Origin of the sequence: Sphingobium olei, from assembly GCF_042678845.1 — a bacterium.
GTDB lineage: Bacteria > Pseudomonadota > Alphaproteobacteria > Sphingomonadales > Sphingomonadaceae > Sphingobium > Sphingobium olei.
Genome location: NZ_JBHTLS010000135.1, coordinates 502,148 through 589,911 on the forward strand (window position 1 = coordinate 502,148; position 87,764 = coordinate 589,911).

Genomic DNA, 87,764 nt, shown 5'->3' on the forward strand with positions numbered 1-87,764 from the left:
TGGAGGTGATGTCGGGCTTCGATCCCAAGGATTCGACTTCGCTCGACCTGCCGGTGCCGCAGTGGGAAGCGAAGCTGTCCAGCGACCTGCGCGGTAAGACCGTCGGCATTCCGAAGGAATATCGTCCGGACGGCCTCAACGCGGAAATCTCCGCCTTGTGGGATCAGGGTATCGAATGGCTGAAGGATGCCGGCGCGAATGTGGTGGAGGTGTCGCTGCCCCACACCAAATATGCGCTCCCGACCTATTATATCATTGCCCCCGCAGAGGCTTCTTCCAACCTCGCCCGCTATGACGGCGTGCGTTACGGCCAGCGCGACCTTCCGGACGGGGCGGGCCTGCAGGACATGTATGCCGCGACGCGCGCCGCCGGTTTCGGGCCGGAGGTCAAGCGCCGCATCATGATCGGCACCTATGTGCTGTCGGCGGGCTTCTACGACGCCTATTACACCCAGGCGCAGAAGGTGCGCGCGCTCATCGCGCGGGACTTCGACCTGGCGTTCGAGCAATGCGACCTGCTGCTGACGCCGACCGCGCCGAGCGCCTCCTTCGCGCTGGGCGAGAAACAGGCCGATCCGCTCGCCATGTATCTGAACGACGTCTTCACCGTGCCGGCGTCGCTGGCGGGCCTGCCGGCGATGGCGGTGCCGGGCGGGCTGGACGCGGCGGGGCTGCCCATCGGGTTGCAGATCATCGGCAAGGCGCTGGACGAACAGACCGTGCTGAACGCGAGCCTCGCGATCGAAGAACGCGCAGGCTTCGCGGCACGGCCGGACAAGTGGTGGTAAAATGACTGAATCAACCTATCGCATCCAGGGCGCAACCGGCGAGTGGGAGGTCGTGATCGGCCTTGAGGTCCACGCGCAGGTCACGTCGAACGCCAAGCTGTTTTCCGGTGCGGCGACCGCGTTCGGGGCGGAGCCGAACACGCAGGTCAGCCTGGTCGACGCGGCGATGCCCGGCATGTTACCCGTGCCCAACCGCGAATGCATCCGTCAGGCGGTGCGCACCGGCATGGCAATCGACGCCCAGATCAACAAATGGTCGCGTTTCGACCGCAAGAATTATTTCTACGCCGACCTTCCGCAGGGCTACCAGATCAGCCAGCTCTACCACCCGCTGGTGGGCGAGGGGCAGATCGACATCGTGCTCGACGAGAAGAACCCGGAAACGAGCACCAAGACCATCGGCATCGAGCGCATCCATGTCGAGCAGGATGCGGGCAAGCTGATGCACGACCAGCATCCTACCCGCTCCTATGTCGACTTGAACCGATCGGGCGTGGCGCTGATGGAGATCGTGTCGAAGCCCGAAATGCGTTCTCCCGCCGAAGCTGGGGCTTATCTGGCAAAGCTGCGCACAATCCTGCGTTATGTCGGCTCGTGCGACGGCAATATGGACCAAGGATCGATGCGCGCGGACGTCAATGTCTCGGTCCGCAAGCCGGGCGAGCCGTTCGGCACGCGCACCGAGACGAAGAACGTCAACTCCGTCCGCTTCGTCATGGCGGTGGTGGAGCATGAGGCGAACCGCCAGGTCGACGTGCTGGAAGCAGGCGGCACGGTGGTGCAGGAAACGCGCCTCTACGATCCCGATCGCAACGAGACTCGGTCGATGCGGTCGAAGGAAGACGCGCACGACTATCGCTATTTCCCCGATCCCGACCTGCTGCCGCTGGAGCTGGACGACGCGTTCCTTGAGGAATGCCGCGCCTCGCTGCCCGAACTGCCCGATGCCAAGCGTCGCCGCTACGAGCAGCAGCTGGGCCTGTCCGCCTATAATGCCGCGACGCTGACCGCCGACGCGGACACGGCCCGCTGGTTCGAGGCGCTGCTGGCCGAAGGCGCGCGCATCCAAAAGAAGAGCGAAGGCGAAGTCGCCAAGGCGTCCGCCAACTGGCTGCTGTCCGAACTCTATGGCGCGCTCAACCGCATCGGCAAGAGCCTGGAGGACAGCCCGGTCAGCCCCGAAGAAGGCGCGGAGCTGCTGGCGCTGGTCGCGGACGGCACGATTAGCGGCACGATCGCCAAGCAGGTGTTCGAGATCATGCTCGAAACCGGCGACAAGCCCGGCAAAATCGTCGAAGAAAAGGGTCTGAAACAGACCAGCGACACCGGCGCGATCGAGGCGGCCGTGGCGAAGGTGCTGGCCGACAATGCGGACAAGGTCGCCCAGTATAAGGGCGGGAAGGAAGCGCTGTTCGGCTTCTTCGTCGGCCAGACGATGAAGGCGATGCAGGGCAAGGCCAATCCGCAGGTCGTCAACGAACTGGTGAAGAAGGGCCTGTCGGCCTGATCCGATAATCCGGCGAAAGCAGAAGGGGAGCGTTCCGGCGGAGCGCTCCCCTTTGTCCTGTCTGCCCGACGAGAAAGAAGGGGCGCCACCGAAGCGGATCGGTGACGCCCCTCTTTTGCGCCGCGGCTTCCTTTAGGGGGAGGGGGTCGATGCCGCGGCTGGGACAGGCGAACCGGGAGGGTCGTTGGGGTGTGGCCCGCCTGTCATTCCCTAGACGTCACAGCACGAAATTAACCGTCGCACGAAATGACAGGGCGACATGATTTTGTTGCTCCTCCGCGCCGACCTCGCCGCCGACGCGGAATGTGTCGGTGCCGCCATAGAGGCGCGCGCGGCCGGTCCAGCCGTTGGTGCGCTCTTCGGACACGAGGGTGAAGCGGTCGCCGCCCTTGAAATAGGCCACCGTGTCACCGAGCGATCCGCCGACGATCTGACGGCGGCCGCCTTCCAGTTCCAGGCGCACCCAGCTGTCCTCGCGGTTCAGGCTGCCGAAATCATAGCCGGCCGTCAGTGTGCCGTTGACCGTGGTTTCGTCGCTGGTGCGGCCCAGCACGGTCAGGTTGAACGCGTCGCCCCCGCCCGTTTCGCTGTAGCCGTCTTCCTTCAGGCGGTAATAGTCGACCCCTGCCGCGGGACGCAGGCTGAAGCGGCCCATCTGCAGCTGGTAGGACAGGCCGGCGGTCGCGGAGTAGAGCTTGCCGTCCCAGTCACCGTCCGCCGTGCGCGCGACCGTCCCATTGTTGAAATGGCGCGTGCCCGAAAAACCGATAGTCGCGGCCGAGAGGCGGGCGAAGGCCAGCAGCGGCCCCCATTGCCCGCGCCAGTGGGCGGCCAGCCCATATTGGTCGGAATCGACCGCATTGCTGGAATCGCCTGCCGAATCGCTGCCGTGCAGATAGGCGATGGACCCGCCGAATGCGCCGAGTTCGGACAGATATTCGACGCCGCCACCAGCGCCCCAGCCGGTGATGTCGTAGGATGCCGTGTCGCCGACGCTCTTGGCCCCGCCGAAACCGACCTGCTGCAGCCAGAAGCCCCAGCGGCCGTCCTGGGTGCGGTAGATGCCGTTGGGATCTGACAGGATGCGCGCGGTCGCACGCGATCCGGATGTCACCGCCTCGAACGTGCCGCCGGCATGGTCGGGCAGCATCTGGCGCAGGCTGGCGTTGAGCGTGGCGCTGTCCCGCACCGCCAGATAGGCGCCAGCGACCGCCGCGTCATTGTCCAGCGCCTTGAAGATCGCCGGATAGGCGCGCGCGAGCGATCCCTGGAGTCCCAGATCCGACACGCTCTTGGCCGCGATCGACAGGGTGACGTCGCCCGTCGCCGCGTTGCCGCTGACGCCGCCCTTGAACATGTAGGGCAGGAGGGTGGCGCTATCGAGCACCGGCGCGCCGCTCAGCGATCCCGCGCGCACGATGACATAGTCGCCGGCCGCTCCGCCGACGCGGGTCAGGTTCACCTGCACCCGCGATCCTGCGGCGAAGCTGGCGGCCCCGGCCACGTCATAGCGTGTGTTGGTGCCATTGGCGGTGTCGATCGTAACGCCCAGCGTCGATGTCCCATTGGCTGTCAGGCTGCCCAGGGCCACGCTGCCGCTGTTGCTGGCGGCCAATGTGCCGCCGTTCAGCGTCACCGCGACATTGCCGGCATTGACGATGGAGCCGGAGAGGCCGGACGTACCACCCAGCGTCAGCGTGCCCGTGCCGCCGCCGAAATCGACATTGCCCGTTACCTTCGCGGTATCGGAAAGGGACAGGGCCGACGTGCCCGCGCCGAAGGCGAGATTGCCGGTCAGCGTCGACGATCCAGCGAAACTGACGCTGTCGTTGCCAGCGCCCAGATCGATATTGCCGGTGATGCGGCCCGCCGACACGGTCATGCTGTCATTGCCCGACCCCAGATAGACCGCGCCGTTGATCGTGGGGGCGGTCGCATTGGCCGACGCCAGCGCCTGCGTCAGCGTGACGCCGCCGCTGTTGGCGCGCAGATCGATCGCGATGTTGGTGAGGCCGCCGGTCGCGCTGATGGTGCCGCTGTTCGACAGGCTCGACACGGTTCCGCTGCTGTCGAGGATGGCGACCGCCGTGCCCTTTGTGGTGTCCAGCGCCGCCGCGCCGATGCCGCCGGTCACGACGATGCCGTTCACTTGCGCACCGCTATCGATCAGCAGTCCGCGCGCGGCGGTCCCGGTGGAGGCGGAGCCGGTCGCGCCGACACTGCCGTTGACCTCGATCGTGCCGGCAGTCGTGCCGGACCCGACACGCAGGGCGGTCGCGTTGCTGTCATAGGAAACGGCGGTGATGGAACCGGCGACCTTGACGCCCCTGGCGATCGACACATCGCCTCCCAGTCCGCCAAGGACCAGGCCATTCGCGTCCACCCCGTTATAGACGCCATAACCCGCGATGCTGCCATTGACGATCAGGCCATAGCCGGTGCCGCCGGCAGCGACCGCGCCGATGACCGTGTCGCGGCTGGCCGACCCGATCTGCACCGCCGGCGCGCGGCCGTAGCTGGTGATGACGGCCGACCCTTCGCTCGCATCAGTGAGGCCGTCATTGTCCACATCGGGCTTGGTCGAATCGAGCGTCGGCGGGATATCGAAGATGATGCCGCCGCTCACATTGCCGGCGATCACCACGGCCGATCCGCCCTGCAGCAGGTCGTCCGCGTCGAGTTTGGTCACGTCGGTCGGGCGGGTGGTCGATCGATAGCCGGTGCTGGCAATGCTACCCTGGATCTTCAGCGCGCCGTTGATATCGCCCAGCAGCGCCGCGCCGACGCTGTTGGCCCCGGTCGCCACGGTCGTGCCGCGCAACGTGACATTGCCATTGATGTCGTTGGCGCGGACGCCATAGCTGTTGTCGCCGATGACGTTGGTGGCGCCACTGGTGGACAGAGCACCGTTCAAGGTGCCGTCGATGCGGACGCCGGCGCTGTTGTTACCCTCTATGGAGATGGTGCCGTTCTGGCTGATGGCACCCGTATGCGCCGCACCCGCTTGCACCCAGATGGCGTTGCGGCCGCTGCCCTTTGCCAACGGGCCGTCCAGATCGCCGTCATTGTCTGTGTCGGTCGCAGTGTAGTTTTCGGTCAGCGTGATTGTGCCGCTGTTCGTGACCGAGCCGTTCCGCCCAGCCGTCGCCAATATGCCGGTCGCATTGTCCGCGTCGTTGATCGTAATGTTGCCGGCGTTGGAGACGGCATGATTGCTGTCCATCGTCACGGCGGCGCCGGAGGGCAGGGTGATCGATCCCGCCGAACTGATGGTGATGCTGTCCCCCGCGCCATTTGCGGCGGTGGATGTGCGGACAGCGGTCGTGGTGGCGGTGCCGATGGTCGTTTCCGCTGACGCGTCGGACAGGGTCAGGGCTGCCAATACGGGGGCGATGGCCGTACAGGCCAGGTAATGTCGCATGATGTCTCCTCTGAGCGCCGCGCTGGCCATTGGCCGCGCGTTGACCCAAGGACGGCGCAGAGAGCCGGCTTCCGTGGGCGAAACTGCAGAAAGTTGATCTAAAAGGCGAAATCGACGCCCAGCCGCACGGTGCGGGGACGCAGCGGCGTGTAATAATCCGTGTTGAGATCGAACGGCGTGCCGAGCGAAAAGCGGTTGCCGTTGCTGTTCAGCAGGTTGGTCAGCGACAGGCTGTACTGGACAGCGCCCCATCGAAGGTTCGCCGCTAGGCTGGTATCGACATAATCGCCCTGCGTCTGGCCGAGGATCGGGCCTACGCCAAGGCGGGATTTGCCGACATAACGGGCGGACCCCGACAGGTGCAGCATGCCGCCGTCGCCCATTTCGGCGCGCCAGTCGATGCCCATCCGACCGCCGAGATTGGCGACGTTGGGCAAGTCAAGCGACCGCCCTGCAAAGGACAGGGTCCGCAGGAAGGCCGCCGGCTGCGTCAGGCGGCTGTCATTGTAGATGATGCTGGCATCCAGCGTCAGCGGCGCGACGGGCCGCAGCACCACCCGCGCCTCCACCGTGTAGATGCGTCCGTCCCCGATATTGGCTGTCGTGGGCAGGCCGATCCGGTCGGTCACGTCCGCCTGGATATTGCGCCAGTCGGTCCAGGCGAGATTGGCGCTGGCGGCGAAGCGGTCGCGGCCGGGCACGCCCTTTCGCGCGCCGAGTTCGACCGTCGATATCCGGTCGTTCTGGAAGCGGCGGACGCGCTGGTCGTCCACCGCCAGGCCGCCGGGGCGGAAACCCTGCTGGAACCGGGCATAGAGCGTCACATCGCCCAATGCGTCGGTCAGGATGGAGGCGGACGGCAGGAAGATCGTCTCGTCGCGGTCGGCCTGCGCCTCCGCCCGCGCGAGGTCCGCGGTGGAAAGCGCGGTGACGGCGTCGAGTGCACGGCCGGACAGGCGGCTGTTGGTCAGGCGTCCGCCGACGGTCGCTATAAGGCCGCGGACCGGCTCGAAGGATGCTTCGCCGAAGAGGGTCGCTTCCCTGACGCGGTTGCGCACGCCGGTTGCCGCCGCGGGAATGCCCCGGCCATAGATGGGCACGCCCGGAATGATGACCGGCTCCGCGATCGCCGTCCCGAACGTCCCGAAGCCCGTCAAGGATCGATGGAGTTCGGAACTGCTTTGAAGGTAGGAGGCGCCGAGAATCCAGCCGAGGCCATTGTCCATGTCCCGCACGATCCGGTTTTCGGTCGAGAAGATATCGACATGGTTGCGCTGGGTGAACAGCGCCGGAAATCCCTCCGGCTGCGTCGCGTCGTAGCTTTCGTCGAGATGATGCCGGACATAGCCGGTGGAGGACACAAAGCGCAGCGTGTCCCACTGTCGCTCGATGCGCACATTGCCCAGCAAATAGTCGGACGCATAGGGCTGGGCTACGGCGGACGCGCGCTCCAGCCGGCCGACGGATCGGGACGCATATTGCGCGTCGTCGCCGTCGATATGCTGATAGACGCCGTTGAGGTCGATGGTCCAGTCGGCGTCCGGCGCGAAGCGGAGCGCCGCGCGGCCGCCCCATGTCTGCACCCGGTTCACGTCGTCCCTATTGCGGCGCAAGTCGTCGATATAGCCACCGTCTCGAACGCCATAGCCCACCAATCGCAGTGCCACCTTTTCCGCGACCAAGGGGATGTTGATCGTGCCGGAGAGGTCCACGCCCGGCTCGCCACGCTGCGTTGCGCTGAGGCCGGCCGATAGCTGCCCGCCCCATTCGCCAAGGTTAGGCGCGTTGGGCATGATGCGGATGATGCCGCCCAGCGACCCTGCGCCGTACAGCGTGCCCTGCGGTCCCTCCAGCACCTCTACCCGGCCGACGTCATAGAGTTTGAGATCGGGATCGGGTGCGGCATAGTTGAGACGCATGTCGCCCAGATACTGGCCGGTCGTCGCCTGCGTCGGTCCCGCGACGCCGGAATCGGCGATGGCGCGTATGAACAGCTTGTTGCGGCCCGCGCCGGCATGGGTGGAACTGAGGCTCGCCACGCGGGAGAGCAGGGCGACGGTCCCCCCGGCGGCCTCTGCGGTGCTGAACAGGTTGCTGTCCAGCGTTTCGACCACGCCGGCATAGCGGGCCAGCGGCGTGTCCCGCTTCGACGCCGTGACGATGATGTCCGCCTGCGGCTGGTCCGGTGCGGGCGCGATCGCGGCGAGGATCGGCGCGGGAGCGGGTGGGCGCGGCGAGGATGGCGCCCGCACGATGCGCCAGCCAGCCGGGCCGACGCGCTTGGCCCTTGCGCCAGTGCCCTTCAGCAGCGCCTTGAGCGCAGAATCGATGGAAAGCGTACCCCGCACGGCGGGCGTGGGAAGCTGAGCGAGCGACTGGTCGGACATGCCGATGCTGGCGCCGGTTTGACGGCCGAGCGCGATCGCCGCCTCCCCGAGCCGGCCGGGGGCGATGTCTATTGCCTGTCTGTCCGCCGCCAAAGCGGGCGTAGCCGTTATTGCTATGATCGCGATGGCGGGGGCGATGGCGATCAGAAGGTCAGTCGTGCGACCCATTCCCTCCTTCCAGAAGCCAACCGTCCTGCTGACGCACGGCGTCAAGGCCCATCAGGGGCGCAGCCTGCGCAAAGAAGCGCGCCGGGTCGCGGTCCAGGCGGATCGTGCCGGTAAATCGCATCGCAGCGGCCTGCGGCGTGTAGCGGATCGCGATGCCGAGCGAGCGCGACGCGTCCTGCGCCACCTGCGATACCGTGGCGTTGGCATAGATCAGCTGTCCCTGACGCCAGCTGGCGACGGAGGCGGGGGCGACGTCCATAACGCGCAACCCGCCAGCATCTTCGGTCAGACCACGCCCGGCGGGCAGGGCGATGGCTTCGGCCTTCGGATTGTAGATGACCTTGCCTTCCGACACGCCGATCCGGGTTGCGTCCCCGCTATGGACGATGTTGAAGACGGTGCCGGCATCCTCGAACACATCGTCGCCCACGGTCACGCGGAACGGGTTGGCCGCGTCATGCCGCACCGTGAAGGCCGCTTCGCCCCGGTCGAGGGCGGCGAAGCGCGCGTCCTTGCGATCGAAGCGCATCGTCGTGTCGCCGTTCAGGTGGACGGTGGTGCCGTCGTCCAGCGCGATGGTGCGGGTTTCTCCCGGTCGCGTCGTAACGCTGTAGATGTCGCTGCGATTGAGGACAGCGATCGAGACAGTCGCGACGAGCGCCGCCGCGACCGCGCCGCCGGCAATCCAGCGGAAGCGGGGACGGCGGTCCCCTGCGTCATTTGCGGCGACAGGCAGGGTCACAGGAGCAACCGGGATCAGGCTGTCCATTTCGCTGTCCGCCGCCATCAGCGCATCATAGGCGGACGCGTTGGCAGGATCGGCCTCCAGCCATGCGGTGAAGCCGGTCCAGTCCTCAAAATCGGGGTCGCGGGTGCGGATCACCCAACCCAGCGCCTCCTCGTTCATCATGGCTCCAGCCCTGTTTCCTTGCCCCTTGTCGGACATGACGCCGCGGCCGCCATCATTCCGTATCCATTTTCTGCTTGAGCGCCAGCATCGCGCGATAGGCCTTCTGCAGATCCTTCTCGACGGTGGTCAGGCTGATGCCCAGTTCCTCTGCTATGACCCTTTGCCCGACGCCCTCCAGCCGGAAACGGCGGAACACCAGCTCCACGCGAGGGCCAAGTTCGCGCAGCACCGCCTGCGCTTCTTCCAGCCGCTGGTTGAGGATCATCCGTTCGTCGACGGGCACCTCTTCGGTCGGATCGGCCATCACGCCTCCGGCGCCTGCCGCCCAGTCCTGTTCCCGCCGTTCACGGCGCGACGCGGACCGGTAACGGTCGAGCATCAGGTTGTTGGCCGTGCGATATAGATAGGGCAGCGGATCGGCGACCGGGCCGACATCTTTCGCCTGCAGCTTCATCCATATGTCCTGCAACAGATCCTCAGCGTCCTCCCCCGCGCCGCGCGCGCGCAGGAAGCGCAGCAGGGCGGCGCGATTGGCCATGAAAATCTGGGAGAGGCCTGTGGCCATGCCGGTGAAGCGTCCAGTCAAGCGGGTCTGGCCTGCGCCATAAAGAAGAGGAAGGGGCTTTGGCAATCGCCAAGCGGTTTACGAGGCCGTCCCACTCCTCTAGCCATGGCCCCCATGGCAACAGCATATGGCGGCGCAGCATGGGACAGGTGACGGACAGGGCGGCGGCCGAGGCGGCCGGCATGGACGCCGACCGGCTGGACGCGCTCGTCGCGGAACTGGACGCCACCTATGTCGCGAGCGGGAAATTGCCGCACATGCACATGCTCGTCTCGCGCGACGAGCAGCTCCTGTTATCGGTGGTGCGCGGGCGGGCGCGAGAAGATGGCGCGCCACTGCGGCATGACGCATTGTATCGCATCGCGTCGATGACCAAGCCGGTGACGTCAGTCGCCTTCATGATGCTGGTCGAGCAGGGGAAGGTCGCGCTGGACGATCCCGTCACGGACGTCATCCCGGAATTTGCGAGCCTGCGCGTCGGCACCACGGATGGATCGGTGCCTGCCCGGCCAATGCAGATGATCGACCTGATGCGGCATACGTCGGGGTTCACCTATGGCCTCCAGCGGCAGACGCCGATCGATGCGCGCTATCGGGAATTGGGGCTGGACGAGTTCCAGCAAAGGCGCACGTCCGACCAGTTCATCGCCGCGCTTGCCGGCCTGCCTCTGGAATTCTCGCCCGGTGACCAGTGGAATTATTCCGTCTCCACCGATGTGCTGGGCGTCGTGGTCGAGCGGTTGAGCGGCCTCGACCTTGAAGCCTTCTTCCAGCAGCGCATCTTCGCGCCACTGGGCATGACCGACACGACCTTCATGCTGCCGGACGCGAAGGCGGACAGGATGACCGATGCCTGGCGGCTGGACGAAGGCGGCGGCATCGTCGTCGCGGACCATGGCGCGCGCAGCGCATGGCGGCGCACCGGCTGTTTCCATTCAGGCGGCGGCGGGCTGGTGTCGAGTGTTGCGGACTATCATCGCTTCGCCCGCATGTTGTTGCGCGAAGGCGAGCTGGACGGCGCGCGGCTGCTGGCGCCGGAGACCGTGCGGCGGATGCGCACCAACCAGCTGCCCGGCGGAGGCGACCTTGCCAGCCTGTCCCGCGCCATGTTCAGCGAAGCGGATTATCAGGGCGTCGGCTTCGGCCTGGGCTTCGCCATGGGCCTTGCCAGCGGCGAATATTATTGGGGCGGCGTGTTTTCGACTTACTTCTGGATTGACCCAGTCCAGCGCCTGATCGGCATCTTCATGACCCAGCATCTGCCGTCGAGCACCTATCCCGTCCGTGCCCGGCTGCGGCAGGGCGTGGCGGATGCCATCGTCAAACGTCCCTGACCTGATTGGTGTTAGCGGCTGGCACGGATCGAAAGGCTGGCTGGCACGTTCGGTTGCTGCAGCGCAAAAATGGCGATGGCGCGGCTAGGGACGCTGTGCCATCATCATCCATATTCAGCAGCAGGGGGTGATTTCGCCATGACGTTCAAGGGGCAGACCGCGCTTCCGACGCCCACACCGCGGCGGCTCGACCCGGATGGGATCGCCGTCGAGATCGTCGAGCGCCTGACTTATCGCCTGGGCAAGAATGCGGCGGCGGCCAAGCCGCATGACTGGCTCCATGCGGTCATCATGGAGATACGCGACCGGGTGATCGACGCCTGGATCGCATCGACCCAGAAAACCTATGAGGAGCAGGGGCGGCGGGTCTATTATCTCAGCCTTGAATTCCTGATCGGTCGGCTGATGCGCGACGCGGCGTCCAATATGGAAATGCTCGACGACCTGCAGGCCGCGCTCGACAAGCTGGGCGTCGACATCGACCTTATCGCCGCGCTGGAGCCGGACGCGGCGCTCGGCAATGGCGGCCTTGGCCGGCTCGCCGCCTGCTTCATGGAAAGCATGGCGACGGTCGATGTGCCCGCCTATGGCTATGGCATCCGTTATGTGAACGGCATGTTCCGGCAGGAGATTTCCGACGGCTGGCAGGTCGAATTGCCCGAAACATGGCTGGCGCACGGCAATCCGTGGGAGTTCGAACGGCGCGAGGCGAGCTACGAAGTGGGCTTTGGCGGGCGCGTCGATCCGGCGGAGGGCGACGATGCCGGACCCCACCAGATGTGCTGGCGACCCAATGAGCGCGTCATCGCCACCGCCTACGACACGCCGATTGCGGGCTGGCGCGGCAACCGCGTCAACACGTTGCGGCTTTGGGAAGCGCAGCCGATCGACCCGATCCTGCTCGACAAGTTCAATGCGGGCGATCATCTGGGGGCGCTGGCCGAGAGCAATCGCGCCGAAGCGCTGACCCGCGTGCTCTATCCCGCCGACTCCTCGCCTGCCGGACAGGAGCTGCGGCTGCGGCAGGAATATTTCTTCTCCTCCGCCTCGCTGCAGGACATTGTGCGGCGGCACGTGCAATATTTCGGCGACGTCCGCACGCTGCCGGACAAGGCGGCGATCCAGCTCAACGACACCCACCCGGCAGTGTCGGTCGCGGAGCTGATGCGCATCCTGGTCGACGATCATGGGCTCGACTTCGACGAGGCATGGGACATTACCCGCCGCACCTTCAGCTACACCAACCACACCCTGTTGCCCGAGGCGCTGGAAAGCTGGCCGGTGCCGCTGTTCGAGCGGCTGCTGCCCCGGCACATGCAGATCGTCTATGCAGTCAACAGCCGCCTACTGGGCGAGGCGCGGCGCTCCGGCCAGTTCGACGATGGCGCGATCGGCGCGATCTCCCTGATCGACGAGGGCGGCGAGCGGCGCGTGCGGATGGGCAATCTTGCGTTCGCGGGATCGCACAGCGTCAACGGCGTTTCGGCGCTCCATACCGACCTCATGAAGGTCACCGTCTTTTCCGACTTCCACCGCCTCTATCCCACGCGGATCAACAACAAGACCAATGGCGTCACTTTCCGCCGCTGGCTGATGCAATGCAATCCGGGTCTGGCCGGCCTCATTCGCGAGGCGATCGGCGAACGCTTCCTCGACGATGCGGAGGCGCTGCGCGAGCTGGATCGCTTCGCCGACGACAGCGCTTTTCAGGACCGCTTCCTGGCGGTCAAGCGCGCCAACAAGGCCGCGCTGTCTGATCTGCTGCGCCAGCGCGTGGCGGCGCGGATCGACCCGTCGGCCCTGTTCGACATCCAGATCAAGCGCATCCACGAATATAAGCGGCAGCTTCTCAACATCATCGAGGCGGTGGCGCTCTACGACCAGATCCGCTCGCACCCGGAAAAGGACTGGGTGCCGCGCGTGAAGCTGTTCGGCGGCAAGGCCGCGCCAAGCTATCACAATGCCAAGCTGATCATCAAACTGGCGAACGATGTCGCCCGCGCGGTCAACCACGACCCGGCGGTGCAGGGCCTGCTCAAGGTCCAGTTCGTGCCCAATTACAATGTCAGCATGGCGGAGGTGATGATCCCTGCGGCCGACCTGTCGGAGCAGATCTCGACCGCGGGCATGGAGGCGTCGGGCACTGGCAACATGAAGTTCGCCGTCAACGGCGCGCTCACCATCGGCACGCTCGACGGCGCGAATGTCGAGATGCGCGATCATGTGGGCGAAGAGAATATCGTCATCTTCGGGCTTACCGCGCAGGAGGTGAATGCCCGGCGCGCGGACGGCTATGTCCCGCGCGACGTGATCGAGGGCAGCCGGGAACTGGGGCAGGCGTTGCAGGCGATCGCCGGCGGCGTCTTCTCCCCCGACGATCCCGATCGCTACAAGGGGCTGGTTCAGGGCATCTACGATCATGACTGGTTCATGGTCGCCGCCGATTTCGACAGCTACGCCGCCGCGCAACGCCAGGTGGACGCGCTGTGGGCGGACGAGCGGGCGTGGGCGAAGAAGGCGATCCTCAATGTCGCGCGCATGGGATGGTTCTCGTCCGACCGCACGATCCGCGAATATGCCAACGACATCTGGAAAATCCCCGCATGAGGAGTGCGCCGCCCCCGTGTTGACGCCCGAACAGATCGACCGGCTCGTCCAGGGGCAGGAGGATGATCCCTTCGCAGCGCTGGGCATCCATGCCGAGGGGAAGGGTTTTTCCGCACGGCTGCTGATGCCCGATGCAGTGACGGTGGAGGCGCGGACGCTGGCGGGTGAGAGTGTGGGCGATCTGGAACGCATCGATCCGGCTGGCCTGTTCGTTGGTCCGGTGTCGATCGCGGAGCGGCAGCCGCTGCGCTACGACGTGACCTTCGGCGACGGATCGACCTACAGCCTGATCGACCCCTATGGCTTCGGTCCGGTGCTGGGGCCGATGGACGATTACTATCTGGCCGAAGGATCGCACGGCCGCCTGTTCGACAAGCTGGGCGCGCACATCATGACCCACGAAGGCGTGAACGGCACGCATTTCGCGGTGTGGGCTCCCAATGCGCGGCGCGTGTCGGTGGTGGGAGACTTCAACCGCTGGGACGGGCGGCGTGGCCTCATGCGGCGGCGCGCTGACGCGGGCCTATGGGAATTGTTCGTGCCCGAAGTCGGCGCGGGCACGCCCTATAAATATGAGATTGTCGGCGCGGATGGCGTCATGCTGCCGTTGAAGGCCGATCCTTTCGCCTTCCAGGCGGAGATGCGCCCTTCGACCGCGTCGATCGTCGCCGCGCCGCTCGACCATGACTGGGGCGACGATCGGCACCGCGACTATTGGCGGGAGAGTGATGCGCGCCGGCAGCCCATGTCGATCTACGAAGTCCATGCCGGTTCGTGGCAGCGGGCGGAAGACTGCGGCTTCCTCAGCTGGGACGAGCTGGCGCACCGGCTGATCCCCTATGTCGTCGGCATGGGCTTTACCCATATCGAATTCCTGCCGATCAGCGAGCATCCCTATGATCCGAGCTGGGGATATCAGACGCTGGGCCTCTATGCGCCAAGCGCCCGCTTCGGAGATCCGGCAGGGTTCGCGCGCTTCGTGGATGGCGCGCACCGGGCGGGGATCGGGATCATTCTCGACTGGGTGCCGGCGCATTTCCCGACCGACGAACATGGCCTCGCTCGCTTCGACGGCACCGCGCTCTACGAACATGCCGATCCGCGCAAGGGCTTCCATCCCGACTGGAACACCGCGATCTACAATTATGGCCGGCGGGAAGTGGCGCAGTTCCTGGTGAACAACGCGCTCTATTGGGCCGAGCGATTCCATGTGGACGGGCTGCGCGTCGATGCCGTCGCGTCCATGCTCTACCTCGATTATTCGCGAAAGCCGGGCGAATGGATCCCCAACGACCATGGCGGGCGCGAGAATGTGGAGGCGGTCGCCTTCCTCCAGCAGATGAACAAGGATCTGTACGGCCGGCATCCGGGCGTCGTGACCATCGCGGAGGAATCGACCAGCTGGCCGGGCGTGTCGCGGCCGGTGCATGAAGGAGGCCTCGGCTTCGGCTTCAAATGGAATATGGGCTTCATGCACGACACGCTGCGCTATCTGGCGCGCGATCCCGTCCATCGCGCCCATCATCATGACGACATCACCTTCGGCCTGGTCTACGCCTTCAGCGAGAATTTCGTCCTGCCATTGAGCCATGACGAGGTGGTGCATGGCAAGGGATCGCTGCTGAACAAGATGGCGGGTGATGACTGGCAGAAATTCGCCACGCTGCGCGCCTATTACGCCATGATGTGGGGCTATCCCGGCAAGAAGCTGCTGTTCATGGGGCAGGAATTCGCGCAGCGGGCGGAATGGAGCGAGGCGCGCGCGCTGGACTGGTGGAGCCTGGACCATGCGCCGCATCGCGGGGTGCAGGCGCTGGTGGCCGACCTCAACCGGCTCTATCGCGGGAATGCGGCCCTTCACGCGCGCGATTGCGAAGGGGAAGGGTTCGAATGGGTGCTCGCGGACGCCGCGGCCGACAGCCTCTTTGCCTGGGTCCGCCGCGCGCCGGGCGCACGCCCGGTCGTCGTCATCAGCCATTTCACGCCGATCCTGCGCCACAGCTATCGGATGCGCTTGCCATCGGGCGGCAAGTGGCGCGAAATCCTGAACAGCGACGCGCATGACTATGGCGGCAGCGGCGCGGGCAATATGGGCCTGGTTCAGGCCGATGAGGAAGGATGGGCCAACATCACCATCCCGCCCTTTGCAACCTTGATGTTGGAACTGGATTATTGAACCGCCGGTCGATCGAGCGGGCATGAAGGAGAGGCCGAAGTGAGCAGCAAATATCAGCCGATTGCCCGCGATGCGATGGCCTATGTCCTGGCGGGCGGGCGGGGCAGCCGGCTTGCCGAACTGACCGACAAGCGCGCCAAGCCCGCCGTCCATTTCGGCGGCAAGGCGCGGATCATCGACTTCGCCTTGTCCAATGCGCTCAACAGCGGCATCCGACGCATCGGCGTCGCGACGCAATATAAGGCGCACTCGCTGATCCGGCATCTGCAGCGCGGCTGGAACTTCTTCCGCCCCGAACGCAACGAGAGCTTCGACATCCTGCCGGCCAGCCAGCGCATATCCGAAAGCCAGTGGTATGAGGGCACGGCCGACGCCGTGTTCCAGAATATCGACATCATCGAAGCCTATGCGCCCGAATATATGGTCATCCTGGCGGGCGACCATGTATACAAGATGGACTATGAGCTGATGCTCCAGCAGCATTGCGACACGGAGGCCGACGTGACCGTCGGCTGCCTGGAGGTGCCGCGCATGGAAGCGGTTGGCTTTGGCGTGATGCATGTGGACGACAAGGACAATATCACCGCCTTCGTCGAAAAGCCCAAGGATCCGCCCGGCATTCCCGGCCAGCCGGACATGGCGCTGGCGTCGATGGGCATCTATGTCTTCAAGACCAAGTTCCTGATCGAGCAACTGCGCCGCGATGCCGATACGCCGGGTAGCAAGCGCGATTTCGGCGGCGACATCATCCCCTATATCGTCAAGCATGGAAAAGCGGTGGCCCACCGCTTTTCCAGCAGCTGCGTGCGCGCCGAAAGCGAGCTGGAACATTATTGGCGCGATGTCGGCACGATCGACGCCTACTGGCAGGCGAGCATCGACCTGACCGATGTCGTTCCCGCGCTCGACCTTTATGATCGCAGCTGGCCGCTCTGGACCTATTCGGAGGTCACGCCGCCCGCCAAGTTCGTGCATAATGAGGATGGTCGGCGCGGTTCCGCCACATCCTCGCTGGTGGCGGGCGGATGCATCGTGTCGGGATCGTCGCTCCACCGCAGCCTGCTCTTCTCCGGCGTGCGCACGCACAGCTTCTCCTCCGTCACCGAAAGCGTCATCATGCCCAATTGCGAGATCGGGCGCGGCGCGCGGCTGCACAAATGCGTGGTGGACAGCGGCATCATCATCCCGCCTGGCCTGATCGTCGGCGAAAATCCCGAACATGACGCGCAAAGGTTCCGGGTCAGCGACAATGGGGTCTGCCTCATCACCCAGCCCATGATCGACGCGCTGGTGCGCTGAACGGAGGGGGGCAGGGGGCGTGTCCATCAAACTGCTGTCGGTTGCATCCGAAATCTATCCGCTGGTGAAGACCGGCGGGCTGGCCGATGTGGTCGGCGCGCTGCCGGGGGCGCTTGCGCCGCATGGCGTCGAGACGCGGACGCTGGTGCCCGGCTATCCGGCGGTGCTGGCGCGGCTTGGCAAGGGCAGGCGGTTGGCGCGCTATACCGATCTGTTCGGTGAGAGCGCGTCGGTGCTGGCGGGCGAGGTTGAGGGCCTTTCCCTGCTCGTGCTCGACGCGCCAGCCTTTTTCCAGCGCGACGGCGGCCTGTATGGCGACGCGAGCGGACAGGATTGGAGCGACAATTGGCGGCGCTTCGCCGCTCTGTCGCGGGTCGGCGCGGACATTGCGGCGGGCACCCTGAAGGACTGGCGGCCCGACATCGTCCATGTCCATGACTGGCAGGCGGCGATGACGCCAGCCTATATGCGTTACGGCGCGGCGGCGGGCGTCCCCCGGTTGGTGACGATCCACAATCTCGCCTTTCAGGGCCGGTTCGGGGCCGAGATATTCCCCGCGCTCGACCTGCCGCCCGAAGCATGGGGCATGGACGGCGTCGAATATTATGGCGGCATCGGCTTTCTGAAGGCGGGTCTGGTGTCGGCGGACGCCATCACCACGGTCAGTCCCACCTATGCGCAGGAAATCCGGTCGCCGATGAACGGCATGGGGCTGGATGGCCTCATCAACGGACGGGTCGACCGGCTGCACGGCATATTGAACGGGATCGACACGCAGGTCTGGAACCCGGCGACCGACCCGCTGCTGCCGAAAAGCTATCAGGCGCGATCGCTCGCAGCCAGAAGCGCCAACCGGCGCGCGCTGGAGCGGCGTTTCGGTCTCGATGCCGACGCCGGGCCGATCTTCGTCATCATCAGTCGCCTGACCTGGCAGAAGGGGCTGGACCTGATGGTGGACACCATCGACCATCTGGTCGGATTGGGTGGCAAGCTGGTCGTGCTGGGATCGGGCGACGCGCCTTTGGAGGGCGCGTTCCTGAGCGCGGCGGAGCGGCATCGCGGTCGTGTGGGCGTCCAGATCGGCTATGACGAGCCGCTGTCGCACCTGATGCAGGCAGGCGGCGACGCCATTCTGATCCCGTCCCGTTTCGAACCGTGCGGCCTCACCCAGCTCTATGCGCTGCGCTATGGCTGCGTGCCGGTGGTGGCGCGCGTCGGGGGGCTGGCGGACACAGTGATCGACGCCAATGAAGCGGCGATTGCCGCCGGCGCGGCGACCGGCATCGTCTTCGCGCCGGCCGATCCTCTGGCCCTGCATGGCGCGATCAACCGCGTGGTGCAGCTTCATGGGGACGCGCCGGTCTGGCTGGCGATGCAGCGGGCGGGGATGCGAGCGGACTTCTCCTGGGGAAACAGCGCGGCGCGCTATGCTGCGCTCTATGCGCGGCTGATCGCGGAGGCGGTGTGACCCTGGGGCCGCTGGTGGGAGCCGGGGGCACGCGCTTTTCGGTCTGGTCGCCCGACGCCGCGCAGCTCTGGCTTTGCCTGTTCGATGCTAGCGACCGCGAAAGCCGCATCCCCATGCTGCGCGACGCGGAAGGGGTCTGGCATGTCGAAGTGGCAGGCGCAGGCGTCGGCACACGCTACGGACTGCGGGCGGACGGGGTTTACGATCCCGATGGGGGCCTTTGGTTCGATCCCGACAAGCTGCTGATCGATCCCTATGCAAGGGCAGTCGACCGGCCGTTCCGCTACGATCCGATGCTCGCCGCGCGCCGGGGAGAGGGGACCGACACCGCCCCGCTGATGCCCAAGGGCATGGTGATGCCCGTCCTTCCGCCGATATCGGCCACGCCGCCGCATTTTGCGCCGGGCGGGCTGATCTACGAAGTGCAGGTGCGTGGCTTCACCATGCTGCATCCCGAGGTGCCCGAAGCCCAGCGCGGAACGATCGCGGCGCTCGGGCATGCGGCGATCATCGCGCATCTCAAGGCGCTGCACGTCTCGGCGATCGAACTGATGCCGATCAACGCCTGGATCGACGAGCGGCATCTGGGTCCGCTTGGTCTCACCAACGCCTGGGGCTACAATCCCGTCAGTTGGTTCGCGCTCGATCCCCGCATCGCGCCGGGTGGCCTCGCGGAATTGCGTGCCGCGGTGGAGGCGCTTCATGCCGCAGGGATCGGCGTCATCCTGGACATGGTCTATAATCATGACGGCGAAAGCGACGTCCTTGGCCCCACATTGTCGCTGCGCGGCCTCGATGCGCGGGGCTATTTCCGTCACGCCGCCGATGGCAGCCTCATCAACGATACCGGGACGGGCAACAGCATCGCCTGCAACGCGCCCATCGTGCGGCGCTTGATCCTCGATTCATTGCGTCACTTCGTGCGGGAGGCGGGCGTGGACGGCTTCCGTTTCGATCTCGGTCCTGCGCTGGGCCGGCTGGAGCACGGCTTCGATCCGGCCGCGCCCCTGCTTCAGGAGATGCGCGCCGATCCCCTGTTGGCCGATCGGGTCATGATTGCCGAACCCTGGGACATCGGCCCCGGCGGTTACCAACTGGGGCGGTTCGGAGACGGTTGGCTCGAATGGAACGACCGCTATCGCGACGATATGCGGCGCTTCTGGCGCGGCGATGACGGGATGCTGGGTGCCTTCGCGACGCGGCTTGCCGGATCGTCCGACATCTTTTCCGGTGACATGACCCGCAGCGTCAATTTCCTTGCGGCGCATGACGGCTTCACGCTGGCCGACCTCACCGCCTATCGGGACCGGCATAACGAGGCCAATGGTGAGCAGAATCGCGACGGTCATGGCGAGAATTTCAGCTGGAACAACGGGGTCGAGGGGCCAACCGATGATGCCGCCATGTGCGATGCCCGCCGCCGGGACATCATGGCGCTGCTGTCGACCCTGTTCCTCTCGCGCGGAACGATCATGATGACGGCGGGGGACGAGTTCGGGCGCACCCAGCAGGGCAACAACAATGCCTATGCGCAGGATAATGCGATCGGCTGGATCGACTGGGAAGGGCGGGATGTCGTGCTGGAAGCGCACGCCTTCGCGCTGGCGAAGCTACGGGCGAGAAGTGCGGAACTTCGGGATGCTCGGTTCCTGACGGACGGAGAGGTCGAATGGCTGTCGGAGGACGGATACCCCCTGCGGATCGATCAATGGGAAGACCCGTCCCGCCGCGGCCTGGTGCTGCGCTATCGGGACAGCGGCCTTGCCATCTGCGTCAATGGATCGGATGCATCCTGCCTCTTCCATCTGCCGGAAGGGGAGCGCGATGTCGCCGCACGATCGATCGCGGTGGTGAGCCCTGCTGGATTCGAACCAGCGACCTACTGATTAAAAGTCAGTTGCTCTACCGACTGAGCTAAGGGCCCGCCTCATGGGGTGGAGGCCGCCCTAATGGCGGCGGGGGCGATGGTCAACCTTGGCTTTGGCTTTTTGCAGCCGGGCGTGAAGATGGCGCACGGTCAATCCGGATAGGGGGTCGCGCAGCTTTGGTCCTATGGCCGCAAGCGGGGCTAGGACGAACGCACGGTCGCGCCAGGCGGCGTGCGGGATGGTGAGCGTCCTGCTGCGCCATGGCCCGCCCGACCATAGGATGATGTCGACGTCCATGCTGCGCGCGCCCCAGCGACGATGGCGAAGGCGGCCGAGACGCTTCTCGATGTCCTGGAGAAATGCCAGCATCTCACTGGGGGCAAGGGGGCTTTCGACCAGCAGAGCGGCGTTAGCAAAGAGGCGCGACGAAGGGCCGAGCGGGCGCGTCAGGATTATGGGCGACAGCGCGGCCACGCGCATCGCCTCGCCGACCAGGCTTGCCGCTTCCGCCACTAGGCGGGCCGGTGTGCGCCGCGCGGACAGCGGGCGGTTCGATCCTAATGCCAGCGCATAATCGTGCAGGGCCATAGGACCGCGCGCCGGCTTACCGCCGGTCCTCCTTCTCCTGCGCCTTCATGACCGCGTAAGCGGCCTCGCGCGCGTCTCGGGGCAGGGCGAGAAGGAAGCGGGTGGCGTCGCGATAAGTGAGGAACGGCGTTTGCTCCACGATGACGGGGATCGTGCGCCCGTTGTATAGGCGCTTGAGGACACGCTTCTGCGGACGGGTGAGCTCGTCGGGCGCTGCGTCCGCCATCGTCTCAGATATCCTGCGCGATGCGGGCATAGAGTTCGGGCCGCCGGTCGCGGAAGAAGCCCATGCCCGCGCGGTGCGTCTTCGCCTTGGCGAGGTCCAGCGTGGCGACCAGCGCGCCATTGTCCTTTGCGTCGGCCTCCGCTAGGAAGTCGCCCCATTCGTCGCTAATGAAGCTGTGGCCGTAGAAACGCTGCCCTTCCTCGTCGCCGATGCGGTTGGCGGCGATCACCGGCATGCAGTTGCTGACCGCGTGGCCGATCATCGCGCGCCGCCACATGCGGCTGGTGTCGAGGTCCGCGTCATAGGGTTCCGAACCGATCGCAGTCGGGTAGAAGAGCATTTCCGCGCCCATGAGCGCCATCACGCGCGCGCTTTCGGGATACCATTGGTCCCAGCAGATCCCGACGCCGATCGTGCCGTACCGAGTGTTCCACACCTTGAAGCCCGTGTTGCCGGGGCGGAAATAATATTTCTCCTCGTAACCCGGCCCATCGGGAATATGGCTCTTGCGATAGACGCCCATGATCTCGCCAGCGTCGTCGATCATGGCGAGCGAGTTGTAATAATGGTGGCCGTCCCGCTCGAAGAAGCTGGTGGGAATATAGACCCCCAGTTCCTTCGCCAGTTTGCGCATTTCCTGCACCGCCGGATGAGTTTCCGTCGGCTGCGCGGTCGAGAAGAGCGCTTCGTCCTCCTCCCTGCAGAAATAGGGGCCTTCGAACAGTTCGGGCGGCAGGATGATCTTCGCACCGCGCATGGCCGCCTTGCGCACATGGCCCGCGACCATGGCGATATTGTCGTCCATGTCGTCGGAAAAGGCGAGTTGCAACGCGGCGACGGTAACCTTGGTCATTCTCTTTCCCGATCGGCTCAGAGGGAGGGCATCTGCTGGCTGCAGCAGTGAAAGCTGCCGCCGCCCGACAATATGGCGTCGCTGCGCAGCCCGACAATATCCCGGCCGGGGAAGAAGGGGCGAAACGCGTCGAGTGCCGCCTGATCGTTGGGTCGGCCATAGACGGGGACGATGACGGCGGCATTGCCGACATAGAAATTCATGTAGCTGGCGGGGATCGCCTCGCCATCCACCTCGACCCGGCCGGGGGATGGGATGTCCACCACCTCCACCCCATGCGCCTTGGCGCGGGCGCGGGCGCCGGCATAGATGGCGGCGTTAGGATCGTCATCGGTCGTCGCGATCGGCAGCGCCAGCGTGCCCGGCGCGACGAAGCGGGCGAGATTGTCGACATGCCCGTCCGTATGGTCGTTCATCAGGCCGTCGCCCAGCCACAGCATGTCCGACAGGCCAAGGCTGCCCGCCAGCAGCGTCTCGATCTTGCCCCGGTCCAGGTTCGGATTGCGATTCGGGTTGAGCAGGCATTGCTCGGTCGTCACGAACAGGCCGGTGCCGTCCGTGTCGATCGCGCCGCCCTCGAACACCCAATGCTGGGTCTGCGTAAGCAGGCCAGTGGTCGCCGCCAGCCGCGCGCCGATATCCTCGTCGCCCGGCATCCGATATTTGCCGCCCCAGCCATTGAAGCCGAAATCGACCAGCGCGCGGCCACCCGCGCCGTTCAGAACGGCGATCGGCGCAGTGTCGCGCAACCATATGTCCCCCAGATGCTGAACAACGATGTGGACACCCGGAGCGACCATCTCACGCGCGATGGAGGCGTCCATTTCGTTGTCCACGACCAGCCGCACCTGCTCTCCCCGGCCACCGGCATGGAGCGCGCTGGCGAAGGCGGCGATTTGTTCGCGCGCGGCATCGAACGCACCCGGCCATTCGGCTGGATTGGCCGGGAAGCCAATCCAGGTCCAGTCGTGCGGCGCCCATTCGGCGGGCATACGGAAAGTCATGAAATCTCGTCCTTGCTCGGCGCGGGCCGATCCGTGATAGCGGGATGATGCGCGCTCCATAACGCGCCGGGCCGTATCTGGACAGAGGGCGTAAGCCATGAGGATAGGAGTTTCGATCGTCGCCGCAGCGCTGATGCTGATGCAGGCGGGCGGCGCGGCCGCTGCGGAACTGCCCGACTGGCTGACCGGCGAATGGCAGCAGCAGCGCGGCGACCGCTGGACGGAGGAGGTGTGGACGCTTCCGCGCGGCGGCGTGATGATCGGCGTGGGACGGAGTGGACGCGGCGAAAGCCTGGCGAACTGGGAAGTGATGCGGATCGTGCGCGGGGCGGACGGAGCGCTCGCCTTCCACGCCGCGCCGGAGGGTGGCTCCGCCACCATCTTCCCCGTAGTCGAGCAAGGCGTGCGCGACATTGTTTTCGCCAACCCCCGCCACGACTATCCGCAGCGCATCCGCTACTGGCGCGAAGGGCGGCTGCTCATGGCGGAGACGTCGCGGATGGACGGCAGCGACGCGCAAAGCTGGACCTACTCCCCGGCGGGGAAGTAGGTCCGCCACGCAGGACGGGGCCGGCTCTTACTGCCCCGTCCGGTCCTTGTCGCGAATGGCGCGGAATTCGTCGCCTTCCACCCAGTTGGGCCAGTCGGCGCTCGTGGCGAGATCGCGGCCGACGGTGTAATAGAGCTTCAGATCCGCCAGCACGCCGCTCCAGTCCCAGTTGGGATCATATTCGTCCTTGGGGCCATGATAGCGGTTTTTGGTATAATCTTCCGCCGCGGCCATGCCTGCCGCGGTGCCGCCCTTCACCAAATCCTCGCCGCCCTCGAAATAGAGCATCGGCAGTCCGTGCTTGGCGAAGCTGAAATGGTCAGAACGATAATAGAAGCCCTTTTCCGGCGTCGGTTCCAGCGTGGCGACGCGGCCCTGGCCGGCGAGCGCGCGGTCGAGATAGGCGTCGAGTTGCGATTTGCCCTTGCCGATGACGACGACATTCTTGGCGAGGCCCGCGACGCTCAGCGCGTCCATGTTGACGCCGCCCACCGTCTGGCGGAAAGGGAAGACCGGATGCGCGCCATAATAGGCTGAACCGAGCAGCCCGGATTCCTCGCCGGTCACCGCCAGGAAAACCTGGCTACGGTCGGTGGGGCCGGCCTTCACATTGGCCTCCGCCAGGGCGACCAGCGCCGCGGTGCCGGTGGCGTTGTCCACCGCGCCGTTGCATATGTCGTCACCATCGGGGGCGGCCTGGCAGTGGCCCAGATGATCCCAATGCGCGCTGTAGAGCACATATTCGTCCGGCCGCGTCTTGCCCGGCAGCAGCGCGACGACATTCTTCGAGCTGTGCTTGCGCAGATCATTGTCGAAGGAGACGCTGGCAACGACGCCGGTCAGCGGCACCGCCTTGAAGCCCTTCCGCTTGGCCGCCGCCATCTGCTGATCGAGGTCGAGGCCCGCGCTGGCGAAGAGGGCCGCCGCCTTGTCCTTCTGGATCCAGCCGATCGCTTGGGCTTGGTCGGCATTGCCGTTGGCGCTGTCGGCTACATGCTGCGCCCCGGTCCAGCTCGACTGGACCACGTTCCAGCCGTAAGCGGCGGGCACCGTGTCGTGGACGATGATCGCGGCCGCGGCACCCTGCCGCGCCGCTTCCTCGAACTTGTAGGTCCAGCGGCCATAATAGGTCATCGCCCGACCGTTGAACGGGCCGGTCAGCCCCTGCGTCTCATAATCGGGATCATTGACCAGGATGATGACCGTCTTGCCCTTCACGTCCAGCCCGGCATAGTCGTTCCAGCCCTTTTCGGGCGCGTTGATGCCATAGCCGACGAAGACGACCGGGCTGTTCTTAACCTCGATATGCGGCTGTGTGGTGCGATAGGTGCCGACGACCATCTCCGGCCCGTAGGCGGCGGTAACGGCGGCCTTGCCGCCCGAGAAGCTGAGGTGCGACACATTCTTCGCGTTGATTTCCACCAGCGGAACGTCCTGGAACCAGCTTCCCTTGTTGCCGGGCTTCAGGCCCAACTTGCCGAACTCGGCGGCGAGCAGGGCAAGCGTCTTTTCCTCGCCGGACGTGCCGGGCGCACGGCCCTCGAACGCGTCGGAGGACAACTCCTTCACCAGCCGCTTCATCGTGTCGAGGGAGGGCTCCACGCCCTTCTTCGCGGCGGCGGCCTTCGTGGGAGCCGCTTGAGCAACAAGCGGCGAGGAAAGGGCGAGGACGGCGGCGACCGCGGCGATGGAACTGCGCATGGATATCCCTCTGTTTTACAACTGGTCAGGTGATGCCACCGCGCGGGAAGACGCGCAAGATTGTTGCGCGCATGAAAAAGGACGGCACCCTTGCGGGGCCGCCCTTTTGAACTCTTTGTCCGAAGGACTTAGCGCGAATAGAATTCGACGACCAGGTTCGGTTCCATCTTCACCGGATAGGGCACTTCGTCCAGCGTGGGAACGCGGACATAGGTGACCTTGGTCGCGCCGTCGGGCGAGACATAGTCGGGGATGTCGCGCTCGGGCAGGCTCTGCGCTTCCAGGACCAGCGCCATTTCCTGCGCCTTCTTGCCCAGCGTGATCTCGTCACCCGGCTTCACCAGACGCGAGGCGATGTTGCACTTGACGCCGTTCACATAGATGTGGCCGTGGCTGACGATCTGACGGGCCGACCAGATGGTGGGCGCGAACTTGGCGCGATAGACGACCGCGTCCAGGCGGCGCTCCAGCAGGCCAATGAGGTTCTGGCCGGTGTCGCCCTTCATGCGCGCGGCCTCGACATAGTTCTTCTTGAACTGCTTTTCGGTGATGTCGCCGTAATAGCCCTTCAGCTTCTGCTTGGCGCGCAGCTGGATGCCATAGTCGGACATCTTGCCCTTGCGGCGCTGGCCGTGCTGGCCGGGGCCATATTCACGCTTGTTGACCGGGCTCTTCGGGCGACCCCAGATGTTTTCGCCCATCCGGCGGTCGAGCTTGTACTTTGCGCTGGAACGCTTCGACATGAAATCTTTCCTCAATTGCTTCTAACGTTGGTTCCGGTCTCGCCTGCTTGCCGTGTTTCAGGGGCAGGGCCACCGCTTCACCGGAGTGCGGAGCCAATTGCGAAGGCGCGCCTATGACGAGGGGAGGCCAGCCTGTCAAGCCCTCGACAGGCCGCGCCGGACAGCTTAGGTCCGCTCCCATGAACCCCGAAAGCTACACGACTATGGCGCAGGTGCGCGCAGGCGTCGACAATCTGGACCGCCAGATCGTTGCGCTGCTGGCCCAACGCTTCGCCCATATGCGCGCCGCCGCGCGGATCAAGGACGACCGCGCGGCAGTGCGCGACGAAGCGCGCAAGGCGGAGGTGATAGCCAATGCCCGCGCCGAGGCGGAGGCGGCAGGGCTGCCCGGCGAATTGATCGCGGAGCTTTGGAATCATCTGGTCGAACTGTCCATCGCCTATGAGATGGACGCGTTCGACCGGACGCGGGGCTAACGCTGGCGAGGGTGGGCGAGGGAAGATAGCACGCCGCGCAGGGTGCGGACCTCCAGATGGTTCCAGCCCGGCTTGGTCAGCAGGTTGCGTAGCGTCCGCTTGGTCGCCGGCGCGCGATCGGGCGGGAAGAAATAGCCTGCCGCGTCCAGCAGCGTCTCGAACTGGGCGATCATTCCCTCTAGCTCTTCCTGCGGCGCGGGTTCGCCAAGGTCGGTGACGGTCGGCTGCTCCAGCTTCGCCTGCTTCGACCATTCATAGGCGCACAGGATCACCGCCTGCGCCAGGTTGAGCGATCCGAAGTCGGGATTGATCGGCACCGTCAATATCTTGCGGGCGAGCGCGACGTCTTCCGTTTCCAGCCCCGACCGCTCGGGACCGAACACATAGGCGCTGCGGCCCGGCGCGGCGTGGATCTCGCGCGCCGCCTCCTCGGGTGTCACGACCGGCTTGGTGACGCCGCGCTTGCGAACCGTGGTGGCATAGACATGAGCGCAGTCCGCCACCGCGTCCGCCAGCGTCTCATAAACCTGCGCGCCGTCCAGCACCACGTCCGCACCGGCTGCGGCGGGGCCTGCATCAGGATTGGGCCAGCCATCGCGCGGCGACACCAGCCGCATTTCCGTCAGCCCGAAATTCAGCATGGCGCGCGCCGCCTTGCCAATATTCTCGCCCAACTGCGGACGGACGAGAACGATCACCGGCCGCGGGACGTCACTCACGCGCCACCTCCTGCACGCTGCCCGCGAACTCCTCGAAATCCTTGGCGTCGGTGAAATCCTTGTAGACGCTGGCGAAGCGGATATAGGCGACGCTGTCGAGGCGCTTTAAGCCCTCCATCACCATTTCGCCGATCGCGCGGGCAGGGATTTCGCTTTCGCCGCTGGTTTCGAGCTGGCGCTGGATGCCGGAGATGAGCTTTTCCAGCCGACTGGGATCGATCGGCCGCTTGCGACAGGCGATGCCCACGGAGCGGGCCAGCTTGTCGCGGTCGAAGGCTTCCTTGCGCCCCTCGCTCTTCACCACCCAGATGTCGCGAAGCTGGATGCGCTCGAACGTGGTGAAGCGCGCGCCGCATGCCTCGCACTGGCGGCGGCGGCGGATGGCGGCGTTGTCCTCGGTCGGACGGCTGTCCTTCACCTGGCTGTCTTCATGGGAACAGAAGGGGCAGCGCATTTACATCATTTCCGTTCATTTCGAGCGAAGTCGAGAAACCCTGGCGTAAGACCCGTTTCTCGACAAGCTCGAAACGAACGGCTCTCTTCGTCCTTAGTAGATCGGGAACTGCGCGGTCAGCCCAAGCACCTTTTCACGCACATGCGCTTCGACCTGACCATCGCCTTCGTCGCCATTGCGCTTCAGGCCTTCGACGACTTCAGCGATTAGGCGGCCGATTTCCCGGAACTCCGCCTCGCGGAAGCCGCGCGTCGTACCGGCCGGGGTGCCGAGGCGGACGCCCGAGGTCACGAACGGGCTGGCGGTGTCGAACGGCACATTATTCTTGTTGCAGGTGATATAGGCGCGGTCGAGCGCCTTTTCGGCTGCCTTGCCGGTGGTGTTCTTCGCCCGCAGGTCGACCAGCATCAGGTGGTTGTCGGTGCCGCCCGACACGATCGACAGGCCGGCATCGGCCAGCGTCTCGCTAAGTGCCTTCGCGTTCGCCACGATCTGATGCGCATAGGCCTTGAATTCAGGCGTCAGCGCTTCCTTGAACGCGACCGCCTTGGCGGCGATGATGTGCATCAGCGGGCCGCCTTGCAGGCCAGGGAAGATCGCGCTGTTCAGCTTTTTTGCGATCGCCTCGTCATTGGACAGGATGATGCCCGAGCGGGGGCCGCGCAGCGACTTGTGCGTGGTGGTCGTCGTGACATGGGCGTGCGGCACCGGCGAAGGGTGCGCGCCGCCCGCCACCAAGCCCGAAAAGTGCGACATGTCGGCCAGCAAATAGGCGCCGACCTCATCCGCGATCTCGCGGAAGCGCTTGAAGTCCCACACGCGCGAATAGGCGGTGCCGCCGCAGATGATGAGCTTGGGCTTGTTCTCCCGCGCGATGCGGGCGACCTCGTCCATGTCGATCAGATGATCGTCCTGGCGCACGCCATAGGCGACCGGCTTGAACCATTTGCCCGACATGTTGACCGGCGATCCGTGGGTCAGGTGGCCGCCCGACGACAGATCGAGGCCCATGAAGGTATCACCTGGCTGGAGCAGTGCCAGGAACACCGCCTGGTTCATCTGGCTGCCGCTGTTGGGCTGGACGTTGGCGAAGTTCGCGCCGAACAGCTGCTTGGCGCGTTCGATCGCGAGGGTTTCCACCACGTCGGCATATTCGCAGCCGCCATAATAGCGCTTGCCGGGATAACCTTCGGCATATTTGTTGGTGAAGATGGAGCCGGCGGCCTCCAGCACGGCCTTCGACACGATATTCTCGGACGCGATCAGTTCGATCTTGTCCTGCTGGCGCTGCAGTTCCTTGCCGATCGCGTCGAAGATTTCCGGGTCCGCGCTGGCGAGGTCTTCGCTGAAGAAGCCGTCCTGGCGGATGGCGGGAGAGAGGGTGTCGGTGCTCATCTCTGGTCCTTTCAGAGCGCGGGATTGGAGAGTTTGTCGACGCGCGGACCATGACGGCCGCCGCCAAAATCGGTGGTCAGAAAAGCGGCGACGCAGGCCTTGGCCATGTCGATGCCGGTCAACCGCGCGCCCATGGCGATCACATTGGCGTCATTATGCTCGCGCGCAAGGGCGGCCGACAGCGGCTCTCCCACCAGCGCGCAGCGGCATGCCGGATTGCGGTTGACGGCGATGGAGATACCGATGCCCGATCCGCAGAGCGCGATACCGCGTTCCGCCGCGCCGGATGCTATCACCGTCGCGAGCTTGTAACCATAATCGGGATAATCGACCCGGTCCGCCGTTGCCGGTCCAAGATCGTCCACCTCATGCCCTTCGTCGCGCAGCCATTGCGCAAGCTCGGCCTTCAGATCGACGGCGGCATGATCGGAGGCGATGGCGATCTTCATGGGTGGGCGCGTCCCTTCACCAGCAGGTGATTCGTTTCTGCGCGCCTCATAGGGGGACGGGCCGGCAATTGCCACCGTCCAGCTTGATGCTTATGGCAGGGGCATGTCCGGAACCATCCTTTCCATCCTGATGCTGGCGGGCGTGCTGCTGACCGGCGGCGGTGTCTACGCGATCGTGAAGAAGCGCGAGCGCAAGCGCGGCGCGCTGATGATCGTGGCGGGCCTGGTCATGTTCGGCAATGTGCTGATCGCCGCCGCGCCACTGGGGCAGGTCGCGCCTTAAAGGCTGTTTTCACGAGGTTCGCAGTCGCAGCGCGAGAGTGGCAAGCAGGTCCGTCTGCGTCACGAGCCCCAGCATCCGGTGGTCCGCGTCTATGACGATGGCGCTGTGGTGTATTCCGCTGCCCAACGGGCCGATCAGCCGCGCGAGGGGCGTGTCGGCATGGACCAGCAGCGGCGGACGGGCGATGTCGCCTGCCGTGTCTCCGCCCCGCGCCAGATCGAGCGCTCCGATGATGCCCTGCACCCGTCGTGCCTCATCCAGTACCGGTGCTGTCAGCAGGTGGCGCTCCAGCATCAGCGCGCGGACCTGCGCCAGCGGCATGGACGGCGTAGCGGAGAGGATGTCGCGCGACATGATGTCGCCGCAACAGGTCGCACCATGCGCCCGCTCGGCGGCGCGCAGTTCGGCGTCGGCAAGCAGATGGTGCAAATCCGCAGGATCGATGTCCAGCGCCTCGCCATAGCCATGAAGGGCGGCGGCTACGTCCTGCTTGCTGGGCGCTGCTCTTTCAAGCGGCGCTGGGTCGGTCGTGCTATGCGGCGTCGCCGGCTTGGGCGCGACGTGGGGATAATTATGGCCCGCGAGCTTGTGGAACAGGATGGCGACGCAAAGCAGCGCCAGCGTATTCACGCCAACGGGCGTCAGCGCGAACATATAGCCGGCAGCCGTGCCCTTGGCGCCTAGCGCCGCCGACAGGGCGACGGCGCCGCCCGGCGGATGCAGGCATCGCAGCAGGGTCATGACCGCGATTGCCGCTCCCACGGCAAACGAAGCGGCAAGGGTGGGATCAGATATCGCCTTGCCGATGAAGATGCCGGCCAGCGCGGATATGACGTTGCCGCCCAGCACTGGCCATGGCTGCGCCAGCGGGCTGGCGGGTACGGCGAAGAGCAGCACGGCGGACGCCCCCATCGGTGCGACCAGCAGGGGAAGGTACACGCCGTCGCCCAGCACCAGTCCGCACAGCAGGCCGGTGACACCAATGCCGACGATGGCGCCAGCGGCAGCCTTCAGCCGGTCGAACCGTCTCTGGCCCGGCTGCATGGGGGGGACGGCCCTGCGATAGTGGCTCCAGAGTTTTTGCGGCGCGTCGGTCATGGCCGCGCGCTAACGCCGCAGGGAAGGGCGGCCAAGCGGGATTTTATGTGCAAGGGACCAAGCGCTGCTTTGCGCTAGAGCACGTCCCCGAACATGAACCAGATCAGCGCCAGCCAGGCGAAGAGGCCCACCGCGCCGAGGATCACGCCGGATCGGGCACGGATGGCGGGCCACAGGCCGGTCGGATCGTTGTCGTGTTCCATCCGCCCGGATTAGCGACACGCCCGGCCGGGTTCAACCGGCAGCGTCTTCGGTTTCCGCTGCCGCCGGCTCCCGCTCGACAGCCATAAGGCGGCTGGTGAACACTTCCCGCCACCAGCGGATATCCTGCTTTTCCACGCTGTCCATCATCGCCCGCCAGCGGCGCTGCCGCTCGTCCAGCGGCATGGCGAGCGCGCGCAGGATCGCGTCGGACATTTCCTCCGGGCTGTAGGGATTGATGAGCAGCGCGTCCTTGAGTTGCATCGCCGCGCCCGCAAAGCGCGACAGGATCAGGACGCCGGGGTCTTTGGGATCCTGCGCGGCGACATATTCCTTGGCGACGAGGTTCATGCCGTCGCGCAATGGCGTCACCAGCCCGATCTTCGCTGCGCGGTAGATGCCGGCCAGTTCGTCGCGCGGATAGCCCTGGTTGACATAGCGGATCGGCGTCCAGTCCACATCGCTATATTCGCCGTTGATGCGTCCGGCGAGCGAATCCAGCGTGGCGCGGATCTGCTGATAACTCTCCACATCGCCACGAGACGGCGGCGCGATCTGCGTCAACACGATCTTGCGATGATGTTCGGGATGATCCTTCAGGAAGCGGGCATAGCCGTTGAAGCGCTCTTCCAAGCCCTTGCTGTAATCCAGCCGGTCCACGCCGACAACGAGAGGCCGGTCCTGCAGCGACGCGCGCACCTTCCCGAACATCGCCTGCGCCGTTTCGCTGTCGGCGGCATCCTTGAACTCCTGCGCGTTGATGCCGATCGGGCAGGCGATCGCCTGGATGGTGCGGTCGCCCACAGTGACATAGTCACCGTCCACGGTGCCGCCCATCTCGCGCTCGACATAATGGCGGAAAGACTCCAGCCACTCCTCGGTGTGGAAACCCACCACATCATAGGCGAAGAGGGTGCTGACCAGCTTGCTGTGATGGGGCAGGGACACGAGCAGGCGCGTGGGTGGCCAGGGGATGTGGAGGAAGAAGCCCATCCGGTTCTTCAGGCCCCGGTCGCGCAGCATCTGTCCCAGCGGGATCAGATGATAGTCATGCACCCAGATGACGTCGTCCGGTTCGATCAGCGGGCTCGCGGTCTCCGCGAACCGCTTGTTGACGCGGTTGTAGCCCCCCTCGAAATCGCGGGCATATTCGGCAAGGTCTATGCGGAAGTGGAACAGCGGCCACAGCGTCTTGTTGGCATAGCCGTTATAATATTCGTCGACATCCTGTTCTTCCAGGTCGATCGTCGCGGTCTTCACCCCCTGATCCTCGGCAAAGCCGATATGGCCGGTGAAGGCGTCAGTCGTCTCTCCCGACCAGCCGAACCAGATGCCGCGGCTCTCGCGCAGCGCCTGCGCCAGCGCGACCGCGAGGCCGCCCTGATTGCCGGACTTGTTCGGGCGGCTGACCCGGTTGGAGATGACGATCAGCCGGCTCATCGCATCACGCTCCACGGCTTGCTGAGCAACACGGCGCAGTTGATGATGCCGACCAGCGAATAGGTCTGCGGATAATTGCCCCACAATTCGCCGGTCTGGGGATCGATGTCTTCGGACAGCAGGCCGGCGGCGGTGCGGCGCGACAGCATCTCCTCGAACAGGCTGCGCGCCTCCTCGGTGCGGCCGGTCCGGTGCAGCGCCTCGATCAGCCAGAAGGTGCAGACGTTGAACGCCGTCACCGGCTCGCCGAAATCGTCGGGCGCGCTGTAGCGCAGCATGTCGTTACCGCGCCGCAGGTCCGCCTCCAGCGCCGCAAGCGTGCCAACGAACTTGGGGTCGTCGGCTGTCAGAAAGCGCAGGTCGAGCAGCTGGAGCAGAGACGCGTCGCGCGAATCATCCTCGAAATTGGCGGAGATGGCTTGGCTGTCCTCGCGCCACGCGCTCGTCAGGATCCGTTCGCGCATCCTATCCGCGCGATTCTGCCAGTGTGCTGCCCGCATATCGAGGCCTAGTGCCGTTGCGGCGTGGGCCAGCCGATCGCATGCGGCCCAGCACATGACAGCGCTGTAGCTATGGACATGGGCACGCGTGCGCAGTTCCCATAGGCCCGCGTCCGGCTGGTCATAGACCTGCCATGCGCGCTCGCCGACAATCTCCAACGCCTCGAAATCGGCGTGGCCCGCCATGCGCAGCAAGCGCTGGTCGATGAAGCCCTGAACCGAAGACAGGACGATCTGGCCGTAGGCGTCGTGCTGGATCTGGCTGTAGGCGGCATTGCCGACGCGAACCGGTCCCATGCCGCGATAGCCCGGCAGGCTCTCCGCCTCCCATTCGGTCAGCGTCGCATTGCCGCGCACGTCGTAGAGCGGCTGGATATGGCCGCCCTTCGCCCCGTCCACGATGTTGCGCAGATAGACGAGGTAGCTTTCCAGCACGTCGAGCGCGCCGAGCCGGTTCAATGCCTCGACCGTGTAATAAGCGTCGCGGACCCAGCAGTAGCGATAGTCCCAGTTGCGGCCGCTGTCGGCATGTTCGGGAATCGAGGTCGTGAGCGCGGCGACGATCGCGCCGGTTTCCTCATGCTGGCAGAGCTTCAAGGTGATGGCGGAACGGATGACCGCTTCCTGCCATTCCGCCGGGATGGCGAGGCCGCGTACCCAGAGCTGCCATTCGTTGATGGTATCGTCCAGCATCCGCTCGATCGCCGGGCGCAGCGCATCGGAAAAGCCTTCGTCCGGCCCCATGAAGAAATGCATGTCCTGTTCCAGCCGGAACCAGCTTTCCTGGCTGATGAGGCCGATCGGCGCATTGGTGGACACGCGCATCGCCATGTAGGACAGGACCATGCGGATATGGTTGGAGCCGTAATTAATCGGCACCGGGTCGGCGTTCCAGCTCGTCGTCGGACGCAGCTTCACGCGTATGCGGGGCGATCCGGCAACCGGCCGCACGATTCGGACGAAGGCGACGGGCCGATACATCCGCCCCTTGTGCCGGTGGCGCGGGCAGAAATCGTATATGTCGATGGCATTGCCCTGCGCATCCTGCTGGCGCGTCACCAATATGGGCGTGTTGCGGATATAATGTTGTTCGACCGCGACGCAGCCTTCCAGTTCGATCGCCCAGAAGCCGCGCGATTGGGGATCATCCCAGTCCTTGTCGTCCAGCAAGGCCGAAAACACGGGATCGCCGTCCACCCTAGGCACGCAGGCCCAGATCATCCGGCCAGTGCGGTCGATCAGCGCCGACGCCTGGCAATTGCCGATGGGCCAGAGGTCGAGCGTCCGCCCATTTCCGGCCAAGAGACTATCGTTGCTGTTGCTGATCGGTCTGTCCCCCTTGGTCGAATGTCACGAGCAAGGGCCGCCTGTCAGCCAAGCTGGGCAGCCCCTTGCGCAAGATAATGCCTGACGGCGGCAACCTGTTCCAAACAAAAGCTCGCGGCGGTAGGCCTCGGCACGCCGACCAATATGCCAGCGCCGCCCAGTTCGGAGGCCGCGATGAAGCCTTCCTCATCCGTCACATCGTCCCCGATGAAGACGGGAACGCCGTCATTCATCTCGGGCAGGCGCATCAGGGCCTGAACGGCGCTGCCCTTGTCCGCACCACCAGGGCGCAATTCCACCATCATCTTGCCGCGCTGGACGATCAGGCCATGTTCGGCGGCAAGGCGTTCCGCAAGGGCGTCGGCCTGCGCGCCCCATTGCGGCCCACCCCGGAAATGCAGGCCGACGCTGATCGACTTGCGTTCGACCAGCAGGCCGGGCCGCTCGTCGGCAAAGGCGTGAAAGGCGCGCTGGACCGCGTCGATGGCGGGCAGGCGGCCCGGCCCCTCGACCGTTTCGCCGGACTTGGCGAACTCCAGGCCGTGCGTGCCGGCCAGCTGGAAATCGCCAAAGCCCAGTTCCTTCAAAGTCGCTATGGATCGCCCGCTCACGATGGCGAGCCGTCCATCGAGCCGGTCGCGCAGCCGCGCCAGCAGGTCGATCAACGCATCGTCCACGCTCACCGCGTCCGGCCTGTGGACGAGCGGCGTCAGCGTTCCATCGAAATCCAGGAACAGCGCCGCGCCCTCCAGCAGCGAAAGCGGCGGAGGGGGCAGGGCGATGGCAGGGGCTAGAGCGGAATCGGGCACGGCCGCAAGGTGGCGGCTATCTCCGAAACTTCAACCGCAAATTTGACCGAGCGCCACTTGCGCGCTGCCCTTTCAGCGCCGACAGGACGGTGCCGGATTCCAGGGCGCGGACCAGCTGATCCGGTGGAGCACGCAGAAGGCCTGCATGATCCGGCCCAGCAGCTGGTCGATCTGATCATATGTCTTGGCCCGGCCGGACTGCCACAGCCGATCTTCCTGTTCGTCGCGCATAATGTCCTCCTTGATCTGGTGCCTTCGGTGAGGCGGTATCCCCGCTGCCCGTAAACTGGCCCTTTTGCCGCCTGAACGCCAACAAAAGACTGGATATGTCATATAAGTCTAGCTTATCATTATCGGGATGTCCGCGCTTCCGCCCCTGTCCGCCATCCGCGTGTTTGAAGCCGCCGCGCGCCTGGAAAATTTCACCGCCGCCGCGCAGGAACTGGGCATGACCCAGGCGGCGGTCAGCTATCAGGTCAAGCTATTGGAGGAGCGGCTGGGCATCAGCCTGTTTCAGCGGGCGGGGCGGCGCGTTTTGCTGACCGACAAGGGGCGGGAGATCGCGCCTGTCCTGACGCGGGCGTTCGACCAGATGCGCGAGGGGTTTGCCGCGCTGACGCAGGATCATTCGTCGGTGCTGACGATCAGCTGCACCAACAGCTTCGCCCATCTTTGGCTCGCACCCCGCGTCGGCGCGTTCCAGATGCGGCATCCTCAACTGGCGGTGCGGATCCAGGCCGACGATGCCGTCGTCGATCTTGCGAGGAATGGCGTGGACCTCGCGATCCGGGGCGGAAGGGGCGAATGGCCGGGGCTGGAGGCACGGCTGCTGACCCACAACAGGCTGGTGCCGATGTGCAGCCCCGGCTGGCTGGCGCGGAACGGCCCGATCGTGGATGCGAAGGCGCTGCACGCGATGCCGCGCCTGTCGCCCGACGATATGTGGTGGCATGAATGGTTCGCCGCCATGGGTGTAGAGGACGATCCCGCCTTCGGCCCGCCGGGCATCGCGCTCGACAGCCAGGTTATGGAAGGGCGGGCCGCCATTGCGGGCCAGGGGGTCGCCATCCTCAACCACTTCCTCTGGAAGGCTGAGGTGGAGGCGGGGCTGCTGGTCGAAGCGGTGCCTTCCTATGTGCGGGAGCTGGCGAGCTACTGGATCGTCTATCCTGCCCACACCCGCAACACGCCCAAGGTGAAGGCTTTCCGGGACTGGATCTGCGCTGAATTCGCCGACACGGTCGCTGCCGATCCCGACGGAATCTATTTCCCGCGCTGATGATCTATTTTCCGTGGTGATGTCGGCGCGCCACCTTGGCCCGGTTGCTGCATTTTTGGCGAACAGGATTAGATCAGCCCTCGACATGCTCATCACGGGCTGTTGAGCGAAACCGTTTCCGTTTCGTGCCTGCTTTGCTAAGCCCTCCGCGATGACAGATTTCCGCGACCCGTTCGACGCCATCAAGGATCATCCGTTCGACGAAGCGCTCTCGCAGCGTTATCTCGTCTATGCGCTCTCCACCATTACGGCGCGGTCGCTGCCGGACCTGCGCGATGGGCTGAAGCCGGTGCATCGTCGCCTTCTCTGGGCGATGCGCCTGCTGCGGATGGAGCCGGGCGGCGCGAACCCGGACATGCTGGTCGCCAATCCTGCCCGCAACACCACGCCCTACAAAAAATGCGCGCGCGTGGTGGGCGATGTCATCGGCAAATATCACCCGCATGGCGACGCATCGGTCTATGACGCCATGGTGCGGCTGGCGCAGGACTTTTCGCTGCGCACGCCGCTGGTTGATGGACAGGGCAATTTCGGGAATATCGACGGCGATAATGCCGCAGCCATGCGCTACACCGAAGCGCGTCTGACGCAGGCGGCCGCCGACCTCATGTCGGGGCTGGACGAAGGGACGGTTGATTTCCGCCCGACCTATAATGGCGAGGATGAGGAGCCCGAGGTCTTCCCCGGCCTCTTCCCCAACCTGCTCGCCAACGGCGCCAGCGGCATCGCGGTCGGCATGGCGACCAGCATCCCGCCGCATAACGTCTCTGAACTGATCGACGCCGCCAACCTGCTGATCGACGATCCCGACACGGATCATGCCGCGCTGATGGAACTGGTGAAGGGGCCGGACTTCCCGACTGGCGGCGTGCTGGTGGACAGCCCGGCGATCATCTCCGAAGCTTATGCGACGGGTCGCGGCGCTTTCCGCACCAGGGCGCGCTGGCATAAGGAGGATGGCGGGCGAGGCACCTGGGTCGCGGTCGTCACCGAAATTCCCTATCAGGTGCAGAAGTCGAAGCTGATCGAGCAGATCGCCGCGCTTATCAACGATCGGAAGCTGCCTATCCTGGCCGATGTGCGGGACGAGAGCGACACGGAAATCCGCATCGTCATAGAGCCGCGCGCCCGCACCGTGGACGAACAGGTGCTGATGGACAGCCTGTTCCGCCTTACCGACCTCGAAAACCGCTTTCCGTTGAACCTCAACGTGCTGGACGCCAGCCACACGCCGCGCGTGCTGGGGTTGAAGCCGCTGCTGATCGAATGGCTCAAGCACCAGATCGACGTGCTGGTGCGCCGGGCGCAGCATCGCCTCGCCAAGATCGCGGATCGGCTGGAACTGCTCGACGGCTATATCATCGCTTACCTCAACCTCGATCGGGTGATCGAGATCATCCGCACCGAGGATGAGCCCAAGGCGGTGATGATGGAGGAATTCGCCCTCACCGACCGGCAGGCCGAGGCCATCCTCAACATGCGGCTGCGCAGCTTGCGCAAGCTGGAGGAAATGGAACTGCGCCGCGAACATGCCGAACTGCTGAAAGAGCAGGACGAGCTTGAAAAGCTGGTGGAAAGTCCCGCCCGCCAGCGCACGCGCCTGAAGAAGGATCTTGCCGCGCTGCGCAAGCGCTACGGGCCGGACACCGATCTCGGCCGCCGTCGCTCGCTGGTGGAGGAAGCCGCGCCGGCGCGGGAAATCCCGCTGGAGGCGATGATCGAGCGCGAGCCCATCACCGTGATCCTGTCGGAACGCGGCTGGATTCGCGCGATGAGCGGGCATCGCGATCTCGCCGCCGCCGACACGCTCAAGTTCAAGGAAGGCGATGGCCCACAATTCGCCTTCCACGCATACACGACCGACAAACTGCTGATGGCGACCTCGACCGGTCGGGTCTACACGCTGGCGTCGGACAAGTTGCCCGGCGGCCGGGGCTTCGGCGATCCGGTGCGGTCGCTGGTCGACATGGACAATGAAGGGAGCATCGTGGCCCTGATGCCGGCGCGGCCGGGTGGCGACCTGCTGCTGGCATCGTCGGACGGGCGCGGCTTCCTCGCGGCGGCGGCGGATCTGATCGCCGAAACGCGCAAGGGCAAGCAGGTGGTCAATGTCCGCGCCGGCGCGAAGCTGAGCGTCGTCCGCCCCGTGCCCGCGGAGGCGGACAGCATCGCCGTGATCGGGGAGAACCGCAAGCTGCTGGTCTTTTCCCTTGCCGAAATGCCGAAGATGGCGCGGGGGCAGGGCGTTCAGATGCAACGCTACCGGGATGGCGGCCTTTCCGACGCTCTGGCGTTCCGCCTTGCCGACGGCCTCAGCTGGACCATGGGCGGCGAGTCGGGGCGGACACGGACGGAAAGCGACATGCTGCCATGGAAGGTGGCGCGGGGCGCGGCGGGTCGGATGCCGCCGACCGGGTTCCCGCGCGACAATCGGTTCTAATTAGCCGCTTTTCGCATTGACTTCGGTTCGTCGCAAAGCCGCTTAACGTTTCCCGAAAATTTACTCCTTCCCGATAATGCGGGGGCATGGAATCCGTTTCGGTGCGCAATTTGCCGGTAAAACCGGTCACCGATGCCCCTCTGGCTGGGGAGGATGCCGCGCATCAGGACATCGGGATGGCGCAATGGCTCGCGGCCTTCCCCCATCTTGCCGCGGTCTTCGCCTGCGATGGCGATGGCATCCGCGTCGTGAAGGGCAACAGGCGCTTCGTCGCCGCGGCTGGCTTGACCCGTGATTCATCGTCGCTAGGCAAGATCCGGTCCGAACTGCTGGATCGCGTTTCCGGCTTCGCCTGCTCCAACCGGGAATCCGACAGTTTCGAAATGAGGCGGGATGGAAAGCTGGGGCCGGAATATTTCCTCTGCACCCTTGGCCGCCTGCCGACCGAAAATGCCGAAACGCCTTTATTCCTCTTTACCGCCACCGACCGCACCAGCGAACGCGCGATCGAGAAGAATCTGCGCCGCGAACTGCTGTCGGATGGGCTGACCGCCCTGCCGAACCGAACCGGCTTCGGTGAGGAGATCGACGACCGGCTGAACAACAGCATCTGGCCGGACAATGCGCAATTCGGCATCATTGCCATCGACCTCAGCCGGTTCAGCCGGGTCAATGAATCCCTCGGGCCGATGGCGGGTGATGAACTTCTCATCACCGTGGCGAAACGGCTCAAGTCCAGCTTACGGCAGGGCGATGTGCTGGCCCGGATCGGCGGCAATGACTTTGCCATTTTTGCACGCCTGAACAACGGCTTGTCGGACGCTCTTCATATCGTGCAGCGCATCCGCGAAGCGCTGAGCTCGCCGATCAGGCTCAGTGACCTCCAGATAAGGGTCGATTGTGCCATCGGCTGCGCCCTCTCGGTCGATCTGAACGACGACCCGGATGATGTGATCCGCAAGGCGCAGGCGGCCGTCAAGATCGCCAAGCGCAGCGGCAAGGTGGAGATCTACCGTAACGGCGTCCTCAAGGAAGCGCAGCGCCGCTTTTCGATCGAAAGCCGGTTGCGCGATGCGCTGGCGCAGGGCGGACTGACGCTGGCCTATCAGCCGCTCATCCACCTGCCGACCGGTGAGATCACCGGGTTTGAAGCGCTGGCGCGGTGGAACGACGCGGAACTGGGCAACGTGTCCCCGGTGGAGTTCATCGCCGTGGCGGAGGAGAGTGGGCTCATCACCCCGCTTGGGCGCTGGGCGGCCTATGAAGCGGCGCAGGCGCTGGCGCGCTGGGACGCAAAATTCGGCCAGCCTATGCCCGTTGGCGTCAACGTCAACCTGTCCCCGATCCAGATGGCGCGCGACGATGTCGGTGCGATGTTCGAGGAGGCGCTTCGCTATTCGGGCATTGCCGGCCGCCGGATGACGGCCGAAATCACGGAAAGCGCGATCATCGCGGATCCAGACAAGGCGCGCAAGCTGCTGGTGGCGCTGAAAGATCTGGAGATGTCGATCGCCATGGACGATTTCGGCACCGGCTTTTCGAACCTCGCCAGCCTGCACAGCCTGCCGATCGACATATTGAAGATCGATCGCAGCTTCGTCTTCTCCATGCTGGAAGACAGGGACAAGGCGGTGATCGTCCGCACCATCCTATCGCTGGCGGAATCGCTCAACCTCAAGGTCACTGCCGAGGGCATAGAGACGCAGGATCTGGCCCTGGCCCTTCAGAAAATGGGCTGCTGGCAGGGGCAGGGCTATTATTTCGCCAAGCCGATGAACGAAACGGATGCGTTCGACTATTGGCGGGCGCGCTGGAATTTCGAAACGATCTGATCGGCCAGCGCATCGACGCGCGCGGCGTCGGGAAAATCCTCCGCCACCCATAGCTGCTGCACCTCCTGCAGGGCCTTCGCGACATCTGGGCCAGCCGGCAGGCCGCGCGCGATCAACGCGCCGCCGCCGATCGGAAGCATGGGCGGCGTCCAGTCGCGCACGTCCTCCACAGCCGCCACCGGCCGCGCAGGGTCCAGTAGCAGGCGGTCGATCGCGCCCTCCACACCGACCCGGTGAGCGAGCGCGCGTGCGCTTTCACCGTCCACCGCCGGCTCCAGCGCCACCATGAGCCGCTTGCGCGCCTTGTTCGAAAGCTTCAGCCGCGCGCCGATCTGATCTGCCAGAGCCGCATCCGGGGGCAGCAGCGCCGCCAGCCGGCGCAGCGGCGCTGGCGCCATTCCCGCCTGCGCCTCGCGTGCGATCAACTGCGCCACCCGGTCAACGCCTGCCATCTCCACTTCGGGCAGGACTGGCTGGAAGATGCCGCCTTCCGCCATCAGATGTAGCGCATGGACGGGGGACGCGCCACCCAGCAGTTTCAGCAATTCGTCCGCGATCCGCTCGCGCGACAGCGCCATCAGGCTGTTGGCCGCGTCGACGCAGGCGGCGTAGGCCTCCGCATCCAGCTCGTCGCCGCCATAGCGCGACAGGAAGCGGAAATAGCGCAGGATACGCAAATGATCCTCGGCGATCCGCGCTGCCGCGTCCCCGATGAAGCGCAGCCGCCGCGCTTTCAGGTCAGCGACGCCGCCGAAATAGTCGCTGATCGCGCCGCTGGCCGGGTCCGCATAAAGGGCGTTGATGGTGAAGTCGCGCCGCGCCGCATCCTCTTGCCAGTCGTCGGTATAGACGATGGTGGCGCGCCGCCCGTCGGTGCTGACGTCGCGCCGCAAAGTCGTGATCTCCACCGGGCCATCCGGCAGAATGGCGGTGATCGTGCCATGGTCGATCCCGGTGGGCACGGCCTTGATCCCCGCCGCCGTCAGCCGGTCGACCACGCCTTGCGGATCGATGCTCGTCGCAACGTCCAGGTCGTTGACGGGCAGGCCCAGCAGCCCGTCGCGCACCGCCCCTCCGACGAAACGGGCCTTGCCCTGCGCGGCGTCCAGCGCGGACAGCAGACCGTCTAGCCCCGGCCGATGCCGCCACGGCGCGTCAGGCAGCCAGACGGTCATGGCCCAGCCTCCGCGACAGATTGGCAAGGATGGCGGCCGTTATCCCCCAGATGCGACGCTCCTCCCAGAAAATCTCGTAATAATGGCGCGTCGACCCGCCAAATTCCACTTCCCGGCGGATCCGGTTTGCCGGGTCCAGAGCATATGCCAACGGCACCTCGAACCAGTCGGCCACTTCATCTTCCTGCGCGCGCAGCGGCAGATCGGGCGGGATGACACCCAACACCGGCACGATGTCGAACCCGGTGAAGGTCGGGTAGCGATCGAACGTGCCGACTACCTCCACCTGCGAAGGAGGCAGGGCGATCTCCTCCTGCGCCTCGCGCAGCGCGCCGGCAACCTCGTCCGTGTCGTGTGCGTCCACCCGGCCGCCGGGAAAGGCGATCTGGCCGGCATGCTTGCGCAGTGCCGCGGATCGTTCGGTGAGGATCAGGCCCGGTTCGGCCCGGTCGGTGATCGCGACCAGTACGGCGGCGGGAGCCAGGACGATGTCGCCCACGATGCGCGGATCGCGCGCGTCGTCGTCAGGCAGGGTGAAGCCGCGCCCCTCTTCCAGCGCGGCACGCAGCCGGTCCGCCAGCCTCACGATGCGTCGTCCAGCGCGAAGAAGGCGCCTCCGCTCCACAATCCGACGCGTTCGTCCTGCCCGGAATCGGATTCGTCCAGCGCCAGGTTCATCAGTTCATAATAGACGTTGCGACCGATCAGCGCCTCCATGCCGCCACGGACATGCAGATAGGGACGGGGGCCGTCTGGCGTTTCCCGCAAGGACAGCGGGTGGTCCGGTCCGGCGGTCACGACATCGCTGCTGTTCAGGCGAAAGGCGAGTGTGCGGCCGCGGCCATCCCCCTCGCTTTTCAATTCGACCGCCACGAACGGCGCGTCCTCCACCTCAATGTCCAGCTTCTCGACCGGCGTCACCAGCACATGGCGTCCGTCCGCTTCCCGCCGCAGGATGGTGGAAAACAGGCGCACCATCGCTTCGCGGCCGATCGGGCTGCCCTGATGATACCAGCGGCCGTCGCGCGCGATGCGCATCTCGCTGTCGCCGCAATGATCGGGATTCCACGTCTCCACCGGGGGCAGGCGCTTCTCCTGCGCCAGCTTTGCTATGTCCGCCAGGGACAGGGTGGACAGATCGGGGACGGGCTCCATCGGCATGGGGCGGAGATAGGGGCGTCCCTGCCCGAAGGCAAAGGGGTATTTGATCCGCGTCAGGCCGCGAGTGCCATGCGCGGCGCGAGCATCCCCTCACCGCCGACCGGCCGGCCATCGACGGACAGCGCAAGCAGCCGGCGCTGCTCGAACGGGCCGGGCGCGGTCCAGCCGGCGGTGCCGTCCGCGCTGAAGCCCCAGAAACGGCCATAATATTCAGGATCGCCGATCATCATCAGCGGCTCCATGCTTCGGGCGCGCGCCACCGCCACGACCTTGTCCATCATCGCCCGGCCATGGCCCCCATTCTGATGATCGGGGCGCACTGCAACCGGCCCGACCATCACCAGCGGCACCTGTGCGCCGTCCGGCTGAGTTAGGGCAACGGGCCAGCTTTGCAACGACCCGATGAACGCGCCACCCGCATCCAGCATGGCAAAGGACAGGTCAGGCAACCAGGGCATGCCGCGACGGATCATGTAGGCGGTGCGACCATGGCGATCTAGCCCGAACGCCGCGTCGAGCAGCTGTTCGAGCGCCTGTTCGGGCTGAGTGTCGAGGGGCACGATATGTGACACGTCTTGCCGTTCCGCGATCAATGGCGCATGGGGCAGCGCCGGAGCGGCGGGCTTTTAGCGCCCGTTCCGCAAAATGAAAGACTAAACAGGCTGCCGCCCGGTTGCGGGCAGGGCCGTATATGGCGAGCTATGCACACCGTATTTGACGATTTTCTGACCTTGGAAGTCAACAACCTGCACGTCGACGTGCTGACCGGCATCTATTCGGAGGAAACGCATCTGCCCCAGCCGCTGCGGATTTCCATTCGCGCCCGGCTGCGAGTCGGGGACCATTATGATCCCGTTACCCCGCTTACCCAGTCCAAAAATTACATGGACCTGAAGCATGCCGCATCGACGGCGTTACCCGAAGGCGTCCATTTCACGCTGATCGAAGCGGTCGCCGATCATATCATCGACACCATCTTCCTTCAGGACGACAAGGTCAGCCATGTCGAGGTGAAGATCGTGAAGCTCGCTTTGTCGGAACGCGGCGAGGAAATCGGCATCACGCTCGGGCGCGGCAGGAAATAGTCGAACCCTTGCCTATTTCTTGATCAGCCCGATCTCGATCAGCCGCTCCGTCAGATAATCATGCGCGCTGATCGGCGGATCCCGGCGGGGATTGTCGTGCGTCACGCATTGGGGCAGCGCGTCGATGATGAAGTCAGGCCGCAGATGCAGGAAAAAGGGCATCGAATAGCGCGAATGGCCGCGCCGTTCCGGCGGCGGATTGACCACCCGATGGCTGGTCGAAGGCAGCACATGGTTGGTCAGCCGTTGCAGCATGTCGCCCACATTGATCGCCAGCGCGCCCGGCGGCGGCACCACGGGCAGCCAGTTGCCGTCCCGATCCTTCAGTTCCAGCCCGCCTTCCTCCGCGCCGAGCAGCAGGGTGATGAGGTTGATGTCCTCATGCGCGCCCGCCCGAATCCCGGGTGCCTCCGGCGACACCGGCGGGTAATGGAGCAGCCGCAGGATCGAATTGCCGTTCTCGATCGGCCCGTCGAACCAGCGTTCCGGCAGGCCCAGATAGAGCGCGATCGCCGACAGCAGTTCCGCGCCCACCCTGTCGAATTCGCGATAGAGCCGTGCGAAGGCCGGCTTGAATTCCGGCATCTCTTCCGGCCAGATATTGGGCGGCATGCTTTCCGCCAGCGGATCGCCGGCGGGCAGGTCGCGGCCGACATGCCAGAATTCCTTCAGGTCGTTCTCGCTCGCGCCCTTCGCGATCTCGGTGCCGAACGCTGTATAGCCGCGCTGGCCGCCATTGGCCTTGGCATTGTAGCGTTGCTTGACCTTTTCGGGCAGGTCGAAGAAGCGGCGCGCTAGCGCCCACCCTTCGTCGATCAGCGTCTGGTCCATGCCATGATCCTTCACCATGGCGAAACCGAACCGTTGGAACGACTGGCCGAATGCCTGGGCGAATTCCGCCCGGGGCATATCCGCCAGGGACAGGACGGGCACCTGATCCAGCACCGTATGCGACACGTTTCTTCTCCACAAAAGATCGATAAGGGGGCCGCCATGTGCCGGGGCCGCCATCCATGCACGCATCCTTGATCGCGCCCGGCCGCTGATGCAAGGAGGCAAAATGAACTACTGGCTGATGAAATCGGAACCCGACGTGTTTTCCTACGACGATCTGGTCGCGAAAGGGAAGGCGGAGTGGGACGGCGTGCGCAACCACGCGGCGCAGGGGCATATGCGAGCGATGCGCAAGGGCGATCTGGCGATCTTCTACCACAGCAATATCGGCGTGGAGGCGGTCGGCATCATGACCATCGCGGAGGAAGCCGCGCCCGATAGCACGGACGAGACGGGCAAGTGGATCGCGGTCCATGTCGCGCCGAAGGAGAAGCTGGCGAAGCCCGTGACGCTCAAGACCATCAAGGCGGACCCGGCACTGGCCGACATGGTCATGATCCGCCAATCGCGCCTGTCGGTATCGCCACTGACGAAGGCGCAGTTCGATCATATCGTCAGCCTGTCTCGGCAATGATCTTCGTTACGGACACGATTGCGTCCGCTGCAATTCCCCTGCCGCCCTTTGCGATTGCTGCATTGCAGCAAGGCGATCACATTGGTGTCAACAGAACAAGAATGACCAGAGGTGTTTGATCGGCATTCACAAGGAGCAAAACCATGCGAATGCTGTCCAAGTTTGTTGTTGCCTTCATCATGGCCTCGGCCGCTTCCACCGGCTACGCGGCCGAAGACGCGCCGAAGCAGCGGTTCAGCCACGAAGGCTACACCTATGTCTATCAGGTGAAGGACACCAAGGCTGGCAAGGTGATTTCGGGCCGCCGTTATCCCGACGCGGTCGCGTTCAACCTGGCCGTCAAGAACGGCAAGGTTTCGGGCGTGTCGGGCGGCCAGCAGGTCGTCTTCGACGTCGAGGAAGCGCGCGGCGCCGCCAGCAACTAAGGCGTCAGCCATTGCAAAAGGGACGGTTTCTTTGCGGAAACCGTCCCTTTTTCATACCCTCCTTGGGGCGGGGAGGGCTGCGCGATTGACGCGCCACCCATCCCTATCAGCGGCAGCGGCGCTTGCTGTCGATTTCCTTGCCGAGCAGTGCGCCACCAGCGGCACCCAGGATCGTGCCCGTGGCGCGATCGCCACGCGTGTCGATGGCACGGCCAAGCAGCGCACCACCGACACCGCCGACGATCAGGCCGGTGGTGCCGTTCGACTTGCGGCAATACATGCGCCCGTCGCGGCCGCGCCATTCCTTGTAGCGGTAATCGCGCCGGGCCTGCGCGCCGTCTGTCGGCACCGCCATCGAAACCGGGACGGCCAGCGAAACAGCGGCCAGGGCGAGCAGGGCTTTACGCATATCTATCTCCTCCAATAGCGTAATCGAACGCTTCAACCCCTCCACTTTGATCGAGGTTGCATGAACCTGCGGCAACGACATAAATATTTGATTGGCTTGATTTAAATTTTTTCGAGGAAAGAGGATGGCGCGCGCCAGGAGCGAAGGTGATGCCCGGACGATCATCAAGGCGCTGGGTCTGATGCCCCATCCCGAGGGCGGATGGTATCGGGAAACTTGGCGTGCCACCGCCGCCGCCGGGGAACGCGCGGCTGGCACGGCGATCCTTTTCCTGCTGGAGGCGCATCAACGATCGCACTGGCATAGCGTCGACGCGGAGGAAATCTGGTTCTGGCACGCAGGCGTGCCGCTGACCCTCTCCATCGCCCCGCCGGACGGGACGGCAGAGGACTGGCTGCTGGGGCCGGATGTACAGGGTGGCCAGATGCCGCAGCGGCGCGTGCCCGCGCATCATTGGCAGGCGGCGGTGCCGCTCGGCGGCTGGACTCTCGTCAGTTGTACGGTCACGCCCGGTTTCGATTTTGCAGGTTTCACGCTCGCGCCGCCCGACTGGACGCCCTGAAAAACTTATCCACACTTATCCACAGATTTGCATGTCGACCCGTCATAAGACCGTCCGATTTCGCTTGGAGCGACTCGGGATCGGTGACACCATCTCTCTATCGAGCAGTGGGGAAGGAGCGATCCGGACCCGAAAAATGGATGAGAAATCAGTCATTTAGTGCATCGATCGGTGGATGGACGTTCGATCCGCAAGGATCGTCCGGATCGGAAGCCGGGTCGTCAGGACCGCCCTGTCGGGTACGCGCGAAAGTGAACGTCGGGCAGAGCGGAAGAGACGATCGGCGGAGGGCAGCGGCCTATGGCTGGACGCCCGAAGCAAAACCCTCGCCATGCTTCTTCGGAAGCGAATGCGCGGGATCGCCGAGCCGATGATCGCATTTTTCCCCGGAAGGACGCGGATCGGAAGACTCGACGGAAGTGGGGACCGGCAGAGATGCCGGCCCCCATTTTGCTTTCGGTAATGGATCGTTCCCAGCTCTCCCTATTGATCGCGCATGTGAGAAGGACGCCGCATCATCCCTGCTTTTCGCCGTTGACCATGGTCCCCATGACCATTAGTGCGTCCGCCATCCAGCCGGCTTAGCACAGCGGTAGTGCAGCGGTTTTGTAAACCGAAGGTCGGGGGTTCGATCCCCTCAGCCGGCACCATTAAGTACTAGATCATCCCGCCTTGCCAGCTTGACCCTCGAGCTTGCCTGATGCCTCGCTAGCCCAAGCGACGCAGGATCATGCACCTCAAGCTTTCTCACATGGTCTCTAATAGTACAGACCGTGCAATCAGTTAATCTATGATGCCCGCGCTGGACGCACTTGCTGATTGACATCGGCCTGCGTGAACATTCTATTTGTCCTACAGGTCGCTCATTAAAGAAATAGTATTGTGCCCGGCGACGGGCTGTATGTCTTTCTGTTGATTGGGGGCGGGCATGCACGAAACTATCGGCTCACCATATCTTCTTGGCGATCATGCGACGCGCCCGTTTCACGAAGGCGTGCACACTGCCATTCGCTGATATCGGACCGGAGGCGGCAAATCGCTCCTGCACGGCCAGCGCTCGGTTCTTCAACGCATCAGGCAGTGTGACTCCGACCCCAGCCATGTGACATTTTCCAAATTGCGGGATCTGGACACAGCGATGAACAGTGAAGTGGAGATGATCGATCCCTATGATACCTCCCCATGCGGCTCCGTGCTGCGCGGACCGCAGTCGGCTTGTCTCGGAAGGGCAGCGCGAAGTTGCGCGGCATGACGCTCACTGCGCAGCACCGCTGTAAACCTGGCACGTTGCTAACGAACGCTTACCCTTTGCCATTCGGAAAGGCTGGTTCGGGCAGGTGCTGGATTGTCTCCGGTCGACGGATCCGTGATGCGGGGGCGCAGCGGGAATGCGCCTGTTCTGAGGGCGAAGCATGAAGGCGCGTCTCATCCCGGTCGCGGGGGCGCCTCTGCTGCTGCTGGCGTGTGCGAGCCAGGGCCAGCGCGAAGAGGAAAAGTTGCAGATGATGGAAAAGGCCGGCGTGGCCGGTTGGGAACTTTGCGATGCCCAGCAACGGGTTTCGGCAGCGTATCTGGACGACGGCAATCAGCAGAAATATGAAAAATTCCGCAAGTTGGCGAAAGGAACCTGCGACGAGGCAGACAGCATTGCAGCCACCCACGACGTTTATCAGTGGCCACCCCGGGGACCAGCAGCCGGATTTTAGGGGGAGCGATTATGGTCGAGCATTGATGTCGAAGCCCTGCACGCGGCGCAGCCCTTATCCGACGCAAAGCCCCGACCGGCAGCGACCCGCAATACCAATGCTTCCCCATAAGGTCTCCCGGTACAATGAGGCAGCGTAGACGCAACTCGACGCGACATATTCGCGCTGGCCGCACACAGTATGGTCCCTCCGCTGTGCAAGTCAGTTTGACTGGCTGTTCTTGGCCGTGTCGGCCAGCCGGCACCATTTCTTCGATCATGCCACCCCGAACGTCCAGCCTTCCGTCCGTGCAATGGCTGACGTCATGCCGTCGGGATGCCAGAGTGCGTTGTCCTCCGCCGCCCGTCGCATCCACCCGGCGGTGAGGATGGCGTCCGCGCCATGATCATCCGGGGCGGAGCCTTGGTGCGGTGCCGATCCCACCGCCGCCAGCGCGGCGTTCAGCGCGTCCGCATCGCGCATCTTGGTCCGGCCCTTGGGGCGTCCGGCGGCCCGTGCAGCGATGCTGGTATAGATTTCCACCACCAGCGATCCGGAACGGGGCAGGGGATCGAACGGCCAGATCGGCACTTGGCCATGGACATGATGCAGCAGACGCATCCCGGCAAAGCTCGCCTTGGCGACCTGCGCCGCGCCGATCGCGTCATAGACGGTGGATGGCTTGCCGCCGCCGCCCACATTGTAACGCGCTTCGCAGGCGCGGTTGTGCATGAACGCCGCCTTCACCCCGTCCGCCTTACCGAAATAGAAATGGCGGCGGTGGGCCACTTCCAACAGGCTCGCCGCGCCCAGGTCCGGGTCGTCGCAGATCGCCTCGACATAGGCCCAGAAAGCCGGCCCCTCCGCTGGCACGGCATCGCCCGGCAGGTAGCTGCCCCGCGCCACGAAGGGCGGCGCGAAACTGAAGTCGAACCCGAAGAGAGTGGGCGCGTCACCCGCCGCCTCGATCAGCCAGTCTGCCACAGCCTGCCGCGACCAGATACCGCTTGGCGCGTTCACCAGGCGGGGCGCCGCGTGCCCTGCCTCGCACAGCGCCACCGCTATCCCCTTGTGCCGCGCGCCCTTCGCTCCAGACCAGTCGATCGCGGCAAAGCGCTCGAATGCGGGCGTCACGCGTTTCTCCGCTCCGCCCTCAGCTTGTCCCAATAGGCCATCCGTTCCGCGACCCGCGCCTCATATCCCCGGTCGCTCGGCGCGTAGAAGGTCTGCGGGCTCATCTCCTCGGGCCAATAGTTCGCGCCGGAAAAGCCGTCCGCCGCATCATGATCATATTGATAGCCCTTGCCGTACCCCACCTGTTTCATCAGCTTGGTCGGCGCATTGACGATGTTCATCGGCGGCATCAGCGATCCCGTTTCCCGCGCCGATCGGAAGGACGCCTTCATCGCCATATAGCCGGCGTTGGACTTTGGCGCGGTCGCGCAATAGAGGCAGGCCTGCACGATCGCCAGTTCGCCCTCCGGCGATCCCAGAAACTCATAGGCGTCCTTGGCGGCGAGGCATTGCACCACCGCCTGCGGATCGGCGAGGCCGATATCCTCGGTCGCGAAGCGCACCAGCCGCCGCAGCACGTAGAGCGGCTCTTCCCCCGCCGTCAGCATCCGCGCCAGATAATAGAGCGCGGCCTGCGGGTCGGACCCGCGCAGCGATTTGTGCAGGGCAGAGATCAGGTTGTAATGCCCCTCCCGATCCTTGTCATAGACCGCGACCCGCCGGTGCAGCAGCGCGGACAGCCCCGCCGGGTCCAGGGGTTCGGCAATGTCTATCGAATAGAGCGTCTCCACCTGGTTGAGCAGGAATCGCCCGTCGCCATCCGCGCTCGCCAGCAAAGCCTCCCGCGCGGCATCGTCCAGCGGCAAGGGCCGGCCCATCAGCGCTTCCGCCCGGTCCAGCAATTGCTCCAGCGCCGCCGCATCCAGCCGCCGCAGGATCAGCACCTGCGCCCGCGACAGCAGCGCCGCATTGAGTTCGAAGCTCGGATTTTCGGTCGTCGCACCGACCAGCGTCACCGTGCCGTCCTCCACGAAGGGCAGGAAACTGTCCTGCTGCGCGCGGTTGAACCGGTGGATCTCGTCCACGAACAGGAGCGTCTTTTCGCCCCGCCGGCCATGTTCCCGCGCGGCGGCGAACACCTTTTTGAGGTCAGAGACACCGGAGAAGACGGCGGAAATCGGCTCGAACCGCATGCCGACCGCATCCGCCAGCAGGCGGGATATGGTCGTCTTGCCGGTGCCGGGCGGACCCCAGAAGATGATGGAAGCCAGGCGCCCGGCCGCGACCATTCGGCCGATCGCGCCTTCCGGTCCGGTCAGATGCTCCTGACCCACCACATCGTCCAGCGTGCGGGGGCGCAGCCGGTCGGCCAGCGGGCTACCATCCGCCGGATCATCGGCGGATGGTACGTCATCGGGAGCGAAAAGGTCGGCCATTCCGACTGATATATAGGCGTTCGCGCCGATTATGGAACCGGACTGGATCGGGGGGAGAGGCCATGCGAACGCTGGCGGATGATGCGTAGATAGGTGTCGACCAGCGCCTGGTTCACCTGGTCCCACCCATTGCGCTCCGCGCGCAGCCTGGCTGCCTGTCCGGCCCGCAACCGGACATCCTCCTCCACGCAATAGGTTTGCAGCGCGTCCGCGAAATCCTCGATCGCGCCGGGGCGGATCAACCGGCCGGTGACGCCCTCGGTGACAAGGCTCTCGCTGCCCGTCGCGCGCGCCGCGACCGTGGGCAGTGCGCAGGCCATCGCCTCCAGCGTGACATTGCCGAACGTCTCGGTGACGGAGGGGTTGAACAGCATGTCCATGCTCGCCACCGCCCGGCCCAGGTCAGCGCCCATCTGGAAACCGGTGAAGATGGCGCCGGGCAGGCGGTTCTGGAACCATTCGCGCGCAGGGCCTTCACCCACCACTAGCACCCTGTGCCGTACTTGCCGCGCGGTCAGCCGGTCGACCGTGTCGGAAAAGACGTCCAGCCCCTTTTCCATCACCAGCCGACCGATGAAGCCGATGACCGGTGCATCATCCTCGATTCCCATCGACCGCCGCCAGGACAGGTCGCGCCGTTCGGGATTGAAGATGTCGCGGTCGATGCCCCGGGTCCAGATGCCGACATCATAGCTCATCCGCTGATCGCGCAGCAGCTGCGCCATCGATTCCGACGGCGCGACGATCGCGTCGCAGCGGCGATAGAAGCGGCGCAGCATGGACAGGACCAGCGGCTCAAGGAACGCAAGGCCATAATAGCGCGGATAGGTCTCGAACCGCGTATGCACGGACGCCACGACAGGGACGTTCCTGCGTCGCGCCCAGCTGATAGCCCGGTGGCAGAGTGGATCGGGGCTGGCGACATGGACCAGGTTCGGCGCGAACGCCTTGAGATCGCGGCGTAATCCTGCCGACAACCTGTAGGGAACGCGATATTCCTTGCGGCCCGGCACGGCGAAGGACGGCGCGCTCACCAGCTCGCCGGTCGGCTCGAAGGCGGGATCGGAGACGGTTGGCGAATAGACCCGGACGGTGGCGCCCTGGCGCAGCATATAGCCCACGAAGCGGTTGAGCGCCTGGTTCGCGCCGTCGCGCACATAATTATAGTTGCCGCTGAACAGGGCGACACGAAGGCCGGTAACATTCATCGCCGCGCCTTTAGACGATCAATCCGCAAAACCCAAGGGAACCCTGAAGGCCGATGGGGATTATAGCTTGGTTGTAGAGGAAGCCGGCCGGCGCGGCTCGCGCCCGAACAGGAGAGAATGCTGAAATGACCGAGACTTTCCATAAGGGAATGCGGGTCAGGTGGAACTGGGGGCAGGGCGTCGGCCGGGGACGGATTGCGGAACGGTTCGAAGGACAGGTTGAACGGGTGATCGAAGGCAGGCCAGTCCGCCGCAACGGATCGCGACGGGATCCCGCTTTTCTCATCATCGTGGATCGCGGCGGCGAAGTCCTCAAGCTCGGGTCTGAACTGAGCGCAAGCTGAGCCGCCCTCCAGGGCCGGTTCGCGCAAAACGGCCATCGCCTTGTGCCTGCCATGATGGCATGGCGGAAGCATGAGCACGCCCTTCATGACCGTCGATGCGCTGCTGGTCGGCACGCCCATGCCTTTCCGCGACGACGATCACAGCGCCATCGCGAAGCGACCCGTCGATGGTCCCGTCCGCATCACATGGGACGGCCTGGCCGGGGACGCGGTGGCGGACCGCATCCATCATGGCGGCTGGGACAAGGCGATCCATCTTTACCCGCAGGATCATTATGGCTGGTGGCGGGATCGCAAGCCTGATCATCCGCTGTTCGACGCGCCCGGCGCCTTCGGCGAAAATATCGCCAGCCGCGGCATGACGGAGGAGAATATCTGCCTTGGCGACCGCTTTTCGCTGGGCAGCGCGATCGTGGAAGTCAGCCACGGGCGGCAGCCCTGCTGGAAGCTCGATCATCGTTTCGGCGCGCGGGACGTGATGGCGACCATCATCAAGACCGGACGGGCCGGCCTCTATTTCCGCGTCATCCGCGAAGGCGAGGCGGAGGCCGGGACGGTCATGGCGCTGCTCGACCGCCCCCATCCCGACTGGAGCGCCGCCCGCGTGTTCCACCTGCTGATCGGCGGCGGCCACCGCATCGATCCCGCTGCCGTCCGTGCGCTTGCCGCCCTGCCAGTGCTGGCGGAGGCGTGGCGCGGCCGGGCTGAGAAGCTGGCGGGGTGATCGCCGCCATGTCCTATTTCCCCTCTCCAGCCTAGAACGGGCGATACAGGATAAGGATCGAGGAGGATCGAAAGTTTCCTACTCTTGTAATGAAACGCTGAATCCTGCGGGAAATATGCGAAGTTAAGCGCGGGATTTCCAACATTGGTCCGGCTCAGCCAGCAGGCTCCTCCACCCGGTCGCCATGGCTTTTGGGGCTGGATGTCACGAGAATATCGACCGGCGCCGCGCTGCGGTTCTGCGCCTGATGGGGCGTACCCGGCGCGATCTCGATCCCCTGTCGGGCTGTCAGGCGATGCGTCACTCCAGCCGCCTCCATCGTCAGTTCGCCGGACAGCACGAAGAAGAACTGCCGCGCTTTCAAGTGACGATGCCGCACCTCGCTGCTGCCCGGCTGCAATCGCTCCTGGATGACGGACAGGTCGTTCCCCTTCACCAGATGCCAGCCATCGTTGACCCCGCCCCAGACATAATGTTCCGCGCTGTCCTTCTGCACGACGGTGGAAGCAGGTGCGGGCGTCGCGGCAGCGATCAGCAGGAGGAGGGCAGGGGTCATAACCTGCGTCAACGATGCTGCCGGCCGCGCCCGCCATGCCACTGGTAAGCGGGTGGCCGCATCCCTATAGCCGGTTCATGGCATCGACCCAGAAGCACAAGAAACCCGCCGCCAGCAGCAAGGTGCGCCCCGCCGGATTCCCCACCCGCGATCAGGTAATGGCCTTCATCGCGGAGTCGGACCAGCCCGCCGGCAAGCGCGAGATCGCCAAGGCCTTCGGCCTCAAGGGGCAGGAAAAGATTGCGCTCAAGGCGCTGCTGAAGGACATGGCGGACGAAGGGCTGATCGACGTCGGCCCCGCGCGCGCCTTCCACAAGATGGGCGGCGTGCCCAAGGTCACGGTGCTGCGCATCATCGATGTCGACGACACCACGCTCATCGCCACGCCCGAACGGTGGGAGGCGGAAGGCCAGCCCGCTCCCAGGTTGCGCGTTATGGAGCGGGGCAAAAGGGGGGCGCTGACGATTGGCGACCGCATCCTGGCGCGGACGGAGGAGGCCGGGCGCGGCTGGGTCGCGCACGTCATGAAGAAGCTCGCCAAGGCCAGCGAGGAATTGCTGGGCGTGGTCGAGGAGATGGCGGACGGCAAGCTATGGCTGCGCCCCGTGGACAAGCGCATCCGCAAGGACACGCCGATCAGCGATGCGGGCGACGCCAAACCCGGCGACCTGGTGCTCGCCGAACCCCATGGCCGCCCGCCGCGCATCTCGGCGCGCGTCACCGATGTCCTTGGCGATCCCTTCGCGCCGCGCAGCTTCAGCCTCATCGCCATACATAAACATGGCATTCCCCATGTCTTCCCCGACCGGGTGGAGGAGGAAGCGGTCAAGGCGTCCGCCCTGCCGCTGCATGAGGACAAGCGGGAGGATCTGCGCCACCTGCCCATCGTCGCCATCGATCCGGTCGATGCGCGCGACCATGACGATGCGGTTTGGGCAACGCCTGACGACGATCCCGCCAACCCCGGCGGCTTCAAGGCGATCGTCGCCATTGCCGACGTCAGCTATTATGTCCGGCCGGGCAGCGCGCTGGACAAGGAAGCGCGCAAGCGCGGCAACAGCGTCTATTTCCCCGATCAGGTCGTGCCGATGCTGCCGCACGAACTTTCGTCCGATATGTGTTCGCTACGTGCAGGACAGGACCGGGCGGCGATGGCCTGCCACCTGACCGTCAACGCCAATGGAAAGGTTACGGCCTGGCGCTTCACCCGCGCGGCGATCCGGGTGGCGGCGGTTCTCGCCTATGAGGATGCACAGGCCGCGATCGATGGGACCAAGGATAACGATCTGCTCGAACCCGCGCTTCGGCCGCTTTGGGCCTGCTGGGCGCTGCTGCGCAAGGCGCGGGACGCGCGCGATCCGCTGGCACTGGACCTGCCCGAACGGCGCGTGGTGCTGGACGATATGGGCCGGATCGTCAGCGTCGCCGTGCGCGAACGGCTCGACGCCCACATGCTGATCGAGGATTATATGATCGCCGCCAATGTCGCGGCGGCAAAGGCGCTGGAGCAGAAGAAGGCGCCGGTCATGTACCGCGTCCATGAACCGCCCAGCCGTGACAAGCTGGTGGCGCTCAAGGATTATCTCGCGACCTTCGACATCAGCTTCGCGCTGGGGCAGGTGGTGCGGCCCTCCACTTTCAACCAGCTGATCGCGAAGATCGGCGAGGCGGAGGAAAGGCCCCAGATCATGGAGCAGATCCTGCGCAGCCAGACGCAGGCCTATTACAGCCCGCAGAATATGGGGCATTTCGGGCTGGCGCTGGGCAGCTACGCCCATTTCACCTCGCCCATCCGCCGCTATGCCGACCTGCTGGTCCATCGCGCGCTGGTCGGCGCATGGGGCCTGGAACTCCCTGCGCCCAAGGGGAAAGACATTCCCGAACGCTCGTCCCTCAGCCAGGAGGATTATGAGAATATGGGCCCGGTCGGAGAGATGATCTCCGGCCATGAGCGCCGCGCGATGGAGGCGGAGCGCGAGACGATCGACCGCTATGTCGCCGCCTATCTCGCCGCCCATGTGGGAGAGGTGATGCCGGCGCGGATCACCGGCGTCCAGAATTTCGGCTTCTTCGCGACGGTGGAGGGGCTGGGCGGTGACGGGCTGGTGCCGGTGTCCACACTCGGGGCCGAACATTTCTTCTACGATGAAGCGGGCAGGGCCTTGCAGGGCGTGGAGAGCGGTGACCGCTACACCGTAGGCCAACGGCTGGACCTGCGCCTTGCGGAGGCCGACCCGATCAACGGCTCCTTACGCTTCGAGCTTCCCGACAATCCCGCCCCGCGTGGTGGGATGCAGAAGCGGGACCGGACGCGTCCGGGCGTCAAGCGCGGCCGCCCAGCGAACATCCGGCATATCGGGGCCAAGCGGGGCAGGCACCGTAAATAGACCCTTGAGATAGACTAGCTCAACCGATCGATCGCATCGGCATCCAGCCCGCCAGGGATGACCATGATCGGGCAGGGCAGCTTGCCTGCGTCCGCCCCGGCGAAGTGGGACACCAGCTTGCCCGGATTGCCGCTGGCCGCTGCGCCCAACACCAGCGCCGCGACGTCGTCCATTTCCTCCAGCGTCCGCCGCACCACCGTTACCGCATCGCCCTGTCGCACCGTGATGCTGGGGCGGATGCCCGATTCGTCTGACAGCGTGCCGGCGGCGCTGGTCACCAGCGCCTCGGCGCGCTGCAACGCTTCATCCTCCATCGTCGCCTGGACCCCGCCCCATTGCACGAATTCCGCGGGCGGGATCAGCGCCAATATGCGGACCGCGCCGCCGGTCTTGGCCGCACGCCGCGCGGCAAAACGCAGCGCGGTTTCGGCCTCGGGCGATTCGTCCACGACCACCAGATATGTCCGCACGATCCCGCTCCTTGCTGCTCTGTCTATCCATCGACGTTCCGAAAAACCTGCCGACGAACCATAGAGGTGAAATGTGGGCCATAAACCGGCAGTTCGCAAGGCGTTGCTTGACCAATCAGGCAAATGGGTGAAAACCGGCCGCCAGCCAGATAATTCGAGAAGAGGCCCTGCCATGAGCAAGACGATCCAGATGCCCGCCCTTTCCCCGACGATGGAGGAAGGTACGCTCGCCAAATGGCTGGTGAAGGAAGGCGACAGCGTGTCGTCGGGCGATCTGCTCGCGGAGATAGAGACCGACAAGGCAACGATGGAATTCGAGGCCGTGGACGAGGGCGTCATCGCCAAGATCCTGGTTGCCGAAGGCTCGGAAGGCGTGAAGGTCGGCACCGTCATTGCCATCATCGCCGAGGAAGGCGAGGATGTGGCGACCGCCGCCGCTGGCGAAGCACAGGCCGAAGCGCCCAAGGCCGATCCCGTCCCCGCCAAGCCAGAAGCGGCCGCCCCCGCCGCTAGACCCGATCCCGTTCCCGGAAAGCCTGCTGCCGCGCCGGCTGCCGCGGACGACCGCATCAAGGCCAGCCCGCTCGCCCGCCGCCTGGCCGAGGTGAAGGGCATCGATCTCGCCAGCGTCAAGGGCAGCGGCACCAATGGCCGCATCGTCAAGGCCGACATCGACGCGGCGCAGCCCGGCGCTGCCCCGGCGACGGCATCTGCGCCGTCTGCCGCTGCTCCTGCGGCCGCCCCGGCAGCGCCTGCGCCTGTCGCCCACGCCGCGCAGGACTTCGGCATCCCGCATGAGGTCATCAAGCTCAGCGGCATGCGCAAGACGATCGCGCGCCGCCTGACCGAATCCAAGCAGCAGGTGCCGCACATCTACCTGACGGTGGACATCCAGCTCGACAAGCTGCTGAAGCTGCGCGGCGAGCTCAATGCCGGCCTCGCGAACCGCAACGTCAAGCTGTCGGTCAACGATCTGCTGATCAAGGCGCTGGGCGTCGCCCTGATTCAGGTGCCCGAATGCAATGTGCAGTTCGCCGGCGACCAGATGCTTCAGTTCCAGCGCGCGGACATTTCCGTCGCGGTGTCGATCCCGGGCGGCCTCATCACGCCGATCGTGACCGACGCGGCGGGTCGCGGCGTCGCCTCCATCTCCAGCGCGATGAAGGATCTCGCCGCCCGTGCCAAGGACGGCAAGCTCAAGCCGGAGGAATATCAGGGCGGCACCGCTTCCCTCTCCAACATGGGCATGTTCGGCATCAAGCAGTTCGAAGCGGTCATCAACCCGCCACAGGCGATGATCATGGCGATCGGCGCGGGCGAGAAGCGGCCCTATATCGTCGATGATGCGGTGCAGATCGCCACGGTCATGTCGGCTACCGGCAGCTTCGACCATCGCGCCATTGACGGCGCCGACGGCGCGCGCCTGATGCAGGCCTTCAAGGAGCTGGTCGAAAACCCGATCGGTCTGCTCGCCTGATGGCCCACCCCGACGAGAGCCCGCCAGACGCGAGCCCGGCCGTCCGGGTCATCGCCATGCCCGCCGATACCAACCCCTATGGGGATATATTCGGCGGCTGGCTGATGAGCCTGATGGACTCCGCCGCCGGATCGGTCGCCGCGCGGCACAGCCATGGCCGCGCCGTCACCATCGCGGTGGAGGGCATGACCTTCCTCCGCCCCGTGGTGGTCGGTGACGAGGTATCGGTCTTTGCGACACTCAAGTCGGTCGGTCGCACGTCGATGAAGATCGATGTCGAAGCCTGGCGCCGCACCCGTCATGACGACCGCAGCTATCGCGTGACCCGCGCGACTTTTACGTTCGTCGCGATTGGCGAAGACCGCCAGCCCCGGTCCGTACCGCCGCTTCCGGCAGAATCAGAATAAGACAGAAACAGAATAAGCAAGAGAGACAGACATCATGGCTGAGAATTACGATCTCATCGTTCTGGGTTCCGGCCCCGGCGGCTATGTCGCGGCGATCCGCGCCGCGCAGCTTGGCCTCAAGACCGCCATCGTCGAGCGCGAAAATCTGGGCGGCATCTGCCTCAACTGGGGCTGCATCCCGACCAAGGCACTGCTGCGCTCAGCCGAAATCTACCATTATATGCAGCATGCCGGCGATTATGGCCTGGCCGCCGAGAAGATCAACGCAGACATCGCCGCCGTGGTCAAGCGCTCGCGCGGTGTTGCCAAGCAGCTCAATCAGGGCGTTACGCACCTGATGAAGAAGAACAAGATCGCCGTCCATATGGGCGAGGGCAGGCTGACGGGGAGGGGCAAGCTCAGCGTCACCAAGGACGGCAAGACCGAGGAACTGACGGCAAAGAACATCATTCTCGCCACCGGCGCGCGGGCCCGCGACCTTCCCGGTACGCCGGCTGACGGCAAGCGCGTGTGGACCTACCGCCACGCCATGACGCCGCCCGAAATGCCGACCAAGCTGCTCGTCATCGGATCGGGCGCGATCGGCATCGAGTTCGCGAGCTTCTACAACGACATGGGCGCGGAGGTGACGGTCGTCGAGATGATGGACCGCATCGTCCCTGTTGAGGATGCGGATGTGTCCGCCTTCCTGGAAAAGGCGCTGAAGAAACAGGGCATGACCATCCTGACCGGCGCAGGCGTCAGCGACATCAAGGTCACGGACAAGGGTGTTAGCGCGAAGCTCAAGGACAAGGCCGGCAAGGAAACGGCCGCCGAGTTCAGCCATATGATCGTCGCCATCGGCATCGTCCCCAACACCGCGGACATCGGCCTCAAGGAATTGGGCGTAGCGGTCGATGACCGTGGCTTCCTCAAGACCGACGAGATGTGCCGCACCAATGTCGAGGGTCTCTGGGCGATCGGCGACATCACCGCCCCGCCATGGTTGGCGCACAAGGCCAGCCATGAAGGCGTGATCGCGGCCGAAGCGATCGCCGGCAAGCATCCCCATGCTATGGACCCGCGCAACATTCCGGGCTGCACCTACTGCCATCCGCAGATCGCAAGCGTTGGCCTCACCGAAGCCAAGGCGAAGGAAGCGGGCTATGAGGTGAAGGTCGGCATGTTCCCCTTCATCGGCAATGGCAAGGCGATCGCGCTGGGCGAAGCGGAAGGCTTCACCAAAACGATATTCGACGCCAAGACCGGCGAGCTGCTGGGCGCGCACATGATCGGCGCGGAAGTGACCGAGATGATCCAGGGCTACACCATCGGCAAGACCCTGGAGACGACGGAAGCGGAACTGATGCACACGGTCTTCCCGCATCCGACCATCTCGGAATCGATGCACGAAAGCGTGCTCGCCGCTTATGGGCGCGCGCTCCATATCTAGGCCGAGCGCTTCGATCGCGAAGGGCGCGGGCGCTTTGGCGCTCGCGCTTCTTTGCGTCCTGCTGATCGCACTCCTGCAACGCGCGGGATGGCTCGACGGGATCAATGTCGGGTTGATGGAGGCGGCAGGAAGGGCGCGTGACACGGGCTCGGGGGGGCATGTGACCACTCTCATGCGCCTCGCCTCCGCCATCGGAGGCACAGCCGGGCGGCTCGCGCTGGTTGCCGTCGTCCTCGTGCCGCTCCTCTGGTTCGGGTTTCGCCGATCCGCGATCTGGCTGGTGCTGACGATTGCGGGCGGCACGTTGCTCAACCTTGCGCTCAAGCAGATATTCGCCGCGCCCAGGCCAGACCTGCTGCCGCATCTCGACATCGTCCACACCTACAGCTTCCCCAGCGGCCATGCGGCGGGGAATATGATGTTCTTCGGTGCGCTGGCGCTGCTAGCAGGAAGCACGCGCGCATATGTCGCCGCCGCCGTCATGATCCTGCTGATCGGGGCCAGCCGAATATGGTTGGGCGTCCATTGGCCGAGCGACGTGACCGCCGGCTGGATCGAGGGGCTGGGTTGGCTCGCCTTCTGCCGCCTCTGGCTACCAGCGCGGGGAGGGGAGAAAGAGCGCGCGTAGCAGGCTTTGATGCGGCGGCATTCCGTCGCTGGTGACGAAGCCATGCACCCAGAAGCTGTCGTACGCGGTCACTGCGGCGATCAGCAGCAGCGGGATCGCGGACGCGGCAAGCAGCCCCCGCGCACCCCGCACCGACTCCGCCGGGGACAGGGCGATCAGCACCAGCGGCAGGATCGGCAGGAAGTAGCGGCCTTGTGTCCCCTGAATATAGTCGGCAGCGAGCGGGCTGCCGGTCAGATACATGGCGGTTTCGATGAGGAGCGCTATGCCCGCCGCGACCGCCAGCCACCACAGCCTCTGCCGCCACCCGAACCGTGCGGTCGATCCGTTCGCCACGGCCGCTGCCAGCATCAGCATCGCGAGCGGATAGGCTAGCAGGGGCAGGAGGATGGCGTTCCAGCCAAATCGCCCGACGATCTGCAACGCATAGACAGGCGCGCGTTCCGTGACGCTCGACGCCAGGATACGGACATAGGCCGCGGGGTCGGCAAGGATCACCGCCAGTTGCTCCCGCAATGGTGCCGTCATCATCGTCTCGCCCGTCTTGCGCGACTGGATGTGATAGAGCGCCTGACTGCCGCCCGACAGATGCATCCACGCGACGAAGGCAGCCGCGCCAAGCGCGATAACCGCCAGGATCAGCGCCGGCCTCCAGTCGCGTCGATGCGAGGGCCAGCGCAGGCCCGCCGCCATCAGCGGCAGATAGACACCCTTGCACAGCGCCAGCAGCGGAGCTGCGACGAGCAGCGCGAGGCTGCGTCCGGGCGCAGCGGCCATGAACCCGCTTCGCAACGCAACGGCAAGGCCCAGAAAGCCCAGCCCGTTAATGAGGGCATCGGGCGACAGCGATCCGGTCTGGTAGGCGAAGGTCGGCAGAAGCGCTGCGCCGAGCATGGCGTTGCGCCCGAAGGGCAGCAGCGCCAGCGCCGCGACAAGCAGGGCTAGTCCTGCCAGGGCATTGACCAGCCGCCCGACATAGAAGGCTTCGATCCACGGCAACCCGGCGGCTTTCCCCATCGCAAGGCCCGCGGCACCCGAGCCGTAGAGGGAAGGGGAATAGCTGGCGACGTTGGGAAAATCGGCAAAGGCCAAGCCCGGCCGACCGCTGTCCGCAGCCGCGCTGGCCACCAATTGCTCAGCCGTGAAATGGCGAAGGTTCGGCGGAACATCGGTCGGAAAATCGACCTCATGGATATCGAGCGCCGCGCGCGGGAGGTCCGCGCCGATCGCCGTGCCTCTCTGCTCCGTCAGCAGGCGACCCTCGATTAGGGCCAGCGCTTTCATATAATGCTGGTTCTCGTCGGGGGCCTGAAACGGTGGCGTTACCAGCGCGAAGAACAAGGTCGCGGCGCAGATCGCCGCAAGCAACAGCCTTTCCACCGGGCTCCATGGCGCGGCGAGCAGCATGTCCGCCTCGTGACCATCTCGCCGCCTGATCTGCTCCTGTCTCATAAGCCGCGACTACGCGTCTCGACTTAATATTTCGCGACCACCACAGAATGTTTCCAGCAATTGCGGAGCAAGTCCCAGTTCGCGGCTGATTAAAGCCGTGTCTTCATTCTTCTTCCACCGGCTGTCCCACCGGCGGATGCAGCCGCAGCCGCGTCACGCGGCGGCCATCGCTCGCGACGATCTCCAGCTTCCAGCCGCTTTCCTCGTGCAGCAATATCTCGCCGGGGCCGGGGACGCGGCCGGCAAGGATGAACGCGAGGCCGCCAAGCGTGTCGACATCCTCTTCGACATCCCCCAGCTTCTCGTCGATCTCCTTCGCGACATCGTCCAGTTCGGCGCGCGCATCCGCTTCCCACAGGCCATCGTCCAGCGGGACCAGCATCGCTTCTGGCGCATCGTCATGCTCGTCCTCGACCTCGCCGACGATCTCCTCGACCAGATCCTCGAAGGTGAGCAGCCCTTCGGTGCCCGAATATTCGTCCAGAACGATGGCGAGATGCGTCCGCTTGGCCCGCATCTCGGCCAGCAAGTCCAACGCGCCCATGCTTTCAGGCACATAGAGCGGCTGGCGAATGAGCGGTTCGAGCGTTTCGGGCACCGGTGCCTTGCCGGCGAGGATCGCGAAGGCGTCGCGGATATGGATCATGCCCACGATGGTGTCGAGATTGTCGCGATAGACCGGAATACGGCTGTGCCCGGCTTCAGCAAATAAGGCGGCAAGCTCTGCGAAGCTCGCCTTTTCCTCGATCGCGATGATGTCCGCCCGCGGGACCGCCACGTCATCGACGGTATGTTCGGAAAAATGGAGCAGGTTGCGGACCATCTGCCGCTCTATCGCAGACAGATCGCCCTTGGATGGCGTGCTGCCCGCTTCGCCCTGTTCCTCTTCGTCATATTCGTCCAGCGCTTCTTCCAGCTCCTTGCGGAGGCTGGATTCCTCGCCTTCACCGAAAAGGAGCGACTTGATGCCGCTCCATATGCCGCCTTCGCCGCTACTGTCCGCTTCTTTCGAAGTGGTGCCGTCGTCAGCCATCGCTAATCTTTATCCCCTGTTGCGCGATCCCCATAGGGATCGGAAAGTCCGAGCGAGGCGAGCGCGGCAATCTCCAGCGCCTCCATCGCTTCGGCCTCATTGTCGTCCATATGGTCGTAGCCGAGCAAATGAAAAGTGCCGTGCACGATAAGATGCGCGGCATGGTCAGCGACGGAAATGCCCTTTTCGGCCGCTTCCGCCGCGCACACGCCTTCGGCCAGCACGATGTCGCCCAGCAGCACTTCGCCATCGTCCGTATTGCCCGTCGCCTGGAGCAGGTCGTCCTGCACCATCGGGAAGGACAGGACGTTGGTCGGCTTGTCCTTGTCGCGATAGGCGCGGTTGAGGCCGTGCACCTCCTCGTCGGAGGTAAGCTTCACCGCGACTTCGTACAGGGCGGCATCGGTCGCAAAGGCGGCGTAGGGGCTGTGCGCGATCGCCGCCGCGACCGCGCGCTGCGCCAGCATATCCCAGTCCGCGCCTGGCCAACCGGTTTCGTGGAGGAGAGCGACCTCGATCATATAATCCCCCCGTTCACTTCGAGCGCAGTCGAGGAGCCGGCGCATCGGTTCTCGACTACGCTCGAACCGAACGGATGTCGGAGCTTCACGCGTCCGGCCCCTCATAAGCCTGCACGATACGGCCAACCACCGGGTGGCGGACCACGTCTCCGATGCCGAAGGGCACCATGGCTATGCCATCCACGCCGTCCAGCCGGGCGACGGCGTCGGCAAGCCCGGAGATGCCGGGCTGCGGCAGGTCAACCTGCTTGGGATCGCCGCAGATGACCATGCGGCTACCCTCGCCGAAGCGCGTGAGGAACATCTTCATTTGCGCGATGGTGGTGTTCTGCGCCTCGTCCAGCACGATGAAGGCGTTGGCCAGCGTGCGCCCGCGCATGAAGGCGAGCGGCGCGATCTCGATTTCGCCGGACGCGATGCGGCGTTCCACCTGTTCGGCGGGCAGCGTGTCATAGAGCGCGTCGTAGATCGGGCGGAGATAGGGATCGACCTTCTCCTTCATGTCGCCCGGCAGGAAGCCCAGCCGCTCGCCTGCTTCCACCGCCGGGCGAGACAGGATCAGTCGATCGACGCTGCCGGTGATGAGCTGGCTGACCGCCTGCGCCACGGCGAGGTAGGTCTTGCCGGTGCCCGCCGGACCCAGCGCGAAGATGATGTCGTTGCGGGTCAGCGCCTCCATATAGGTGACCTGCGTCGCGGAGCGCGGGACGATGGTCTTCTTGCGCGTGCGGATCATCACCTTGGGCGGTTCGGCGACGTCGCCGCGGATGATGCCGTCCAGCGTCGGTTCCGAAGACATGGCGATCACCGCCTCCACCGCGCCGGCATCGATTTCCTGTCCGGCGACGATGCGGTTGTAGAGGCCGGTCATCACGTCGCGCGCGCGGGCAGCGGCCTGTGCCTCGCCCTCGATCTGCAGCTTGTTGCCGCGCGCCGCGATATAGACGCCCAGCCGGTTCTCGATCGCGACCAGATTCTGGTCATATTGGCCGAACAGCGTGGTCAACAGATGCGGCCGCTCGAAGGTGACTTCCAGACGGGCGCGTTCGGCCGTGTCGGCGACGCGGTGATGATTGGGCTTTTTGGACATTCAGCAGCCTCCCTCGCTCGTCATCCTCAATGCTCTGCCACATCGCGGCGCCCGAGGAACTGGTTTTCCCGCCGACGCGGAAAGGACGAGGCTTTGGTTCAAGCGGCTTTCCTCCTGGTAGTTTGCCCGGCCAGGCTGTTCGGGCCGGCGCTGATGATATCGACTTCAACCATGTCGCCGATCGAAAGGTCCGGCGCATCGATGACAACGGACTGTAGCCAGGGCGATTTGCCGATCAACTGACCGGCATGACGGCCCTTGCGTTCCAGCAATATGTCCGTGCGCCGCCCCACGGTCGCGGCGTTGAACGCCGACTGCTGGCGATTGAGCAGCACCTGCAGCTGGGCGAGACGATCGTCCATCACCTGCGGATCGATCTGGCCATCCATGTCCGCGGCCGGCGTGCCGGGACGCGGGCTATATTTGAAGCTGTAGCATTGCGCGTAGCCGACCTGCTCCACGATCTTCAGCGTGTCCTGAAATTCCGCTTCGCTCTCGCCGGGGAAGCCGACGATGAAATCGCCCGAAATCGCGATGTCCGGCCGCGCCTCCCGCACGCGATCGATGATGCGGAGGTAGCTTTCCGCGCTGTGGCTGCGGTTCATGGCCTTCAGGATGCGGTCGTTGCCCGACTGCACCGGCAGATGCAGGAAGGGCATCAGCTTGTCTATTTCGCCATGCGCGGCGATCAGGCCGTCGCTCATGTCGTTGGGGTGGCTGGTGGTATAGCGAATCCGCTTGAGATCGGGGATCTTCGCCAGTTCGCGGACCAGGCCGTCCATGCCCTGCGCCTGGCCCCGGTCATCCTCGCCGGTCCACGCGTTCACGTTCTGGCCGAGCAGGGTGATTTCGCGCGCTCCGCCGTCCACCAGAGCCTTCGCTTCATCGACGATCGCGGACCAAAGCCGGCTGATCTCCGCCCCGCGCGTGTAGGGCACCACGCAATAGGTGCAGAATTTGTCGCACCCTTCCATGATGGTCAGAAAGGCGGTGGGCCGCGCCTGCCGCGTGCGCGCGGGGAGCGCGCCAAACTTGGACGCCAGCGGCATGTCGGTGTCTACTGCGGCTTCGCCCCGTCCGGCCTTGTCGATCAGGTCGGGCAGCCGATGATAGGCTTGCGGCCCGACGACGATATCGACATTGCGGGCGCGGCGCTGGATCTCGCTGCCCTCCGCCTGGGCGACACAGCCGGCGACCGCGATCATCGGGCGGCTGCCATCCTCCCGCACCATGCGGCCGATGTCCGAATAGACCTTGTCCACGGCCTTTTCCCGGATGTGGCAGGTGTTCAGGATGACCAGGTCGGCGTTAGCGCCATCGGCTGCCGCGCGCATGCCCTTCGTCCCCAGCATCTCCGCCATACGCTCGCCGTCATAGACGTTCATCTGGCAGCCGAAGGATTTGACGTGGAATGTCGCGGGAGTCTTGGGGGCGTCGGTTCGATTCATGTGGTCCAGCTATACAGGGGGTAGCGGCTGAGCGGAAGGGCGCTGGTGGTCACCTGATCGCATGCGCTGCCATGCTGGTGGCGATCGCCGCATGGACTCGTGCGGCGATGGCTTTTCGATCCGCGCAATCGGCTGGATCGAACGGCTCAAGGAAGCGGAGGGTGACGGTGAGTGTCCCGCGCCGCTCCAGCATGCGCTTCGCATTGGCCCCGGCTCCCTCCGCACCATGCCAAGCGATTTCCGAAGCGGCGGCACCATAATCAACATGGACCGGCTGGATCATGACCGGCCGCGGCGGCGGTAGCAGGACCGCCAGCAGGGCCGGCTTGAACGGGAGCAGGGCCGTGCCGTCTCCTGTCGTGCCTTCGGGAAAGAGGGCGACAGGCTGATGCCCGAGCATGGCGGCGCGCAGGGATTCCAGTTGTGCCGACAGCGCGCCGCGCCGTTCGCGCGCAACGAACAGCGTGTTGTTCTGCGCTGCCAGCCAACCGATCACCGGCCAGCGTGCCACGCCGTCATGCGATACGAAGGCCGTGCCGGTCGCGCCACCCAGCGCCAATATGTCGATCCAGCTGACATGATTGGCGAGCAGGAACATGTCGCCTTCTCGGGGTTTCCCCTCGACCCGCACCTGTGCGCCGACAGACCGGGCGGCCATCGCCAGGAAGCGGCGGGGCCAGGGCGAAGGGCGGCGGATGACGCGCCAGGCAAGATGCGGGAAGAGGCAGAGGAGCAGGCTTCCCGCCAGCGCGCCTATGCGCAGCAGTCGACGCAGGCGCGCCAAGGATTCGTCAGTTCTTCCGGTCGAGCGCGACGCCGTACAGTTCCATCCTGTGATCGACCAACCGGAAGCCCAGCTTCTCCGCGATCTGCTTCTGCAGCTGTTCCAGTTCAGGATCGACGAATTCGATGACGTTGCCGGTTTCCACGTCGATCAGATGATCGTGATGCGATTCCGGGGCGGCTTCGTACCGGGCGCGTCCGTCGCCGAAATCATGCCGTTCCAATATGCCCGCTTCCTCGAACAGCCGAACCGTCCGATACACCGTCGCGATCGATATGCCCGGATCGATCGCGGCTGCCCGCCGGTGCAGCTCCTCCACGTCGGGATGATCGGTGGCGTCGCTCAGCACTTGGGCGATCACGCGGCGCTGCTCCGTGATACGCAGCCCCTTTTCGTGGCACAGGGCTTCGACGTCGATTTTGCGGTTCATGCAGGCTCGCTTGTTGGATCAGGTGCGGCAGGGAAATGCAAAGGTAGCGACTTTTGCAAAAACAGGGAAGGGCGCATCGCCGATGCGCCCTTCTCCTTCATGCAGCCGAATGTGCGGCGGCTTACTTCGCCGCGCGGGTGCGCCGACGCTTGGTGCCCAGGCCGATCTTCTTGGCCAGGCTGCGGCGCTGTTCTGCATAGTTGGGCGCCACCATCGGATAGTCGGCGGGCAGGCCCCACTTGGCACGATAGTCTTCGGGCGTCATCTGATAATGGGTCATCAGGTGGCGCTTCAGCATCTTCAGCTTCTTCCCGTCTTCCAGGCAGATGATGTAGTCGGGCTTGACCGAAGAGCGGACGGACACGGCGGGCTCGGGCTTCACTTCCGGGGCAGGCGCAGGCTGGCTGAGATTGGCAAGCGCGGCATGCACATTCTGGATCAGCGTCGAAACGTCCGAGACGGCGACGCTATTGTTCGAGACATGCGCTGCGACGATGTCCGACGTCAAAGTAATGAGCAGCTCATTTTGGGCCGTTTCAGTTTCCATTTTTGTTTCCTGCAAAGGCTGTATCTAGTGCGACCCGCCCGAGGACAATGAAATCTGGAGCGGTTCTGGACCGCTAGCTCGCTCAGCCCATTTGCGCAAGCGTTTATGCCATTAAATCAGCATATCGAGCCGGAAACTTAGCGCATCATGAAGTTGACCATCATTACCGCGATAGTAACCCGGACGACGATGTACATATTCGAAGCCATTTTTCTCGTATAATCTTATAGCGTTATTTGTTGCTCGTACCTCCAGGTTCATGGAAGTTATTCCCCGGCGGCGGGCGGTCAGCAGGGAATCGCGCAACAGGGTTTCGCCGATCCCCTTGCCGCGCCAGGACGGGTCGACGGCCAGAAGCAGCAGTTCACATTCGTCCAGCACCGAGCGGACGAGCGCAAAGCCCAGCGGTGCTGCGTCCAGGCGGGCTACGGTCAGCCATGTGCCGGGCATCAGCATCACCCCGGACAGTTGGGATAGGGTCCAGGCTTCCCCATAGGCCGGGTCGAACGCGCGGATCATGACCTCCATCGCATCGGCCAAAGCGTTGCGTTCGCCCTGATCATAGGTGTCCAGCGACAGGCCCGGCATCATGATGCGGCGCGCTCCGCCATCGTCATTGCATCAGCGCCCCGGCCGTAGATCGGGCTGGGCGGCAGAAGGGGCTGGTCGGTGATCAACGGATAGGCTGCCGCGTCAGGATAGAGGCTGACTGCGATACCCGCGCCCCTCGCCGTGACCAGCGCTTCGGCCCCTGTGCCGTAATAGACAGGTGCGTCCAGTTGCTCCGCCAGCTGGGCGATTGGAGTCGATGTGACCGGGTTTTCCGCGACGCGGCCTGTCGGGTCGAACGATTGCCAGAACAATTCGCCATGTCCGCCGGTTATAGTTACGGCAATATGTTCTCCCGCCGCATTCTGGCAAGCGGCCAGGGCTGCGATGAGGGCAGGGGTGCTGTACCCATGAACGGGCACCCCCCATGCAAGCGCCAGCGCGCGCGCCGCTGCGATGCCGATGCGAACTCCCGTAAAACTACCGGGACCGACATCCACGGCGATCCCGTCGGCCCGTCCGCCATTGGGCAGGGCGGCGATCGCCGGCAGCAACGCTTCGGCGTGGCCGCGGCCCACTATTTCGTGAAAGCGTCCGATCGGGACGTCATTTTCCAGCAGTGCAACGGACAAGGCCTGAGTGGCAGTGTCGATCACCAGAAGGCGCAAGCAAATTCCCCGTCAACCGCCCGCCACCTGCGGACTGTCCTGCCGGTTAATCGATCCGCTGCGATTTGCCAAATGCTCCAGCGTCGATCCGAACCTGTGTCAGACGGCGCGCACCTCGGTCACTTCCGGGACATAATGTTTGAGCAACTGTTCGATCCCGTTCTTCAGCGTGGCGGAAGAGGATGGGCAGCCTGAACAAGCGCCCTGCATTTTCAGATAAACAGTGCCCTTGTCGAAGCCGCGATAGATTATGTCGCCACCGTCGTTGGCGACCGCGGGGCGAACGCGCGTGTCGATAAGATCGCGGATCTGCTCGACAATCTCGGCATCTTCGGGATTGTCCGCAAAACTGGCGTCATCCTCCGGCACCATGATCCCCGCCGCCGATCCAGGCGCGAAAAGCGGCATATTGGCGGAAAAATGATCGAGCAGCGTGGCCAGCACATCGGGCTTCACATCCGACCATTCCGCGCCGGGCGCAATGGTCACCGACACGAAATCGCTGCCGAAGAACACGCCGGTGACATCGCCAAGGCTGAACAGGGCGTCAGCAAGCGGCGAAGCCTCCGCATCTTCCGGAGAGGCGAAGTCGCGCGTTCCCGCGCCCATGACCTCACGGCCGGGCAGGAATTTGATGGTCGCCGGGTTGGGCGTCAGTTCGGTCTCGATCAGCATGGCGTCCATGTGGCGATAGACGCGCGCAAGATCAAGCGGCGGAACTTCGCGGGTGTCCGATGATTTGGATGAACAAAGCGCAAGGAGACAGGTTATGACTGACACGAGCGACATCCGCGACCGGTTCTGGAAAGAATTGTCGAGCAGCCCCTTCGTCATGGTCGGGCTGGAAAGCAGCACCGAACACAGCCTGCCGATGACGGCACAGCTCGATCCTGCCGCCAATCATTGCTTCTGGTTCTACACCTCGAAGGACAATCGCCTTGCCCCCGGCGGCCCGGCGATGGCGCAATTTTCGGCGAAGGATCACAGCCTGTTCGCGTGTATCGAAGGGACGTTGTCGCCCGAGACCGATCCGGCGGTCATCGATCGCTACTGGTCGAAGCAGGTGGAAGCCTGGTATCCCCAGGGCCGCAACGACCCCAGCCTGCTGATGCTGCGCTATGATCTTGGCACGGCGGAAATCTGGTTGGCCGACCTGTCGCTGAAGGGCGTCTTCAAGATGATGTTCGGGGGCGATGTCCGGTCCGAAATGAAGGGCAAGCATGCCGAGGTCGCGCTCTGACGCGGACCTAGGCTACCGTTTCATAAATCGGCAGCGGTCCGGCATTGTCCGGGCCGCTTGCTTTTTGCTTGCTTGTGCGCCATACGCACCGCAGCGCAGCAGATGGCCGTGTTCCGGCCCCCAGCGATTGGCAGCGTGATCGTCCTCTCCCCCCGAAGGGCAGAAGGACCGGCCAATGACAGTCTGCGCTAAGCTTTGAGGCTTCCCTTTTCACGCGGGTCGTTTCGTAACCCGCCTTGCGCCCTTGCTGCGTCCGCAGCGAAGTCGGCGCCCGGCCGACTTGTGAGCATATCCCAATGGAATTTACCGATCTTGGCCTTTCCGAGCCGATCCTGAAGGCGCTTGCCGCCAAGAAATACGCCAACCCCACGCCGATCCAGCAGAAGGCGATCCCTGTCCTGCTCGAAGGCCGCGACCTGTGCGGCATTGCGCAGACCGGCACTGGCAAGACCGCAGCCTTCGCACTGCCCAGCCTCGACTATTTCGCCCGCAACCCCAAGCCCACGCCGGTCCTGGGCTGCCGGATGCTGGTGCTGTCGCCCACTCGCGAACTCGCTGCGCAGATCGCGCAGAGCTTCCGTGACTATGGCCGCTTTCTGAAGCTGTCGGTCGAAACGGTGTTCGGCGGCGTGCCGATCAACAAGCAGATCCGTGCGCTGTCGCAGGGTGTCGACATCGTCGTCGCCACGCCCGGCCGTCTGCTCGACCTGATCGACCAGCGCTGCTTCACCATCAAGGACACGGAAATCTTCGTCCTCGATGAAGCCGACCAGATGATGGACATGGGCTTCATCCATCCCTTGAAGCGCATCGCCAAGCTGCTGCCGCGCGACCGCCAGAACCTGTTCTTCTCGGCGACAATGCCCAAGGAGATCGAGGCGCTTGCTGGACAGTTCCTCAACGATCCGGTCAAGGTCAGCGTCGCGCCGCAATCGACCACGGCCGAACGCGTGCGCCAGCAGGCGACCTTCGTCAACCAGGCGGAGAAGCAGGCCCTGCTGCATATCGTCCTCAAGACGGAGGAGATCGACCGGGCGCTGATCTTCACCCGCACCAAGCATGGCGCGGACCGGGTCGTGCGTTTTCTGGAGGGCGCAGGCATCCAGGCCTTCGCCATCCACGGTAACAAGAGCCAGGCGCAGCGTACCACGGCGCTTCAGGCATTCCGGCACGGGCACTGCAAGCTGCTGGTCGCGACCGACATCGCCGCGCGCGGCATCGATGTGTCGGGCGTTTCCCACGTCATCAACTTCGAAATTCCCAACGTGCCGGAGCAATATGTCCACCGGATCGGCCGCACCGCGCGCGCCGGGGCCGAGGGCGTCGCGATCAGCTTCGTGGCGGACGACGAACGGCCCTATCTCAAGGCCATCGAGAAGGCGACGCGGGTGAAGCTCGACATTGCGCCGCTGCCCGAGAATTTCGTGGAAGCGGTGCGCAACCTTCCCAAGCCGGCCGCGCCCCGCAAGGGGCCGAGCCAGACTCCGGCGCAGCAGGCCAAGCGCGCCGAGGGACAGCGCCGCTATCAGGACGGACAGAAGGCCCAGCGCGGCGCGCCCGACAAGGCGCATCGCGGCGAAGGCGACGCAGCTAAGAAGCCGGGCCGCCGTCGCCGTCGCGGTGGTGTCGGTGCGCACAAGGGCGCCGTGCAGCGCACGGGCGCGCCGCGCTGATCGGACAGGTCGTCCGGCTGGGGCGGTGTCACACCGCCCCAGCCATTCGGCTTGTGGGATGCCCGTTTATTGTCAGTGGCCATTCAGAAAAAGCGCGCTAGGCTGATTGCCTATGCGCTCTTTTTTTCGCCGTCCGGCCGCTTCGCTCTCCGTCCTAGCCCTGCTGCTCACAGGTTCGCCGCTCGCCGCGCAACCTGCCTCGGCGCCCGGCGCCACACAGGGCGCGACGCAGGGGCAGGTCCGGCCCTGGCTTTATGAAAATAGCGACGTGCCGATCGACACGGCCTGGCGGTTCGGCACATTACCCAATGGATTGCGCTATGCGATCCGCCGCAATGGTGTGCCACCGGGGCAGGTCTCCGTGCGGCTTCGGGTGGACGCCGGTTCCCTGATGGAGAAGCCCGACGAACTGGGCTACGCGCACTATATCGAACATCTTTCCATGCGGGGATCGCGCCATGTGCCGGACGGCGAGTCCAAGCGCATCTGGCAACGGCTGGGCGTGACCTTCGGCAGCGACAGCAATGCGCAGACGACCCCGACCGGCACCACCTATGCGCTGGACCTGCCGCAGGCTACGACGGCAAGCCTGGGCGAAAGTCTCAAGATCCTGTCAGGCATGATGACAGACCCCAACATCGTGGACAGCGCGGTGAATGCGGAACGCGCCGTGGTGCTGGCGGAAAGGCGCGAGAGCGACGGCCCGCAAATGCGCATTTCCGATGGAAGCCGTCTCCACTTCTTTTCCGGCCAGCCGTTGGCCGATCGCGCGCCGATCGGCACGGTCGCAACGCTTACGGCGGCGACGGCTGACAAGGTGCAGGCCTTCCATGATCGTTGGTACCGCCCGGAAAATACGGTCATCGCCGTGTCGGGCGACATGGACCCTGCGGCGGTAGAACAGCTGCTGAAGGATAATTTCAGCGCCTGGAAAGCTGTGGGGCAGGGCGGCACGGCGCCCGATTTCGGGGTGCCCGACGGCAAGCAGCCGGCGACCCGCGTGATCGTCGAGCCGGGCGCTCCCCTCGGCCTCACCCTGGCCTGGCTGCGTCCGTGGAAGCCGCATGCCGACACGATCGTCTACAATCAGGACAAGCTCACCGACATGCTGGCGCTCCAGATCGTCAGTCGCCGGCTGGAGCGGGCGGCCCGCGCGGGCGGCAGCTTCCTGCAAGCAAGTGTCGACCAGCAGGATGTCAGTCGATCCGCCGACGGCACGTTCATGACCATCATGCCCACCGGCGACAATTGGGCGAAGGCGCTGGGCGACGTTCGCGCCATCATCGAGGATGCCAAGGCCGCTGCCCCCAGCCAGGCCGAGATCGATCGCGAATATGCACAGATGGATACGGCGCTCGCGATCCAGGTGGAAAATGCCGACACGGAACCCGGATCGAAGCAGGCGAGCGATCTGGTCAGCGCCGTCGACATCCGCGAAACGACGGTCAGTCCGCAGGCGGCGGTCGAGATTTTCCGGGCTGGCAAGCCGGCCATGACGCCGCAGAAGATCCTCGATTCGACCCGTCGCCTCTTCACGGCCGGGGTGTTTCGCGCGCTTCTGGTGACCGGAACGCCGCAGGCCGGGCTGGACGCGAAGCTCGCCGCTGCCGTGGCTGCCCCGGTGAAGGCGGCAACCGACGTCCGATTGGCGGACAAGGCCGTCACCATGGATGATCTGCCCAAGTTCGGCGCGCCCGGCACCGTCATCTCGCGCACGCCCACCGGCTTGCCGGGCATGGAAAGCATCACCTTCTCCAATGGCGTGAAGCTCACGCTGTTCGCCAATGATGTCGAAACCGAAAAGGTGCGGATCAACGTCCGCTTCGGCCATGGCCAGCAGGCCTTTTCGCCGACGCGGCCAGCGCCCGGCTGGGCCGGCGGCTATGCGCTGGTGGCAAGCGGCATCGGATCGCTGGGGCAGGGCGAGCTTGATGAACTGACCAACGGTCGACGGATGGGGATGGATTTCAACATCGATGACGATGCGTTCGAACTGCAGGCGCTCACCCGTCCCGCCGACTATAAGGACCAGTTGCGCCTCTTCGCCGCCAAGCTCGGTTTCCCTGGATGGGATCCTGCGCCCATCGCTCGCGTGAAAACCGGGGCTCTAGTCGCCTATGACGCGATGACGCGATCGCCCGATGCGGTTCTTGGCCGCGATCTCAACTGGTTGCTGCATGACAAGGATGTCCGCTTCCGCACGCCCTCGCGGGAGGAGATTTCGGCTCTGACGCCGCAAAGCTTCCGTGCGGCATGGGAGCCCCTCTTGGCGTCCGGGCCAATCGAGATCCAGATTTTCGGGCAAGTGAAGCCCGACGAGGCGATCCAGGCGGTGGGCTCCACCTTCGGTGCGCTGCCTGCAAGGGCTAACAAGCCCGTTCCGGCGGCCAATCGCGCGATGCGGTTTCCGGCCCATGTCGAAGCGCCCGTCCTACTGCGTCACAATGGCGATAAGGATCAGGCCGCTGCCGTTATGGCCTGGCCTACCGCCGGCGGCTTTGCCCTGCAGAAAGAAGCGCGCCAGTTGGAGATACTGACGCAGATTTTCAACGACAGGCTTTTCGACAAGCTGCGTTCGACGGAAGGGGCAGCCTATTCCCCTAGCGTCCAGAACAACTGGCCATTTTCTTACGAAAGCGGCGGCTATATTCTGGTGACCAGCCAAGTACGGCCCGATCGCATCGCCTATTTCTACGATGTCGTGAAAAAGACGGCGGACGATCTGGCGAAAACGCCGGTCAGCGACGATGAATTGCAGCGGGCGGTTGCGCCCATGCGTCAATTGTTGATGCGCGCCAGCACTGGCAACGCCTTCTGGATGAACCAGATGGAAGGCGCGACTCAGGATCCTCGCTATGTCGGTGCCATGAAGAGCATGTCGGAAGACCTGCTGTCTGTTACGCCGGCACAGCTTCAGGGCCTCGCGGCCAAATATCTCGTGCCCCGTAAAAGCTGGTCGGCCGTGGTATTGCCCGAAGGCGTGTCACCCCGCTGAAGCCTCTGGTTTCAGGCAGGAACTTCCGCTTCCAAAAGATGCTCGTACAGCCGGATATATTCGAGATGGAGATCTCGAATGATCGGGTTGTGCGACTTTTCCGCCAGTTGCCGGTTTGTCTCGATCCGTTCCAGGAAATAGGCGCGATCGAAACGATTGGTAATCGTCATGCTTGCCTCCCGCTCATTTCGGATATGAAGGTGATTAGGGCGGGAAGGTTTCGGCAGTGCAACATGGAATGTCGCCAGATGGGACGAACGGTGGCAAAGGCGCGATGGTCAAAAAAAGACTAAGATGACCTAGGGTCGGGGGCGGGCGCCAGCGATCGCAGTGCGGCCAGGATCATCTCGGCGGAACGGGCTGCCGTGCATGCCGCGTCGAGCCTTGGCCGGGACAGACTGCGATGGCCGAGGCCGAACAGGCATGCCAGCACGACCTCTTCCGCAGCATCCAGATCCTGCCCTGTCAATCGCGGGTTAGCGGCGGATGCGAAGTAGCGGATGATGTTGCGGAAGCGGGCGCACATATCGCCGATCGTCTTCGATACGGCTTGGTTGCGAAAACCTTCCGCCAATATATCAAAGGCTAAGGCTTCGTCCTCGCTGTCCACCGTGTGGCGCAAAAGAGCCTCAAACGTTTGATCGATGCTCAGTTCGCCGCCGTCTAGTTGACGGCGGAGCGCGTTCATCTCCGCGCACCATTGGTCGGCGTTATCGATGACCAACGCTTCGATAATATCTTCCTTGCCTTTGAACAGGCGATACATCTGGCCCACCGATACATGGGCCGACGCAGCCAGTTCCGCCATCGATGTTTGATGGAAGCCGTGGCTGTCGAACAGGTCGCGCGCGGCGGCAAGCACGGCGGTCCGGCCGTTTTTCTCATGCTGCGGTGCAACCACCATAATCCGTGACCTTGACCTTGAATTTGCCCTGCCACGATCCTACTTGTCCGGCAAGCGGAATGAACGTTCATTCCGCTAATATAAGCCTATCAAAAAACGGAACTCTGGTGATGCAAAAGGGGTCAATCATCGGCCTGATGGCGTGCGCGTCTGCGCTGACGCTGAGCGCATGCGGCAAGGAGCAACCGCCCGCGCCCCCGCCGCCGTCCGTCGGCGTGGTAACGCTAAAGACCGAATCCGCGCCGCTGGTGAATGAATTGCCGGGCCGCGTCGCCGCGGTAGAAACCGCCGAAGTCCGGCCGCAGATCAGTGGTGTAATCCGTCGCCGCCTGTTTCAGGAAGGCGGCTATGTCCGCGCCGGACAGCTGCTGTACGAAATCGAGGATTCGCCCTACCGCGCTGCGCTGGCCCAGGCGCAGGGATCGCTGGCGAACGCCCAGGCTGCGATCCGCTCCACCGCTCTCCAGGCTCAGCGTTACCGTGAACTGGTGGGCATCAATGCCGTCAGTCGCCAGGAGTTCGACAATGCGGAAGCGGCCGCCCAGCAGGCCCGCGCCAACGTCGCGGCCCAGCGCGGCGCGGTGCAGGCGGCGCAGGTGAACCAGAATTTCACCCGCATTCGCGCGCCTATTTCGGGGCGCATAGGTCGCTCGCTGTTCACGCCCGGCGCGCTGGTGCAGTCGGGTCAGGCCGATGCGCTCGCGACCATTCAGCGCACCGACACCGTCTATGTCGATATCACTCAGTCAGCAGCGCAGCTCATAGACTTGCGACAGGCGATGAAGGCTGGTGGGGTAAGCGACGCGGGCGGCGCGCGCATTCAACTGCTGCTGCCCAATGGCAGCACCTATCCGATCGAGGGACGGCTGCAATTCGCCGAAGTGACGGTCGATCCCACGTCCGGCGCGGTGACGCTGCGCGCGACCTTCCCCAATCCGGACGGGCTGCTGCTGCCCGGCATGTATGTGCGTGCCCGTCTGGTCGAAGGGCAGCGGGCCAACGCCATTCTCGCCCCGCAACAGGGAATCAGCCGTGACGCGCGCGGTCGCGCCACGGCGCTGGTCGTGGGCGGGGAAAACAAGGCCGAGATGCGGCAGGTCGAGGTGGACCGTGCCGTCGGAGACAAGTGGATCGTGACCAAGGGGCTGAAGGCCGGCGACCGGTTGATCGTCGAGGGACTCCTCAACCTGCGTCCCGGCACTCTCGTCAAACCTGGCGCGCCGCAGCAGGTGACAGCCGGGCAGAATGGCGCGGCTGGCGGGGCGCAGTAAGCCATGGCCCGGTACTTCATCGACCGGCCCATCTTCGCATGGGTCATCGCCATCGTCATCATGCTGGCCGGACTGCTCGCGATCCGATCGCTGCCGGTGGCACAGTTCCCGGAGATCGCGCCGCCTGCGGTGACGATCCAGACCACCTATCCTGGCGCGAATGCGCAGACGCTGGCTAGCACGACGACCCAGATCATCGAGCAGCAGCTCAAAGGCATCGACAATCTGCGTTATTTTTCGTCCACCAGCGACGGGTCGGGCAATCTCAACATCACCCTGACCTTCGAGCAGGGGACCGACCCCGACATCGCGCAGGTGCAGGTACAGAACAAGCTGGCGCAGGCGACGCCGCTGTTGCCGCAGGAAGTGCAGCAGCAAGGACTGCGTGTCAGCAAGTCGGCGGCGAGTTTCCTTATGGTGCTGGCGGTCTATGCCGATGACGGTATCCACGATGGCCAGGACACGGCGGACTTCGTCGCATCCTCGCTGCAGGATCCGATCAGCCGCGTCACCGGCGTGGGCGACACGGTGCTGTTCGGATCGCAATATGCCATGCGCATCTGGCTCGACCCCTTCAAGATGGCGACGCTCCAGGTCACGACCAGTGACGTAAAGAATGCGATACGAGCGCAGAATGCGCAGGTGTCCGCCGGACAGATCGGCGGCACCCCCGCTCCGGCCGGGCAGGCGCTGAATGCGACGGTCACGGCGCAGTCGCGGCTGCGCACGCCGGAAGAGTTCCGCAACATCCGCCTGCGCAGCAATCCCGACGGCTCGGTGGTGCTGCTGTCCGACGTGGCACGGGTCGAATTGGGGGCGGAGAATTATGGCTTTGGCGCGAAGTTCAACGGGCATCCGGCGGCCGGTTTCGGCATCCGGCTGGCCCCGGGCGCCAATGCGCTCGATACCGTTACCTCGGTCAAGGAACGGGTGGACCAGCTGTCGAAGAATTTCCCCACCTGGGTCAAATATGACTTCCCGGTCGATAATTCGACGTTCGTGCGGCTGTCGGTCGAGCAGGTGATCCACACGCTGTTCGAGGCGGTGCTGCTTGTCTTCGTCGTCATGTTCATCTTCCTCCAGAACTGGCGGGCGACGCTGATCCCGACGATCGCAGTGCCGGTGGTGCTGCTGGGATCGCTGGCGGTGCTGAGCGCTGCGGGCTTCACCATCAACACGCTGACCCTGTTCGGCATGGTGCTGGCGATCGGCCTGTTGGTCGACGACGCGATCGTGGTCGTCGAAAATGTCGAGCGCATTATCCAGACCGAGGGGCTGACCCCGCGCGAAGCGGCGAGGAAGTCGATGGACGAGATCAGCGGCGCGCTGATCGGCATCGGCCTCGTTCTGTCGGCGGTGTTCCTGCCGATGGCCTTTTTCGGCGGGTCTACGGGCGTCATCTTCCGCCAGTTTTCGATCACCATCGTGTCTTCGATGATCCTGTCGGTGCTGGTCGCGCTGATCCTGACGCCAGCCTTGTGCGCCACCATCCTGAAACCGGCGTCGCACGGCCATAGCTGGCACGGGCCGGTCGGGTCGTTTTTCGGGCGCTTCTTCAGCTGGTTCAACCGCACCTTCGACAAGGGCGTGACCCGTTACGGACAAGGCGTTCAAACGGTGGAGCGGCGTTGGGGCCGGACCATGATCGTTTATGGCCTGATCGTAGTCGGCATGGCATTCGTATTCCTGCGACTGCCGGGCGGCTTCCTGCCCGAAGAGGATCAGGGCATCATCATCAACCAGGTGTCGCTGCCCGCCGGCAGCACGATGGAGGAAACCGAGCGGGCACTGGTCCGTATGCGGCAGCACTATGTGACCGAAGAGAAGGACAATGTCGCGGCTATCTTCACCGTCGCGGGCTTCGGTTTCGTTGGGCAGGGGCAGAATGTCGGCATCGTTTTCGTGCGGATGAAGCCATGGGAAGAGCGTAAGGGGGAGAAGAACGGCGTCCCTGCGATCGCGCTACGGGCCAATATGGCGTTTCAGAAAATCAAGGCAGGCATGGCCTTCGCTTTCGTCCCACCGGCCGTGCAGGAACTGGGCAATGCATCCGGGTTTGACTTCCAGCTGCTCGACCAGGCCAATCTGGGGCATGAGCAGCTGCTGGCCGCGCGCAACCAGCTGCTTGGCATGGCGATGGCTGACAAAAGGCTCGCGCAGGTGCGGCCCAACGGCCTAGAGGACACGCCGCAGCTGAAACTGAACGTCGATCAGGCGGCAGCGGGCGCGCTCGGCATCGCGCAGGCCGATGTCAACGACACGATCAGCACCAACCTGGGGGGGGCCTACGTCAACGATTTCATCGATCGCGACCGGGTGAAGCGGGTTTATGTGCAGGCCGACGCGCCTTTCCGCACTTCCCCCGATGCCTTCGGCAACTTTCATGTGCGCGGCAGCACGGGCACGATGGCTCCCTTGTCGGCCTTTTCGACGACCGAGTGGATCCAGGGGCCGGCGCGATTGGAGCGCTTCAATGGCGTGCCGTCCATGAATATCCAGGGCAGCCCGGCGCCCGGCGTCTCGACCGGCACGGCGATGCAGGTGATGGAAGAGATTGCCTCGAAATTGCCCCCCGGCATTGGCTTTGCGTGGAACGGCATTTCCTATGAGGAAAAGATATCGGGCGGGCAGGCGCCTTACGTTTACGCGCTCTCGATGCTGATCGTCTTTCTGTGCCTTGCCGCACTGTATGAGAGCTGGTCGGTCCCGATCGCGGTGATCCTGGTTGTGCCGCTCGGCGTGCTGGGCGCGGTGATCGCGGCGACGCTGGCCGGGCTCAACAACGACATCTATCTTCAGGTCGGGCTGATCACCACCATCGGCGTTTCGGCGAAGAATGCGATCCTGATCGTGGAGTTCGCGGAGGAGAAGATGCGCGAGGGGCTTTCCCCGGCGCAGGCGGCGCTGCAGGCGGGCAAGCTGCGGCTGCGGCCGATCCTGATGACCAGCTTCGCCTTCATCTTCGGCGTGCTGCCGCTGGCGGTATCGACCGGCGCGGGAGCGGGCGGCCAGAATGCGATCGGCTGGGCGGTGGTCGGGGGGATGCTGTCGGCGACGGTACTCGCCATCTTCTTCGTGCCGGTCTTCTTCACCGTCGTGAAGAGGCTGTTCCGGGAACATAAGGATCATGAAGCGGCAGGCGACCGGGCGACCCCCGGCGCGCCGCAGGAGGCTTGAAGATCATGACGCGCAGCATCCATGCGCTGGGCGCGCTCACTTTGTCGCTGGCGCTTGCCGGTTGTGATCTGGCGCCCAAATATGTTCGGCCGGCAAATCCGGTGCCGGTGGCGTCGCCCGAGGGGCCGGCCTATGCCGCCGATGCAGGTGGTACGATCGTCCCGGCTGACACGGCTTGGCGAGACTTTTTCACTGACGCACGCCTCGCGCGCGTTATCGAAACCGCGCTTGCCAACAATCGCGACCTGCGCCTGGCGGTCGCCAATATCGAGCAGGCGCGCGCGCAATATCGGGTGCAGCGCGCCGACCTGCTGCCCACGGTTGGCGCGACCGGCACCGCCACCTATAGCGAACAGCCGCTGGTGCAGTTCGGCCAGTCGCAGCGGCTGAACAATGACGTGTACCAGGCGCAGGTCGGCGTCTCGGCTTGGGAGATCGACCTGTTCGGGCGGGTGCGGAACCTGAGCAAGGCGGCGCAGGAGCAATATTTCACGGCCGTGGAGAATCGTAACGCCGCACAGATCGCGCTGATTGCCGAGACCGCCAACGCCTGGCTCACCATGGCGGCGGATCAGGAGCGGTTGCGGATCGCGCGTGACCTGGAGCAGGCATTTGGCAAGACGCTGGAGCTGACCCGCGCGCGCTTCGCCAAGGGCATTGCGTCGGAACTTGAGGTGCGGCAGGCGCAGACCAGCTATGACCGGGCGCGGTCCGACATCGCGCAAGCTACGACGCTGGTGGCGCAGGACCAGAATGCGCTGAACCTGCTGGCGGGGACGATCGTGCCGGCGGGCGACCTGCCCGATGCGATGCCGCAGGGCAGCGCGACGCTGGAAAATCTGCCGGCCAATGTCTCGTCGGACGTGCTGTTGCGCCGGCCCGATATTGCAGCGGCGGAGCATCAGCTGCGCGGGGCGAACGCCAACATCGGCGCGGCGCGCGCGGCTTTCTTCCCGACCATATCGCTGACGGCGGCGTTGGGCACGGTGAGCCAGGGCCTGTCCAATCTGTTCGGCGGCGGCAGCGATTTCTGGTCGGTCGCGCCCTCCGCTGGTCTGCCGATCTTCGACTTCGGGCGGCGCAAGGGCAATCTTCAATATGCCCGCGCCACCTATGACGCGATGGTCGCGACCTATGAGAAGAGCGTGCAGACGGGTTTCCGGGAGGTCGCCGACGCGCTCGCGCGACGGGGCACGATGACCCAGCAGATCGAGGCGCAGACCTCGTTGCGCGACGCCTCGCGGGTCGCCTACACGCTCTCGGAAGCCCGCTTCCGGGCCGGCGTGGACAGTTTCCTCTCGACACTGGATTCGCAGCGTGCGCTCTACACGGCCGAGCAAAGCTTGCTGGCGACGCGGCTGACGCGAGCGACCAATATGGTCGAGCTGTACCGGGCGATGGGCGGCGGCCTGAAATAAGGATGGTTTGACCGCAATCGATGGGAAGCGGGACAGAGGCTGTGCCGCTATGGCGGGCATCTCGAAAGGAGGAGACGCCATGACCCTTTACGAAACCGGCCTGCTGTCGCCTGTCGGTGAACTGACGCTGATTGCGAGTGAGGGGGCGTTGGTCGCGTTGCTGTGGCCGGACGACGATCCCGCGCGCGTTCGTCTGCCGGCGCGGCAGGCGGGACTGGAACATCCGGTGCTCACGGCGGCGGCGCAGCAACTCGGGGAATATTTCTCCGGCGTCCGGCGCAGCTTCGACCTTCCGCTCGATCCTCAGGGCACGCCGTTCCAGCGGGATGTGTGGACAGCGCTCGCGTCCATCCCCTTTGGCGAAACGCGCAGCTATGGCGCGATCGCAGCGCAGATCGGCCGTCCGTCCGCGAGCAGGGCGGTGGGCGCGGCGAACGGACGCAATCCGCTATCCATCATCGTGCCCTGTCACCGGGTGATAGGCAAGGCGGGCGGACTGACGGGCTTTGCCGGAGGCATGGAGACCAAGGCCTGGCTGCTGTCGTTCGAAAGCCGGTAAATGGCGCACCCAGAGTGCGGACGCTGGGTGTCGCAATAGGTGATTCAACGACCAAGACCAGCCTTCAACCCCGAACCGGTCTCGAAGGCACGGAGTTAGAATGCTCGGTAACAAAGGCGTACCTCACTTTGCATCTCTGGCGAATGCGCGGTGGCTTTCTTAGGATGTCGCGTTCCCCGTCATCCGGGCCAGATTGCGCTTCAATTGCGGTATCTCGGTATCATTGGCAGCGTCGCCCCACGCCGTCCGTTTCCGAATTGCCGCTTTCACATATACGGCGAGTCCTGACTGACGCCGGGCAGCTCGGAAACCTCCGCTACGCGATAACCCCGCTCCGTAACTTGCGCCACCGCGTCGCACTTGAACTCATCACTGACATCGAGCTTCCTGATCATCGCGTCCTGTCCTCAATATTGGAACCCAAGGCATCCAGAAATCTAGGGCTATTCACCTCGGTGAACCTTATCGAGCCGACGCCAGCCTGATGGCTCTCAAACAATGAGGATCAGAAATTCACGCTGGATTTCAGACCAAAAACCATCACGTCACGCTTGCTCGATAATCCGCCGGGATTGATCGTATACTGAATGTTCGGTCGGACGGTTATCGCCGGCGTGATTGCTGCGCTGTAGAACAGCTCCATCGGATATTCGATATGCGGCACGTCGGCTCTGGGCGCGTCGGCCGGAAGTAAGCTGTTCTGCTCTTCAATCCGGCGGACGGTTCGCGAATTGGTCTTCAGTCGGCCAATGCCAAAGCCAATTTCATCAGCAGGGCGGGACGCAAAGGGACCTTTCCAGAAGAAACCGCCTTCCAAGAGGCTGTCGATATTCGTCACGCGCGGGTCAGACCGAATGAAATTTGCGAACACTGACACGCCCCGATTGGGATCGCTTGGGCTCTGGATGATGGTCTGCTCAGCCATAAGGTAGTAACCATCAGCGCTCCCGATCTTGCGCGGCGTTCCCGCTGCCAGCCCAAGAGGTTCACCTTCCGAATTGCGGTAAAGGCTCAGGAAGTCTCCAGTATTATGCCAGACGCCAACACGGTAGGCTCCCGGCCTTCCGCTGAAGGAGGGTTTCCAGGCGACTTCACCCACGGCATTATAGCCTGTAGTTCGTCCGGGGCTTCCCAGGCTCATCGAATATCTGGTCAGCGCAAAGTTCGGATTGACCTGATAGAGAGCGGCAACGACCTCAAATTCCTTGCCGACCTTCGCGTTTACGACCCCCGCCCACTGGCTGGCGGACCAGCCGAACCAGTTTGGCGTGATCCAGGCGGGCACCGAGGCACAGAAGCTGAGATTCTGGAATTTGCAGGAGAATGGAAAGACGTCGACCGTCATGGGCAGCTTGCCCAGCTTGACCGTCACCCTGTCATTGAGAAGCTTCTGTTGCAGATAAAATTGCACGATACGGAATCTCTTCCCGTAGCCGAAGATTTCCTGCGGATTGAGGAAGGTTCCTAGTTCGGCTTCCTGGTTCAGACTATCCCCTCCGCGGTTAACTACGATCGAATGGAAGCTCATTCCCTTGATGTTCGCGATTTTCTCTAAGTCAAGATCTGCGCCCAGCAGTATCTGATCAGCGATCGTGGCTTCTTTTCGGGCACCGCCACGGACATTCGTTGCGAATTCATTCGTGTACGCGAGCGTGAAATCCACGCCATTATCGTGCAGCTTCGTTCGCACACCTCCAAGATCACCCAATAGGTAATTGTCTGGCGAAAATTCCTGCGCCATCGCGGAAGTCGAAAGCGCGCACGCAGCCGCAGCCGCGCCACAAAGTAGCAGCTTCATATATTCCTCCCCTAATTGTATGGCCAAGATTGTTAGCGTTGGCCGGCACTTTTAAAGTGTCTTCGGAAACGGTGCGATCGGACGTTCACTCCTTTCCGGTGGGCCACGTCCTCTACGGATGTGGCCTCACCGCCCCTTTTTGCAGCCGACCCGTTATGCAGCTGGCGTCACATAGATCGGGCCACGGTCAATGACCCGGCCGACGACCTCCATGATTTCGTCATAGTCGGGATCGTAGGGCAGAGATTCCTGACCTGGATATTTGAGCGTCTTGTTGACCTCCTCATTGAGAAAGTAGCTGCCCGCGATGATGTGGCTCACCAGATCAAAGTCCGCCTCGTCCAGGTTTCGGACAGCGGCGACATCCGGGTTTTCCGGGTTTTCCGGCAACTTCGCGAGCGCGGCGATAAACGGCTCCGCAAGATCAGGCCGCGCCTTGAGTGCCCGAGGCAGAAGAATGTCGATGACACCCGCCTGACTGGCGGACGGCATCCCCAGTTCCTCGTCTTGCGGAATGAGCGCGTCCGCCACCCAATATAGTTGTGGGAGAACCGTTTCCAGAAGGTTTGTCATTGTTCGTATGTCCTATTTCAAGCGGCCGACAGGCTGACCTTCTGATCGCGTGCGTTAGCGATCAGGGCTTCAGCGCTCCGAAGTGCCATGGCTGCGACGGTGCCGGTCGGATTGACCGAACCGGAGGTTGGCATCACGCTGCCATCGAAGACGAACAGGTTCGGGACGTCGTGTGAACGGCCAAAACCATCCACGACCGAGCGCTCGGGGTCGTTACCCATCACCGTCGTACCCAAGAGGTGCCAGCCTGTTTCACGGACGATCGGCGCAACGATAGTCTCGTAAGCGCCCGCTTCGCGCATGGACTCCATCGCCTTCTGCTGATTGTAATCGAGCAGACGTCGGGTATTTTCCGATGCTCGATAGATGAGCTTGGGCGCTGGCATGCCATCGCTGTCCTTCAGATCCGGGTCAAGCGTCACCATGTTGGCCTCATCGGGAAGATCCTCCGCAATGATGGCCCAATAGGCTGAATGGCCAAAACGACGACGGACTTCCTTGTGGAAGTCCTTGCCCCAGTTGCCTGCGCCGCCCCACGGGAATGACCCTGTCGTGTTGAGCGGACCGCCGGTGCCCATGAGCTGCCACTTTGCACCGCGCAGGAAGCCAACGTCAGGGCGGGTTTCGCTGAACTCAAGCGAGTAGGCGCGTTGTCCGTAAGGACCCTGCCACCCTTCGAAAAATTCATCGAACAGCCCGACCACGGTGCCATAGGGGTGCATCATGAGGCGCTTGCCCACGAGCCCGGACGAATTGGCGAGACCCTCGGCCGCACCGCTTCTTCCAGAGTTGAGCAGAATCCGTGGCGTACCGATCCCGTTAGCCGCGAGCACTACGGCGCTGGCCGACTGAAACTTTGTTTCACCCGTCGTCCTGTCGACATAGGTGACACCGGTCGCAAGCCCCTGTCGATCCGTTTCGATCCGCAACACCCGTGCGTTTTGCACAAGCTCGACGCCAAGCTTCCGGTTGATCGGCCAATGGGTGCGGTCGACGGACGCCTTCGCGCCGTCGAAGCATCCCCAGAGGCATGATCCGCGTCGGACACAAGGCTCAAGAACACCGTTCTTGACGGTCGCAATCGCGTTGGTCCCGGGCCACCAGTGCCAGCCAAGCCGGTCGTGAGCAGCCGCAAATCGGCGCTCCATATCGCCCAGCGGGAAGGGGGGAAGGGGCACCTCGAAATGTGGAGAACAAGTATCGCCAGCAACACCCGAAACGGAGAAATCCACATCCGTTCGATCATAATAGGGAGCCAGATCCTCATAACTGAAAGGCCAGTCATCCGCTATGCCGTCGACTGTCCGAACCCGAAAGTCGCTAGGCTTGAGGCGGTGCCACGCAGCGGCGTAGAGCATCGAGCTTCCACCGACGCCGTTCCACATCAGCGGCGCGACATCCGATTCTTCATCGTTGATCGGATAGTCGGAGGGTGCCTTGCGCCGGTTAGGGTACCAACCGTAATGGGCATCCTTCGTCAGTTCGAACTCGGGCTCCATGCTTTTGATGACGGTGTAATCGGGATAGGTGCCCTGTTCGAGGCACATGACCGAGAAGCCTTCCTCCGCGAGACGCTTGGCGGCAACCGCACCGCTCGGCCCGGCTCCAATAATGAGCACGTCAGGAGTTTTATTTCCGTTGGATTGAGACATCATTTCATTCCACTTCAGCGAATGGCCGACCAGACGGTCTTCTTGGAGAGAAGGTTGGCGATGCCATCGAAGCTCCGTTCGCGTCCGATGCCAGAATCCTTCACGCCACCCCACGGCACGGCAATATCGTACATATGATAGCAGTTTACCCACACGGTCCCCGAAGCGATGCCGTGGACGAAGCGCTGAGCGGTCGAACCGTTGTTGGTCCACACCGAGGCGGCCAGGCCATATCGCCCTGCATTCGCCTTGCGCAGGCCGTCCTCGAAATCGGAAAAGCGTTCAACGGCCAAGACGGGGCCAAAAATTTCTTCCTGCACGAGGCGGGAATCCCCATTCAGTCCGGCGACGATCGTGGGTTCGATGAGATAACCGCCAGAAGGATCATGGGCGACCCCTCCTGCGGTTATCTCACCATCCTTTCGCCCCAGTTCAAGGAAGCTGCTTACCGTGTCATACTGTTTGCGCGAAACGACCGGTCCCATCTCCGTGCCCGCTTCGAACGCACGTCCGACCTTCATCTTGCGCGCGCGCTCGGAGAGACCGGCAACAACCTTGTCATAGATGCCGTCCTGCACGAGAAGACGGCTTGCAGCGCTGCAGACCTGACCGGTGTTGAGGAAGATGCCGCTCAGCGCCGCATCGATGGCCGGCTCCAGGTCGCAATCATCAAAAAGGACGATAGGGCTCTTGCCCCCCAGTTCAAGGCTGACATGCTTGAGGTTGCGCGAGGCGCTTGCCCCTATTTCCCGGCCGACCGCCGTGGACCCTGTGAAGCTGACAAGATGGACATCGGGATGCTCGACCAGAGCCTTGCCTGCGGCGGCGCCATAGCCCGGCACAATGTTGACGACACCCTTGGGGATACCCGCCTCGAGAATCAGGCGACCAAGATACATAGCCGTCATCGGCGTTACTTCGGCCGGCTTAAGGACAATGTGCGGATTCCGACGATCGCGCGCATCTATTCCGATCTGATGCCGCGCAGCGTTCCGATCTGATCGCGCGCAGGTGGATCATCTGATCGTTGGGTGAAGATGTCATTCCTGTTCGTTGTTGGTCAAG

The 87,764-nt window shown here is 64.4% G+C and carries 80 protein-coding genes, 2 tRNA genes and 2 pseudogenes (1 of these 84 cut by a window edge); 34 read left to right on the top strand and 50 right to left on the bottom strand.

Annotation, left to right across the window (positions count from 1 at the left end; translation table 11 throughout):
- Both gatA and gatB read left to right on the top strand, forming a co-directional pair.
- A protein-coding gene (gatA, locus tag ACFQ24_RS22255; RefSeq protein ID WP_380915288.1) for an Asp-tRNA(Asn)/Glu-tRNA(Gln) amidotransferase subunit GatA crosses the window boundary here: on the top strand, positions 1-788 show its 3' portion. Its footprint begins 697 nt before the window's first position; 788 of the gene's 1,485 nt are visible here — the last part of the coding sequence; the start codon falls outside the window, past its left edge; the stop codon is at positions 786-788.
- A 1-nt stretch (position 789) separates the two neighbouring features.
- On the top strand, positions 790-2,295 hold the full coding sequence (gene gatB / locus ACFQ24_RS22260) for an Asp-tRNA(Asn)/Glu-tRNA(Gln) amidotransferase subunit GatB (protein ID WP_380915290.1): 1,506 nt from the start codon (positions 790-792) through the stop codon (positions 2,293-2,295).
- 217 nt (positions 2,296-2,512) lie between these two features.
- Here gatB and ACFQ24_RS22265 read toward each other — a convergent pair whose 3' ends face one another.
- The 4 genes from ACFQ24_RS22265 to ACFQ24_RS22280 form a co-directional block, all read right to left on the bottom strand.
- Positions 2,513-5,716, bottom strand: coding sequence for an autotransporter outer membrane beta-barrel domain-containing protein (locus ACFQ24_RS22265; protein ID WP_380915292.1), 3,204 nt, complete (start codon positions 5,714-5,716; stop codon positions 2,513-2,515).
- A 98-nt stretch (positions 5,717-5,814) separates the two neighbouring features.
- On the bottom strand, positions 5,815-8,271 hold the full coding sequence (locus tag ACFQ24_RS22270; protein WP_380915294.1) for a TonB-dependent receptor domain-containing protein: 2,457 nt from the start codon (positions 8,269-8,271) through the stop codon (positions 5,815-5,817).
- Positions 8,255-9,181 (bottom strand): FecR family protein, encoded by a 927-nt coding sequence (locus ACFQ24_RS22275; RefSeq protein WP_380915296.1) that lies wholly within the window; start codon positions 9,179-9,181, stop codon positions 8,255-8,257. Before ACFQ24_RS22275 ends, ACFQ24_RS22270 begins: the two co-directional genes overlap by 17 nt.
- A gap of 52 nt (positions 9,182-9,233) precedes the next feature.
- Positions 9,234-9,746, bottom strand: a complete 513-nt coding sequence (locus tag ACFQ24_RS22280; protein ID WP_380915467.1) for an RNA polymerase sigma factor — start codon at positions 9,744-9,746, stop codon at positions 9,234-9,236.
- A 140-nt stretch (positions 9,747-9,886) separates the two neighbouring features.
- On the opposite strand from ACFQ24_RS22280, the gene ACFQ24_RS22285 reads away from it, so the two are divergent.
- The 6 genes from ACFQ24_RS22285 (at position 9,887) to glgX (ending at position 20,516) form a co-directional block, all read left to right on the top strand.
- A complete protein-coding gene (locus ACFQ24_RS22285) occupies positions 9,887-11,080 on the top strand; it encodes a serine hydrolase domain-containing protein (RefSeq protein WP_380915298.1) in 1,194 nt (397 codons plus the stop codon).
- A gap of 138 nt (positions 11,081-11,218) precedes the next feature.
- Positions 11,219-13,687, top strand: a complete 2,469-nt coding sequence (locus ACFQ24_RS22290; protein ID WP_380915300.1) for a glycogen/starch/alpha-glucan phosphorylase — start codon at positions 11,219-11,221, stop codon at positions 13,685-13,687.
- A 16-nt stretch (positions 13,688-13,703) separates the two neighbouring features.
- Positions 13,704-15,863, top strand: coding sequence for a 1,4-alpha-glucan branching protein GlgB (gene glgB, locus ACFQ24_RS22295; RefSeq protein WP_380915302.1), 2,160 nt, complete (start codon positions 13,704-13,706; stop codon positions 15,861-15,863).
- 39 nt (positions 15,864-15,902) lie between these two features.
- A complete protein-coding gene (gene glgC, locus ACFQ24_RS22300) occupies positions 15,903-17,162 on the top strand; it encodes a glucose-1-phosphate adenylyltransferase (RefSeq protein ID WP_380915304.1) in 1,260 nt (419 codons plus the stop codon).
- A 19-nt stretch (positions 17,163-17,181) separates the two neighbouring features.
- Positions 17,182-18,630, top strand: a complete 1,449-nt coding sequence (glgA, locus tag ACFQ24_RS22305) for a glycogen synthase GlgA (RefSeq protein ID WP_380915306.1) — start codon at positions 17,182-17,184, stop codon at positions 18,628-18,630.
- A complete protein-coding gene (glgX, locus tag ACFQ24_RS22310; protein ID WP_380915469.1) occupies positions 18,627-20,516 on the top strand; it encodes a glycogen debranching protein GlgX in 1,890 nt (629 codons plus the stop codon). Before glgA ends, glgX begins: the two co-directional genes overlap by 4 nt.
- Here glgX and ACFQ24_RS22315 read toward each other — a convergent pair.
- The 5 genes from ACFQ24_RS22315 to ACFQ24_RS22335 form a co-directional block, all read right to left on the bottom strand.
- A tRNA-Lys gene (locus ACFQ24_RS22315) sits at positions 20,479-20,554 on the bottom strand. The genes glgX and ACFQ24_RS22315 overlap by 38 nt on opposite strands.
- A 22-nt stretch (positions 20,555-20,576) precedes the next feature.
- A complete protein-coding gene (gene folK, locus ACFQ24_RS22320) occupies positions 20,577-21,086 on the bottom strand; it encodes a 2-amino-4-hydroxy-6-hydroxymethyldihydropteridine diphosphokinase (protein ID WP_380915307.1) in 510 nt (169 codons plus the stop codon).
- Positions 21,087-21,102: 16 nt separating this feature from the next.
- Positions 21,103-21,312, bottom strand: a complete 210-nt coding sequence (locus ACFQ24_RS22325; protein WP_380915309.1) for a hypothetical protein — start codon at positions 21,310-21,312, stop codon at positions 21,103-21,105.
- A gap of 4 nt (positions 21,313-21,316) precedes the next feature.
- Positions 21,317-22,165, bottom strand: a complete 849-nt coding sequence (gene aguB, locus ACFQ24_RS22330; RefSeq protein WP_380915311.1) for an N-carbamoylputrescine amidase — start codon at positions 22,163-22,165, stop codon at positions 21,317-21,319.
- A gap of 17 nt (positions 22,166-22,182) precedes the next feature.
- Positions 22,183-23,169 (bottom strand): agmatine deiminase family protein, encoded by a 987-nt coding sequence (locus tag ACFQ24_RS22335; protein WP_380915312.1) that lies wholly within the window; start codon positions 23,167-23,169, stop codon positions 22,183-22,185.
- Between the two features lie 97 nt (positions 23,170-23,266).
- Here ACFQ24_RS22335 and ACFQ24_RS22340 point away from each other — a divergent pair, with 97 nt between their 5' ends.
- Positions 23,267-23,719 (top strand): DUF6265 family protein, encoded by a 453-nt coding sequence (locus ACFQ24_RS22340; protein ID WP_380915314.1) that lies wholly within the window; start codon positions 23,267-23,269, stop codon positions 23,717-23,719.
- Between the two features lie 27 nt (positions 23,720-23,746).
- On the opposite strand, the gene ACFQ24_RS22345 is transcribed toward ACFQ24_RS22340, so the two are convergent.
- Positions 23,747-25,420, bottom strand: a complete 1,674-nt coding sequence (locus tag ACFQ24_RS22345; RefSeq protein ID WP_380915316.1) for a M28 family metallopeptidase — start codon at positions 25,418-25,420, stop codon at positions 23,747-23,749.
- 128 nt (positions 25,421-25,548) lie between these two features.
- Positions 25,549-26,163 carry a 30S ribosomal protein S4 gene (gene rpsD / locus ACFQ24_RS22350; protein WP_380915317.1) on the bottom strand — a complete coding sequence of 205 codons (615 nt, stop codon included), beginning with the start codon at positions 26,161-26,163 and terminating at the stop codon, positions 25,549-25,551.
- A gap of 179 nt (positions 26,164-26,342) precedes the next feature.
- Between rpsD and ACFQ24_RS22355 the strand changes: the two genes are divergently transcribed.
- Positions 26,343-26,639, top strand: coding sequence for a chorismate mutase (locus ACFQ24_RS22355; protein ID WP_380915319.1), 297 nt, complete (start codon positions 26,343-26,345; stop codon positions 26,637-26,639).
- Here ACFQ24_RS22355 and ACFQ24_RS22360 read toward each other — a convergent pair.
- The 4 genes and pseudogenes from ACFQ24_RS22360 to rpiB form a co-directional block, all read right to left on the bottom strand.
- Positions 26,636-27,346, bottom strand: a pseudogene (locus ACFQ24_RS22360) (RNA methyltransferase); the annotation flags it as partial. The gene ACFQ24_RS22355 and the pseudogene ACFQ24_RS22360 sit on opposite strands and share 4 nt — an antisense overlap.
- Before the next feature lie 4 nt (positions 27,347-27,350).
- On the bottom strand, positions 27,351-27,812 hold the full coding sequence (nrdR, locus tag ACFQ24_RS22365; protein WP_328278353.1) for a transcriptional regulator NrdR: 462 nt from the start codon (positions 27,810-27,812) through the stop codon (positions 27,351-27,353).
- A 93-nt stretch (positions 27,813-27,905) separates the two neighbouring features.
- The gene (gene glyA / locus ACFQ24_RS22370) at positions 27,906-29,207 is read right to left on the bottom strand and encodes a serine hydroxymethyltransferase (RefSeq protein WP_380915322.1); all 1,302 of its coding nucleotides are present in this window, start codon (positions 29,205-29,207) and stop codon (positions 27,906-27,908) included.
- An 11-nt stretch (positions 29,208-29,218) separates the two neighbouring features.
- The gene (rpiB, locus tag ACFQ24_RS22375; protein ID WP_380915324.1) at positions 29,219-29,656 is read right to left on the bottom strand and encodes a ribose 5-phosphate isomerase B; all 438 of its coding nucleotides are present in this window, start codon (positions 29,654-29,656) and stop codon (positions 29,219-29,221) included.
- Between the two features lie 103 nt (positions 29,657-29,759).
- Here rpiB and ACFQ24_RS22380 point away from each other — a divergent pair, with 103 nt between their 5' ends.
- A complete protein-coding gene (locus ACFQ24_RS22380) occupies positions 29,760-29,939 on the top strand; it encodes an LPXTG cell wall anchor domain-containing protein (RefSeq protein WP_380915326.1) in 180 nt (59 codons plus the stop codon).
- Positions 29,940-29,948: 9 nt separating this feature from the next.
- On the opposite strand, the gene ACFQ24_RS22385 is transcribed toward ACFQ24_RS22380, so the two are convergent.
- The 6 genes from ACFQ24_RS22385 to ACFQ24_RS22410 all read right to left on the bottom strand — a co-directional run bounded on the left by ACFQ24_RS22385 (position 29,949) and on the right by ACFQ24_RS22410 (position 35,544).
- Positions 29,949-31,037 carry an HPP family protein gene (locus tag ACFQ24_RS22385; RefSeq protein ID WP_380915328.1) on the bottom strand — a complete coding sequence of 363 codons (1,089 nt, stop codon included), beginning with the start codon at positions 31,035-31,037 and terminating at the stop codon, positions 29,949-29,951.
- A 74-nt stretch (positions 31,038-31,111) separates the two neighbouring features.
- The gene (locus ACFQ24_RS22390) at positions 31,112-31,240 is read right to left on the bottom strand and encodes a hypothetical protein (RefSeq protein ID WP_380915330.1); all 129 of its coding nucleotides are present in this window, start codon (positions 31,238-31,240) and stop codon (positions 31,112-31,114) included.
- 31 nt (positions 31,241-31,271) lie between these two features.
- On the bottom strand, positions 31,272-32,678 hold the full coding sequence (gene otsA / locus ACFQ24_RS22395) for an alpha,alpha-trehalose-phosphate synthase (UDP-forming) (RefSeq protein WP_380915332.1): 1,407 nt from the start codon (positions 32,676-32,678) through the stop codon (positions 31,272-31,274).
- Positions 32,675-34,444 (bottom strand): glycoside hydrolase family 15 protein, encoded by a 1,770-nt coding sequence (locus ACFQ24_RS22400; RefSeq protein WP_380915471.1) that lies wholly within the window; start codon positions 34,442-34,444, stop codon positions 32,675-32,677. Before ACFQ24_RS22400 ends, otsA begins: the two co-directional genes overlap by 4 nt.
- Positions 34,445-34,548: 104 nt before the next feature.
- Entirely contained in the window at positions 34,549-35,313 is a 765-nt protein-coding gene (gene otsB, locus ACFQ24_RS22405; RefSeq protein WP_380915334.1) for a trehalose-phosphatase, read from the bottom strand.
- Positions 35,314-35,385: 72 nt separating this feature from the next.
- The gene (locus tag ACFQ24_RS22410) at positions 35,386-35,544 is read right to left on the bottom strand and encodes a hypothetical protein (protein ID WP_380915336.1); all 159 of its coding nucleotides are present in this window, start codon (positions 35,542-35,544) and stop codon (positions 35,386-35,388) included.
- A 127-nt stretch (positions 35,545-35,671) separates the two neighbouring features.
- Here ACFQ24_RS22410 and gcvA point away from each other — a divergent pair, with 127 nt between their 5' ends.
- The 3 genes from gcvA (at position 35,672) to ACFQ24_RS22425 (ending at position 40,864) form a co-directional block, all read left to right on the top strand.
- Entirely contained in the window at positions 35,672-36,592 is a 921-nt protein-coding gene (gene gcvA / locus ACFQ24_RS22415; protein WP_380915338.1) for a transcriptional regulator GcvA, read from the top strand.
- A gap of 151 nt (positions 36,593-36,743) precedes the next feature.
- The gene (gene parC, locus ACFQ24_RS22420) at positions 36,744-39,032 is read left to right on the top strand and encodes a DNA topoisomerase IV subunit A (RefSeq protein ID WP_380915340.1); all 2,289 of its coding nucleotides are present in this window, start codon (positions 36,744-36,746) and stop codon (positions 39,030-39,032) included.
- A gap of 86 nt (positions 39,033-39,118) precedes the next feature.
- Entirely contained in the window at positions 39,119-40,864 is a 1,746-nt protein-coding gene (locus ACFQ24_RS22425; protein WP_380915342.1) for a putative bifunctional diguanylate cyclase/phosphodiesterase, read from the top strand.
- Here the strand turns inward: ACFQ24_RS22425 and ACFQ24_RS22430 are convergent.
- From ACFQ24_RS22430 to ACFQ24_RS22445, 4 genes are read right to left on the bottom strand one after another with little or no spacing between them, the layout of a single operon-like run.
- Positions 40,828-42,039, bottom strand: a complete 1,212-nt coding sequence (locus ACFQ24_RS22430; RefSeq protein ID WP_380915344.1) for a CCA tRNA nucleotidyltransferase — start codon at positions 42,037-42,039, stop codon at positions 40,828-40,830. The genes ACFQ24_RS22425 and ACFQ24_RS22430 overlap by 37 nt on opposite strands.
- The gene (locus tag ACFQ24_RS22435) at positions 42,020-42,625 is read right to left on the bottom strand and encodes a CoA pyrophosphatase (RefSeq protein WP_380915346.1); all 606 of its coding nucleotides are present in this window, start codon (positions 42,623-42,625) and stop codon (positions 42,020-42,022) included. Before ACFQ24_RS22435 ends, ACFQ24_RS22430 begins: the two co-directional genes overlap by 20 nt.
- Complete coding sequence (locus tag ACFQ24_RS22440) at positions 42,622-43,200, bottom strand: DUF1285 domain-containing protein (protein ID WP_380915348.1); 579 nt, start codon at positions 43,198-43,200, stop codon at positions 42,622-42,624. The genes ACFQ24_RS22435 and ACFQ24_RS22440 overlap by 4 nt, the downstream gene beginning before the upstream one ends.
- A 53-nt stretch (positions 43,201-43,253) precedes the next feature.
- Positions 43,254-43,772: a GNAT family N-acetyltransferase gene (locus tag ACFQ24_RS22445; RefSeq protein ID WP_380915350.1), complete on the bottom strand. Its 519-nt coding sequence runs from the start codon at positions 43,770-43,772 to the stop codon at positions 43,254-43,256.
- A gap of 129 nt (positions 43,773-43,901) precedes the next feature.
- Here ACFQ24_RS22445 and ACFQ24_RS22450 point away from each other — a divergent pair, with 129 nt between their 5' ends.
- Positions 43,902-44,285 carry a dihydroneopterin aldolase gene (locus ACFQ24_RS22450; RefSeq protein ID WP_380915352.1) on the top strand — a complete coding sequence of 128 codons (384 nt, stop codon included), beginning with the start codon at positions 43,902-43,904 and terminating at the stop codon, positions 44,283-44,285.
- Between the two features lie 12 nt (positions 44,286-44,297).
- Here the strand turns inward: ACFQ24_RS22450 and ACFQ24_RS22455 are convergent, their stop codons facing one another.
- Entirely contained in the window at positions 44,298-45,242 is a 945-nt protein-coding gene (locus ACFQ24_RS22455; protein ID WP_380915354.1) for an isopenicillin N synthase family dioxygenase, read from the bottom strand.
- A gap of 103 nt (positions 45,243-45,345) precedes the next feature.
- Here ACFQ24_RS22455 and ACFQ24_RS22460 point away from each other — a divergent pair, with 103 nt between their 5' ends.
- Together ACFQ24_RS22460 and ACFQ24_RS22465 are read left to right on the top strand one after the other, a co-directional pair.
- Positions 45,346-45,753: an EVE domain-containing protein gene (locus tag ACFQ24_RS22460; protein WP_380915356.1), complete on the top strand. Its 408-nt coding sequence runs from the start codon at positions 45,346-45,348 to the stop codon at positions 45,751-45,753.
- A gap of 149 nt (positions 45,754-45,902) precedes the next feature.
- Entirely contained in the window at positions 45,903-46,178 is a 276-nt protein-coding gene (locus ACFQ24_RS22465; RefSeq protein ID WP_380915473.1) for a hypothetical protein, read from the top strand.
- A gap of 106 nt (positions 46,179-46,284) precedes the next feature.
- Here the strand turns inward: ACFQ24_RS22465 and ACFQ24_RS22470 are convergent, their stop codons facing one another.
- Complete coding sequence (locus tag ACFQ24_RS22470; protein ID WP_380915358.1) at positions 46,285-46,587, bottom strand: glycine zipper 2TM domain-containing protein; 303 nt, start codon at positions 46,585-46,587, stop codon at positions 46,285-46,287.
- 124 nt (positions 46,588-46,711) lie between these two features.
- Here ACFQ24_RS22470 and ACFQ24_RS22475 point away from each other — a divergent pair, with 124 nt between their 5' ends.
- From ACFQ24_RS22475 to ACFQ24_RS22485, 3 genes are all read left to right on the top strand, one after another.
- Positions 46,712-47,149, top strand: coding sequence for a cupin domain-containing protein (locus ACFQ24_RS22475; protein WP_380915359.1), 438 nt, complete (start codon positions 46,712-46,714; stop codon positions 47,147-47,149).
- 575 nt (positions 47,150-47,724) lie between these two features.
- Positions 47,725-47,799: transfer RNA gene (locus ACFQ24_RS22480), tRNA-Thr, on the top strand.
- 762 nt (positions 47,800-48,561) lie between these two features.
- Complete coding sequence (locus ACFQ24_RS22485; RefSeq protein ID WP_380915361.1) at positions 48,562-48,855, top strand: hypothetical protein; 294 nt, start codon at positions 48,562-48,564, stop codon at positions 48,853-48,855.
- A 255-nt stretch (positions 48,856-49,110) separates the two neighbouring features.
- Here the strand turns inward: ACFQ24_RS22485 and ACFQ24_RS22490 are convergent, their stop codons facing one another.
- Genes ACFQ24_RS22490 through ACFQ24_RS22500 form a run of 3 tightly spaced genes read right to left on the bottom strand, consistent with a single transcriptional unit; the run spans position 49,111 to position 52,492 of the window.
- On the bottom strand, positions 49,111-49,968 hold the full coding sequence (locus ACFQ24_RS22490; RefSeq protein ID WP_380915363.1) for a hypothetical protein: 858 nt from the start codon (positions 49,966-49,968) through the stop codon (positions 49,111-49,113).
- Entirely contained in the window at positions 49,965-51,284 is a 1,320-nt protein-coding gene (locus ACFQ24_RS22495; RefSeq protein WP_380915365.1) for a replication-associated recombination protein A, read from the bottom strand. The genes ACFQ24_RS22490 and ACFQ24_RS22495 overlap by 4 nt, the downstream gene beginning before the upstream one ends.
- A 29-nt stretch (positions 51,285-51,313) precedes the next feature.
- The gene (locus ACFQ24_RS22500) at positions 51,314-52,492 is read right to left on the bottom strand and encodes a glycosyltransferase family 4 protein (RefSeq protein WP_380915367.1); all 1,179 of its coding nucleotides are present in this window, start codon (positions 52,490-52,492) and stop codon (positions 51,314-51,316) included.
- Positions 52,493-52,617: 125 nt separating this feature from the next.
- Between ACFQ24_RS22500 and ACFQ24_RS22505 the strand changes: the two genes are divergently transcribed.
- Both ACFQ24_RS22505 and ACFQ24_RS22510 read left to right on the top strand, forming a co-directional pair.
- Complete coding sequence (locus ACFQ24_RS22505) at positions 52,618-52,836, top strand: hypervirulence associated TUDOR domain-containing protein (protein ID WP_380915369.1); 219 nt, start codon at positions 52,618-52,620, stop codon at positions 52,834-52,836.
- Between the two features lie 70 nt (positions 52,837-52,906).
- Positions 52,907-53,560: an MOSC domain-containing protein gene (locus ACFQ24_RS22510; RefSeq protein WP_380915371.1), complete on the top strand. Its 654-nt coding sequence runs from the start codon at positions 52,907-52,909 to the stop codon at positions 53,558-53,560.
- A 154-nt stretch (positions 53,561-53,714) separates the two neighbouring features.
- Here ACFQ24_RS22510 and ACFQ24_RS22515 read toward each other — a convergent pair whose 3' ends face one another.
- A complete protein-coding gene (locus ACFQ24_RS22515) occupies positions 53,715-54,116 on the bottom strand; it encodes a cupin domain-containing protein (RefSeq protein WP_380915373.1) in 402 nt (133 codons plus the stop codon).
- A 77-nt stretch (positions 54,117-54,193) separates the two neighbouring features.
- Here ACFQ24_RS22515 and rnr point away from each other — a divergent pair, with 77 nt between their 5' ends.
- Complete coding sequence (gene rnr / locus ACFQ24_RS22520; RefSeq protein ID WP_380915375.1) at positions 54,194-56,503, top strand: ribonuclease R; 2,310 nt, start codon at positions 54,194-54,196, stop codon at positions 56,501-56,503.
- 14 nt (positions 56,504-56,517) lie between these two features.
- Here rnr and ACFQ24_RS22525 read toward each other — a convergent pair whose 3' ends face one another.
- Entirely contained in the window at positions 56,518-56,973 is a 456-nt protein-coding gene (locus tag ACFQ24_RS22525) for a universal stress protein (protein WP_066765893.1), read from the bottom strand.
- Between the two features lie 172 nt (positions 56,974-57,145).
- Here ACFQ24_RS22525 and ACFQ24_RS22530 point away from each other — a divergent pair, with 172 nt between their 5' ends.
- The 4 genes from ACFQ24_RS22530 to ACFQ24_RS22545 are packed head-to-tail and all read left to right on the top strand — an operon-like array spanning position 57,146 to position 60,917.
- Positions 57,146-58,450: a pyruvate dehydrogenase complex dihydrolipoamide acetyltransferase gene (locus ACFQ24_RS22530; RefSeq protein ID WP_380915377.1), complete on the top strand. Its 1,305-nt coding sequence runs from the start codon at positions 57,146-57,148 to the stop codon at positions 58,448-58,450.
- Positions 58,450-58,857 (top strand): acyl-CoA thioesterase, encoded by a 408-nt coding sequence (locus ACFQ24_RS22535; RefSeq protein ID WP_380915379.1) that lies wholly within the window; start codon positions 58,450-58,452, stop codon positions 58,855-58,857. The genes ACFQ24_RS22530 and ACFQ24_RS22535 overlap by 1 nt, the downstream gene beginning before the upstream one ends.
- Positions 58,858-58,891: 34 nt before the next feature.
- The gene (gene lpdA / locus ACFQ24_RS22540) at positions 58,892-60,289 is read left to right on the top strand and encodes a dihydrolipoyl dehydrogenase (RefSeq protein ID WP_380915381.1); all 1,398 of its coding nucleotides are present in this window, start codon (positions 58,892-58,894) and stop codon (positions 60,287-60,289) included.
- Positions 60,267-60,917 (top strand): phosphatase PAP2 family protein, encoded by a 651-nt coding sequence (locus ACFQ24_RS22545; protein WP_380915383.1) that lies wholly within the window; start codon positions 60,267-60,269, stop codon positions 60,915-60,917. Before lpdA ends, ACFQ24_RS22545 begins: the two co-directional genes overlap by 23 nt.
- Here the strand turns inward: ACFQ24_RS22545 and ACFQ24_RS22550 are convergent.
- From ACFQ24_RS22550 to ACFQ24_RS22600, 11 genes are all read right to left on the bottom strand, one after another.
- Positions 60,882-62,324 carry a DUF2142 domain-containing protein gene (locus tag ACFQ24_RS22550; RefSeq protein ID WP_380915385.1) on the bottom strand — a complete coding sequence of 481 codons (1,443 nt, stop codon included), beginning with the start codon at positions 62,322-62,324 and terminating at the stop codon, positions 60,882-60,884. The genes ACFQ24_RS22545 and ACFQ24_RS22550 overlap by 36 nt on opposite strands.
- 148 nt (positions 62,325-62,472) lie before the next feature.
- The gene (locus tag ACFQ24_RS22555; protein ID WP_380915387.1) at positions 62,473-63,402 is read right to left on the bottom strand and encodes a hemolysin family protein; all 930 of its coding nucleotides are present in this window, start codon (positions 63,400-63,402) and stop codon (positions 62,473-62,475) included.
- 2 nt (positions 63,403-63,404) lie between these two features.
- A complete protein-coding gene (gene ybeY / locus ACFQ24_RS22560) occupies positions 63,405-63,923 on the bottom strand; it encodes an rRNA maturation RNase YbeY (protein WP_380915389.1) in 519 nt (172 codons plus the stop codon).
- Between the two features lie 85 nt (positions 63,924-64,008).
- Positions 64,009-65,013, bottom strand: a complete 1,005-nt coding sequence (locus ACFQ24_RS22565) for a PhoH family protein (RefSeq protein WP_380915391.1) — start codon at positions 65,011-65,013, stop codon at positions 64,009-64,011.
- 98 nt (positions 65,014-65,111) lie between these two features.
- Positions 65,112-66,461, bottom strand: coding sequence for a tRNA (N6-isopentenyl adenosine(37)-C2)-methylthiotransferase MiaB (gene miaB / locus ACFQ24_RS22570; protein ID WP_380915393.1), 1,350 nt, complete (start codon positions 66,459-66,461; stop codon positions 65,112-65,114).
- A gap of 49 nt (positions 66,462-66,510) precedes the next feature.
- Positions 66,511-67,245: a lysophospholipid acyltransferase family protein gene (locus ACFQ24_RS22575; RefSeq protein ID WP_380915395.1), complete on the bottom strand. Its 735-nt coding sequence runs from the start codon at positions 67,243-67,245 to the stop codon at positions 66,511-66,513.
- Between the two features lie 7 nt (positions 67,246-67,252).
- Positions 67,253-67,675: a Fur family transcriptional regulator gene (locus ACFQ24_RS22580; protein ID WP_066765870.1), complete on the bottom strand. Its 423-nt coding sequence runs from the start codon at positions 67,673-67,675 to the stop codon at positions 67,253-67,255.
- Between the two features lie 121 nt (positions 67,676-67,796).
- Complete coding sequence (locus ACFQ24_RS22585) at positions 67,797-68,222, bottom strand: MucR family transcriptional regulator (RefSeq protein ID WP_066765869.1); 426 nt, start codon at positions 68,220-68,222, stop codon at positions 67,797-67,799.
- A gap of 111 nt (positions 68,223-68,333) precedes the next feature.
- Complete coding sequence (locus ACFQ24_RS22590) at positions 68,334-68,813, bottom strand: GNAT family N-acetyltransferase (protein WP_380915398.1); 480 nt, start codon at positions 68,811-68,813, stop codon at positions 68,334-68,336.
- On the bottom strand, positions 68,810-69,439 hold the full coding sequence (gene tsaB, locus ACFQ24_RS22595) for a tRNA (adenosine(37)-N6)-threonylcarbamoyltransferase complex dimerization subunit type 1 TsaB (RefSeq protein WP_380915400.1): 630 nt from the start codon (positions 69,437-69,439) through the stop codon (positions 68,810-68,812). The genes ACFQ24_RS22590 and tsaB overlap by 4 nt, the downstream gene beginning before the upstream one ends.
- 99 nt (positions 69,440-69,538) lie before the next feature.
- Positions 69,539-70,114, bottom strand: coding sequence for a NifU family protein (locus ACFQ24_RS22600; protein WP_380915402.1), 576 nt, complete (start codon positions 70,112-70,114; stop codon positions 69,539-69,541).
- A gap of 94 nt (positions 70,115-70,208) precedes the next feature.
- Between ACFQ24_RS22600 and ACFQ24_RS22605 the strand changes: the two genes are divergently transcribed.
- The 3 genes from ACFQ24_RS22605 (at position 70,209) to ACFQ24_RS22615 (ending at position 75,347) form a co-directional block, all read left to right on the top strand.
- On the top strand, positions 70,209-70,679 hold the full coding sequence (locus tag ACFQ24_RS22605; RefSeq protein ID WP_380915404.1) for a pyridoxamine 5'-phosphate oxidase family protein: 471 nt from the start codon (positions 70,209-70,211) through the stop codon (positions 70,677-70,679).
- 296 nt (positions 70,680-70,975) lie between these two features.
- Positions 70,976-72,352 carry a DEAD/DEAH box helicase gene (locus tag ACFQ24_RS22610; RefSeq protein ID WP_380915406.1) on the top strand — a complete coding sequence of 459 codons (1,377 nt, stop codon included), beginning with the start codon at positions 70,976-70,978 and terminating at the stop codon, positions 72,350-72,352.
- A gap of 112 nt (positions 72,353-72,464) precedes the next feature.
- Positions 72,465-75,347 carry a M16 family metallopeptidase gene (locus ACFQ24_RS22615; protein WP_380915408.1) on the top strand — a complete coding sequence of 961 codons (2,883 nt, stop codon included), beginning with the start codon at positions 72,465-72,467 and terminating at the stop codon, positions 75,345-75,347.
- Positions 75,348-75,358: 11 nt separating this feature from the next.
- Here the strand turns inward: ACFQ24_RS22615 and ACFQ24_RS22620 are convergent, their stop codons facing one another.
- Both ACFQ24_RS22620 and ACFQ24_RS22625 read right to left on the bottom strand, forming a co-directional pair.
- Positions 75,359-75,517, bottom strand: coding sequence for a hypothetical protein (locus ACFQ24_RS22620; protein ID WP_380915410.1), 159 nt, complete (start codon positions 75,515-75,517; stop codon positions 75,359-75,361).
- 119 nt (positions 75,518-75,636) lie between these two features.
- On the bottom strand, positions 75,637-76,248 hold the full coding sequence (locus ACFQ24_RS22625) for a TetR/AcrR family transcriptional regulator (protein WP_380915475.1): 612 nt from the start codon (positions 76,246-76,248) through the stop codon (positions 75,637-75,639).
- Positions 76,249-76,361: 113 nt separating this feature from the next.
- On the opposite strand from ACFQ24_RS22625, the gene ACFQ24_RS22630 reads away from it, so the two are divergent.
- The 4 genes from ACFQ24_RS22630 to ACFQ24_RS22645 all read left to right on the top strand — a co-directional run bounded on the left by ACFQ24_RS22630 (position 76,362) and on the right by ACFQ24_RS22645 (position 82,676).
- Positions 76,362-77,522, top strand: a complete 1,161-nt coding sequence (locus ACFQ24_RS22630) for an efflux RND transporter periplasmic adaptor subunit (protein ID WP_380915412.1) — start codon at positions 76,362-76,364, stop codon at positions 77,520-77,522.
- Positions 77,523-77,525: 3 nt separating this feature from the next.
- Complete coding sequence (locus ACFQ24_RS22635) at positions 77,526-80,699, top strand: efflux RND transporter permease subunit (RefSeq protein WP_380915414.1); 3,174 nt, start codon at positions 77,526-77,528, stop codon at positions 80,697-80,699.
- Between the two features lie 5 nt (positions 80,700-80,704).
- A complete protein-coding gene (locus ACFQ24_RS22640; RefSeq protein ID WP_380915416.1) occupies positions 80,705-82,117 on the top strand; it encodes an efflux transporter outer membrane subunit in 1,413 nt (470 codons plus the stop codon).
- A gap of 79 nt (positions 82,118-82,196) precedes the next feature.
- Positions 82,197-82,676 carry a methylated-DNA--[protein]-cysteine S-methyltransferase gene (locus ACFQ24_RS22645; protein WP_380915418.1) on the top strand — a complete coding sequence of 160 codons (480 nt, stop codon included), beginning with the start codon at positions 82,197-82,199 and terminating at the stop codon, positions 82,674-82,676.
- 272 nt (positions 82,677-82,948) lie between these two features.
- On the opposite strand, the pseudogene ACFQ24_RS22650 reads toward ACFQ24_RS22645, so the two are convergent.
- The 5 genes and pseudogenes from ACFQ24_RS22650 to ACFQ24_RS22670 all read right to left on the bottom strand — a co-directional run.
- Positions 82,949-83,071 (bottom strand): annotated as a pseudogene (locus tag ACFQ24_RS22650) (IS3 family transposase); the annotation flags it as partial.
- A 110-nt stretch (positions 83,072-83,181) separates the two neighbouring features.
- The gene (locus ACFQ24_RS22655; protein WP_380915420.1) at positions 83,182-84,474 is read right to left on the bottom strand and encodes a carbohydrate porin; all 1,293 of its coding nucleotides are present in this window, start codon (positions 84,472-84,474) and stop codon (positions 83,182-83,184) included.
- Positions 84,475-84,627: 153 nt separating this feature from the next.
- Positions 84,628-85,005: a hypothetical protein gene (locus ACFQ24_RS22660; RefSeq protein WP_380915422.1), complete on the bottom strand. Its 378-nt coding sequence runs from the start codon at positions 85,003-85,005 to the stop codon at positions 84,628-84,630.
- Positions 85,006-85,064: 59 nt separating this feature from the next.
- Positions 85,065-86,699 (bottom strand): GMC family oxidoreductase, encoded by a 1,635-nt coding sequence (locus tag ACFQ24_RS22665; RefSeq protein WP_380915423.1) that lies wholly within the window; start codon positions 86,697-86,699, stop codon positions 85,065-85,067.
- Between the two features lie 14 nt (positions 86,700-86,713).
- Positions 86,714-87,673, bottom strand: coding sequence for an aldehyde dehydrogenase family protein (locus ACFQ24_RS22670; protein WP_380915477.1), 960 nt, complete (start codon positions 87,671-87,673; stop codon positions 86,714-86,716).
- Positions 87,674-87,764: the final 91 nt, after the last annotated feature.

What these genes read in the sequence shown, in the direction of transcription:
- gatB (WP_380915290.1), top strand. Translation starts at nt 790, where the DNA reads ATGACTGAATCAACCTATCGCATCCAGGGCGCAACCGGCGAGTGGGAG.
- ACFQ24_RS22265 (WP_380915292.1), bottom strand. Translation starts at nt 5,716, where the DNA reads ATGCGACATTACCTGGCCTGTACGGCCATCGCCCCCGTATTGGCAGCC.
- ACFQ24_RS22270 (WP_380915294.1), bottom strand. Translation starts at nt 8,271, where the DNA reads ATGGGTCGCACGACTGACCTTCTGATCGCCATCGCCCCCGCCATCGCG.
- ACFQ24_RS22275 (WP_380915296.1), bottom strand. Translation starts at nt 9,181, where the DNA reads ATGATGAACGAGGAGGCGCTGGGTTGGGTGATCCGCACCCGCGACCCC.
- ACFQ24_RS22280 (WP_380915467.1), bottom strand. Translation starts at nt 9,746, where the DNA reads ATGGCCACAGGCCTCTCCCAGATTTTCATGGCCAATCGCGCCGCCCTG.
- ACFQ24_RS22285 (WP_380915298.1), top strand. Translation starts at nt 9,887, where the DNA reads ATGGGACAGGTGACGGACAGGGCGGCGGCCGAGGCGGCCGGCATGGAC.
- ACFQ24_RS22290 (WP_380915300.1), top strand. Translation starts at nt 11,219, where the DNA reads ATGACGTTCAAGGGGCAGACCGCGCTTCCGACGCCCACACCGCGGCGG.
- folK (WP_380915307.1), bottom strand. Translation starts at nt 21,086, where the DNA reads ATGGCCCTGCACGATTATGCGCTGGCATTAGGATCGAACCGCCCGCTG.
- ACFQ24_RS22325 (WP_380915309.1), bottom strand. Translation starts at nt 21,312, where the DNA reads ATGGCGGACGCAGCGCCCGACGAGCTCACCCGTCCGCAGAAGCGTGTC.
- aguB (WP_380915311.1), bottom strand. Translation starts at nt 22,165, where the DNA reads ATGACCAAGGTTACCGTCGCCGCGTTGCAACTCGCCTTTTCCGACGAC.
- ACFQ24_RS22335 (WP_380915312.1), bottom strand. Translation starts at nt 23,169, where the DNA reads ATGACTTTCCGTATGCCCGCCGAATGGGCGCCGCACGACTGGACCTGG.
- ACFQ24_RS22340 (WP_380915314.1), top strand. Translation starts at nt 23,267, where the DNA reads ATGAGGATAGGAGTTTCGATCGTCGCCGCAGCGCTGATGCTGATGCAG.
- ACFQ24_RS22345 (WP_380915316.1), bottom strand. Translation starts at nt 25,420, where the DNA reads ATGCGCAGTTCCATCGCCGCGGTCGCCGCCGTCCTCGCCCTTTCCTCG.
- rpsD (WP_380915317.1), bottom strand. Translation starts at nt 26,163, where the DNA reads ATGTCGAAGCGTTCCAGCGCAAAGTACAAGCTCGACCGCCGGATGGGC.
- ACFQ24_RS22355 (WP_380915319.1), top strand. Translation starts at nt 26,343, where the DNA reads ATGAACCCCGAAAGCTACACGACTATGGCGCAGGTGCGCGCAGGCGTC.
- nrdR (WP_328278353.1), bottom strand. Translation starts at nt 27,812, where the DNA reads ATGCGCTGCCCCTTCTGTTCCCATGAAGACAGCCAGGTGAAGGACAGC.
- glyA (WP_380915322.1), bottom strand. Translation starts at nt 29,207, where the DNA reads ATGAGCACCGACACCCTCTCTCCCGCCATCCGCCAGGACGGCTTCTTC.
- rpiB (WP_380915324.1), bottom strand. Translation starts at nt 29,656, where the DNA reads ATGAAGATCGCCATCGCCTCCGATCATGCCGCCGTCGATCTGAAGGCC.
- ACFQ24_RS22380 (WP_380915326.1), top strand. Translation starts at nt 29,760, where the DNA reads ATGTCCGGAACCATCCTTTCCATCCTGATGCTGGCGGGCGTGCTGCTG.
- ACFQ24_RS22385 (WP_380915328.1), bottom strand. Translation starts at nt 31,037, where the DNA reads ATGACCGACGCGCCGCAAAAACTCTGGAGCCACTATCGCAGGGCCGTC.
- ACFQ24_RS22390 (WP_380915330.1), bottom strand. Translation starts at nt 31,240, where the DNA reads ATGGAACACGACAACGATCCGACCGGCCTGTGGCCCGCCATCCGTGCC.
- otsA (WP_380915332.1), bottom strand. Translation starts at nt 32,678, where the DNA reads ATGAGCCGGCTGATCGTCATCTCCAACCGGGTCAGCCGCCCGAACAAG.
- ACFQ24_RS22410 (WP_380915336.1), bottom strand. Translation starts at nt 35,544, where the DNA reads ATGCGCGACGAACAGGAAGATCGGCTGTGGCAGTCCGGCCGGGCCAAG.
- gcvA (WP_380915338.1), top strand. Translation starts at nt 35,672, where the DNA reads ATGTCCGCGCTTCCGCCCCTGTCCGCCATCCGCGTGTTTGAAGCCGCC.
- parC (WP_380915340.1), top strand. Translation starts at nt 36,744, where the DNA reads ATGACAGATTTCCGCGACCCGTTCGACGCCATCAAGGATCATCCGTTC.
- ACFQ24_RS22425 (WP_380915342.1), top strand. Translation starts at nt 39,119, where the DNA reads ATGGAATCCGTTTCGGTGCGCAATTTGCCGGTAAAACCGGTCACCGAT.
- ACFQ24_RS22430 (WP_380915344.1), bottom strand. Translation starts at nt 42,039, where the DNA reads ATGACCGTCTGGCTGCCTGACGCGCCGTGGCGGCATCGGCCGGGGCTA.
- ACFQ24_RS22440 (WP_380915348.1), bottom strand. Translation starts at nt 43,200, where the DNA reads ATGCCGATGGAGCCCGTCCCCGATCTGTCCACCCTGTCCCTGGCGGAC.
- ACFQ24_RS22450 (WP_380915352.1), top strand. Translation starts at nt 43,902, where the DNA reads ATGCACACCGTATTTGACGATTTTCTGACCTTGGAAGTCAACAACCTG.
- ACFQ24_RS22460 (WP_380915356.1), top strand. Translation starts at nt 45,346, where the DNA reads ATGAACTACTGGCTGATGAAATCGGAACCCGACGTGTTTTCCTACGAC.
- ACFQ24_RS22465 (WP_380915473.1), top strand. Translation starts at nt 45,903, where the DNA reads ATGCTGTCCAAGTTTGTTGTTGCCTTCATCATGGCCTCGGCCGCTTCC.
- ACFQ24_RS22470 (WP_380915358.1), bottom strand. Translation starts at nt 46,587, where the DNA reads ATGCGTAAAGCCCTGCTCGCCCTGGCCGCTGTTTCGCTGGCCGTCCCG.
- ACFQ24_RS22475 (WP_380915359.1), top strand. Translation starts at nt 46,712, where the DNA reads ATGGCGCGCGCCAGGAGCGAAGGTGATGCCCGGACGATCATCAAGGCG.
- ACFQ24_RS22485 (WP_380915361.1), top strand. Translation starts at nt 48,562, where the DNA reads ATGAAGGCGCGTCTCATCCCGGTCGCGGGGGCGCCTCTGCTGCTGCTG.
- ACFQ24_RS22495 (WP_380915365.1), bottom strand. Translation starts at nt 51,284, where the DNA reads ATGGCCGACCTTTTCGCTCCCGATGACGTACCATCCGCCGATGATCCG.
- ACFQ24_RS22500 (WP_380915367.1), bottom strand. Translation starts at nt 52,492, where the DNA reads ATGAATGTTACCGGCCTTCGTGTCGCCCTGTTCAGCGGCAACTATAAT.
- ACFQ24_RS22505 (WP_380915369.1), top strand. Translation starts at nt 52,618, where the DNA reads ATGACCGAGACTTTCCATAAGGGAATGCGGGTCAGGTGGAACTGGGGG.
- ACFQ24_RS22510 (WP_380915371.1), top strand. Translation starts at nt 52,907, where the DNA reads ATGAGCACGCCCTTCATGACCGTCGATGCGCTGCTGGTCGGCACGCCC.
- ACFQ24_RS22515 (WP_380915373.1), bottom strand. Translation starts at nt 54,116, where the DNA reads ATGACCCCTGCCCTCCTCCTGCTGATCGCTGCCGCGACGCCCGCACCT.
- rnr (WP_380915375.1), top strand. Translation starts at nt 54,194, where the DNA reads ATGGCATCGACCCAGAAGCACAAGAAACCCGCCGCCAGCAGCAAGGTG.
- ACFQ24_RS22530 (WP_380915377.1), top strand. Translation starts at nt 57,146, where the DNA reads ATGAGCAAGACGATCCAGATGCCCGCCCTTTCCCCGACGATGGAGGAA.
- ACFQ24_RS22535 (WP_380915379.1), top strand. Translation starts at nt 58,450, where the DNA reads ATGGCCCACCCCGACGAGAGCCCGCCAGACGCGAGCCCGGCCGTCCGG.
- lpdA (WP_380915381.1), top strand. Translation starts at nt 58,892, where the DNA reads ATGGCTGAGAATTACGATCTCATCGTTCTGGGTTCCGGCCCCGGCGGC.
- ACFQ24_RS22545 (WP_380915383.1), top strand. Translation starts at nt 60,267, where the DNA reads ATGGGCGCGCGCTCCATATCTAGGCCGAGCGCTTCGATCGCGAAGGGC.
- ACFQ24_RS22550 (WP_380915385.1), bottom strand. Translation starts at nt 62,324, where the DNA reads ATGCTGCTCGCCGCGCCATGGAGCCCGGTGGAAAGGCTGTTGCTTGCG.
- ACFQ24_RS22555 (WP_380915387.1), bottom strand. Translation starts at nt 63,402, where the DNA reads ATGGCTGACGACGGCACCACTTCGAAAGAAGCGGACAGTAGCGGCGAA.
- ybeY (WP_380915389.1), bottom strand. Translation starts at nt 63,923, where the DNA reads ATGATCGAGGTCGCTCTCCTCCACGAAACCGGTTGGCCAGGCGCGGAC.
- ACFQ24_RS22565 (WP_380915391.1), bottom strand. Translation starts at nt 65,013, where the DNA reads ATGTCCAAAAAGCCCAATCATCACCGCGTCGCCGACACGGCCGAACGC.
- miaB (WP_380915393.1), bottom strand. Translation starts at nt 66,461, where the DNA reads ATGAATCGAACCGACGCCCCCAAGACTCCCGCGACATTCCACGTCAAA.
- ACFQ24_RS22580 (WP_066765870.1), bottom strand. Translation starts at nt 67,675, where the DNA reads ATGAACCGCAAAATCGACGTCGAAGCCCTGTGCCACGAAAAGGGGCTG.
- ACFQ24_RS22585 (WP_066765869.1), bottom strand. Translation starts at nt 68,222, where the DNA reads ATGGAAACTGAAACGGCCCAAAATGAGCTGCTCATTACTTTGACGTCG.
- ACFQ24_RS22590 (WP_380915398.1), bottom strand. Translation starts at nt 68,813, where the DNA reads ATGATGCCGGGCCTGTCGCTGGACACCTATGATCAGGGCGAACGCAAC.
- ACFQ24_RS22600 (WP_380915402.1), bottom strand. Translation starts at nt 70,114, where the DNA reads ATGCTGATCGAGACCGAACTGACGCCCAACCCGGCGACCATCAAATTC.
- ACFQ24_RS22605 (WP_380915404.1), top strand. Translation starts at nt 70,209, where the DNA reads ATGACTGACACGAGCGACATCCGCGACCGGTTCTGGAAAGAATTGTCG.
- ACFQ24_RS22610 (WP_380915406.1), top strand. Translation starts at nt 70,976, where the DNA reads ATGGAATTTACCGATCTTGGCCTTTCCGAGCCGATCCTGAAGGCGCTT.
- ACFQ24_RS22615 (WP_380915408.1), top strand. Translation starts at nt 72,465, where the DNA reads ATGCGCTCTTTTTTTCGCCGTCCGGCCGCTTCGCTCTCCGTCCTAGCC.
- ACFQ24_RS22620 (WP_380915410.1), bottom strand. Translation starts at nt 75,517, where the DNA reads ATGACGATTACCAATCGTTTCGATCGCGCCTATTTCCTGGAACGGATC.
- ACFQ24_RS22630 (WP_380915412.1), top strand. Translation starts at nt 76,362, where the DNA reads ATGCAAAAGGGGTCAATCATCGGCCTGATGGCGTGCGCGTCTGCGCTG.
- ACFQ24_RS22635 (WP_380915414.1), top strand. Translation starts at nt 77,526, where the DNA reads ATGGCCCGGTACTTCATCGACCGGCCCATCTTCGCATGGGTCATCGCC.
- ACFQ24_RS22640 (WP_380915416.1), top strand. Translation starts at nt 80,705, where the DNA reads ATGACGCGCAGCATCCATGCGCTGGGCGCGCTCACTTTGTCGCTGGCG.
- ACFQ24_RS22645 (WP_380915418.1), top strand. Translation starts at nt 82,197, where the DNA reads ATGACCCTTTACGAAACCGGCCTGCTGTCGCCTGTCGGTGAACTGACG.
- ACFQ24_RS22655 (WP_380915420.1), bottom strand. Translation starts at nt 84,474, where the DNA reads ATGAAGCTGCTACTTTGTGGCGCGGCTGCGGCTGCGTGCGCGCTTTCG.
- ACFQ24_RS22665 (WP_380915423.1), bottom strand. Translation starts at nt 86,699, where the DNA reads ATGTCTCAATCCAACGGAAATAAAACTCCTGACGTGCTCATTATTGGA.